This window comes from Streptomyces sp. SDr-06 (genome assembly GCF_003324565.1).
Lineage (GTDB): Bacteria > Actinomycetota > Actinomycetes > Streptomycetales > Streptomycetaceae > Streptomyces.
Genome location: NZ_QOLA01000018.1, coordinates 57,672 through 173,014, shown reverse-complemented (window position 1 = coordinate 173,014; position 115,343 = coordinate 57,672). Strand labels below are relative to the sequence as shown.

The following is a 115,343-nucleotide window of genomic DNA, read 5'->3' as shown; positions in this document are numbered from 1 at the left end:
TGGTCCGCAACTGCGGCAAGTTCACCCTGGCCGACGTGGTCGCGGCCCGCATGAGCGAACGCCCCGTGCGGATCGCGGCGGGAACTTCCTCGGTCACCGTGTCCGTTCTCTATCTGGTGGCGCAGATGGTCGGCGCGGGCAGCCTGGTGGCCCTGCTGCTCGGCGGCACGAGCGACGCCGCGCGGAACTGGACGGTCATCGGGGTCGGCGCCCTGATGGTGGTCTATGTGTCGCTCGGCGGGATGCGGGCCACCACCTGGATCCAGATCGTGAAGGCCGTCCTGCTCATGGCCGGCACGATCACCCTCACCGTGATGGTGCTGCTGCGCTTCCACGGCGACATCAACCTGCTGCTGAACTCGGCGGCCGACCACAGCGGCCACGGAAAGGAGTTCCTCTCACCCGGCCTCAAGTACGGCGGGGACTGGACGGCGCGGTTCGACTTCATCAGCCTGGGCCTCGCCCTGGTCCTCGGCACGGCCGGACTGCCGCACATCCTCTCGCGCTTCTACACCGTGCCCACCGCGCGGGCCGCCCGCCGCTCGGTCGTCTGGTCCATCGGCCTCATCGGCGGCTTCTACCTGATGACCATCGTGCTCGGCTTCGGCGCGGCCGCGCTGGTCGGCTCGGACGCGGTCAAGGCGTCGAACCCCGCGGGCAACACGGCGGTCGCGCTGCTCGCCTACAACCTGGGAGGCGGCGCGGGTTCCACAGGCGGAACGGTTCTCTTCGCCGTGGTCGCCGCCATCGCCTTCGCCACCATCCTGGCGGTCGTCGCGGGCATCACGCTGGCCTCCTCGGCGTCCGTCGCCCACGACCTCTACGCCTCGCTCCGGCGCAGACGCGCCAAGCAGCGCGGCGAGGTCGCGGTCGCCCGGGTGGCCGCGGTGGGGATCGGGGCGGTCGCGATCGCGCTGGGTCTGCTCGCGCGGGACCTGAACGTCGCGTTCCTGGTCGGCCTGGCCTTCGCGGTGGCCGCCTCCGCGAACCTTCCGGTGCTCCTCTACTCGCTGTTCTGGCGGAACTTCACGACGCGCGGGGCCGTGTGGTCGGTGTACGGGGGCCTGGTCCCGGCCCTGGTCCTGGTGCTGATCTCGCCCGTGGTCTCCGGCAGCCCCGAGTCCCTCTTCCCCGGGGTGGACTTCCAGTTCTTCCCGTTGCAGAACCCGGGACTCGTCTCGATTCCGCTGGGGTTCCTCGCGGGATGGCTCGGCACGGTGACCTCGCGCGAGGAGCCGGACGGGGCCAAGCACGCGGAGGCGGAGGTCAGGGCACTGACGGGCGCGGGTGCCGTGTAGGCCCGCGCAGGCATGCCGGAACGGACGGGTGCGGCGGTGCGGGCCCGGCAATTCCCCCCAACCTCCGTGAAAGTCGGCCCTGTTGGGGTCAGACCGCCCACGCATAGCGGTGTTCCGGGCGGCCCGTCTCGCCGTAGCGCAGGGTCAGCCGCAGGCGGCCGGACTGTTCGAGGAGGCGCAGGTAGCGCTGGGCCGTGGAGCGGCTCAGACCCGTGCGATCGGCGACCTCGTGCGCGGAGAGCGGATGGTCCGCGGTGTGCAGGACGTCGCGGATCAGCTCCGCCGTCGGCACGGAGTGGCGGCTGGGCAGCCCGGTGCGCAGGGCCGCGAAGATCCGGTCGACCTGGTCCTGGTCCTGGGCCGCGGGCTCCTGCCCGGCCGCGCCGGCGGCCCGGTCGACGGTGCGCCGCAGCGTCGCGTACGCGTCGAGCTTGGCCCTCAGCCCGGCGAAGGTGAACGGCTTCACCAGGTAGTGCAGCGCGCCGTGGCGCATCGCGGCCTGCACGGTCGCCACGTCGCTCGCCGAGGTCACCATGATCACGTCGGTGTGGTGGCCCTGCTGGCGCATCCGGCGGACCAGGCTCAGCCCCGTCTCGTCGGGCAGGAAGTGGTCGAGCAGGACGAGGTCGATCCGGTGGCGTTCCAGCGTGGCCAGCGCCTGGGCGGCGCTGTGCGCCCGTGCCGCGACCCGGAACCCGGGAACCTTCCCGACATAGGCCGCGTTGATCTCGGCGACACGGAAGTCGTCGTCCACGACCAGGACGTCGATCAAGGCGTTCTCCTCCCGCATGCCGACATGGCGTTTTCCCGCTGTTCGAACCCCGCAGTTGTAGCGCGCGCAAAACGAGCACAACAGGGGTTTGCGCGCAGAAGTGCGTCCAGCGCCCACAAGCCTGACGTCCTGGCCGGAGCCGCGCCTACGGTCCCGCTCCATGAACACAGACACCAGCCCCGCCATCGAGCTGAGGGGCGCCGGCAAGGCGTTCCGTACGCCGTCGGGGACATTGCACACCGCCGTGCGGGAGCTCGATCTGACCGTGCGGCAGGGCGAGTTCGTGGCCGTCGTCGGCCCCACCGGCTGCGGGAAGTCCACCACGCTGACCCTTGTCAGCGGCCTGGAGGAGCCCACCGATGGCGAGGTCCTGGTGGCCGGGAAGCCGGTCGAGGGCATCGGCGATCAGGTCGGCTTCGTCTTCCAGCAGGATGCCGTCTTCCCCTGGCGCACCGTGCTCTCCAATGTCATGGCGGGCCCGCGCTTTCGCGGCGTACCCAAGGCCGAGGCGAAGGAGATGGCCCGCGGCTGGCTGGCGAAGGTGGGCCTCGCGGCGTTCGAGGACCGCTATCCGCACCAGCTCTCGGGCGGGCAGCGCAAGCGCGTCGCCCTCGCCGCGACCTTCGTCAACGACCCCCGGATCCTGCTGATGGACGAGCCGTTCTCGGCCCTCGACGTCCAGACCAGGGCCCTGATGTCGGACGAACTCCTCGATCTGTGGTCCGGCACGGGTGCCTCCGTCGTGTTCGTCACGCACGACCTGGAGGAGTCCATCGCGCTGGCCGACCGGGTCGTCGTGATGACCGCGGGCCCCGCCACCGTGAAGCGGATCTTCGACATCGACCTGCCGCGTCCCCGCAAGGTCGAATCGGTGCGCCTGGAGCCCCGGTTCGTCGAGATCTACCGGGAGATCTGGGAATCGCTGGGGGAAGAGGTCCGCATCACCCGTGAGCGGGGTGCCGCACATGTCGCCTGACACCGTCGCCGCGCTCGGCCTCAAGGCAGGCACGCGCACCAGGGCCCGTGCCCGGGCCGCCCGCAACCGCCGCCTCCTCGTGCTCGGCAGCCGGGTTCTGCTTCTGGCGCTGGTCGTCGCCCTCTGGGAGATCCTGGCCCGTGCCGCGGTCATCGACCCGTTCAACTTCTCGATGCCCTCGGCGATCTGGGACCAGATCCGGGAGTGGGCCGTGCACGGCACCGCTCAGGGACCGCTCTGGGAACAGATCTGGTACACGCTCTACGAGGCGCTGCTCGGCTGGATCCTCGGCGTGACGGGAGGCGTCGTCCTCGGCATCACCCTGGGCCGGATCCGCTTCCTCGCCGATGTCCTCGGCCCGTACATCAAGGTTCTCAACGCCATTCCGCGCATCGTGCTCGCGCCGGTCTTCCTGATCTGGTTCGGTCTAGGCCCCGCGTCGAAGGTCGCCTCCGCCGTCGTGCTCGTCTTCTTCCCGGTCTTCTTCAACGCCTTCCAGGGGGCGCGCGAGGTCGACCGGAACCTGGTCAACAACGCCCGCATCCTGGGCGCGAGCAACCGCCGGGTCACCCTTCAGGTGGTCATTCCGTCCGCCACCTCCTGGATCTTCACCAGCCTCCACGTCAGCTTCGGCTTCGCGCTCATCGGCGCGATCGTCGGCGAGTACATCGGCGCCACCAAGGGCCTGGGCCTGCTGGTGGCCGCCTCGCAGGGGACGTTCAACGCCGCCGGGGTGTACGCGGCGATGGCCATCCTCGCCGTCGTCGCCCTGCTCACTGAGGGACTGCTCACCTTCGCCGAACGGCGGTTGTTCCGCTGGCGCCCGCCCGAGGCCGGCAGCGAGCGCTGAGGGCGCCCCGCGCCCTTCCTTCCCGTACAGCCACCTGATCACAGGGACGTGATGACCATGCCGAGCAACCCCGAAGCCGTACCGGACGACAGCAACTCCCTTATCCAGCAAGCCCGTTACCCTCGCACCACCGCACGACGGCGCCTGCGCGCCGCGCCCTTCCTCGCGGGCGGGCTCTGTGCCGCTCTCGTGATGACGCTCTCCGGATGCGGCGGCGATACGGCTTCGGACGACAAGAGCGCCTCCGGGCAGGCCAAGATCAAGGTCATGGTCGGCGGTCTCGACAAGGTCATCTACCTGCCCGCGATGCTGACCCAGCAGCTCGGGCACTTCAAGGCCGAGGGCCTGAACGTGGAGCTGCTCACCGAGCCCGCCGGAGTGCAGGCCGAGACCGCGCTGATCTCCGGCGACGTACAGGGCGCCGTCGGCTTCTACGACCACACGCTCGATCTCCAGGCCAAGGGCAAGAAGATCGAGTCCGTGGTGCAGTTCTCGCACGCGCCCGGAGAGGTGGAGGTCGTCTCCAACCAGGCGGCGGCGAGCATCGGTTCGCCCAAGGACTTCAAGGGCAAGAAGCTGGGCGTCACCGGTCTTGGCTCGTCGACCGACTTCCTCACCAAGTACCTCGCCGTGCGGGACGGGGTGAAGACGAGCGAGTTCACGCCGGTCGCGGTGGGCGCGGGGCAGACGTTCGTCGCCGCGCTGAAGCAGGGCTCCATCCAGGGCGGCATGACGACCGACCCGACGGTCGCCACCCTCCTCGACCAGAAGCTCGGCAAGGTGCTGGTCGACATGCGTACGCCCGAGGGCTCGCAGCAGGCGCTCGGCGGGCCGTACCCCTCCTCCAGCCTCTACATGAGCACGGAGTGGGTCAACGGCCACCGGCAGACGGTGCAGAAGCTGGTCAACGCCCTGGTGAAGACGTTGCGCTGGATGTCCACGCACAGTGCCGAGGAGATCGCGGCGAAGATGCCCGCGGACTACGCGAAGGGAGGCAAGGACCTGTACGCGCAGTCGATCAAGAGCACGCTGCCGATGTTCACCAAGGACGGCGTCATGCCCAAGGACGGTCCGGAAACGGTCGAGAAGGTGCTCAAGGCCTTCAACCCGAACCTCAAGTCCACCAAGGTCGACCTCTCCCAGACGTACACGACGGAGTTCGTGAAGAAGGCGCCGCAAGGCTGAGGCCGCTGGGTCGACCACCGGACCCCGGGAAGTCGAGGGGTGGCCGCCTCCTACAGCGAGGCGGCCCACTCGTAGCGGTGCTCGGGGCGGCCGGTCTCGCCGTAACGCAGGCCGAGGCGTACCCGGCCCGCCCGCTCCAGGAGTTTCAGATAGCGCTGGGCCGTCTGGCGGCTCACCCCGGCCCGCTCCGCGATGTCCTGCGCCGAGAGCGGGCCCTCGGCCTCCTTGAGGACCCTGCGCAGCAGGTCTGCGGTGGTGGGGGAGTGGCCCTTGGGCAGATCGGGCTCGGCGGGCACCGAGAGCGCGCCGAAGATCTTGTCGACCTCCGCCTGCTCGGCCTCGCCGCCGCCGTCCAGGGTGCGGCGCAGCACGGCATACGCCTCCAGCTTGGTGCGCAGGCCGGCGAAGGTGAACGGCTTGACCAGGTACTGGAGCGCGCCCTGGCGCATCGCGGCCTGCACGGTCGCCACGTCACGGGCGGCCGTCACCATGATCACGTCGGTGTGATGGCCGAGCCCGCGCAACTCCCGTACGAACGCGAGGCCGTTCTCGTCCGGCAGATAGTGGTCGAGCAGCACCAGGTCCACCGGTCGTTCGACGATCCGGGCGAGCGCCTCCGCCGCCGAATGCGCCTGGGCGACCACCCGGAATCCGGGAACCTTTCCGGCGTACGCGGCATTGATGCCGGCGACCCGGGGGTCGTCGTCCACGACCAGTACGTCGATCATCGCGCCTCCTGAGTGGCCCTGTTCCGCCGGCCGTCCCCGGCGGGCCGGTCCAGCGCCTCGCTCAGCGCGTCGGGCAGGACGACGGTGAACTCCGCCCCGCCGCCGGGAGCCGTGCCCACCCGCGCACTGCCGCCCATCCGCTCCGCGAACCGGCCGACCAGCGCGAGCCCGAGCCCCCGCTTGCCGTGCGCGGGCGGCTCCTTGGTGGTCCAGCCCTCGGTGAAGACCAGCGCGCGCTGCTCGGCGGGGATGCCGGGCCCGTTGTCGCGGACCCGCAGCACGACGGTGCGTCCCTCGGCGCGCAGTTCCACCTCGACCTCGGCGCCCGGCGTCCCGGCCGTCGCGTCGAGCGCGTTGTCCAGGAGGTTGCCGGTGACCGTGACCAGGCCGCGCGGGTCGACGAGCCGGTCCGGCAGCGCGGTGGCGGGGGACAGGCTCAGGGCGACCGCGCGCTCGGCGGCGACCGTCGCCTTGCCGACGAGGACGGCGGCGAGCAGCGGGTCCCTCACCTTCTCGGTGACCTGCTCGGCGGTGGCCCGGTGCACCCCGACGACCTCCGTGATGAATTCGAGGGCCTCCTCGTACAGCTCCAGTTCGAGCAGGCCCAGCAGGGTGTGCAGCCGGTTGGCGTGCTCGTGGTCCTGGGCGCGCAGGGCGTCGATGAGGCCGCGCGTCGAGTCCAGCTCGCGGCCGAGCCGCTCCAGCTCGGTGCGGTCGCGGAGCGTGGCGACCGCACCGCCGTCGTCGGTCGGCATCCGGTTGGCGACCAGGACGCGGTGGCCGCGCACGGTCAGCAGGTCCCTGCCCTCGACCCGGCCGGCGAGCACATCGGTCGTACGTCCCGCTCCGAGCACCTCGTCCAGCGCCCGGCCCCCGGCTTCGGGGCCGACGCCCAGGAGGCGCTGCGCCTCGTCGTTGAGCAGTCGGATCCGGCCTTCCCGGTCGAGCGCGACCACGCCTTCGCGGATGGAGTGCAGCATGGCCTCGCGCTCCGCGAGCAGCCCGGAGATGTCGGAGAAGGCCAGGTCACGGGTCTGCTTGTGGATGCGCCGGGCGATCAGGTACGCGGCGAGCGCGCCCACCGCGAGCGCTCCGCCCGCGTAGGCGAGCAGGCCCGGGATCGCGTTCAGGAGCCGGGCCCGCACGCTGTCGTACTCGATGCCCACGGAGACGGCCCCCACGATCCGGCCGCCCGCGTCCCGCAGCGGCACCTTGCCCCGGGCCGAGCGGCCCAGGGTGCCGCTGTCGATCTCCATGACGTCGCGGCCCGCGAGCGCGTCGCTCGGGTCGGTGGAGACCGGCCGGCCGATCTGCGCGGTGTCGGTGTGCGACCAGCGCACCCCCCGGGCGTCCATGACCACCACGTACTCGGCGCCCGTCGCCCGTCTGACCCGCTCCGCCTCGGCCTGTACCGGTCCGTCGGCGGTGGGGCGCGAGGCCAGCAGGTGGTCGGCGACCTGCGGCTGGGCCGCGGTGGCCTCGGCGATGGCGAGCGCGCGCCGCATGGCCTGGTCGTCGAGCTGGGCGCTGAGCGGGGCCAGGAAGAGCCCGGTCGCCAGCACGGCGACTCCGGCGGCGATGGTCAGCTGCATGAGCAGCACCTGGGAGAAGACGCGCCGCGGCCAGCCCAGCCGCCGCCGACGCGGTGCGGTCCTGGTGGGTGGGGCGGTCATGGGTAGGCACGTTAGACGCCCCGGGTCGCTTCCCGAAATCCCCGAGGGATCACCGTGCGATCACCGGGAACGCCGCGGCGAAGGTCTCCGGCAGGTCCCCGGACGGCTCCGCGAGGTTCCTTGCGCGCCACTCGGCGCGCCGAAATTCGCTTGCGCTGTTTGCGGATATCTTGCGGGCCGTTGTCGGGCTGCGGAGAAAGCCGCACTACGCGCCGGTGACGCGGAGGAAAGCGATCGTTCCGGTTCGTCGGACGGCGTGGTACGCCCGGCTTCCCGGCCGGTCGCGGGGATGGACGCATGGACGCATCTCTGCAACTCTCTCACCGCCCAGCGCAAATTATCGGGCGCTTTTCTGCAGAAACTCGGTCGGCAGGAGCCCTGGCCGAGACCTCCCCCTAGTCGCGCAGATCGGGGACACATGAGAACGCACCGTTGGAGATGGCGTACGCGGGTCCGATTGCTCGCCGCGGTCCTCGCCACCAGCCTGTTCATGATCGGTTGGCCCACGCTCTCCGCCTCGGCGGCGGGCGGCCCGGACCTGGCCGCCGGAAAGCCCGCGTCGGCCTCCGGCGCGAACGGGCCCTACGTCGCCAAGAACGTGACCGACGGCGATCAGTCGACGTACTGGGAGAGCGCGGGCAGCGCCTTCCCGCAGTGGATACAGACCGACTTCGGCGCCCCCAGCCGCATCGACGAGGTCGTCCTGAAGCTCCCCGCCTCCTGGGGCGACCGCAAGGAGACCCTGTCCGTGCAGGGCAGCACCGACGGCACCGGATTCACCACTCTGGTGGGCTCGGCGGCGTACGCCTTCACGCAGAGCTCGGGCAATACGGTCAGGATCGGTTTCGCCGCCTCCACGGCCCGGATCGTGCGGATCGCCATCACGGCGAACACCGGCTGGCAGGCGGCCCAGCTCTCCTCCCTCGAAGTGCACGCGGCCAACCAAGGCGACGGCACCAACCTCGCCCTCGGCAGGACCCTCACCGCGAGCAGTTCCACGCAGACCTATGCCGCGGCCAACGCCAACGACGGCAACAAGGCGAGCTACTGGGAGAGCGCCAACAACGCCTTCCCGCAGTGGCTCCAGGCCGACCTGGGTGCCACCGTCCCGGTCGACAAGGTGGTCCTCAAGCTGCCGGACGGCTGGGGAGCCCGCACCCAGACCCTCAAGGTCCAGGGCAGCGCCAACGGCACCGACTTCACCGATCTGACCGCGTCCCAGGGCTACGACTTCACCCCGGCCAACGGGCTCACCGTGCCCGTCGCGTTCGGCCCGGCCACGACCCGCTATCTGCGGGTGCTCGTCTCGGCCAACACGGTCCAGCCCGGCGCGCAACTCTCCGAGCTGGAGATCTACGGCCCGGCGACCGGCGACACGCAGCCGCCGACCGCCCCGAGGAACCTCGCCTACAGCGAGCCGTCGGCCGGTCAGATCCGGCTGACCTGGGACGCGGCCACCGACGACACCGCGGTCACCGGATACGACATCTACGCCAACGGCGAGCTGCGCACCAGCGTGGCCGGGAACGTCACCGCGTACACCGACACCCAGCCGGCGAGCGCCACGGTCACCTATGTCGTCCGGGCCAAGGACGCCGCGGGCAACCAGTCGGGCGACAGCAACAGCGTGACACGCAAGGGGAGTTCGGGCGACACCCAGGCCCCGACCGCGCCCTCGGGACTCGCCTTCACCGAGCCCGCGGCCGGGCAGATCAAGCTCGCCTGGACGGCCTCGAGCGACAACGTGGGTGTCACCGGGTACGACGTCTACGCCAACAACCAGCTGCTCAAGACCGTGGCGGGCGATGTCACCACGTACACCGACAGCGAGCCGGTCACCGTGACCGTCTCGTACTACGTGCGTGCCAGGGACGCGGCGGGCAACCAGTCCGCCGCGAGCAACACCGTGACCCGCAACGGGACGTCGAGCGGGGACGGCTCCAACCTCGCCGTGGGCAAGCCGATCACGGCCTCCTCCGCCGCGTTCGCCTTCGTCGCCGAGAACGCCGACGACAACAACACGGCGACCTACTGGGAGAGCGCCCCGGGCGGCTACCCGAGCACCCTCACCGTCAAGCTCGGCGCCAACGCGGACACCAACACCGTGGTCCTGAAGCTCAATCCGGACAGTGCCTGGGGCAGGCGGACCCAGAACATCGAGGTGCTCGGGCGCGAGCAGAGCGCCTCGTCCTACACCGGCCTCGTGCCGGCCAAGGACTACACCTTCGACCCGGCGAGCGGGAACACGGTGGCCATACCGGTCGCGGCGCGGGTCGCCGACGTCCAGCTCAGGTTCACCTCCAACACCGGGGCAACGGGCGGGCAGATCGCGGAGTTCCAGGTCGTGGGGGTGCCCGCGCCCAACCCGGATCTGGAGGTCACCGCGCTGACGGCCAGCCCGTCCGCACCCGTCGAGTCGGACGCCGTGACGCTGGCGGCGACCGTGCACAACAAGGGGACGAGCGCCTCGCCCGCGACCACCGTCGCCTTCCAGCTCGGCGGCTCCAAGGCGGCCACCGCGACCGTGGGCGCGCTGGCGGCCGGCGCCGCGCAGACGGTGAGCGCCTCCATCGGCACGCACGACGCGGGAACCTATCCGCTGAGCGCGGTCGTTGATCCGGACAACACCGTCATCGAACAGAACGAGACCAACAACAGCTTCACGGGAAGCCCCCTGGTCATCAAGCCGGTCGACTCCTCCGACCTGGTGGCCGCCCAGGTCGCCTGGTCGCCGAGCGCCCCCTCGGCGGGCCAGTCGGTCGCCTTCTCCGTGACGCTGAAGAACCAGGGCACCCTGGCCACGGCGGGCGGCAGCCACCCCCTCACGCTGACCCTGCTCGACGACAAGGGCGCCCCGGTGAAGACGCTCACCGGTGCCTACGACGGCGCGCTCGCACCGGGCACCACGGCGCCGCCGGTCAGCCTCGGCAACTGGACGGCCGTCAACGGCAAGTACACGGCGAAGGTGGTGATCGCGGACGATGCCAACGAACTGCCGGTGAAGCGCGCCAACAACACCAGCTCGCGGGCCTTCTTCGTCGGGCGCGGGGCCAGCATGCCGTACGACACCTATGAGGCGGAGGACGGGGTGACGGGCGGCGGCGCCCAGGTCGTCGGGCCCAACCGGACCATCGGCGACCTCGCGGGCGAAGCCTCCGGCCGCAGAGCCGTCACGCTCAACTCCACCGGGAACTATGTGGAGTTCACCGCCCGCGCCGATGCCAACAGCCTGGTGACGCGCTTCTCCCTGCCGGACGCCCCGGGCGGTGGCGGCATCAACGCGACCCTGGACCTCTATGTCGACGGCACCTTCCGCAAAGCCATTGACCTGACCTCGAAGTACATGTGGCAGTACGGCGCCGAGGCGAGCCCGAGCAACTCGCCGGGCTCCGGAGGCCCGCGCCACATCTACGACGAGGCCAACGTCCTGCTCGGCGACACCGTCAAGGCGGGCAGCACCATCCGGCTCCAGAAGGACGCCGCGAACTCCTCCACGTACGCGATCGACTTCATCGACCTGGAGCAGGTCAGCCAGGTGCCCAACCCGGATCCGGCGGCCTATGCCGTGCCGTCCGGCACCACTCAGCAGGATGTGCAGAACGCCCTGGACGCGGTGCGGATGGACACCACCGGCAGGCTCGTCGGCGTCTATCTGCCGCCGGGCACCTACGCGACCAGCAACAAGTTCCAGGTCTACGGCAAGGCCGTCAAGGTGGTGGGCGCGGGCCCCTGGTTCACCCGGTTCGCCACCCCGGCCGACCAGGAGAACACCGACGCCGGGTTCGACGTCCAGTCCTCCGCCAACGGCTCCTCCTTCACCGGCTTCGGCTTCTTCGGCAACTACACCTCGCGCAACGACGGCCCCGGCAAGGTCTTCAACTGGTCGAACGTCGCGAACATGACCATCGACAACGTGTGGGTCGAGCACATGATGTGCCTGTACTGGGGCACCAACACCGACCACATCACCATCGAGAACTCCCGGGTCCGCGACCTGTACGCGGACGGGATCAACCTCACCAACGGCAGCAGTGACAACACCATCAGCAATGTGGAGGCCCGCTCCACCGGAGACGACAGCTTCGCGCTGTTCCCGGCGACCGACATCAACAACGCGGACGAGACCGGCAACGTCTTCCAGAACCTGAGCGCCCTGCTCACCTGGCGGGCCGCCGGGTTCGCCGTCTACGGAGGCACCGCCAACACCTTCCGGAACCTGTACGCGGCCGACACGCTCACCTATCCCGGACTGACCATCGGCACGCTGAAGTTCGGGTCGATCCCGGCGCTCGGCTTCGGCAGCGACCCGACGAACTTCCAGGGCATCTCGCTGGTGCGCGCCGGCGGGCACTTCTGGGGCGCGCAGGCCTTCGGGGCGCTGTGGATGTACTCCGCCGAGTACGAGTTCCAGGGGATCCGCGTCAGTGATCTGGACATCACCGACCCCACGTACTCCGGGATCATGTTCCAGACGAAGTACAACGGCGGCACACCGCTGTACCCCGTCAAGGACAGCGTGCTCACCCATGTCAGCATCAGCGGCGCGAAGAAGAGCGGCGACGCCTTCGACGCCAAGTCCGGGTTCGGCATCTGGGCCAACGAGCAGCCCGAACCCGGTCAGGGGCCGGCCGTCGGCGAGGTGACGTTCAACGACCTGAAGCTGAGCGGCAACGCGCAGGACATCAGGAACACCACCTCCACCTTCAAGATCAACATCAACCCGTAACGGAGGCCATCGCGGATGCCGCCCCGGTTCGCCGGGGCGGCATCCCGCATGCCCGCCGAACCAGGCCCGGTCGCGTCCGCACCTCGGCTCATCGGAACGCAAACCGCTTGCATGGCTTGCGCTAGTCTTGCGCGCATGACGCGACGACTTGCTCAGGTGGCGAAGAAGGTAGGAGTCAGCGAGGCCACGGTCAGCCGAGTGCTCAACGGCAAACCGGGAGTCTCCGAATCCACCCGGCAGGCCGTGCTCACGGCGCTCGACGTGCTCGGCTACGAGCGCCCGACCCAGCTGCGCGGCGAGCGGGCCCGGCTCGTCGGCCTGGTTCTGCCCGAGCTGCAGAACCCCATCTTCCCGGCGTTCGCCGAGGTCATCGGCGGTGCGCTCGCCCAACAGGGGCTCACCCCGGTCCTGTGCACCCAGACCAAGGGCGGCGTCTCCGAGGCCGACTACGTCGACCTGCTCCTTCAGCAGCAGGTCTCGGGTGTCGTCTTCGCGGGCGGCCTCTTCGCGCAGATGGAGGCCCCGCACGGGCACTACCGGCAGCTCGCCGACCGCAAGGTCCCCGTCGTCCTGATCAACGCGGCCATCGAGCACCTCGACTTCCCCTGTGTCGCCTGCGACGACGCGGTCGCCATGGAACAGGCCTGGCGCCACCTGGTCTCGCTCGGCCACCAGCGCATCGGCCTGGTGCTCGGGCCGCCCGACCACGTCCCCTCGCGGCGCAAGCTGGACGCGGCCCGCGCGCTGCTGGCGGCGGCCGGCGGCGAGCTCGGCGAGGACCGGATCGAGCGCGCCATGTTCTCCCTCGAGGGCGGCCAGGCCGCGGCCTCCCGGCTCCTGGAGCGCGGCGTCACCGGCATCATCTGCGCCAGCGACCCGCTCGCGCTCGGCGCGGTGCGGGCCGCCCGCAGGCGCGGCCTCGACGTGCCCCGCGACGTCTCCGTCGTCGGCTACGACGACTCCGCGTTCATGAACTGCACCGAGCCCCCGCTGACCACGGTCCGCCAGCCCATCGAGGCGATGGGCCGCGCCGCCGTCGAGCTCCTGTCCGCGCAGATCCAGGGCGGCGTGGTGCCCCCCGGCGAGCTGCTCTTCGAGCCCGAGCTGGTGGTGCGCGGCTCGACCGCGCAGGTTCCCCGCTAGCCGTTTCCGTACCGTCCTCCTCCGGCGCGCCGGGCCACTGCCGCCCGGCGCGCCGTTGTGTGCGCCCGCCGCATCCCACGCGTACAACGGACTGTCGAAGTTTTACGAAATTGGCGCGAGATATTGCGCTGATGTGATGCCGGTGGTTGAGTGTGCCGCGCCCCGCTGCCGCCGGCCGGGCCTCGACGCTCCTCCCCGAAGGGGTCCTCCGATGAGACGCACCTCGTTCAGCCCCGCACGACCAGGACGCCGCACCGCCCTCGCACTCGTCAGCGCCGTCGCGCTCACCGCCCTCGCCGCCTGCGGAACCAGCAGCGACACGGGAAGCGGCGGCAACCGGCCCGGCAGCGGGTCGAGCGACCCCGCGGCCCCGCTCGACCCCGGGGCCAAGGTGGACCTCACCATCGACTGCATGCCGCCGGCCGCCAAGGCCGCCGAGCTCAGGGAGTGGAAGCAGGACGTCGCGACGTTCAACAGGACCTACCCGAACGTCCACATCATCGGCAAGTCCACGCCCGGCCAGTGCGAGGAGCCCGCCCGCTTCACCGCCGCCCTCAAGGCGAAGTCCCAACCGGACGTCTTCTACACGTACTTCACCGATCTCCAGCAGGTCCTGGACAACAACGGCGCCGCCGACATCTCGGCCTACGTCACCGCCGCGTCCGTACCGGCCCTGAACAGCATCGACCCGGCCGTGATGGGGGTGTACAAGAAGGACGGCAAGATGTACGGCCTGCCCACCAGCAACTACCAGATGGGCATCATGATCAACCGGAAGCTGTTCCAGCAGGCCGGGCTCGACCCGGACAAGCCTCCGGCCACCTGGGACGAGGTGCGCGCCGACTCCCGGGCCATCGCCAAGCTCGGCAACGGCGTCTACGGCTACGGCGAATACAGCGCGGAGAACACCGGCGGCTGGCACTTCACCGCCGCCCTCTACAGCCTCGGCGGCGACGTGGTGGGCCCCGACGGAAAGGCCGCCTTCGACAACGCCACCGGCAGGCAGGTCCTCCAGCAGCTGCACGACATGCGCTGGAGCGACCAGAGCATGAGCAGGACCCAGCTCCTGAAGTGGGGCGACCTCCAGAAGCAGATCACCGCCGACAAGCTCGGCATGTTCCTCGCCGCACCCGACGACATCGCGTACATGGTCCAGCAACTCGGCGCCAAGTACGAGAACTTCGGCATGGGCCCCATTCCCGCCGGCAGGGCCACGCTCACCGGCGGCAACGGCTACATGATCAAGCAGGGCAGCTCGCCCGACAAGATCAAGGCCGCGATCGCCTGGCTCAACTTCAAGAACCTCAGCCCCGGCAAGGGCCAGTTCGACTGGGCCCGCACCAAGGCCGACCAGCTGCCCGTCGGCGTGCCGCAGCCGAACTTCTTCACCGGCGACGTGAAGGCCGCGGACCTCAAGTCCCGGACCGACAACGCCACCATGCCGGTCGCCAACTTCGCGCCCTACCTCGCCAAGCCGGTCCCCGGAAAAGCGGAGCCGCCCAAGGCGCAGGAGGTCTACAAGGTCCTCGACAACGCGATGTCCGCGGTGCTCACCAACAAGGACGCCGACATCGCGGCGCTGCTCTCGACCGCCCAGAAGCAGGTCGATCAGGTCCTGGCGAACCAGTAGCGCGCACGGCGGCAGGGGCCGGAGTGCCCTCCGGCCCCGCCCGCCCCGGATTCAGGAGTGACGATGTCGGCCTCCACACTGCCCACACGGGAAACGGCCCGCCCGCCCCGGAGCCACCCGCTGCCCAGGCCCCGCGGATTCGCCCGGGCCCTGCGGCGCAACCTCACCGCGCACGGCTTCCTGATCGGCGCCGTGCTCTGCTTCGCCTTCTTCTCCTGGTACCCGATGGTCAGGGAGTTCGTGCTCGCCTTCCAGAAGACGAAGGACGGCCGTACCACCTGGGCGGGCTGGTCCAACCTCCGCTATGTCTTCCACGACCCGGCGTTCTGGCAGGCCTGGCGCAACACCCTGCTGTTCACCGGCCTCGCCCTGGTCCTCGGCTTCGTGCTGCCCTTCCTGGTCGCCGTCCTGCTCAATGAATTCCGGCACGGCCAGGGCTACTTGAGGCTGCTGGTGTACCTGCCGGTGATGCTGCCGCCGGTCGCCTCGGTGCTGCTCTTCAAGTACTTCTACGACCCCGGGTACGGCCTGTTCAACCGCGTCTTCGAGCTGTTCGGCCTGCAGCAGCAGCAGTGGCTCCAGTCCACTCACACCGCCATGCTCTCGGTGGTGATCGCTGCGACCTGGATGAACATGGGCAGCGCCACCCTCGTCTACCTCGCCGCCCTCCAGGGGATTCCCGGCGAGCTGTACGAGGCCGCCGAACTCGACGGCGCCGGGCTGCTGCGCAAGATCTGGCACGTCACCGTCCCGCAGACCCGGCTCGTGCTCTCGCTCATGTTCCTGATGCAGATCATCGCCACGATGCAGGTGTTCACCGAGCCGTTCCTGCTCACCAACGGCGCGGGCCCCGAGGGTTCCACGACGACCGTCGTCTACCTCATCTACCAGTACGCCTTCAACTTCAACAACTACGGCGGCGCCGCGGCACTCGGCCTGTGCCTGCTGGTGCTGCTCGCGGGCTTCTCGGCGGTGTACGTGCGGCTCAGCCGCGACGGTGACCAGTAGGTCCGGAGAGTGGGGGAACCCATGTCGACACGCACGCTCATCTCACCGGCCACCCTCGGCCGCACCCGGGGCAAGATCGTCTACTGGACCGTCTTCGCCGTCGTGATGCTCCTGTTCACGCTCGTCTTCATCGGGCCGCTGTACTGGATGGCCGTCAACGGGCTGAAATCAACAGAGGAGTTCACCAGGATCCCGCCCACCCTGGTCCCGCACGGTGTGCACACCGACAACCTCACCAACGCCTGGCGCGTGATGGACTTCGCCAGGCTCCTGCTCAACACGGTCTGGTACGCCGTCGGCGCGCTCGCCTTCCAGCTCGTCCTCGACGTGGCCGCCGCCTACTCGCTGTCCAAGCTGAGGCCGGTCCTCGGCCGGGCGATCCTCGCGATGATGCTGGCCACCCTCATGATCCCGGCGGCCGTCCTCGTCGTACCCCAGTACCTGACCGTGCTCGACGTGCCGATCTTCCGGCGGAACCTGCTCAACACGCCCTGGGCGATCTGGCTGCCCTCGGTCACCAACGCCTTCAACATCTTCCTGCTCAAGCGGTTCTTCGACTCGATCCCGAGGGAGCTCCTGGACGCCGCGTCCATCGACGGCGCCTCCCCGCTGCGGACGCTGCGCTCGGTGGTGCTGCCCCTGTCCCGGCCGATCCTCGGCGTCGTCTCCATCTTCGCGGTGGTCGGCGTCTGGAAGGACTTCCTCTGGCCGATGCTCACCCTGCCCGACCCCGGCAAGCAGACCCTCAACGTCGGCATCTACTCGCTCGCCCAGGGAGTGCCCGAGAACTGGCTCACGGCCGCGCTCGCCATGGCGTCGGTCCCCACTCTCGTGCTCTTCCTCGTGTTCCAGCGCAACATCATGAGCGGTCTCACCGCGGGCGGCCTCAAGGGCTGACGCCCCCTCCCGCCCTCCCCGCACTCCGCCGCCGGCCCCTCCACCATGCCCCCGCTGAACGACGGGGGGCCGGCGGCGGGATCCCACCTGCCCGAAAGGACCTTCCCGTGGCAGCCCACGAAAGCGACGACTGGTGGCGCTCGGCCGCCGTCTACCAGGTGTACGTACGCAGCTTCGCCGACGGAGACGGCGACGGCACCGGCGATCTCGCGGGCGTCCGGGCCAAGCTGCCCTACCTCGCCGAACTGGGCGTCGATGCCCTGTGGTTCACCCCCTGGTACCTGTCCCCGCTGGCCGACGGCGGTTACGACGTGGCCGACTACCGCGCCATCGACCCGGCGTTCGGCACCCTGGCCGAGGCCGAGAAGCTCATCGCGGAGGCGCGCGGCTTCGGCATCCGCACCATCGTCGACATCGTGCCCAACCACATCTCGGACCAGCACCCCTGGTTCCGGGCCGCACTGGCCGCCGGGCCCGGCAGCCCCGAGCGCGAGCTGTTCCACTTCCGGCCGGGCCGCGGTGAGCACGGCGAACTGCCGCCCAACACCTGGCCGTCGCAGTTCGCGGGGGACACCTGGACCCGGGTCGCGGACGGCGAGTGGTACCTCCATCTATTCACTCCCCAGCAGCCCGACCTCAACTGGGCCCACCCCGCGGTGCGCCAGGAACACGAGGACGTGCTGCGGTTCTGGTTCGAGCGGGGAGTGGCGGGCGTCCGCATCGACTCGGCGGCGCTGCTCGCCAAGGACCCGGCGCTCCCCGACTTCACCGAGGGCGCCGACCGGCACCCCTACATCGACCGCGACGAACTGCACGACATCTACCGCTCCTGGCGGGCGGTGGCCGACGAGTACGGCGCGATCTTCGTCGGGGAGGTCTGGCTGCCCGACAGCGAGCGCTTCGCCCGCTATCTGCGCCCCGACGAACTGCACACCGCCTTCAACTTCATCTTCATGGCCTGCCCCTGGGACGCGGACCTGCTGCGCGCCTCCATCGACGACACCCTCGCCGAACACGCCCCCGTCGGCGCGCCCGCCACCTGGGTGCTGTGCAACCACGACGTGACCCGCACCGTCACCCGCTACGGCCGCGAGGACACCGGGTTCGACTTCGCGACCAAGCGCTTCGGCACCCCCACCGACCTGGCGCTCGGCACCCGTCGGGCCCGCGCCGCCGCCCTGCTCTCCCTCGCCCTGCCCGGCTCGGTCTACCTCTACCAGGGCGAGGAGCTGGGCCTGCCCGAGGCGGACATCCCGCCGGAGCGCATCCAGGACCCGATGCACTTCCGCTCCGGCGGGGTGGACCCGGGACGCGACGGCTGCCGCGTGCCACTGCCCTGGAGCGCCGATCCGTGGGCCACACCCTGGCTGCCCCAGCCCGCCGACTGGGCGCGCTACGCCGCCGACCGCCAGGACCGGGACCCGTCCTCCATGCTCAGCCTCTACCGCCGCGCCCTCGCCGTCCGACAGGTCCAAGCGGGCTTCGGCGACGGCGCGTTGACGTGGCTGGACGCACCCCACGGCGTGCTCTCCTTCGCCCGTGAGGACGGCCTTCGCTGTGTCGTCAACTTCGCCGACGAGCCGGTCCGGCTCCCGGACCATCGCACGCTCCTCCTCGCGAGCGGCCCCCTGACCGGCGGGCTCCTCCCCAAGGACACGGCGGTCTGGCTGCGCGCCTGACCCCGTCCGCGCCATCCCCGCTCCCCCCACCAGGAAGGAACTGTCATGGGCATGATCCGATCCGTGATCGGTGCGCCGTCCCCCGAGCCACCACCCCCACCGGGACGGACCCTCGCCGTGCGCCGTGCCACGGCCGCCGGGCGGGCCGCCGCCGCGGTCGCGGCACTCGCCTGTGTCGTCGCGCTCGGCGCCGTCGGAGCCGCGGGCGGCGCCGCCGCCTCGGCCGCCGGGACCGCCCCGCTGTCCCCTCTGTCCGTGGCGGGCCGCGGCGCCGCCGTGCCGTTCACCGAGATCGAGGCGGAGGCCGCCGCCACCAACGGCACGGTGATCGGCCCCGACCGCACCTACACCTCGCTGCCCTCCGAGGCCTCCGGCCGCAGCGCGGTGCGGCTCGACGCACCCGGCCAGTACGTCGAGTTCACCCTCACCCAGCCGGCCAACGCCGTCGACCTGCGCTACAGCGTCCCCGACAACGCGGCGGGCACCGGCCTCAGCACGCCGATGGAGATCAGCTCCGGCGGAACCAGGCTCAAGGACGTGACCTTCACCTCCAAGTACGGCTGGTTCTACGGCAGTTACCCCTTTCAGAACCAGCCCGGGGACAAGCCGCACCACTTCTACGACGAGACCCGCACGCTCCTCGGCACGACCCTGCCCGCCGGGGCGAAGGTCCGCGTCACCCTGCCCTCGACCACCGCGACGCCGTGGGCCGTCGTCGACCTCGCCGACTTCGAACGCGTGCCGGACCCGGTGGCGCGGCCCGCGGGATCGCTCTCCGTCACGGACTACGGCGCCGACGCGAGCGGGGCGGCCGACTCGACCTCCGCCTTCCAGCAGGCGGTCGACGCGGGCAGGGCCCAGGGCAAGGAGGTCTACATCCCCACGGGCACCTTCAGGCTGACCGACCACGTGGTGGTGGACCAGGTGACGCTGGCCGGGGCGGGCCCCTGGTACTCGGTGCTCACCGGCCGCAGCTCCACCGACCGCACCCGGGCCGCCGGGATCTACGGGAAGTACGTCACCGGCGGCGGCTACAAGGGGCAGATACGCCCCTACGAGTCGGGCGGCCCCAGCCGGAACGTCACCCTGAAGGACTTCGCGCTGATCGGCGAGATCACCGAGCGGGTCGACGAAGATCAGGTCAACGGGATCGGCGGCGCGCTCAGCAACTCCACCGTCGACGACGTGTGGCTCCAGCACACCAAGGTCGGGGCCTGGATGGACGGCCCCATGGATGACTTCCACATCAAGAACAGCCGGATCCTGGACCAGATGGCCGACGGCGTCAACTTCCACTGGGGAGTGACCCATTCGTCGGTCGAGAACACCCTGCTGCGCAACACCGGGGACGACGGACTCGCCATGTGGTCGGACACCGTGACCGACGCCGGCAACACGTTCAGGAACAACACGGTGGTGGCGCCCGTCCTCGCCAACAACATCGCCCTGTACGGAGGCAAGGACAACGCGGTGACCGACAACGTGGTCGCGGACACGGTGACCAACGGGGGCGGACTGCACGTCGGCAACCGGTTCGACGGGGTCAACCCCGGCAGCGGCACGGACGTCCAGGGCACCATCACGCTGGCCCGCAACACCACCATCCGGGCGGGCAACGCCGACCTCGGCTGGCCCTTCCCGATCGGCGCGGTCTGGTTCGACTCCCGCAACAGCACCATGGACAAGGCGACCGTCAACGTCACCGACACCGACATCCTGGACAGCTCCTACGCGGCCATCCACTTCGTGTCCGGCACCACCAAGGGGGTCACCTTCAACAACGTCAACATTGACGGCACCGGCACCTTCGCCCTCCAGTTCAACGATCCGGCGCAGCTCAGCATGGCCGGCGTCACGGCGAAGAACCTCGGGTTCAGCGAGCCGGTCTACAGCTGCCTCGGCGGCAACCTCGCCCTCACCCAGGGCCCGGGCAACTCCGGCTGGAACGGCAAGCTGCCCGCCACCTACTGCGGCGAGTGGCCCAAGCCCAACTACGATCACGGCGGCACCACCCCGCCGCCGAGCAGCCCGCCGCCCACCGGGCCCAGTTCGCCGCCGCCGAGCAGCCCGCCCGCCGACCCGAACCTGGCCAAGGGCCGCCCGGTCACCGAGACCTCGCACACCCAGGTCTACGACGCGGCCAAGGCCGTCGACGGAGATGCCGGGAGCTACTGGGAGAGCGCCAACAACGCGTTCCCGCAGTCGATCACCGTCGACCTGGGGGCCGTGCGAAGTGTCGGCCGCCTCGTCCTGAAGCTGCCTCCCGCCACCGCCTGGGGCGCCCGCACCGAGACGCTCTCCGTGCTCGGCAGCGCCGACAACAGCGGGTACGGGCAGCTCCTGGCGAGCCGGGGCTGCGCCTTCGACCCGGCCAGCGGCAACCAGGTCACGCTCACCCTGCCGGGGAACACCGCCACCCGCTATCTGCGGCTCACGGTGACCGCCAACACCGGATGGCCCGCCGCCCAGATCGGCGAACTGGAGGCGTACGCCCCCTGAGGCAGGGGGAGTTCAGGAGGGCAGGGGGCGCGGCGGGCGGGGGCCGGTGTAGATGCCGCTCGGCCGCATCCGGAGCGGGCGCTGCGCGTACTCCTCCAGCGCGTGGGCGATCCAGCCCGCCGTGCGGGCCACCGCGAACACCGTCTCGCCGGCCTCGGCGGGCATGCCGAACGCCACGCTCATGACGGCGAGCGCCAGGTCGACATTGGCGTGCAGGGCGGTGTGCCGGGCCGTCGTGTCGACCAGGTCGCGCGCCGCCGCGAGCGCGTCGGTGGCCTGCGGGAGGGCCCCGAGAAGGGCGAACAGGGCCTGGGCGCGCGGGTCCTCGCCCGGGTAGAGCCGGTGCCCGAGGCCCGGCAGGCGCCGCCCGGAGCGCAGATGGTCGGCGACGACCGGGGCGGCGCCGCCGCGTTCGAGCACTTCGGTCAGGGTCCGGTGGGCGAGCCCGCTGGCGGCGCCGTGCAGCGGCCCCTCCAGCGCCCCGAGCCCCGCCGAGACCACGGCGTACGGATGGGCGCGGGCCGAGGCGGCGACCCGGGCGGCGAGCGTGGAGGCGGCCAGGTCGTGGTCGATGAGCAGCGCGAGTGCCGTGTCCAGCAAGCGAATGGACGGCTCGTCAGGCGGCCGGGGTGTGAGGCGCTGCCACAGCTGCCAGGCCGTCCGGCCCTCGCCGCGGTGCCGCTTGCCCGCCGTCGGCAGGGCGCCCACCAGGGTGGGGATCAGCATGCGGGCGCAGCCGAGCACGGCGGTGGCGTCGAGGTCGAAGCGCAGCGGGTCGGCCGCCGAGGCCGCGACGGCGGCGACCCGCAGCCGGTCCATCGAGCCGCTGTGCACCGGCAGCGCGTTGACGGCGAGCCGGGCCGCGTCGAGGAACTGCTGGGGCGCGGTGAACCGGGGGCCGTGCGTCAGCTCCCCGGTCCACACCCACTCGGCGACCTCCTCGAAGCCGTACGCCGTGGCCAGCTCCACCGCGTCGACGCCGCGGAAGTAGTAGCGGTCCCGGTCGATCAGGGTGATCGCGGTGCGGAAGCTCAGCTCGCCGTCCTTGCCGGCGCCGCCCTGCTCCCGGCGGCCGGCTCGCCGGGCCAGCGCGTCGACCTCCCGGGCGTCGAAGGTGGAGCCGCGACCGCCGGGGGCGCGTTCACTGCTCAGCTGCCCGCGGCTGACGTACGCGTAGACCGTCTCGGGCTTCACGCCGAGCCGCTCCGCCGCCTCGCGGGTGGTGAGCCGTGCCTGATCCGTCATGGGGCCACCGTATCCATATTGATTCAATCAATGTTGACAGCTGTTGAGTCAATCATAGACAGTCGAGTCAATATGAAGAACTGAAGGAGGCAGCCACATGGCCAGCACCAGCACCGCCCCCGCCGCGGTACCCCGCGGGCTCGCGGGCGTCGTCGTCACGGACACCGAACTCGGCGACGTCCGCGGCCGCGAGGGCTTCTACCACTACCGCCAGTACTCGGCCGTCGAGCTCGCGCAGAGCCGCTCCTTCGAGGACGTCTGGCACCTGATGTTCCACGGCGAGCTGCCCGACACCGAGGCCCGCGCCGCCTTCACCGCCCGCACCGCGGCCCTGCGCCATCTGCCCGCCGGGGTCCGCGAGGCGCTGCCCGGCATCGCCCGCACCGGCGCCCTGGCGGGTCCGCTCGCCGGACTGCGCACCGCGCTCTCGCTCCTCGGCGCCGCCAAGGGCTTCCGGCCGGTGTACGACCTGGACGCCGGCCGGCGCGCCGAGGACGCGCTCGCCGCCTGCGCCGCCGTGCCCACGCTGTTGACCGCCCTGCACCGGCTCGGCCAGGGGCTCGAACCGGTCGAACCCCGCGACGACCTTCCGTACGCCGCCAACTACCTCTACATGCTGACCGGTTCACCGGCGGAGCCCGAACGCGTACGGGCCGTCGAGCAGTACCTCATCTCGACCATCGACCACGGCTTCAACGCCTCCACCTTCACCGCCCGCGTCGTCGCCTCCACCGGGGCGGACGTCGCGGCGAGCCTGGTGGCCGCGATCGGCGCGCTCTCCGGACCCCTGCACGGCGGCGCCCCCAGCCGCGCCCTCGACACCCTCGACGCCATCGGCACCCCCGACCGCATCGACAGCTGGATCCGTGAACGCGTCCTGGCGGGCGACCGGATCATGGGCTTCGGGCACCCCGTCTACCGCACCGAGGACCCCCGCTCGCGCATGCTGCGCAAGATCGCCGAAGGGTTCGGCGGGCCGCTGGTGGAATTCGCCGTCGAGGTGGAGCGCCAGGTCGAGGCGATCCTGGCCGAGCTCAAGCCGGGCCGCGAGCTGCACACCAACGTGGAGTTCTATGCCGGGGTGGTCATGGAGCTGTGCGGGCTGCCCCGCGAGATGTTCACGCCCACCTTCTGCGCCGCCCGCGTGGTCGGCTGGAGCGCCAATATCCTGGAGCAGTCGGCGGACTCGAAGATCATTCGCCCGGCGGCCCGCTACGTGGGCCCGCCCCCGCCGCGGCCCGTACCCGCAGTCTGAGAAAGGCCCCAGGTGAGCAGCCCGAGCAAGCAGATCCCCGTCATCGTCCTCGCGGGCTTCCTCGGCTCGGGCAAGACCACCTTGCTCAACCATCTGCTCAGGGCCTGCCGGGGCACCCGGATCGGGGCCATCGTCAACGACTTCGGCTCCATCGAGATCGACGCCATGACGGTGGCGGGTCAGCTCGGCGACTCCACCGTCTCGCTCGGCAACGGCTGCCTGTGCTGCGCCGTGGACGCCGGCGAGCTCGACCTCTACCTGGACAAGCTGACCCGGCCCGCCGCCCGCCTCGACGTCATCGTCATCGAGGCGAGCGGACTCGCCGAGCCCCAGGAGCTCGTGAAGATGGTGCTGGCCAGCGAGAACCCGCGGATCGTGTACGGAGGCCTGGTCGAGGTCGTGGACGCCGCCGAGTACGACGCCACGCGTGAGCGGCACCCCGAGATCGAACGGCACCTGACCGTCGCGGACCTGGTGGTGCTCAACAAGACGGACCGGGTCGACGAGGCGGACCTCGCCCGGCTGCGCACCGCGCTCGCCGGGACGGCCGCGGTGGTCGAGGCCGCGTACGGCCGGGTCGACCCGGAGCTCTTCTTCGACCGCAGGCCGCTGACGCAGCGGGTGGGACAGCTCGCCTTCGACGACCTGCTCGACGACCTACCCGCGGCGGGCGGCTGCGCCGAGGGCGGCCACGACCACGACGGCTGTGCCGGACCCGCCCATCTGCACACCGGGTACGAATCCCTGGCCTTCACCTCGGACGTGCCCCTGGACCCGCGCCGTCTGATGGCCTTCCTCGACACCCGGCCCGAAGGCCTCTACCGCATCAAGGGATTCATCGACTTCGGCGCCGCCGACCCCCGCAACCGGTGCGCCGTGCACGCCGTCGGCCGCTTCCTGCGCTTCTACCCCGAGCCCTGGACGGGCGGGCAGGAGCGCCGCACCGAACTCGTCCTCATCGGCGCGGGCATCGACGCGCCCGCCCTGGACAAGCAGCTCGCCGGGTGCGTGGCGGACCCGGGCGTCACCCCGCCCGAGCACGCGATGTGGGGTGTCCTGCGTTACGTGCCCGAGCCCGGGCAGGAACCGCACGAGGCCGGGGAGTCCGACGAACTCCCCGGCCCTGTCGACTAGTTGACGTAAGTGACGCGTCTCCCGCTACGAGGCCGGGCCCGCCAGGATCGCCACGGGGGAGGGCAGCGGGGTGCCCGAGCCGTCACGGCGCGGGTCGGGCTCCGGCAGCTGCGCCGGGGCGCCGTTGGCCTGGGCCGCGCGGACCGGGGCCGGGCCCGCCCAGGCCAGCACCAGCTTGTCCTCGCCCTTCAGGAAGCGCTGGCAGCGCACCCCGCCGGTCGCCCGGCCCTTGCGGGGGTACTGGTCGAACGGCGTCAGCTTCGCGGACACCGCCGTGTCGCCGAGCAGCGTGGCCCCCGAGCCCGCCACCGAGAACACCATCGCGTCCCCGGCCGGGTCGACCGCCGTGAACGAGATGACCTTGGCGCCGTCGGCCAGCTTGATGCCGGCCATGCCGCCCGCGGGCCGCCCCTGGGGGCGCACCTGGCTCGCCTGGTAGCGCAGGAGCTGGGCGTCGTCGGTGATGAAGACCAGGTCCTCCTCGCCCGTGCGCAGCTCGGCCGCGCCCACGATCCGGTCACCGTCCTTGAGGGTGATGACCTCCAACTCGTCCTTGTTCGCCGGGTAGTCGGGCACCACGCGCTTGACGACGCCCTGCTCGGTGCCGATCGCGAGGCCCGGCGAGGACTCGTCGAGCGTGGTCAGGCACACCACCGTCTCGTCCGGCTCCAGGGAGGAGAGGAACTCCGAGATCGGCGCGCCGCCCGACAGGTTCGGCGCGGACGCCGTGTCCGGGAGCTGCGGCAGGTCGATCACCGCGAGCCGCAGCAGCCGCCCGGCGGACGTCACCACGCCCACGTCGCCGCGCTGCGTCGCGGGCACCGCCGAGACCACGACATCGTGCTTGACGCGCTTGTCGTCCTCGCCCGCCACGAACTGCTCGCCGGTGGCGGTGCGGGCCAGCAGGCCCGTCGAGGAGAGCAGCACCCGGCACGGGTCGTCGGCGACCTCCAGGGCGACGGCCGCGACCGGGGCGCCCGCCGACTCCAGGAGGACCGTGCGCCGGTCGGTGCTGAACTTCTTGGCGACCGCGGCCAGTTCGGCCGAGACCAGCTTGCGCAGCTCGCCGTCCGACTCCAGGATCCCGGTCAGCTCGTCGATCTCGCCGGTCAGCCGGTCGCGCTCGCTCTCCAGCTCGATCCGGTCGAACTTCGTGAGCCGGCGCAGCGGCGTGTCCAGGATGTACTGCGTCTGGATCTCGCTCAGCGAGAAGCGCTCGATGAGCCGCTCCTTCGCCTGTGCCGAGTTGTCACTCGACCGGATGATCCTGATGACCTCGTCGATGTCGACCAGGGCGACGAGCAGGCCCTCGACCAGGTGCAGCCGGTCCCGGCGCTTGGTGCGGCGGAACTCGCTGCGTCGGCGCACCACGTCGAAGCGGTGGTCGAGATAGACCTCCAGGAGCTCCTTGAGCCCCAGGGTCAGCGGCTGGCCGTCGACCAGGGCGACGTTGTTGATGCCGAAGGACTCCTCCATCGGCGTCAGCTTGTAGAGCTGCTCCAGGACGGCCTCGGGGACGAAGCCGTTCTTGATCTCGATGACAAGGCGCAGCCCGTGCGAACGGTCGGTGAGGTCCTTCACATCGGCGATGCCCTGGAGCTTCTTCGAGCCCACCAGGTCCTTGATCTTGGAGATCACCTTCTCCGGGCCGACCGTGAACGGCAGCTCGGTGACGACCAGGCCCTTGCGGCGGGCCGTCACGTTCTCCACCGAGGCGGTGGCGCGGATCTTGAAGGTGCCGCGGCCCGACTCGTACGCGTCCTTGATGCCGCTCAGGCCCACGATGCGGCCGCCCGTCGGCAGGTCGGGACCCGGCACGAAGCGCATCAGCGCCTCCAGGTCCGCGCCCGGGTGCCGGATCAGATGGCGGGCCGCCGCGATGACCTCGCCCAGGTTGTGCGGCGGCATGTTGGTCGCCATGCCGACCGCGATCCCGGACGAGCCGTTGACCAGCAGGTTCGGATAGGCGGCCGGAAGGGCGACCGGCTCCTGCTCCTGGCCGTCGTAGTTCGACGCGAAGTCGACCGTGTCCTCGTCGATCGACTCGGTCATCAGCGACGTGGCGTCGGCCATCTTGCACTCGGTGTACCGCATGGCGGCCGGCGGGTCGTCGTTGCCGAGCGAGCCGAAGTTGCCGTGGCCGTTCACCAGCGGCAGGCGCATCGAGAACGGCTGCGCCATGCGCACCAGGGCGTCGTAGATCGAGGCGTCGCCGTGCGGGTGCAGCTTGCCCATCACCTCGCCGACGACGCGGGCGCACTTCACATACCCGCGGTCGGGGCGCAGGCCCATCTCGTTCATCTGGTAGACGATGCGGCGCTGGACGGGCTTCATCCCGTCCCGGGCGTCCGGCAGGGCCCGCGAGTAGATCACGGAGTACGCGTACTCGAGGAAGGAGCCCTGCATCTCGTCGACGACGTCGATGTCGAGGATCCGCTCCTCGAAGTCGTCGGGCGGCGGCGGGGTCTTCGTGCTGCGGCGGGCCATCGCGGCTGCTGCTCCTTCACGTACCGGATCGGGTCTGATGCCGACCATTGTGGACCGTCCCACTGACAACGCCGACCGCGACCCGGGAACTTCGCCAGGTGCCCACGCGCTTGCATACAGTGGCAGGACTTCTTCACTCAGGACTTTCTCCCGCCAGTACTTCACACTGCGGTACTGCACATCGCGAACGAAGGGACGTACATGCCCATGGGTCACACGGCCACAGCGCAGGCCGGCTCCGGCGGCCTGACAGCGACTGAGCACCGACTGGCCAACGGCCTGCGCGTGGTGCTCTCCGAGGACCACCTGACCCCGGTCGCCGCGGTGTGCCTCTGGTACGACGTGGGCTCGCGCCACGAGGTCAAGGGCCGCACCGGCCTCGCCCACCTCTTCGAGCACCTCATGTTCCAGGGCTCCCAGCAGGTGCACGGCAACGGCCACTTCGAGCTGGTGCAGGGGGCCGGCGGGTCGCTGAACGGCACCACCAGCTTCGAGCGCACCAACTACTTCGAGACCATGCCCGCCCACCAGGTGGAGCTCGCGCTCTGGCTGGAGGCCGACCGCATGGGCTCGCTCCTGGCCGCGCTGGACGAGGAGTCGATGGAGAACCAGCGCGACGTCGTGAAGAACGAGCGCCGCCAGCGCTACGACAACGTGCCCTACGGCACCGCCTTCGAGAAGCTGACCGCCCTGGCCTACCCCGAGGGCCACCCCTACCACCACACGCCGATCGGCTCGATGGCCGATCTGGACGCGGCCACCCTGGAAGACGCCCGGCACTTCTTCCGTACGTACTACGCGCCCAACAACGCGGTGCTCGCGGTGGTCGGCGACATCGACCCCGAGCAGACGCTGGCCTGGGTGGAGAAGTACTTCGGCTCCATCCCCGGCCACGACGGCAAGCAGCCGCCGCGCGACGGCGCGCTGCCGGGCACCATGGGCGGGCAGCTGCGCGAGGTCGTCGAGGAGGACGTCCCGGCCCGCGCGCTGATGGCCGCCTACCGGCTGCCCCACGACGGCACCCGCGAGGCCGACGCCGCCGACCTGGCGCTCACCGTCCTCGGCGGCGGCGAGTCCTCCCGGCTGCACAACCGCCTGGTCCGCCGCGACCAGAGCGCGGTGGCCGCCGGATTCGGCCTGCTGCGGCTCGCCGGCGCCCCCTCGCTCGGCTGGCTGGACGTCAAGACGTCCGCGGGCGTCGAGGTCCCCGACATCGAGGCGGCGGTCGACGAGGAGCTCGCGCGGTTCGCCGAGGAGGGCCCCACCGACGAGGAGATGGAGCGCGCCCAGGCCCAGTTGGAGCGCGAGTGGCTCGACCGGCTCGGCACGGTCGCCGGCCGCGCCGACGAACTGTGCCGGTACGCCGTGCTGTTCGGCGACCCGCAGCTCGCCCTGACCGCGGTCGACCGGGTCCTGGACATCACCGCCGCCGAGGTCAAGGCGGTCGCCGCGGCGACGCTGCGCCCCGACAACCGGGCGGTGCTGGTGTACGAGCCCATCGCGGCACCCGAGGCAGGCAACGAAGAGGAAGAAGAGGCGGGCCAGTGACGGACGCTGTCGTGACCATGGAGTTCCACCCGCAGCCGGCCGCCGGCACCCCCACCCCGTGGGCCTTCCCGGCCCCCGAGCGCGGCACGCTCGCCAACGGCCTGACCGTGCTGCGCTGCCACCGGCCCGGCCAGCAGGTCGTCGCCGTGGAGATCTTCCTCGCGGCACCGCTGGACGCCGAGCCCGAGGGCCTCGACGGTGTCGCCACGATCATGGCGCGCGCCCTGACCGAGGGCACCGACAAGCACTCGGCCGAGGAGTTCGCCGCCGAGCTGGAGCGGTGCGGCGCCACCATCGACGCGCACGCCGACCATCCCGGCGTGCGGGTCTCCCTCGAAGTGCCGGTCTCGCGGCTGCCCAGGGCGCTCTCGCTGCTCGCCGAGGCGCTGCGCGCCCCTGCGTTCGCCGACTCCGAGATCGAGCGGCTGGTGCGCAACCGGCTCGACGAGATCCCGCACGAGCAGGCCAACCCGGCCCGGCGCGCCGCCAAGCAGCTCTCCAAGGAGCTGTTCCCGGCCTCCGCGCGCATGTCCCGGCCCCGCCAGGGCACCGAGGAGACCGTCGCCCCGATCGACGCGGCCGCGGTGCGCGCCTTCTACGAGGCGTACGTGCGGCCCGCGACGACGGTGGCCGTGGTCGTCGGCGACCTGGCGGGCACCGACCTCGACGCGATCCTCGCGGACACCCTGGGCGACTGGACCGGCGACCGGGCCGAGCCGCGTCCCGTCCCGCCGATCACCGCCGACGACACCGGCCGGGTCGTCATCGTGGACCGCCCCGGCGCGGTCCAGACCCAGCTCCTCATCGGCCGCGTCGGTGCCGACCGGCACGACCGGGTCTGGGCGGCCCAGGTGCTCGGCACGTACTGCCTGGGCGGCACCCTGACCTCCCGCCTCGACCGCGTGCTGCGCGAGGAGAAGGGCTACACCTACGGGGTGCGCGCGTTCGGCCAGGTTCTGCGCTCGGGGCCGGACGGTGGCGCCGCGATGCTCGCCATCAGCGGCTCGGTCGACACCCCGAACACCGGCCCGGCCCTCGACGACCTGTGGAAGGTGCTGCGCACGCTGGCCGCGGAGGGCCTCACCGACGCCGAGCGCGAGACCGCCGTGCAGAACCTGGTCGGCGTCGCGCCGCTCAAGTACGAGACGGCCGCGGCCGTCGCGGCGACGCTGGCCGACCAGGTCGAGCAGTTCCTGCCGGACGACTACCAGGCGCAGCTGTACGCGCAGCTCGCCGAGACCGGCACCGTGGAGGCGACGGCGGCCGTCGTCAACGCCTTCCCGGCCGACCGGCTCGTCACCGTGCTCGTGGGCGACGCCGCGCAGATCGAGGAGCCCGTCAGGGCGCTCGGCATCGGCGAAGTGACCGTCGTCGCGGGCTGATTGAGGCCCGCGCAGGCGGAGACGCGGGGGACCCCGGTGGCGGATGCGCCGCCGGGGTCCCCCCTTATGTCCGGTTTATTGGGGAGGTTGCCTGTCTGTGATGTGGCGTGCGCTACAAAATCCTGTGTGTGTTTGGTGATTGAAAGATCAGCCGTCTAGCGTCGGTCCCGCTGTCCGTCACCACCCGTCGCAGCCGCGGCACCGGACAGAGATCGCCGAGTCCCCGATGGCGCGAGCCAGGGGAGCCGGGGACCCACTCAGTCCCTGGGGTGAATCGGACGCCTCCGCCCGCGGAGGAGCCCGTAGGAGACCTTCCTGCTCCGAACCCGTCAGCTAACCCGGTAGGCGAGATGGAAGGAAAGGACACCGCCACTCCATGGCGTTCACCCGTGCCACCGGGAAGCACCGCGCGCCCAGCCGCATGACGCGCCGCAGCGCGAACATCGCGGGCATCGCCACCCTCGCCACCGCCGGAGTCGTAGGCACCCTCGCCTCCCCGGCCGTGGCCACCCCGAGCACCACCGCCGACACCGGCCTCAGCCAGGCCATCGTCATCGGCGACACCCTCGCCGACCAGCTGGGCGCCCAGGCCGACGCGCAGAAGCAGGCCGCCGTGAAGGCCAGGGCGAAGGCCGAGGCCGAGGCGGCCGCCAAGGCCAAGGCGGAGCAGCGGGCCAAGGAGGACCGCGAGGCCAAGGAGCGGGCCGCGCGCGAGGCCGAGCGCAAGCGCCTCAACACCTTCGTGGCCCCCATATCCGACAGCTATGTGTCCACCGGCTACAAGACCGGCGGCTCGATCTGGTCGTCGGGCAGCCACACCGGCATCGACTTCCACGCGGCGAGCGGCACTTCGGTGCACGCCGTGGGCCTGGGCACCGTCGTCGAGGCGGGCTGGGGCGGCGCGTACGGCAACAACATCGTGATCCGGATGAACGACGGCACGTACACCCAGTACGGCCACCTCTCGGTCATCCAGGTCTCCGTCGGCCAGTCCGTCGAGCCGGGCCAGCAGATCGCGCTGTCGGGCGACACCGGCAACACCACGGGCCCGCACCTCCACTTCGAGGCCCGCACGGGCCCGCAGTACGGCTCGGACATCGACCCCGTCGCCTATCTGCGCTCGCACGGCGTCAACGTCTAGGACGTACGCACGCACACGCGCGCACCGAAGGCCCCCGGCACGCAGCCGGGGGCCTTCGTCGTTGGCCGGAAGAAATGCATCGGTTCCGGCCCGTCACGGGGAATTAACAAGGCCTGCCATAGAGTCGCGGAAAAGACGGCCATCGACCGCGTTTCGCGGGGATCAGGCGGAGGTTCGGCCATGCGCATTCCGGCGCATTCGGTATGCACGGCAATCCGCGACGACATTGTCACGGGAGTCTTCGAGCGGGGCGGCCGGCTCGCCGAGGAGGTCCTCGCGCGCCGGTACGGGGTCTCCCGCGTGCCGGTCCGCGAAGCCCTGCGCACCCTGGAGTCCGAGGGCTTCGTGACCACCCGCAGGCACGCGGGCGCCTGTGTGGCCGAGCCCACCGACCTGGAGGCCACCGACCTCCTCGAACTGCGCGCGGTCCTGGAGCCGTTGGCCGCCGCGCGGGCCGCCGGGCGTCGAGGCGAGGCCCATCTCAAGGTGCTGCGCGGCCTGGTGAGGCTCGGTCAGGACCGGGCGCGGCGCGGCCAGGGCGAGGACCTGCGCTCGCTGGGCGGCTGGTTCCACGAGACGCTGGCCCAGGCGTCCGCGAGCCCCGGGCTCATCGCGCTGCTCACGCAGGTGCGGCACAAGATCGCCTGGATGTACGTGGTCGACGGGACGGTGCGCCCGGTGGAGACCTGGGCCGAACGCGGCGCCATCACCGACGCGGTGGCCCGCGGCGACGCCGAACGCGCCCGCTCGCTCACCGCCCTGCACGCCGAGCGATCCTTTTCCGCCCATCGGCTGCGCGGGGCCGCGGCCGTGAGAACTCCGCAACCTCCCGTAAACACCGCGAGCGCCCGCGCTTAACAAGGGTGCCGTATACAAAGAAGGTGAAAAGCGCGCCGCGTTTCGCTGCCCGGAATTCGGGCCCCGGTCGCCTTTCGCGTAATCCGTCAGGGGCCGCCCCGGTGCGGGAAAACGAAAGGGCCGCCTCTCCCGAACGTGGGAGTGACGGCCCTTCGACGTGACGTCGACCGGATCAGACGGTCTCGGGGAGCTCCTCGAGGCCCTCGGCGACCAGCTTGGCCAGCCGGTCGAGCGCGGCGTCCGCGCCCTCGGCGTCGGAGGCCAGCACGATCTCCTCGCCGCCCTGCGCACCCAGGCCGAGCACCGCGAGCATGGACGCGGCGTTGACCGGGTTGCCGTCGGCCTTGGCGATGGTCATGGGGACTCCGGCGGCCGTGGCGGCACGGACGAAGATGGACGCGGGGCGGGCGTGCAGGCCCTCGGCCCAGCCGACGTTGACGCGGCGCTCAGCCATGGTGTTGCCCTTCGAAATCTCTGACGGTTGTCTAGACCAGTCTCTCATGCGGTGCGCAATGCTCGTACCGACCATAGGCCCCAGTGTCCCGCCGATCGGCCCTCCCCACCTTGCCCCGCCCCGTACGGCCCCGCGACCCGTACGCTTTCGGTATGACGACGGCGTCCGACCCCGCGTACCCCGCTCACTGGGAGGCCGACGTGGTGCTGCGCGACGGCGGCACCGCACGCATCCGGCCCATCACCACCGAGGACGCCGAGCGGCTCGTCTCCTTCTACGAGCTGGTCTCGGACGAGTCGAAGTACTACCGCTTCTTCGCGCCCTACCCCCGGCTCTCCGCGAAGGACGTCCACCGCTTCACCCATCACGACTACGTCGACCGGGTCGGCCTTGCCGCCACGGTCGGGGGCGAGTTCATCGCGACGGTCCGCTACGACCGCATCAACGCCCAGGGCCGCCCCGCGTCCGCCCCCGCCGACGAGGCCGAGGTGGCCTTCCTCGTCCAGGACGCCCACCAGGGCCGGGGCGTCGCCTCCACCCTGCTCGAACACATCGCGGCGGTCGCCCGGGAGCGGGGTATCCGGCGGTTCGCGGCCGAGGTGCTCCCGGCCAACAGCAAGATGATCAAGGTGTTCACGGACGCCGGCTACCAGCAGAAGCGATCCTTCGAGGACGGCTCGGTCCACCTCACCCTCGACCTGGAGCCCACCGCCGAGTCGCTCGCCGTGCAGCGGGCCCGCGAGCACCGCGCCGAGGCGCGCTCCGTGCAGCGCCTGCTGGCCCCCGGCTCGGTCGCGGTCATCGGCGCCGGCCGGGCCCCGGGCGGCGTCGGCCGTGCCGTTCTGCGCAACCTCCTGGACGCCGGGTTCACCGGCCGCGTCCACGCGGTGAACAAGGCGCTCGGCGAGGGGCCCCACGAACTCGACGGCGTCCCCGCCTTCTCCTCCGTCGGCGCGATCGGCGAGCCGGTCGACCTGGCGATCGTCGCGGTGCCCGCCGAGCGGGTGCCCGAGGCCGTCGCCGACTGCGGCGAGCACGGCGTCCAGGGCCTCGTCGTCCTCGCGGCCGACTACGCCGAGAGCGGCCCGCACGGCAGGGAGCGCCAGCGCGCCCTGGTCCGCCAGGCCCGCTCCTACGGCATGCGGCTGATCGGCCCCAACGCCTTCGGGATCATCAACACCGCGGCCGGAGTGCGGCTGAACGCCTCGCTGGCCCCGCAGTCGCCGCCCGCGGGCCGGATCGGCCTGTTCACCCAGTCCGGCGCGATCGGGATAGCGCTCCTGTCGGGCCTCTACCGACGCGGCGCGGGCCTTTCGACGTTCATCTCCTCCGGCAACCGCGCCGACCTCTCCGGCAACGACTTCCTCCAGTACTGGCACGAGGACCCCGAAACGGATGTGGTCCTGCTCTACCTCGAATCCATCGGGAACCCGCGGAAGTTCACCCGCCTGGCCCGCCGCACCGCCGCGGCGAAGCCCGTCGTGGTGGTGAAGGGGGCCCGGCACAGCGGGACGACCCCGCCGGGCCACGCCGTGCCGGTGACCCGGGTGCCGGACGCCACCGTCTCCGCGCTGCTGCGCCAGGCGGGGGTGATCCTGGTCGGCACGGTCACCGAACTCGTCGACGCGGGCCTGCTGCTCGCGGGCCAGCCCCTGCCCGCGGGTCCGCGCGTGGCCATCCTCGGCAACTCCGAATCGCTCGGCCTGCTGACGTACGACGCCTGCCTGACCGAGGGGCTGCGCCCGCTCAAGCCCCTCGATCTGACGACCGGCGCCACCCCGGCCGACTTCCGTGCCGCACTCGCGGCGACCCTCGCGGACGACGCCTGCGACGCGGTGGTGGTGACGGCCATCCCCTGGGTCGGCGAGAACGGGGCCATGGAGTCCGGCGACGGCCAGGTCCTCGCCGACGCCCTGCGCGAGGCCGCGGCCACCGCCCCGGCCAAGCCCGTCGCCGTGGTCCACGTGGAGATCGGCGGCCTGGCCGAGGCACTGTCGGCGGCCGCCCGCACGGTGAACAAGGCGGCGCCCCGGGCACGGCCCGACGCCTCGCGGGCCCCGGCGGACCAGGCCGTGCCCGGCACCGCCCGGACCCCGGTGAATCCGGTGCCGCCCGGCACCGGTCCGGTCCTGGCGAACCCGGTGTCACCCGCGTCCTCGGCGTTCGAGAAGAAGGGGCCGCGGGAAGGTTCCCCCGGCACCTCCACCGGGGGGCAGCCGAACGTCGACCCCTCCGAACCCCGCGAGCCCCGCCGCATCCCCGCCTACCCCGCCGCCGAGCGGGCCGTGCGCGCCCTCGCCGAGGCCGTCCGCTACGCCCGCTGGCGCCGCGAGGCGGCCGACCCCGGCAAGGTGGGGGAGTACGACGACATCGACGAGGCGGGCGCGGCCGCGCTGATCGAGCGCCTCCTCGGGCCCGCGCCCGACCCGCGCGGTGTGACCCTGGCCGCCGAGGACGCCGGGGAACTGCTCGGCCGGTACGGCATCGCGGTGCGCCCCACGCTGCCCGCGCCCGACCCGGCCCGGGCCATCGAGGCCGCCCGCCGCCTCGGTTACCCGGTCGCCCTCAAGACCACCGCCCCGCACCTGCGCCACCGGCCCGACCTCGGCGGCGTGCGCCTGGACCTCGCGGACGAGCACCAACTCGCCCGTGCATATGCCGAATTGACGGCGAGCCTCGGCAAGCCCGAGGAGCTCAAGCCGGTCGTGCAGGCCATGGTGGCGCGCGGCGTCGACACCGTCGTGCGCGCCTCGATCGACTCGGCCGTCGGCGCGGTGCTGTCCTTCGGACTCGCCGGAGCAGCGTCCGAACTGCTCGGCGACACCGCGCACCGACTGATTCCCGCCACCGACCGCGACGCCGCCGAACTCCTGCGTTCCATCAGGACGGCGCCGCTCCTGTTCGGCTGGCGGGGTTCCGCGCCCGTCGACACCGCCGCCCTCGAAGAACTGCTCCTGCGCGTGTCGCGGCTGGTCGACGACCATCCCGAGGTGGTCGCGGTGGGCCTGGAGCCCGTCATCGTCGCCCAGCACGGCCTGTCGGTGCTCGGCGCGAACGTCCGCCTCGCGCCCGCCCCGCCCCGCACCGACCTCGGTCCCAGGCGCCTGCCCAGCTACTGAGGGCCGTCCGCCCCCGGCGGGCGCTTAAGATGGACCCCATGGCGAAGACCGGTACGACGACCCAGGGGCTCCGCGCGGCGATCGAGCGCAGCGGCTACTACCCGGCCCTTGTGGCCGAGGCGGTGGAGGCCGCGGTCGGCGGCGAACCGATCGCGTCGTACCTGGTGCACCAGGAGACCACCTTCGACGCCAACGAGGTGCGCCGCCATGTGACGGTCCTCGTACTCACCGACAACCGCTTCATCGTCAGCCACACCGACGAGCAGAACGCGGACACCAGCTCCCCGACGCCGTACGCGACCACCTCCACGGAATCCGTGAAGCTCGGCCGGATCTCGTCGGTCGTGGTGAGCCGCGTCGTCGCCAACCCGGAGTCCTACACGCCCGGCACCCTGCCCCGCGAGGTCGTCCTGACCATCGGCTGGGGCGCGGTCGCGCGGATCGACCTGGAGCCCGCCGCCTGCGGCGACCCCAACTGCGACGCCGACCACGGCTACACCGGCAACTCCACCGCCGACGACCTGAGCCTGAGGGTCAGCGAGGCCGGTGACGGCCCGGACACCGTCCGCCAGACCCTGGCCTTCGCCCAGGCGCTGTCCGAGGCGACCGCGGCGACCGGCCGCTGATGGCCCAGCCCGCCTGGCAGGATCCCGAACCCCTCGCCCTCGACACCGCACCCGTCCCCGAGTACGGCACCGGCTCGCTCGCCGATCTGCTGCCCACCCTCGTGGCGGGCCAGGGCGTACCCGGGTTCGAGGCGCGCATCGCCGGGCTCACCCCCGCCGACCGCAACTGCGTCTTCCTCATCGACGGCCTCGGCTGGGAGCAGATCAAGGCCCACCCGGACGAGGCCCCGTATCTGCACTCCCTGCTCGGCACCTCGCGCGGCGGCACCGGCCGGCCCATAACCGCCGGGTTCCCCGCCACCACCGCGACGTCGCTGGCCTCGGTCGGCACGGGACTGGCCCCCGGCGAGCACGGCCTGCCCGGCTACACCGCGCGCAACCCCGACAGCGGCGAGCTGATGAACCAGCTCCGCTGGAAGCCCTGGACCGACCCGCACGCCTGGCAGCCGTACCCCACCGTCTTCCAGCTCGCCGACCAGGACGGCGTGCACACCGCGCAGGTGTCCTCGCCGACCTTCGAGCACACCCCCCTCACCAAGGTCGCGCTCAGCGGCGGCACCTTCCGCGGCAGGCTCTCCGGCGAGGAGCGCATGGACCTCGCGGCCGAGCAACTCGCCGCAGGCGACCGCTCGTTGGTCTACACGTACTACTCCGAGGTCGACGGCAAGGGCCACCGCTTCGGCGTGGACTCCGACGCCTGGCGCGGCCAGCTGATGTACGTCGACCGGCTCGCCCAGCGCCTGGCCGAGCAGCTGCCGCCGCGCGCGGCGCTGTACGTCACCGCCGACCACGGCATGATCGACATCCCCTTCGACGAGCAGTCCCGGATCGACTTCGACGAGGACTGGGAGCTGCGCGCCGGGGTGGCCCTGCTCGGCGGCGAGGGCCGGGCGCGCCATGTGTACGCGGTGCCGGGTGCCGCGTCCGACGTGCTGACCTGCTGGCGCGAGGTGCTCGGCGAGCAGTTCTGGGTCGCGAGCCGCGACGAGGCGATCGCGGCGGGCTGGTTCGGCCCGGCCATCGACGAGCGGGTGTACGGGCGGATCGGCGACGTGGTGGCCGCCGCGCACGACGACGTCGTGATCACCGCCTCGCAGCGCGAACCCCACGAGTCCCTGATGGTCGGCAACCACGGCTCGATGACCGCGGTGGAGCAGCTCGTACCGCTCCTCGAAGTACGCTCGTAACCGACCCCTCCCCAGATCTGAAAGGCCGTCACCCTCCCATGCCCGAGCTGGTGTTCTTCTCCGGAACGATGGACTGCGGAAAGAGCACCCTCGCTCTTCAGATCGAGCACAACCGCTCCGCGCGCGGTCTCCAGGGCATGATCTTCACCCGGGACGACCGGGCGGGCGAGGGCAAGCTGTCCTCCCGGCTCGGCCTGGTGACCGACGCGGTCGAGGCCGCCGACGGCTTCGACTTCTACGCCTACCTCGTCGCCCACCTCTCCAAGGGCGGCCGCTGCGACTACGTGATCGCGGACGAGGCCCAGTTCCTCGCGCCCGAACAGATCGACCAGCTCGCCCGGGTCGTCGACGACCTCGACCTCGACGTCTTCGCCTTCGGGATCACCACCGACTTCCGCTCCAAGCTGTTCCCCGGGTCCCAGCGGCTGGTCGAACTCGCCGACCGGGTCGAGGTGCTCCAGGTCGAGGCGCTGTGCTGGTGCGGAGCCCGCGCCACCCACAACGCCCGCACCATAGGCGGCCGGATGGTCGTCGAGGGCGCCCAGGTCGTCGTCGGCGACGTCAACCAGTCGCAGGACGAGATCGGTTACGAGGTGCTGTGCCGACGCCACCACCGCAGGCGGATGACGAGCGCCTCGGCCCGCGCGGCGGCCCTGTCCCCGGACGTGCTGCCCGTGGCGGCTCCCTAGGAGTCGGCGGGGTGCGCCTGCGCGTCCCGGCGCAGGCCACCGCAACTCCCGTACCGACCGAGGAGGTTGGGGTCAGGGGTTCGATCGTACGAGGGTGAAGACCGAGCCCTCCGGGTCGGCGACCGTCGCCACCCGTCCGCTCGCGCCCTCGCGCGGCTGCTGGAGGACGTGCCCGCCGAGGTCGGCCACCCGCACGGCGGCCTCGTCGACATCGACCACCTCGAAGTACGTCATCCAGTGCGCGCCCTTGTCGCGCGGCAGCGCGTTGCCCACGCCGTGCAGGGAGGCGACCGCGCGGCCCGCCAGGTTCAGCGTCACATAGTCGAAGTCGGCCGACACCACGGCCTCCAGGTCGTAGCCGAACACCGCCTGGTAGAACTTGCCGACCGACGAGGTCTCGCGCGTGACCAGCTCGTTCCACACCGGGGTGCCGGGCGCGCCCGCGATGGCGGTCCCGATGTGCGCGCCCGCCTGCCAGATCCCGAACACCGCGCCCGCCGGGTCCGAAGCGATGGCCATCCGGCCCGCGTCGGCGGCGTCGAGCGGGCCGACGCCGACCGTGCCGCCGCAGTGCCGGATCGTCTCGGCCGTCGCGTCCGCGTCGTCGGTGGCCAGATAGGTGGTCCAGGCGATCGGCAGATGCCGGTCGGGCGGCAGCTGCCCGATCCCGGCGACCTCCTTGCCGTCGAGCAGCGCGCGGACGTACGGGCCGAGCTGCTGCGGGCCGGGGCGGAACTCCCAGCCGAACAGTGCTCCGTAGAACTCCTGGGTCGCGGCCAGACCGTGCACCATGAGACTCACCCAGCAGGGCGTGCCAGGTGTGCGCCGGGTCTCCGACTGGGTCATCGTCACTCTCTCCTCGGCCGTAGCCATACTGCTGCTGGAGGTGCGGTACGGGGAACCTGCGCACCCGGGCCGATGCTTCCACCCCCAGCGCCGCAGCGCGCCCCGGCCGCGCCGTTTTTGGCGCGTTCCCGCAGGAGGATGCCCGTTTTGGGGACTCTCATCCTTTTCCTGGGCGTTACGTTCGCGGTGAACTCTGCGCGAGGATGAGCCCATGAATGCCATCATCTCCGCATCCGAACTCGCGGCCGAGGCGGCCGGACCGCGGCCGCCGGTGCTGCTCGACATCCGCTGGCAGCTGAGCACGGCGAAGGCGGCCGGCGCCGCCCCGTTCGACGGACGTGCCGAGTACGCGGCCGGGCACCTGCCCGGCGCGGTCTTCGTCGACCTCGACGCGGAACTGGCCGGACCGCCCGGATCCGGCGGCCGGCACCCGCTGCCGGACGTGGCCGAATTCGGCCGGGTCATGCGCAGGGCGGGCGTGTCGGCCGGCAGGCCGGTCGTCGTCTACGACGGCGGCCAGGGCTGGGCGGCCGCGCGTGCGTGGTGGCTGCTGCGCTGGACGGGCCACCAGGACGTCCGCGTCCTCGACGGCGGGCTGGCCGCGTGGACGGGAGAGCTCTCCACCGAAATCCCCACGCCCGCCGAGGGCGACTTCCGGCCGGAGCCGGGCGCCCTCAAGCTCCTCGATGCGGACGCGGCGGCGGCGCTGGCCCGCTCCGGACTGCTGCTCGACGCCCGCGCGGGGGAGCGGTACCGCGGGGAGGTGGAGCCGATCGACCGGGTGGGCGGACACATCCCGGGCGCCCACTCGGCGCCGACCACGGAGAACGTGGGCCCGGACGGCCGCTTCCTGCCCGCCGACGAACTGGCCGCCCGCTTCAAGGCCCTTGGCGCCTCGGGCACCGAGGTCGGCGTGTACTGCGGCTCGGGGGTCTCGGGCGCACACGAGGTGCTCGCGCTCGCGGTCGCGGGCATTCCGGCGGCGCTGTACGCCGGTTCGTGGTCGGAGTGGTCGGCGGACGAGTCCCGGCCGGTGGCCACGGGACCCGACCCGCAGTAGCAGGGGGGGGCGGCGCCCCGCGCTCTCAGGGGCGCGGGAGGGTCGAGAGCCCGCACGCGTGAGGCGTGCGGGCCCGGACTCCGTACCGCGCCCGCCGGGCGCGCCACGAGGGGCCCGGGCGGGCGCGGCCCCGCGGTCGAACGTTCAGTCCTGCTTCTTCCGCCGCGTACCGAACACGATCTCGTCCCAGCTGGGGACCGCCGCCCTGCGCCCGGGACGGACCCCGTCCGCCTCGGCCTGCCGGTCGGTGGTGCCGGTGAGCCGGTCGCGGTGACCGGCCACCGTGCGCGGCATCAGGACGTCCGCGTACGCGGCACCCGCACCCGCCGAAGCGGCCGGCGCGGGCGGCTCCTCGACCTCCGGCTCGGCGGCCGGTTCGGTCTCGGGGGGCTCGGGCGGAGCCGTCGGACGCTCGGGCACGACCATGTCGCCGCGGAAGCTCGGCACGGCTTCGAGCAGACTGGTCAGCGAGTCGCTCTCGTCCACCACCGGCTCGGGAGGCGCCACCGGGCGCTCCAACTGCCGGTCCAGGGCGCGGTCCAGCGGCCGGTCGCGGGGCAGCCGGGCGATCCGGGGCACGAACGGGAAGCTCGGTTCCGGAACGGTGGTGAGGGTGTCGTCGGACTCGCCGATCAGCGAGCGGGCCTCGTCGTCGACGGCCTGGACGAGCCGGCGCGGCGGGTCGTAGGTCCAGCTCGCGGAGTGCGGCTCGCCCGCGACCAAGTACACGAGCAGGACTTCCCAGGTGCCGTCGTCGCGGCGCCAGGAGTCCCACTGGGCGCTGTCCTTGTCGGCGCCGCGCAGCAACAGCCGCTCCTGGACGGCCTCGCCGAGCTGGGGCCCGGTGTTCTCGCCCGGACGGCGCACGGGAGTCTTCCGCGCCCGCTCCGCCATGAAGGCGCGCTCGGCGAGGACGGGGCCTTCGAAGCGGCGTACGCGGTCGACCGGAATGCCGGCGAGCTGGGCGACCTCCTCGGCGGAGGCACCGGCTCGTATACGCGCCTGGATGTCGCGCGGGCGGAGGTGGCTCTCCACCTCGATCTCGATCTGTCCGAGGCGCGCTCGGTCGTTGCGCACAGCGGCCCGGAGCCGCTCGTCGATCGGAAGCGTGTACTCCGTGCTGTCCGCAGCCTTGAGCACCAGTCGTGTGCCGTCGTTGGAGACGGCCACGACACGCAGTTCGGGCATGGGGACCTCCCGGGTGGTGCCTGCCGACGTCACGTGCGTCGCTGCTTCCGCTAGTCGAGTGTGGCCTGCCCGGGTGCAGCCTGCCACAACATTGCCGAGTTGCCCGGCGTGTCGGGCATGGGCCCTGGAACGCCGTTATGGCACGGTTACCTTTTCGCAACGCAGAGTGACCGGGCTGGTCACTCTGTGCAGCAGGCGCCCGTGCGGTGCCGCGGCGCCGCCGGTTCGAGTGCCGCGTTCGGCCCCCTCCCGTAGTCCCGGATACCCGTGTGGGACCCGGGGCCCAGGGCTCGCCACAGTACTCCATTCGGGCCACGTGGGTGGACCGGCGCGCCGCCGAAGTTCTCGCGGAGTACGGGAGTTGAACCCGCCCTGACGCCTTCGTGTGCGGTCCGTACGTGTCCTGCTTCACACAATCTCCGGATGCGGAACTATTCCTTTCGCTCAAATGTCCTTTCTCAGTGCAAGGCGGACGAGAAGGGCGAACAGAGGCTGGGAATGAGTGACAGGCCGGACACCGGGACGGAAGAGAAGAAGCGCATCGATCTGAGCGTGCCCCAGGTCGCGGGCAGCGCGCTCGCCGCGGTCACCGCGGCGGTGCTCGCCTCGCAACTGGGCGTGTACGGAACGTTCCTCGGGGCCGGTGTCGTGAGCGTGGTCGCCACCTGCGGCGGCACCATCTTCCAGCACTTCTTCAAGCGGACCGGCGAGCAACTGCGCGAGGTCACCGTCCAGGCCAAGATCGGCTCCCGCCAAGTGCCCGTGATCTCCCCGTACAAGGGGAGGGCGGACGAGACCACGGAGCCGCCGGGACCCGACGCGGACCGCACTCAACTGCTCGGCCGCGTCGACCCCGACAGCACGCAGCTGCTCGGCCGGGTCGACCCGGACCGGACACAACTGATCGGGCCGGCCGACGCCGACCGGACCCAACTGCTCAAGTCGGTCGACGGGACCCAGCTGTTGCCGTCCGGCGCGGGCGCCGCCCGGGAGTTCAACGAGGCCACGGTCCACGGCACCCGGCTGCGTGGATGGAAGCGGCCGCTGCTCGCGGCCGCCGTGGTCTTCGGGGTGTCGATGGGCGGCATCACCGCGTACGAACTGATCTCCGGGGGTGAGGTCGGCGGCAACGGCGGCGGCACCACCCTGACCTCCGTGCTCACCGGCGGCTCCGAGCGGAAGGATCCGCCGGCGCCGTCCGACCCGGGCGGGCGCCACACGCCCTCGCCGGGAACCGGCGGCTCGTCGGACCCGGGTACCGGCGAGGGCGGGACGACCGGAGGCCACTCCTCGACGAAGGGGCCCTCGCCGTCGGCCTCGCCCTCCAAATCGGCCGATCCGGGCTCGGATTCCGGATCGGGCTCCGGCTCGGGCGGTACGACGCCGACTCCGACGCCCACCCCGTCCGGCTCGAAGAGCTCCGGTTCCGGCGATGCCGGGAGCGCGGGGAGTTCCGGAAGCGGGTCCGGCGGCCGGAGCACTCCCGACGGCCGGTCCGGGGCGACCCCCGCTCCGTAGGACCGGGATCAGTCGCCGAGGACCCGGCGGAGATAGCCGTTGGCGAACCGGCGCTCCGGGTCGAGCCGGTCGCGCAGGGCGGTGAACTCGGCGAAGCGCGGGTAGACGTCCGCGAAGTAGGCCGCGTCGCGCGTGTGCAGCTTGCCCCAGTGCGGCCGGCCCGCGTGCGCCGTCATGATCCGCTCGACCGCCGTGAAGTACGCCTGGTACGGCGTGCCCTTGTACATGTGCACGGCTATGTAGGCGGTGTCGCGGCCGGAGGCGGTGGAGAGCGCGATGTCGTCGGCGGGCGCGGTGCGGACCTCCACCGGGAAGCTCACGCGCAGCGGCGAGCGGTCCACCAGGGCCTTGACCTCACGCAGCGCGCCCACGACGGCCTCGCGCGGCAGGGCGTACTCCATCTCCACGAAGCGCACCCGGCGCGGACTTGTGAAGACCTTGTACGGAATGTCGGTGTACGTGCGGGCGGAGAGCGCCCGGCTGGAGACCTTCGCGATCGACGGGATGGTGGCGGGCACCGCCCGGCCGAGCGAACACACCACCTGGAAGAGCCCGTTGGACATGAACTCGTCCTCGATCCACCCGCTCAGCCGCCCGGGCGGGGCGGCGGGCCCGGCGCTGCGGTTGTTGCGCTTGGTGTTGCAGTTGCCGGTGTGGGGGAACCAGTAGAACTCGAAGTGCTCGTTCTCCGCGAAGAGGCCGTCGAACTCGGCGGTGACCCTGTCGAAGGCCATCGGCTCCTCGCGGGCCGTGAGCAGGAAGACCGGCTCCACGGCGAAGGTGATCGCGGTGACGACGCCGAGCGCGCCCAGCCCGATCCGGGCCGCCGCGAAGACCTCGGGGTTCTCCTTCTCGGAGCAGGTGAGGATCGAGCCGTCGGCCGTGACCAGCTCAAGTGCCGTGATCTGGGCGGCGATCGAGGCCGAGTCGCGGCCGGTGCCGTGTGTGCCGGTGCTGGTCGCGCCCGCCACGGTCTGCTCCATGATGTCGCCCATGTTCGTGAGCGACAGGCCTTCCCTGGCGAGCACCGTGTTGAGCCGCTTCAGCGGGGTGCCGGCCTCGACGGTGACGGTCATCGCCGCGCGGTCGATCCCGCGGATGCCGGTCAGCAGGTCGGGGCGTATGAGCACGCCGTCGGTCGCGGCGGCCGCGGTGAAGGAGTGGCCGGTGCCGACCGCCTTCACGCTCAGGCCGTCCTCGGCGGCCCGGCGCACGGCGTCGGCGAGCTCGGCCGCGGAGGCCGGGGACACCTCCCTCGCCGGACGCGCCGTCACGTTCCCCGCCCAGTTACGCCAGGTGCTGCTGCCGTTCGCTCCGCCCATGTGCTTCGAGCCCCTCCCGATGCGTCGCCGGCCTGCGAAGCCGGCGGTACCCCAGGAACGCCACCGCGGCCGCCAGCGTTCCCGACACGCCGGACACCAGGTACCCCGCACCGGCGCCCGCCGCGTCCACCACCCAACCCGCGGCGGAGGAGCCGAGCGCCACACCGACCGCCAGCCCGGTACTGGTCCAGGTCATGCCCTCGGTGAGCTTGCTGCGCGGTACGTGCTGTTCGACGAGGGCCATCGTCGTCACCATGGTCGGCGCGATGGACAGGCCCGCGACAAAGAGCGCCACGGCGAGGAACGGCAGGTTCCCGGCCAGTTGGAGCGGGATCATACTCACCGCCATCGCACAGACACCCACCAGCCACCTGGTCGACGCCGCGCCCTTGAGGCGGAGCAGCCCGAACACGGCTCCGGCGAGGCAGGATCCCAGCGCGTACACGGCGAGCACCAGGCTCGCCATCGCCTTGTGGCCGCGCTCGTCGGCGAAGGCGACGGTGACCACGTCGACCGAGCCGAAGATGGCCCCGGTGGCGACGAAGGTGGCGACCAGGACCTGGAGTCCGCGCGAGCTCAGAGCGGAGCGGCCGGTGTGGTGCTCCTGCGGATGCGGTACGGGCTCGGTGCCGCGCTGGGCGGTCAGCCAGAACACCCCGGCGACCAGGAAGCAGGCGGCGAACAGCGGTCCCGCCTCGGCGAACCAGGCGGTGCAGAGCCCGATGGACAGGATCGGCCCCAGGATGAAGCAGAGCTCGTCGACGATCGACTCCCACGAGTACGCCGTGTGCAGGTTCTGGGCGTCGCCGCGGTAGATGTCGGCCCAGCGCGCCCGCACCATCGAGCCGACGCTCGGCACGCAGCCCGCGCCCGCCGCGAACACGAACAGGGTCCAGTCGGGGGCGCCCCGCTGCGCGCAGACCAGGAGTCCGGCGACGGCGGCGACGGCGACCAGGGTGGCCGGGCGCAGCACCCGGCGCTGGCCGTGCCGGTCGACCAGCCGGGATATCTGGGGGCCGACCACGGCGGCGGACATGGCGAGGGTGGCCGACAGCGCCCCGGCGAGCCCGTAGCGGCCGGTCAGCTGGGAGACCATGGTCACCACGCCGATGCCCATCATCGACAGCGGCATCCGGCCGAGCAGGCCGGCGGCGGAGAACCCCTTGGTGCCGGGGGCGGCGAAGATCGCGCGGTAGGGACTGGGCAACGGGGGCTCCGGGATCCGGCGTGACGCGTGTAATTAATTCCTAAAGCTTACGACGCTGAAGTCGACCGGCGCACCGTCTTTTCCCGCGGCGGTCCCCGGGCCCGTCCGGCTCGGTTCTCCGCCTGTCGGAGGCGGATGGCAGGATCGAGTCATGTCCGAACTGCGTGATCCAGCTCCGGGAGCGGCCGCGGCCGCCGACCCGTACGACGCCTTGCTGCTGCTCTCCTTCGGCGGCCCCGAGGGCCCCGACGACGTGGTCCCGTTCCTGGAGAACGTGACGCGCGGCCGCGGCATCCCCAAGGAGCGGCTCAAGGAGGTGGGGCAGCACTACTTCCTGTTCGGCGGGGTGAGCCCCATCAACGAGCAGAACCGCGCGCTGCTCGACGCGCTGCGCAAGGACTTCGCCGCGAACGGCCTGGACCTGCCGGTCTACTGGGGCAACCGGAACTGGGCGCCCTACCTCACCGACACCCTGCGCGAGATGGTCGCCGACGGCCGCCGCCGCATCGCGGTCCTGGCCACCAGCGCGTACGCCTCGTACTCGGGCTGCCGCCAGTACCGCGAGAACCTGGCGGACGCGCTGGCGACGCTGGAGGCCGAGGGGCTCCAGCCGCCGAGGGTCGACAAGCTGCGGCACTACTTCAACCACCCGGGCTTCGTCCGCCCCATGATCGACGGCGTCCTGGCCTCGCTCGCCGAGCTGCCCGAGGACGTCCGCGCGGGCGCCCACCTCGCCTTCACCACGCACTCCATCCCCGAGGCCGCGGCCGACACCTCCGGGCCCGTCGAGGAGCACGGCGAGGGCGGCGCCTATGTGCGCGAGCACCTCGACGTGGCGCGCGTCATCGCCGACGCGGTCCGGGCCGAGACCGGCGTCGAGCGGCCCTGGCGGCTCGTCTACCAGTCCCGCTCCGGCGCCCCGCACATCCCCTGGCTGGAGCCCGACATCTGCGACCACCTGGAGGCGCTGCACGGATCGGGCGCCCCGGCCGTCGTCATGGTGCCCATCGGCTTCGTCTCCGACCACATGGAGGTCCTGTACGACCTCGACACGGAGGCCACCGCCAAGGCCGCCGAGCTCGGCCTGCCCGTGGCCCGCTCCGCGACCGTGGGCGCCGATCCGCGGTTCGCCGCGGCCGTGCGCGAGCTCGTGGTCGAGCGGGCCGCCGCCGAGCGCGGGCTGCCCGTCGAGCGGTGCGCGCTCGGCGCGCTCGGCCCCTCGCACGACCTCTGCGCGGTCGGCTGCTGCCCGGCCGCGCGCGGCGGTGCCAAGCCCGCGGCCGCCGGTGCCGACAGCCCGTACGCGTAAGGGAGCGACCATGACCGACCCTCTGCACCGCGAACTGCTCGGCCTCGCCCTGGAGGCCGCCCGGCGGGCCGGTGCGCTGCTGCGGGACGGCCGCCCGGCCGACCTCGCGGTCGCCGCCACCAAGACCAGCCCCATCGACGTGGTGACCGAGATGGACATCGCCGCCGAGAAGCTGATCACCGGATACCTGTCCGAGCACCGCCCGCACGACGGCTTCCTCGGCGAGGAAGGATCCTCGAGCGAGGGCACCAGCGGCATCCGCTGGGTCATCGACCCGCTGGACGGCACCGTCAACTACCTTTATGGGCTGCCCACTTGGGCCGTCTCCATCGCCGCCGAGCAGGACGGCGAGCGGGTCGCCGGCGTGGTCGCGGCCCCGATGCGCGGCGAGACGTACCACGCGGTCCTGGGCGGCGGCGCCTTCGAGGGCGAGCGCCCGCTGCGCTGCCGCCCGCCGGCCCCGCTCGCCGAGTCCCTGATCTCCACGGGCTTCGCCTACGTCCAGTCCGTACGGGCCCACCAGGCGGACGTGGCCCAGCGGTTGATCCCGCGGTTCCGCGACATCCGCCGCGGCGGCTCGGCGGCGATCGACCTGTGCGACGTGGCGGCCGGCCGGCTCGACGGGTACTACGAGCGCGGCCTGAACCCCTGGGACCTGGCGGCCGGCGACCTGATCGCCCGGGAGGCGGGCGCGCTCACCGGCGGCCGCCCCGGCGCGCCCGCCTCCCGCGAGCTCACCATCGCCGCCTCCCCGGACCTCTTCGGCCCGCTCCAGGCGCTCCTGGAGGAGCACGGGGCCTGGCACGACTGAGCGCCGTGCGGTCCTCTCCGGGCATGAAGAAACCCCGGCGCCGTCCCGTGGCGCCGGGGTTTCCCGGTGGATGGGATCAGAGCGCTACGGCTACCTCGACGCCGTGCTCGGCGGCCAGACGACGGAGGTCGTCAAGCTCGGCCTGCTCGACGTCGGCGAGGAAGTCGTCGCCGGTCTCGCGCGCCCGTGTGAGGTCGGTTTCCGTGGTCCTTATGCGCTGCAGCAGTCCTGCGGTGAAAGCGTCCATGGTGCGCCCCCTCGTCGTGGGTCGGTGGCACGGGGGTGTGCCGACGGTGGGTCGCGAGCACGAAGTGCAGATGTGGCATGCCACATACAGGGCGTGATCGCGGGGTGTGCAGTCGTCCTCCCCAAGCCCACTCTCAAAGAAACCTCAACTGCCGCGCCAATCCTGTCCATTCCCGCGAGCGCCACCTTCCGTGGCCGGAAACCGCAGGTCGGCGGCGGGCCCCGGTCCGGCACCGTCTTACCGCCGGTTTACGGGCGTAAGGGGCAGGATGGAAGCGCACAGTCACTGGTTCAGTGCACAGATATGCCCGCGAACGACGCGGGTCCCTAGGGAAGGAAATGCGCCGTGCGCGTACTCGTCGTCGAGGACGAGCAACTGCTCGCCGATGCGGTGGCCACCGGACTGCGCCGGGAGGCCATGGCCGTCGACGTCGTGTACGACGGCGCCGCGGCCCTCGAGCGGATCGGCGTGAACGACTACGACGTGGTGGTGCTCGACCGGGACCTCCCGCTCGTCCACGGCGACGACGTGTGCCGCAAGATCGTCGAGCTGGGCATGCCCACGCGTGTCCTGATGCTGACGGCGGCCGGCGACGTGAGCGACCGCGTGGAGGGCCTGGAGATCGGCGCGGACGACTACCTGCCCAAGCCCTTCGCCTTCACCGAGCTGACCGCCCGCGTGCGCGCGCTCGGCCGGCGCACCACCGTGCCGCTGCCGCCCATCCTGGAGCGGGCCGGCATCAAGCTGGACCCCAACCGCCGTGAGGTCTTCCGGGAGGGCCGCGAGATCCAGCTGGCGCCCAAGGAGTTCGCGGTCCTTGAGGTGCTCATGCGCAGCGAGGGGGCCGTGGTGTCGGCCGAGCAGCTCCTGGAGAAGGCCTGGGACGAGAACACCGACCCGTTCACCAACGTCGTGCGCGTCACCGTCATGACGCTGCGCCGCAAGCTCGGCGAGCCCCCGGTGATCGTCACCGTGCCGGGCTCGGGTTACCGGATCTGACGGGGATGGCCGCCACGCCCGCGCCGCCGACGGCGCCACCCAAGCCCACCTGGGCCCCGAAGTCCCCCGAGCCCCCCTTCCCGTGGCTCAGGCCCACCATCCGCATACGGCTCACGCTGCTCTACGGCGGCATGTTCATGATCGCGGGGATACTGCTCCTCTCGATCATCTACCTGCTGGCCGCCCAGGCTCTCCACACGGGAAGCACCCCGTTCAAGATCGTGGACGGCCAGAACATCGTGGTCTCCAGCGGCAGCTGCCAGCTCCCCGACCGGGGCACCCCGCAGAACTTCAACGACGCCATCAGCGCCTGCATGGCCCAGCAGCGCCAGCACGCCCTCGACAACCTGCTGAGCCGCTCCCTGCTCGCGCTCGTCGGCCTCAGCGTCATCGCCTTCGCCTTCGGGTACGCGATGGCCGGCCGCGTCCTGTCGCCGCTGGGGCGGATCACCCGGACCGCCCGCAGGGTGGCCGGCACCGACCTGACCCGGCGGATCGAGCTGGACGGCCCCGACGACGAGCTCAAGGAGCTCTCCGACACCTTCGACGAGATGCTGGACCGCCTGGAGCGGGCCTTCACCGCCCAGCAGCGGTTCGTCGCGAACGCCTCGCACGAGCTGCGCACCCCGCTCGCGATCAACCGCACCCTGCTCGAAGTGCACCTGTCCGACCCCGGCGCCCCGGTGGAGCTCCAGCAGCTCGGCAAGACGCTGCTGGCCACGAACGAGCGCAGCGAGCAGCTCGTCGAGGGCCTGCTGCTGCTCGCCCGCAGCGACAACGAGATCATCGACCGCAAGCCGGTCGACCTCGCCGAGGTCGCCTCCCGCGCCATCGACCAGGCCAGGAACGAGGCCGACGCGAAGGGCGTGGAGATCCGCGGCGAGCGGAGCCCGGCGGTCGTGCAGGGCAACGGCGTGCTCCTGGAGCGCATCGCCCTGAACCTGGTGCAGAACGCCGTCCGGTACAACATCCCGGAAGGCGGCTGGGTCGAGGTGGTCACCGAGCTCCGGGACGGCCACGCGACGCTGCTCGTGACCAACACCGGACCGGTGGTCCCGGCGTACGAGATCGACAACATCTTCGAGCCGTTCCGGCGGCTGCGCACCGAGCGCACGGGCAGCGACAAGGGCGTCGGGCTCGGCCTGTCCATCGCCCGGTCGGTCGCGCGGGCCCACGGAGGCCGTATCATCGCGGAGCCCCGCGAAGGCGGCGGCCTCGTGATGCGTGTCACCCTGCCTGTCTGAGACGCTGCTCGAAGCTGTTGTGACGGTTCGCTTTGCGCGGAATTTTCGGGACCTGTTCCGAAGAGTTTCGTGTGTGATCAGTCACAAAGGCAAACAACCGGCCACCTACTCTCCGTGATCGGTGAAATCCCCGTAATCCCGGGAAAAGTCCGGGTTTCCAGGGGGTGAGATCACGGGAAGTACACGAGGTGGCGCTGGTGAAGTGCGACATTAGGACCGTGTACGGTCCCGATCGCCATCCAAGACGATCACTCTTGAGGAGTGCGGTTGGGTGTCGATTGAGTAACAGACCTTGATGTGAGGCAAAATCTCCGCCTCAGGTCGGGCACAAGTCCGGCCTCTCACGCGTTACGTGCGCTGAGACACCGCAACCACCCAGAGGGGGAGAGCGACATGGCAACGGACTACGACACCCCACGCAAGACCGACGACGACGTCGATTCCGACAGCCTTGAAGAGCTGAAGGCCCGGCGCAACGACAAGTCCACCTCGACCGTCGACGTCGACGAGTACGAGGCCGCCGAGGGCATGGAACTGCCCGGCGCGGACCTGTCCAACGAAGAGCTCGCCGTCCGCGTCCTGCCCAAGCAGGCCGACGAGTTCACCTGCATGAGCTGCTTCCTCGTGCACCACCGCAGCCAGCTGGCCCGCGAGAAGAACGGCCAGCCGATCTGCCGCGACTGCGACTGAGCAGGCACGTCGTGGCAGGCGCGAAACCGCCCCGGAAGCGACCGTTCCGGCGACAGGGTGCCCCGGGTTCCACCGAGGCGCCCCAGGGCGGCACAGGCCCGGCAGAAGGCGTGGAAGACCCCGCCCAGCCGGCCCGCCTCCCCGCGGTGAGCGCTGTCGATGGTGCACGTGACGCCGAGCGGGGCCACCAGGCCTCGCTCGAAGCAGCGGGCACGGCACCGGAGACTGAGGAAGAGGCGGGGCCCGCGGCCGGGGCCCGACGCCTGGACGCCCTGCGCAGGGGCGCTCTGGACCGGGGCGTTCCCGCCCTGAAGAAGAGCGTTCCGGTGCTCAAGAAGGGCGTACGCAAGGGCGGCGAGGGCATCAAGGCCTCGCTCGGCCACCTTGCCGATCGCGTTATCGAGATCGCCCCCCGCATTCCCGTGCGGGACCTGGCGACGCTGCGCGCCCACTTCCCCGGCCTCGGTCCGGAGGAGATCGCCGACAAGCTGATCGCGGGCGCCGCCAATGGCACGTCCACGGTCGGCGCGGGAATCGGCGCGGCCGCGATGCTGCCCGTCCCGCCCGCGATGCCCGCCGAGCTGGCCGCGGAGATCACCGGGGTCGCCGCCATCGAGCTGAAGCTCATCGCCGAGCTGCACGAGGTCTACGGAATGCGGCCGCCCGGCACGCTCAAAGAGCGCTCCATGGCCTATCTGACGTCGTGGACCGAGGAGCGGGGAATCGACGTCACCAAGCCGACGACGCTCAATTTCGCGCTCGGCGGCCAGATGAAGCGCGAGCTGCGCCAGCAGATCATGAAGCGCATGGTCCGCAACCTGCCGAACCTGACACCGTTCATGGTCGGCGCGGCCGTCGGCGCCGTGATGAACCGCCGCGACACCAAGAAGGTCGCCGGGCACATCCGGAAGGACCTCCGCGCACGCCAGGTGCCCTGGGACGCGCTGCCCGAGCTGCCGCCCCTGGAGCAGCCCGACGACCCGCTGCCGCCGGGCGCGATGCCCAGGGAGCTCGGCCGCTGAGGAGCCGCCCCCTCAGCCGGCGCGGACGGCGGCCAGCGCCGCCTTCAGCGCCTCGGGATCCCGGGTCGAGAGGTAGACGTACGGAGTCGGGTCGGCCGGGTCCGTGATCTCCACCTTCACCGCCGTCGGGATGTAGGCCCGCAGCAGCATGAACGCGCGCGGATCGGCCTTGTGCAGCCGCCAGGCCCGGGCCTCGTCGGCGTCCAGGACCTCGGCCTCGCCCAGCGCCCGGACCGGAATGCGGGCCTCGCCCGCGACCAGCGTGTCCGGCAGCACCCGGATCCGCACCGAGCCGTACGCGCTCACCACCACCCACGACACCGCCGTGCCGCCCACGAAGCCGGCCAGCATCGGAAGGGTGCCCACCGGCAGCAGCATCAGGGCGCACGCGAAACCGACGAGGACGGAGATGAGCCACCACGACCGGGGCGCGGTGAGGCGTTCTGCGTACTGCGGGGCATTGGGCTGCATGAAAGCTAGCTTGGCACGGCGGGACCTGCGCCTTGACCGCGGGTAAGGTCTGCGGCTGTGACTGCTACATCTGCGTCCCTGACGCCCCCGGCCGACGCCATAGCGCCGGTGCGGCACCCCGAGGCGCCCGCACCCGGCGAACTGCTCGGTGCGCACTACGGGCACTGCTTCGGCTGTGGCGACGGACAGCCCCATGGACTGCACCTGGCCGCGCGGGCGGGCAGCGGCGTGACCGTCACCGCCGAGTTCACCGTGCGCGAGGCCCACCAGGGTGCCCCCGGCCTCGCCCACGGCGGGGTGCTCGCCACCGCCCTCGACGAGACGCTCGGCTCGCTGAACTGGCTGCTGCGGGTGATCGCGGTGACCGGCCGCCTGGAGACGGACTTCGTCCGCCCGGTCCCGGTCGGCACGGTGCTGCACCTGGAGGCCGAGGTCACCGCGGTGGCGGGCCGCAAGATCTACTCCCGGGCCACCGGCCGCATCGGCGGCCCCGAGGGGCCCGTGGCGGTCCGTGCCCAGGCCCTCTTCATCGAGGTGAAGGTGGACCACTTCATCGACAACGGACGCCCGGCCGAGATCCAGGCCGCGATGTCCGACCCCGACCAGGTCAGGCGCGCCCGCGCCTTCGAGGTGAACCCGTGAGCCGTGAACCCGTAGATGTCCTCATCCGCCGTGTGGACCCGGAGGTGCCGATCCCGGCGTACGGGCACCCGGGCGACGCCGGTGCGGACCTGGTGACGACCGAGGCCGCCGAGCTCGCCCCGGGCGAGCGGGCCGTCCTGGCGACCGGCGTCTCCATCGCGCTGCCCGACGGGTACGCGGCGTTCGTGCACCCCCGCTCGGGGCTCGCGGCCCGGTGCGGTGTCGCCCTGGTGAATGCCCCGGGGACGGTGGATGCCGGGTACCGTGGGGAGATCAAGGTGATCGTGGTCAACCTCGACCCTCGCGAGAGCGTTCGGTTCGAGCGTTTCGACCGCATTGCCCAACTGGTCGTCCAGCAGGTCGAGAAGGTGCGCTTCCACGAGGTGGCGGAGCTTCCCGGCTCGGCGCGGGCCGAGGGGGGCTTCGGGTCCACGGGCGGTCATGCGGCCGTGGACGGTTCGGCCGCCGGTGGCGGCACTACGGGTGGGAATCGATACGCTTCGGTCGTATCCGACCGGGAAGGACAGTGACGTGTTCGGACGTCGCAAGAAGAGCGGTACCGCCGAGGACTCGGCGGGCGAGGCCGAGCAGGTTGTCGAGGGCGCCGAGGCCGATGACATCGAGGCCGGCGCGGGTGGCGAGGGCGAGGTGCGCAGGGTGAACCTGCCGCCGGCGCCCCGTCCGGACGGTCCCTGGGACATCTCCGAGGTCTCCGAGCCCGGCGAGGGCCGGGTGGACCTCGGCGGGCTCTTCGTCCCCGGGGTCGAGGGCATGGAGCTGCGGGTCGAGGTCGCGGGCGACGCGATCGTGGCGGCCACGGTCGTGCTGCACGACAGCGCGGTCCAGCTGCAGGCCTTCGCGGCGCCCAAGAAGGAAGGCATCTGGGGCGAGGTCCGCGAGGAGATCGCCTCCGGCATCACCCAGCAGGGCGGCATCATCGACGAGGTCGAGGGCCCGCTCGGCTGGGAGCTGCGCGCGCAGGTCCCCGTGCAGCTGCCCGACGGCACCAACGGCGTCCAGCTGGTCCGCTTCGTGGGCGTGGACGGTCCCCGCTGGTTCCTGCGCGGTGTCATCTCCGGCCAGGGCGCGGTGCAGCCGCAGGCCGCCGGGCTCCTGGAGACGATCTTCCGCGACACCGTCGTGGTGCGCGGCGAGGGCCCGATGGCGCCCCGCGACCCGATCGTCCTGAAGCTGCCCAACGACGCGCAGATGGTGCCCGAGGGCGTCCAGCAGGAGGACCAGGAGGGCTCGCGCTTCTCCGGCGGCATGGGCCAGCTCCAGCGCGGCCCCGAGATCACCGAGGTCCGCTGACCGCACCCTCTCCATCGACGGGCCGCACTCCTTCTTGGGGCGCGGCCCATCGGCGTCGTACGGGCACGCCCCCGGAGACGCGTTGCTTCGGCGCCCCCGGAAACCCCCGCCCAGGCGGGCAATCCGGGCCGAAACCCGGGCATCCATTGCCCGGCCGGGTGTAACCTGCACATACTGGCGCCCGGCCGCGCACACAGACGTACGGGGGAATCGGGCGATGACGCAGAGCACCAGCGGGCAGGGCGGCGCGACGGCGGTCGCGGGGGACCGGCCGACCGGGGCCATGGTCCGGGTCGACAACCTGCACCGCTCGTACGGAAGCGGCGCCGCCGCCGTGCACGCGCTGCGCGGCGTGTCCTTCGAGGTGCCGCGCGGCGAACTCGTCGCCCTCAAGGGACGTTCCGGCTCCGGCAAGACCACCCTGCTCAACCTGCTCGGCGGGCTCGACCAGCCCGACGAGGGCACCATCACCGTCGACGGCACCGACATCGTCGGCCTGGCGGAGGAGGGCCTCCTGGAGCTGCGCCGCGACCGGATCGGCTTCATCTTCCAGTCCTTCGGCCTCATCCCGATCCTCAGCGCCGCCGAGAACGTGGGCGTCCCGATGCGCCTCAAGAAGACCGACCCGCGCGAGCGCGAGGACCGCGTCGCGCTGCTGCTCTCCCTCGTGGGCCTCGGCGGCCACGCCCAGCAGCGCCCCGGCGAGCTCTCCGGCGGCCAGCAGCAGCGCGTCGCCATCGCCCGCGCGCTCGCCAACCGGCCCGCGCTGCTCATCGCGGACGAGCCCACCGGCCAGCTCGACGCCGACACCGGCCTCGCCGTGATGGAGCTGCTGCGCGCCGTCGTCCGCAGCGAGGGCGTCACCGCCCTGGTCGCCACCCACGACAGCCAGCTCCTCGGCCTCGCCGACCGGGTCCTGGAGCTGAACGACGGGCAGCTCGTCGACCACGGCCGCCGGCCGAGCCGCCCGTGACCCCAGGGGCGGGGCATCAGAATCGCGTCAATACGTGACTCCCGCCCCGCCCTCACCCCCTTTGTTGGAATTGTTGGCCGTAAGGTCGACGCAGCGTACGCAGCTGAATTCTGAAAGACAATGGGGCCATGGCACGCGGCAAGCTTCGGATCTACCTCGGCGCGGCACCTGGCGTCGGCAAGACCTACGCCATGCTGTCCGAGGCACACCGCCGGGTGGAGCGGGGCACGGACTGCGTCGTCGCCTTCGTCGAGCACCACGGCAGACCGCGCACCGAGGTCATGCTGCACGGCCTGGAGCAGATCCAGCGCCGTGAGATCGAGTACCGCGGAAGCCTCTTCACCGAGATGGACGTCGACGCCGTCCTGGAACGCGCGCCCGACGTCGCCCTGGTGGACGAACTCGCGCACACCAATGTTCCCGGCGCCCGCAACACCAAGCGCTGGCAGGACGTCGAGCAGCTGCTCGCGGCCGGGATCGACGTCGTGTCCACCGTCAACATCCAGCACCTGGAGTCGCTCGGCGACGTCGTCGAGTCCATAACCGGCGTACGCCAGCGCGAGACGGTCCCCGACGAGGTGGTGCGCCGGGCCGACCAGATCGAGCTCGTCGACATGTCGCCCCAGGCGCTGCGCCGCCGCATGGCGCACGGCAACATCTACCAGCCGGACAAGGTCGACGCGGCCCTGTCCAACTACTTCCGGCCCGGCAACCTCACCGCGCTGCGCGAACTCGCGCTGCTGTGGGTCGCCGACCGGGTCGACGAATACCTCCAGCAGTACCGCGGTGAGCACGACATCAAGTCCACCTGGCAGGCCCGCGAGCGCATCGTCGTCGGCCTCACCGGCGGACCCGAGGGCCGCACCCTCATCCGCCGCGCCGCCCGCATGGCCGCCAAGGGCTCCGGCAGCGAGATCCTCGCGGTGTACGTGGCCAGGAGCGACGGCCTCACCTCCGCCTCGCCCAAGGAACTCACCGTCCAGCGCACCCTCGTCGAGGACCTCGGCGGCAGCTTCCACCACGTCATAGGCGACGACATCCCGGCCTCGCTGCTCGCCTTCGCGCGCGGCGTCAACGCCACCCAGATCGTCCTCGGCTCCAGCCGCCGCAAGGCCTGGCAGTACATCCTCGGCCCCGGCGTAGGACAGACCGTGGCCCGCGACTCCGGGCCCGACCTCGACGTCCACATCGTCACCCACGAAGAGGTCGCCAAGGGCCGCGGCCTTCCCGTGGCGCGCGGCGCCCGGCTCGGGCGGGCCCGCCTGGTGTGGGGCTGGGCGGCCGGCGTGATCGGCCCCGCCCTGCTGACCGTGCTCCTCACCAACGTCGACGCGGACCTCGGGCTCGCCAACGACATGCTGCTGTTCCTGACGCTGACGGTGGCCGCGGCCCTGCTCGGCGGCCTGGCCCCGGCGCTCGCCTCGGCCGCGTTCGGCTCGTTCCTCCTGAACTACTACTTCACCCCGCCCGTCCACAAGATCACGATCGCCGATCCGAAGAACATCGTCGCCATCGTCATCTTCGTCCTGGTGGCCGTCTCGGTGGCCTCCGTCGTGGACGTGGCCGCCCGCCGCACCCACCAGGCCGCCCGGCTGCGCGCCGAATCCGAGATCCTCTCCTTCCTGGCGGGCAGCGTCCTGCGCGGCGAGACCAGCCTGGACGCCCTCCTGGAGCGGGTCCGCGAGACCTTCGCCATGGAGTCGGTCGCCCTCCTGGAGCGCGCCGGCGACGTGGAGCCCTGGACCCGCGCGGGCAGCGTCGGACCCCACCCGGTCCGGCGCCCGGAGGACGCGGACGTCGACATGCCGGTCGGCGACCACATGGCGCTCGCCCTGTCCGGGCGGGTGCTGCCCGCCGAGGACCGCCGGGTGCTCGGCGCCTTCGCCGCCCAGGCCGCCGTGGTCCTGGACCGCCAGCGCCTGGTGGGGGAGGCCGAGGAGGCCCGCAAGCTCGCCGAGGGCAACCGCATCCGCACCGCGCTGCTCGCCGCCGTCAGCCACGACCTGCGCACCCCGCTCGCCTCCATCAAGGCCGCGGTGACCTCGCTGCGCTCCGACGACGTCGAATGGTCCGACGAGGACCGCGCCGAGCTCCTCGAAGGCATCGAGGGCGGCGCCGACCGGCTCGACCACCTCGTCGGCAACCTCCTGGACATGTCGCGCCTCCAGACCGGCACCGTGACCCCGCTCATCCGCGAGATCGACCTCGACGAGGTCGTGCCCATGGCGCTCGGCGGCGTCCCCGAGGACAGCGTGGTCCTCGACATCCCCGAGACACTGCCCATGGTCGAGGTCGACCCGGGCCTGCTGGAGCGGGCCGTCGCGAACATCGTCGAGAACGCCGTCAAGTACAGCCCGCTCGACAGCCCCGTCACCGTCGCCGCCAGCGGCCTGGCCGAACGCGTCGAGATAAGGGTCACCGACCGCGGCCCCGGCGTCCCCGACACCGCCAAGGACCGCATCTTCGCGCCCTTCCAGCGCTACGGCGACGCCCCCCGCGGGGCCGGAGTCGGCCTCGGACTCGCCGTCGCCCGGGGCTTCGCCGAGGCCATGGGCGGCACCCTGGCCGCCGAGGACACCCCCGGCGGCGGCCTCACCATGGTCCTCACCGTGCGCGCCGCCCCCGGCCCGGGCCGCACCCCCGCCGACCTCTCCGCCCAGGTCGGCTCATGAACCGAACCGCATCGTCAGTCCCCGCAGAAGGCAGGTGTCCCAGATGACCCGGGTGCTCGTGGTCGAGGACGAGCCGCAGATCGTGCGCGCGCTCGTGATCAACCTCAAGGCACGGAAGTACGAGGTGGACGCGGCCCCCGACGGCGCGACCGCCCTCCAGCTCGCCGCCGCCCGCCACCCCGACGTGGTCGTGCTCGACCTCGGCCTGCCCGACATGGACGGCGTCGAGGTCATCCGGGGGCTGCGCGGCTGGACCCGGGTCCCGATCCTGGTGCTCTCCGCCCGGCACACCTCCGACGAGAAGGTCGAGGCGCTCGACGCCGGGGCCGACGACTACGTCACCAAGCCGTTCGGCATGGACGAGCTGCTCGCCCGGCTGCGCGCCGCCGTGCGCCGGGCCGAACCGGTCGGCGGCGCGGACGGCGCCGACGACGTGGTGATGGTGGAGACCGACGACTTCACCGTCGACCTGGCCGCCAAGAAGGTCAACCGGGACGGCCGCGACGTACGCCTGACCCCGACCGAGTGGCACCTGCTCGAAGTCCTGGTGCGCAACACGGGCCGCCTGGTCAGCCAGAAGCAGCTGCTCCAGGAGGTCTGGGGGCCCTCCTACGGCACCGAGACCAACTACCTGCGGGTCTACATGGCCCAGCTGCGCCGCAAACTGGAGCTCGACCCCTCGCACCCGCGCCACTTCATCACCGAGCCGGGCATGGGCTACCGCTTCGAACGCTGACCGCGTGCGCCCCCTCCGGTACCGATGCCGTAGCGCGACCAGGCCCGTGCTGACCACACGCTTTGATTCCGCAGCGGTCTTGCCGGTTACGCTTTCTGTATGAGTGCTGACCTTCGTACCGAGAAGCCCGCGGGGCGCTTCCGCCGGATGCTCGACCGGCTGTCCACCTCGCAGGAGGACCTGCACTCCGCGGAACTGCAGGAGGACACGCAGGCCACGGGGTGCACCCGCATCTCCGAGTGCAGTGACCGCCAGATAGTCAAAGTGACTGGTACCTTGCGGACCGTCACCCTGCGACCGCGGGCGGGTGTGCCGGCGCTCGAGGCCGAGCTCTTCGACGGCACCGCCCCGCTGGACGTGGTGTGGCTGGGACGGCGCTCGATCGTGGGCATCGAGCCGGGCCGCAAGCTCATCGCTTCGGGCCGGATCTCCATGAGCCACGGCCGGCGGGTGCTGTTCAACCCCAAATACGAACTCCGACCGCTCGGACAGGAGTAGCCGGTGACGTCAGTCGACAAGCCGACCACCACCCCCACCTCCACCCCGCCCGCCGACGCGAAGGCGGTGACCGAGGCCGCGCTCTTCGAGGCGTTCGGCGGGGTGCGCGGCATGGTGGAGACGGTCCTTCCGGGACTGCTCTTCGTCACGATCTTCACGGTGAACAAGGACCTGCACACCTCGGCGATCGCCGCCCTCGCGGTGTCGCTGCTGCTCGTCGTGGTCCGCCTGGTCCGCAAGGACACCATGAAGCACGCCTTCAGCGGCGTCTTCGGTGTGGCCTTCGGCGTGGTCTTCGCGATGATGACGGGCAACGCCAAGGACTTCTACCTGCCGGGCATGCTCTACACCCTCGGCCTGGCGCTCGCGTACATCGTCACCACCCTCTGCGGGGTACCGCTGATCGGGCTGATCCTCGGACCGGTCTTCAAGGAGAACCTGTCCTGGCGCACCCGCAACCCGGGCCGCAAGGCCGCGTACGCGAAGGCCAGTTGGGCCTGGGGGCTCATCCTGCTCGCCAAGTGCGCGATCCTCTTCCCGCTGTACTGGTGGGCCAACACCTCGCAGCTCGGCTGGGTCCTGATCGCCCTGAAGATCCCGCCGTTCCTCCTCGCGGTCTGGCTCACCTGGGTCTTCCTCGCGAAGGCCCCGGCACCCATCGACGTCTTCGCCGAGATGGAGGCCGAGGAGGCCGCCGAGAAGGCCCGCAAGGCCGCCGCGGCCGGCGAGGCGTAGCCCGCGCCGCACACGACGAAGGGCCCGGAACCGCCACGGTTCCGGGCCCTTTCGCGCGGGATCAGTCCTCGCGGCGGACCGAGAGGAGGTCCTCCAGCTGCTCCTCGCGGGCCTGCGCGGCCACGAACAGCAGCTCGTCGCCCGCCTCCAGGGTCTCCTCCTGGCTCGGCGTCAGGACCCGCGTGCCACGGATGATCGTGACCAGCGAGGTGTCCTCCGGCCAGGCCACGTCGCCGACCTGCGTGCCGGCCAGCGCCGACTCCGGCGGCAGCGTCAGCTCGACCAGGTTGGCGTCGCCGTGGCTGAAGCGCAGCAGCCGAACGAGATCGCCGACGCTCACCGCCTCCTCGACCAGCGCCGACATCAGGCGCGGCGTCGAGACGGCGACGTCCACGCCCCACGACTCGTTGAACAGCCACTCGTTCTTCGGGTTGTTGACCCGGGCCACCACCCGCGGCACCCCGTACTCGGTCTTCGCGAGCAGCGAGACGACCAGGTTCACCTTGTCGTCGCCGGTGGCCGCGATGACCACGTTGCACCGCTGGAGCGCCGCCTCGTCGAGCGAGGTGATCTCGCAGGCGTCCGCGAGCAGCCACTCGGCCAGCGGCACCCGCTCCACCGAGATGGCGGTGGGCGCCTTGTCGACGAGGAGCACCTCGTGCCCGTTCTCCAAGAGCTCGCCCGCGATGGAACGGCCCACCGCGCCGGCCCCGGCAATCGCCACGCGCATCAGTGACCGCCCTCCTCGGGACCCTGGGCGAACGCCGCCTCGACCTTCTCGACCTCGTCGGTACGCATCATGACGTGCACCAGGTCGCCCTCCTGCAGGACCGTCTGGGACGTCGGAAGGACCGCTTCCCCCAGCCGGGTGAGGAACGCGACGCGTACGCCGGTCTCCTCCTGCAGCTTGCTGATCTTGTGGCCGATCCAGGCCGCCGAGGTGTGCACCTCGGCCAGCTGCACGCCACCGCTCGGGTCGCGCCACAGCGGCTCCGCGCCGGACGGCAGCAGCCGCCGCAGCATCTGGTCGGCGGTCCAGCTGACCGTGGCGACCGTCGGGATGCCGAGCCGCTGGTAGACCTCGGCACGGCGCGGGTCGTAGATCCGGGCCGCCACGTTCTCGATGCCGAACATCTCGCGCGCCACCCGGGCCGCGATGATGTTGGAGTTGTCGCCACTGGAGACCGCCGCGAACGCGCCGGCCTCCTCGATCCCCGCCTCGCGCAGGGTGTCCTGGTCGAAGCCGACGCCCGTGACCCGGCGCCCGCCGAAGCCCGCACCCAGCCGACGGAAGGCCGTGGGGTCCTGGTCGATCACCGCGACCGTATGGCCCTGCTGTTCCAGGGTCTGCGCGAGAGCGGCTCCCACTCGCCCGCAGCCCATGATGACGATGTGCACGTCCCCTTACCCCGCACTCCTGGTCGCCCCGATGACCTGCGCAAACACCCTGCTCACTACTTCCTTCTCGGCTAGCCGGGCAACAGCGTGGCAACAGAAATCCACGTTGCCGCCTGATGAGCTTATGCGGACCGCCCCGCGATGCACTCACTCAGTGCCTCCAGCACGTACCGCCGTCGACGGGAGCCGGGTGGGCCTCAGCGAGACAGAGCGCTTACGATCCTCTGCGTGTCCAAACTGACCGACGTGCCCAAACGGATCCTGATCGGCCGGGCGCTGCGCAGCGACAAGCTGGGAGAAACGCTCCTCCCCAAGCGCATCGCACTTCCCGTCTTTGCCTCCGACCCGCTCTCGTCCGTTGCGTACGCGCCCGGAGAAGTCCTCCTGGTGCTCTCCGTGGCGGGTGTGTCGGCGTACCACTTCAGTCCCTGGATCGCGGTCGCGGTCGTGGTGCTGATGTTCACCGTGGTCGCCTCCTACCGGCAGAACGTGCACGCCTACCCGAGCGGCGGCGGCGACTACGAGGTCGCCACCACCAACCTCGGACCCAAGGCCGGACTCACCGTCGCCTCCGCCCTGCTCGTCGACTACGTCCTGACCGTGGCCGTCTCGATCGCCTCCGGCATCGAGAACCTCGGCTCCGCGATCCCCTTCGTCGTCCAGCACAAGGTGCTGTGCGCCGTCGCCGTGATCGTGCTCCTCACCCTGATGAACCTGCGCGGGGTCAAGGAGTCGGGCAAGCTCTTCGCGATCCCGACGTACGTCTTCGTCGCCGGCGTCTTCATCATGATCGCCTGGGGCGCCTACCGGGGCCTCGTCATGGGCGACACCATGAAGGCGCCCACCGCCGACTACACGATCCGGGCCGAGCACCAGGGCCTGGCCGGCTTCGCCCTCGTCTTCCTGCTGCTGCGCGCCTTCTCCTCCGGCTGCGCGGCGCTCACCGGCGTCGAGGCGATCAGCAACGGCGTCCCCGCCTTCCGCAAGCCCAAGTCGAAGAACGCCGCCAGCACCCTGGCCCTGATGGGCGCCCTGGCCGTCACCATGTTCTGCGGCATCATCGCGCTGGCCATGACCACCCATGTGCGGATGGCCGAGAAGCCGGGCGAGGACCTGCTGCACAACGGCGCCCCGGTCGGCTCCGGATACGTCCAGAACCCGGTGATCTCCCAGGTCGCCGAGGCCGTCTTCGGCAACGGCAGCTTCCTGTTCATCGTGCTCGCCGCGGCCACCGCGCTGGTCCTGTTCCTCGCCGCGAACACCGCGTACAACGGCTTCCCGCTGCTCGGCTCGATCCTCGCCCAGGACCGCTACCTGCCCCGCCAGCTGCACACCCGCGGCGACCGGCTCGCGTTCTCCAACGGCATCGTGCTGCTGGCCGGCGCCGCCGTGCTGCTCGTCGTGATCTACGGCGCGGACTCGACCCGGCTGATCCAGCTGTACATCGTCGGCGTCTTCGTGTCGTTCACGCTCAGCCAGACCGGCATGGTCCGCCACTGGAACCGCCACCTGGCCACCGAGACCGACCCGGCCAAGCGCCGCCGCATGATCCGCTCCCGCGCGATCAACGCGTTCGGCGCCTTCTTCACCGGCCTGGTGCTCGTGGTGGTCCTGGCCACGAAGTTCACCCACGGCGCCTGGGTCGCGCTGCTCGGCATGGTCATCTTCTACGGAACGATGACCGCGATCCGCAAGCACTACGACCGGGTCTCCGAGGAGATCGCGGCCCCCGACGAGCCCTCCGACGACAGCCTGCGGCCCTCCCGCGTGCACTCGATCGTGCTGGTCTCCAAGGTGCACCGCCCCACCCTGCGCGCCCTGGCCTACGCCAAGCTCATGCGCTCCGACCAGCTCGAAGCCCTGTCGATCTCGGTCGACCCGGCCGAGACCAAGGCGCTCAAGGAGGAGTGGGAGCGGCGCGGCATCAACGTACCGCTCAAGATCCTCGACTCGCCCTACCGCGAGATCACCCGCCCGATCATCGAGTACGTGCGGGGCCTGCGCCGCGAGAGCCCGCGCGACGCGATCAGCGTGTTCATCCCCGAGTACGTGGTCGGCCACTGGTACGAGCACCTGCTGCACAACCAGAGCGCCCTGCGCCTCAAGGGCCGCCTCCTGTTCACCCCCGGCGTCATGGTGACCTCCGTCCCCTACCAGCTGGAGTCCTCCGAGGCCGCCAAGAAGCGGGCCCGCAAGCGCGCCGACTGGAACGCGCCCGGTTCGGTGCGACGGGGCCCGGTGCCCCGGCCCAAGGAGCCGAGCAACAAGAGCTGAGCCGTGCCTGTGGCGGGCGGCCGGGCGACACCCACGTAGACTGGTGGGCTGACCGCCCGGCCGCCCGCCGTTTTCCCCTCTTCCCCCTGGAGTCACCCACCCATGCAGCAGAACGCACCCGAGCCGTCGCTGTCGTCGCTGGTCGGGGAGGAGTACGAGGTCGAGGTCGGCCCCGTCGCACACGGCGGCCACTGCATCGCCCGCACCGCCGAGGGCCGCGTCCTGTTCGTACGCCACGCCCTGCCCGGCGAGAAGATCGTCGCCCGCGTCACCGAGGGCGAGAGCGACTCCCGCTTCCTGCGCGCGGACGCGGTGCGGATCCTGGAGCCGTCGAAGGACCGGGTCGAGGCGCCCTGCCCGTTCGCCGGTCCCGGCAAGTGCGGCGGCTGCGACTGGCAGCACGCCAAGCCCGGCGCCCAGCGCCGCCTCAAGGGCGACGTCATCACCGAGCAGCTCCAGCGCCTCGCGGGCCTCACGCCCGAGGAGGCCGGCTGGGACGGCACGGTCATGCCCGCCGAGGGCGACAAGCTCCCCGCGGGCCAGGTCCCGGCGTGGCGCACCCGCGTCCAGTACGCGATCGACGACGAGGGCCGCGCGGGCCTGCGCAAGCACCGCTCGCACGACGTCGAGCCGGTCGACCACTGCATGATCGCCTCGCCGGGCGTGACGGAGCTGGGCATCGAGAAGCGGGAGTGGCCGCAGCTGGCGTCGGTCGAGGCGATCGCGGCCTCGGGCTCGCACGACCGCCAGGTCGTCCTCACCCCTCGGCCGGGCGGCCGCCTGCCCCTGGTGGAGCTCGACAAGCCCGTATCAGTGCTCCGGGTCGAGGAGAAGGACGGCGGAATCCACCGGGTCCACGGCCGCGGCTTCGTCCGCGAGCGCGCCGACGGCCGCACCTACCGCGTCGGCATGGGCGGCTTCTGGCAGGTCCACCCGCAGGCCCCGGACACCCTGGTCAAGGCCGTGATGCAGGGCCTGATGCCGCGCAAGGGTGAGATGGCGCTCGACCTGTACTGCGGCGTCGGCCTGTTCGCGGGCGCGATCGCCGAGCGCGTCGGCGAGACCGGCGCGGTGCTCGGCATCGAGTCCTCCAAGCGCGCCGTCGAGGACGCCCGCCACAACCTGGCCGACCTGCCCCGGGTCCGCGTGGAACACGGCAAGGTCGAGCAGGTGCTGCCCCGCACCAAGATCACCGAAGCGGACCTGATCGTCCTGGACCCGCCCCGCGCGGGCGCCGGCAAGCAGACGGTCAAACACCTGGCGGCCCTGGGCGCCCGCCGCATCGCCTACGTGGCCTGCGACCCGGCCGCCCTGGCCCGCGACCTGGCGTACTTCGCAGAGGCGGGCTACAAGCCGCGCACGCTGCGGGCGTTCGATCTGTTTCCGATGACGCATCACGTGGAGTGCGTGGCGATCCTGGAGCCGGTGCGCGAGGACGCGTGACCTCTGACCTGCGGATTCGCTGAGCGTGCGCTATGTGTGCTGTGGGCGTTACGGGCGGTATCTTGACGCATGTCCGACGCACGCGAGGCCCTTTTGGCGCGCGCTCTGATGATGTGCCAGGCGCTCGTTCTTGCAGGTGACGGTGCGTCGGGTGGGGCCTGTCGGCTTCCGTCTTTGCGGTACCGCTGTGACGTATTCGGTCAGGCGCTTGGTCTGGTGCCAGGCGTCCGGTTGTCCTTCGAGGCGTTTGACGCGATGGGCGTGAGCGTGCGCGGTGCGGGCTTCCTGCATGGGGGCTCCCCAGCTCCGTTGATTCGCCTCATGGGCTAGCTGATCCGCGCGGCGTTTGCGTTCAGCGACTTCGCCACGGAGGCCGCCTTCTTGCGCCCTGGGTGGTTCTGAGTGTTTGCCTTGTGGCCATGGTTCTCGGTGGTGGTGATGAGGGCTTGGATGATGCGAAGGGCTCGGCCTTGGATTGATTGAGTCAATCCCATGGGCTCGGCTGCCTTTATACCGAGGTCACGACAGGGTGGGGTTTGACGAGTCTGGCCGGCACGGGATCGGGGCGAGTTCGGCGAGGCGCCATGCGGGGATGTCGACCACATTGAGTTCGTAGCCGCAGTGCGTGCGGTATCCGTAGTGCTCCTGTGCTGCTGCCCCGGCGACGATGTTCGACGTTTCCGCGGGGATTCGTGCACCATCAATTAGTCCGGGCCGCGACGCCGTCGGGCGCGTGGGGCGGGGTGTGCTGGTGAGTGCGACTTGGGCGGCGTGGCATCCGCGGGGTCATTCGGGAGAGACAGCGGTTTGACGGGGCCTGACGGTTGGCCATCGACTGTGTCCATGCCGGGCAGGAATACATGGATCGGACCGGTGTGAGCGAGCTGGGCGCGGTCAGGCACCGGGAGTACATGGCGGCGGGTGAGTTCAGCGACGTCGATTATGGGGGCGGCGGCCACGCGGTCGAGAAGCTCTGCCTGCTGAGGTTCCAAGGCTGTGAGATGCCTGAGTACAGCAAGAACTTCGACGAGTTCCCGGCTCCATTCCGGTTCCCACTGATCAGGGCGCTCACGGTCGAGTTCGCTGGTTATCTTGCCGGTGGCGCGGTCGCTCCGGTAAGCGAGCCAGCTGTCGAGCACGTTGCGTCCACCTGTGGCGTAGTTGCGCATGCGGGGAGTTACGCCGGTGAAGATGCCGCCCTCGATAACAAGGTGGTGGTGTTCGACGTCGTAGTTGACGGCCGATGGGAGCGAGTCGGATGCGATCTCCCGGGCGTATGTGATCTCGGGGTGTAGGCGCCGCCACCAATTCCATGTGCCTGCTGGGCGGCCGTCGTCCGGGTCGATACAGCGTGTGCCGAACGTTGAGGACCACAAGACGTGGCGCCCAAGGCTGATGGCCTCATGCCAGAGGTCACGATCGGAGGTCAGGGGGATACGTATGCCGGGGGAGTTGAGGTCATCCGCATACCGCTCCGTGAAGGCGGGATGGGCAGTGACAGCGGCGACATAGGCGAGTAACTCCTCGGGAAGGATTTGCTGGAGACCGTAGGAGTTGGCGAGGTGAGGCAAGAGCCCTGGGGTGATATTGGGGGTTCGGTCGGCGTGCAAGAGCGGTAGGACGCGGCCCCCGTTTCCGTTGAAGTAGTGCATGTCTGGGACTAGGGCCGTGAATAGCAGTCCTGGCCCTGTCTGCAGGCGTTGGGTGTGCTGTTCGACTACGAAGATTTGACCGTCGATATCGGCTTGCCACAACTCGGGGCGGGAGTAGTCGATGACTCGACCGTCGGGTATGAGCCATTGGCGATCGAGGGCCCTATGGGCAATTCGTATCGGAGTGAGACAAGGGCCCCGCTCGATGTGTAGGCGGATTGGCGGGTGGGGATGGCCCGGGATCTGGCGGGCTTCCTTTTCCAGGGTGCGGTCACGGGTCGCTTTGAACAGTTCCTGTTTCGTTGCGGGGTCACGCTCTTGTACGAGGCGGTTCCAACGTCGGTGCAAAATGGTTTTGGATGGACTGATGACCCAGTTTCGGTTGGTCTTGATGCCAGGCTTGCACCAGGGAATTAGCTCGGTGAGGGCAGGGAAAGTGTCCCAGCCGCTTTGAGGGGCAGGCGTGAAAGGGGCAGGCTCGACAGACCGGGAAGTGCGCCAGCCGGGGCCGCTGATATGCAGGTGATGCAGCTGCTCCTCTTTGTTTGGGCGGGTTCCATGAACAGCCGCGTAGTGGACGGGTGCCAAGTTCTCCTGTAGCTCGCCTTGCCGGCGGACAAAGATGGCGATGGCCAACTCCTGCTGAACTCCAGGGAAGAAGCGGCTGTTGAGCGGGGGCCTCTTCGTCTCGGGTGTGAGGTCGATGACCCAACCCTCTGTGCAGGTGCGTCGCAGGTAGGAACGCATGCCCTGGAAGGCTGCGCTGCGGATGAAGCCGCCGGTGCTGACAAAGCAGACGACGCCGTGATCGCCATGCTGGTCGAAGACTTTGTGGGTGGCCCAGCGCCAGAAGTAGGTGCAGAGGCTCTTCAGTTTGTTCTCGTACACGCCTGCTGCACCCCGCAGCCGGAAGTCGTCCAGGGGCGGGGCACCGCGGCCCGGTGAGCCCTTCTCGATCCATCCGCCCTGACCCTCTGCCTGTTCTCGGTGGGGAGGGTTGCCGATGACGACGGTGATTCGTTCGTTGCGCTGGATCTTGCTGGCTGCCTCGGCATCCTCGCGTAAAGGCCCCCACAAGGCGCCGTAGCGATCGAAGAGTTCACTGGGTCGCCACGGGTCAGCGAGAGTGTCGGCCAGGTGCAGGCGCATGTCGCCCAGTCGAACCCGGGCATTGAGGTGTCGGAGCATCTGTCCCACGCGCATCTGAGCGACAGCGAAGGCTCCCATCTGCTTTTCGAACCCGATCAGTCGGCTGGCGAGCTCTTGCACGGATTCGGCGCGGAAGCCTTCGTTGCCACCTTCGGACTGTTTGCGGGCGACGAGGTCGATGATGCCGGTGAGGAAGGTGCCGGTTCCCATCGACGGGTCGATTATGGACACGCCGGGGTCAGCGAAGCCATCCGGGCAGTCCAGAGTGGTCGCCAGCACCTCATCAACCAGGCGGATCATCTCTGCCACCAGCGGGGCTGGCGTGTAATAGGTGCCCGAATCCTTCCGTAGGTCGGCGTCGTACTCCTGCAAGAAGTGCTCGTAGAGATGGATGTGGAAGCTGGGTTCGCTGGCGAGGGCACTCTCCCAGTCAATGGCGTCGATGACGCGGACGAGCATGTCCAGGCTGTCGCGGAATTCCCCCTCGACCTGGTCGGTGAGGATCTGCAAGGCGCGGCCCATCACGGAGTGCTCAGTCCCGAGGCGTCGGCCCACGTCGTGCAGGCTCGTGCCGATCAATGTCTTGTCTTTGTCACCAGCGGCATCTGAACTGGCGAGCAGGAGCGCAAAGGTGACGGACTGGGCGTACCGATCAGCGAAGGTGGCACGCTTGTCCCGGTCATCCGTGGTTGGGAAGAGGTCAACCTCAAGTGTGGAAGCCAGGTCGGTGAACGGGCGTTGATGGCGCGGAAGGACCCCTTCGGCGTCGAGGCGGTCGTGAACGGCATCACGCAGAAGAGTGCACAGCGGGGCGACCTGGGCGACCACTTCCCGCATTGACGTCAGTGGCTGGGGTTGCCAGCTGAAGAACGCGACAAGCATGGCCTCGAAAGCGGCCTCGCTGGCGACCGGCAGTCGTAGGCGGGAGCCGGCGCTGCGCAGATCACCCTCGAAGTGGATGGTGTCGCCGTACTGCCGACCTGAACGGTACATGATCCAGGTCTGACCGTTCGTGTAGATCAGGTTGGGCAGTTTCGCCATGCCTTCCCATTGACGGCGGTCGCGCTGATTCAGGCCGCCAGGATGGATAGTGCTCTTGTCGGGGCTCTTGAGCTCGACGTAGCCGACGATGTTGCGCGGCAATTTTCCGACCCGTATTGCCAGGTCAGGGCGTATGCGGTGTGCAGCGATGGCGACTTCGGCATGTAGGACCGCCTGCAACCCCAACACCCCCGCCGCTTCGACGAGAAGGGTCTCTACCGCTCGGCGGATCGCGGCTTCCTTCTGCCCGTGCAGCAATGCCTGCTTACAGGTTGCACCGAAATCGCTGACGATGCTCCGAAACCGCTCCTTGCGCTGCATCCCGCCCCCCGAGGCCAGCACACGCCTGCATGTTCCTCAACTTACGGTAAACGCAACATCACTCCCCGTCGAGGGTGCCGCCTCGCCGATACTGTGCTGGTGCTGGTGCTGGTGCTGGTGCTGGTGCTGGTGCTGGTGCTGGTGCTGGTGCTGGTGCGGGCAGGGACTGGTTGCCGGCTCTGACCGCGTCAGACCTTCTCGGCCAAGACGCGGGTGTGGTCCGCGGTGAGCGTGGAGATGTCTTCGACATCGGACGTCAGGATCGTGACGCGGCCGGGCTGAACGAGCGCGGTGGCGCAGAGCATGGCGTCGATGGCGTACTTGTGGCCGTGCAGCCCGGCCGTACGCAGCAGCGTGGCGGCGGACTGGGCGATGGCCCGAGTGACCGGCTCTACGCGCAGTCGGGACAGCGTCCAACTCAGCGCCGCGTCATTGATCCTGGGGTGGATCACCTCCACCAGCACCGCAGCCGAGGTGATGATGGGCCAGTCGGCATCGCGGGCGGCGGCAAGCCACTCCTGGATTTCGCGGTCGCGCTGGACGGCCTTGGCCAGGCCCTCACTGTCCAGGATCAGAGCGCCGCTCACGCGGCCGCACCGGCCCCGGAGTCCGGGGTGCCGGTGAGCTTGGTCCGCTTGGCGGCCACGGCCTCCGGATCGGCGGGGCCGTTGACGCGCTCGAAGTCGGCGATCAGCTCGTCCAGGCTGTCGCGCTCGATCTGCCGCTGTGCAGCCTTCTCCAGGTAGGCGGACACGCCCCGCTTGCCGACCCGTTCCCGGATCGCCTGCAGGGTGCCGGCGGCGAGGGAGACGGAAATGCCGCTGGTGGGCCCATCGCCGGGGAGGAAGTCAGTGTCGTCGCCAGCCATAACGGGAGTATGGCATTTTAAATGCCATAAAGCGATGCCCCGGCTGATTCTCTGCTCGCGCCCTGGCCTCCGCAATCACGAGCTCGCGCCAGGGGGGTCATGCGACAAGAGATCGCATGTGGCGCCGTAACGCACACCGAACCTGGCCCGAACTGCCCTCGGTACGGCGCTGACCTGCGGATTTCTTTCATGTGATTGATTCACCGTTTCGACGACCCATCATGTGGAGTGTGTCGCGATTCTGGAGCCGGTGCGCGAGGACGCGTGACGTCTCTGGCTTGCGCGTTCACGCGTGCGCGGCGCGAGACCGCCCGCACAAACCCGTGACCCACCCCTACACCTCCGCCGAAGCCGTCCGCTGCCCCTCCGTCCGGGGGGTGGAGCGCTCGGGCTGGTCCTGGCGGAGGGCTTGGCCGAAGGTGGCCGCGTAGGGGTGGGGGTTGGTGCGGGGGTAGGCGTAGGTCAGGATCGCGGGTGGGGCGCCTGTCAGGGGGAGGTACAGGATGTCGGGGTCCGGGTGCTGCGCGGCCACCGAGACCGGGAGCACGCCGACCCCGCGGCGGCCCGCCACGGCGTGCAGGTACTCCTCGATGTTGGAGGTCTCCGCGCCGATCTCGGGGGTCGCGTCGGCCGGCCAGTCCTGGGCGCTGAGCGTGCCGCTGACGGTGTTGACGATGAGGCAGCGGCGGCCGAGGTCGCGCCACGTGACCCGGTCGCGCACCGCCAGGGTGGAGGTGCGGGCGACCGCCGCGATGTGCGGCTCGCGCAGGATCTCGGTGGTGACCAGGCGCGGATCGCGGACGGTCCCCCAGAGCAGGGCCGCGTCGACCGCGCCCTCGCGCAGGCCGGCGGTGCGGTCGTCCCGGCGTACGGTCTGCACGAGGACGAGGTGCCGCTCCTCCAGCGTGGCCTGCGCCTGGCGGCCACGCTGGAGGGGGTAGCCCCACGCATAGCCGAGCCGCAGCGAGGGCTGCGGCTCGGGAGGCTGGAGCGCGGACTCCAGCTGCGGCAGCAGGACTTGGAGATCGGCGCGCAGCCGGTGCCCCTCCGCGGTGAGGCGGGGGTGGCGGGTGCTGCGGTCCACCAGATCGCGGCCCAGCACCCCCTCCAGGCGCTGGATGTGCCGGCTGAGCGTGGGCTGGGACATACCGAGGCGGTCGGCGGCCCAGGTGAAGTGCTGCTCCTCGGCCAGGGTGAGGAAGCATTGCAGATGACGCAGCCCGATATCCATGCGGGCAATGCTAGCCAACCCTGGTCATTTGCCCAGGTCAGGGGGTTGTGGCCGCGCTCTCGGCCCGCCGGACGGCACCCCGTACGACGGTCAGGTGCAGCACGAGGGCGACCACGGTGAGCGCGCCCGTGTAGTACGGCAGCGCGCCCGGGGCCGCGCCGAGGCCCAGCACCAGGCCGCCGAGCGCGGACCCGATGCCGCTGCCGAGGTAGACCGCGGAGCTGTTCAGCGAGACGGCGACGGTGGCCTGTTCGGGCTGGGCCGCGATCAGCTGATGCTGCTGCGGCACCTGCACCGCCCAGCCGGCCGCACCCCAGATCACGAGCGGCACGACCGCCAGGACCGCGGCCGTGTGCGCGGCGGTCGGCAGCACGAACTGGCTGGCCACGATGAGCACCAGGATCCAGGTGACCGCGGCGAACGGGCGACGGGTGCGGTCCACGACACGGCCGATCAGGAGGCTGCCGATGATGCCGCCCGCGCCCCAGGCCCACATCGCCCAGACCGTCTGGTGGGTGTGGGCGGCGTCGAGGAGGAACTCGGCGAGGTAGGTGTACAGGCCGAGGCTCGCGATGCCGCCGAGCAGCGAGACGGAGACGATGCCCGCGACCCGGCCGCTGGCCAGGGCCCGCACCCGGCGGCCCAGCGGCGGCGGAGGGCTCACCTCGATCTTCGGCAGCCGCACGATGCCGATCAGCGCGACCACGCCCAGCGCCGTGATCAGCCACAGCGTGCCGCGCCACCCGATGTGCGAGGCGAGGAGCATGCCGACGGGGACACCGATGACGGTGCCGATGCTCAGCCCGCCCATGACGGTGGCCAGCGCACGGCCACGCCGTTCCGGAGTGGTGAGCCCGGCCGCCGTGGCCGCGGCTATGGGCGAGTACACGCCCGCGCCGACGCCCGCCACCGCACGCGCCACCAGGAGGACCGGCAGCGTCGGGGCGAGTGCGGTCAGCGCGTTGCCGAGGGTGAAGACCACCAGCGCCACGCCGAGCACCACCTTCGCCGACCGCTTGGCCAGCAGGGTGGCGAACACCGGCCCGCCCAGCGCGTAGCAGAGCGTGAAGACGGTGACCATCTGCCCGGCCGACGACGTCGAGATGCTCAGGTCCTCCGACACGTGCGGCAGGAGCCCGGCCATCACGTAGGCGTCCACGCCCAGCGCGAACGTGCCCAGCGCGAGCAGCGGGATGAACCTGCCGCGTCCGTCCTGTGCCCGGGGAGGTGCTGCTGTCTGTGTGGCGCTCATCCGAGGCGCTCCAAGTCCGTTTCGGTGCTGACCTGCCGGCCGTCGGGGAAGTAGCCGACCGGCCCGGTCAACTGGGCGGTCTGTTCTATCTCGTTGAGCAGGAGCTGCAGCCGTACCGACTCCTCGATCCCGGCGAACGGCACCACGGGACGCTGCCGGTCGTGGGCGAACCGCACGGCGTCCGCGACGACACGGCGCAGCCCGACGATGGTGTCGAATCCCTCGGGAACCGGATCGTCGCGGGTGTCCACCGCGCAGAGCGTCTCCTCGCGGCCGTCGATGACCCGCCAGATCCGCAACTGGTCGGCGTCCCACGTGGGGTTGGAGTACTCCGCGGCGGCGTACACCAGGCCGCCGTCGGCGGCGCGGAAGGTGCAGTCGATCGTGCGCTGCCGGGTGACGTTGACGAAGCTGCTGTAGCAGCTCACCACCGCGTCGCCGAGCTGGGCGGTGAGGGCCACGCTGTCCAGGACGTCGGGTCCCGAGATCGAGTAGTCGGAGCAGACGCCGACGGCGTTGCGCAGCCGCAGCCGCTCGCCGTCCAGGGCGAGTCGCTGCACCAGGTCCAGGGAGTGGATGACCTCGCTCGTGACCCCGACCGTGGGCCGGTGGTCGTTGATGCGGTTCTTGCCCCACGTGGCGTGCGCCCGCACCAGGTTGAGCCGGTGGTGGTGCACGTACGCGTGGAGGGCCATGCTCGCCTCCGAGTACCGCCCCACCAGGTCCACGGCGAATCCGGAGACCTCGCTCATGGCCGAGGCCACCGACTCCAGGTCGTCATGGACGGAGGCGAGGGGCTTCTCGGCCAGCACGAAGCCCCGGTAGCCCGCCATGCGCGTCAGGATCTCGGCGTGCGCCGAGTCCGTCACCGCGACGATGACGAGATCGGGCGAGAAGGCCTCCAGAGCCTCCTCGACGGTGGCGAAGTACGGGACGTCCTCGACCGTGCGGTGGCGTGCGTGATAGGCGACCTCGATGTCGAGACCGAGTTCGCCCGGGCCCGAGAGGCTGCGCAGCGCGGTCAGGAACCGCGTGCCGGCGTAGCCCATGCCCGCGATCAGTACCTTGACGGTGTCCATGGGGGTCAGCCCTTCCGACTCGTGGTGACCGGCTGGTGGTAGAGGCCCTCGCCGGTGGGGAGCCAGCCCGCGCGGCGGTGGAAGTCCACGGCGCCGCTCGCGCTCTGCATCACGGCGACGTCCGCGCCGCGGGTGAGCGCCCAGTCGAAGAGGTGGTCGATCACCGTGGTGGCGAGGCCCTGGCCCCGGTCGCGCGGATCGGTGACGAGGGACTGCATCCACGCCACCCGGCCGCTGGGGTACGCGGGCGAGGGCGGACGCTGGTCGATGACGGCGATCGCGCAGGCCCGCAGGCGGCCCGGGCCGGGGGCGACCGCCACGCACACGTCGGCGTCGTGGGGCAGCGCCTTGGCCAGCCAGGCCCGGTAGCCGGTCCGCCAGGCCTCGCGTGCCTGCGGGGTCGCCGCGGTGTAGGGGAGCGCCGCGGAATCGGTGTCGTCCCCGCCGTCCAGCAAGTAGGCGCGCAGGCGGACGAGTTCGTCGATGTCCGCCGGTTCGGCCTGGCGGACGACGGGGGTGGCCGCTGTCGTCACGCGGTCCTCCCGTGCAGGCCGAAGTGGGTGAAGACCTCGTCCAGGGCGGAGACCAGGTGGGCGATGTCCTCGTCGGAGTGGTTCGGCGTGACGTTGACGCGGAACCGCTCGGTCCCGGCCGGAACGGTCGGCGAGTTGATCGGCTGAAGGTAGACGCCGTGCACCTCCAGCAGCCGGGCGGCCGACCGCTTGCACAGCTCGGAGTTCCCGATCAGGACCGGCAGGACGTGCGTGGTGCTCTGCGGCATCACCTGGATCCCGGCCGCCTCCAGGGCCGTGCGCAGCTGGGCGGTCTTGCGCTGGAGCGCGTCCCGCTCGGCGGTGGAGGTCTTCAGGTGCTCCACGCTCGCGTGGCAGGCCGCCACGACGGCGGGCGGCAGGGAGGTGGTGAAGATGAAGCCCGAGGCGAAGCTGCGGACCGTGTCGACCAGGGTGGTCGAACCGGCGATGTACCCGCCGATGACACCGATGCCCTTGGCCATCGTGCCCTGGATGATGTCGACGAAATGATCGACGTTCAGGTCCGCCGCGATGCCCGCGCCCCGCGGGCCGTACATTCCGATCGCGTGCACTTCGTCGAGATAGGTGAGCGCGTTGTACTCGTGCGCGACCTTGACGATCCGCTCGATGGGGGCGACGTCGCCGTCCATCGAGTACACGGACTCGAACACGACGATCTTCGGGCGATCCAGCGGCTGCGCGGCGAGGATCTCTTCCAGGTGGTCCACGTCGTTGTGACGGAATACCCGGCGCTCGGCCTTGGTGCTGCAGATTCCGTTGATGATCGAGGCGTGGTTCAGCTCGTCCGAGAGAATGATGGGATCGGGCAGCAGGCGCAGAAGGCACTGCAGCGTCGCATCGTTCGAGCTGTACCCCGTGGGAAAGACCAGAGCGGCCTCTTTCCCGTGCCATTCGGCGAGCGAGGCCTCAAGTGCGGCGTAGTGGCTGTGCGTTCCGCCGATGTTCCGCGAACCACCGGACCCGGCGCCGTACGCGTCGATGGCCCGGTGCATGGCCTCCACGACCTTGGGGTGCTGCGACATCCCCAGGTAGTCGTTGCTGCACCAGACGGTCACCTGCTGGTCGCGGCCGTCGGTGGTGCGGTGCATCGCCTTCGGGTACGCGTTCGCCTGACGATTGATTTCGACGAACGATCTGTACTGGCCGTCACGTCTCAACTTGTCGAGTTTTTCCGACAGGAATTGCTCGTACATTCCATCCCCCTGTAAGCAGCATGCGCCGTTGGTCGCACGCAATCTGTAAACGAGGGAATTACATACAGCGGGCACCCTCCCCGCAAACCGCCCTCCCGCATCTCTGATGCATCCCCTGCATGCCCGCAGGTCACCACGGTCAACGGCCGGGCTTGAGATGCCAGTCACACCGCGGGAGGTGAATTTCTTGTTACGGCTCGGCCGTGGTGGGGGAGTGCGGTATTGAGGGAGGAAAGCCCGGCAACTCGGGTTTCACTCACGGGAGTTCAGGGCGAGCCGCCGCAATTACGCAGGCTTGCTGCGGATGTCCGAGGCCGGAATGGAGGTCGCGCCCGGTCCCGTGGCCTGAGCCGGATTCAGTCGCGCCGCGCGGCCCACACCGAACGCTGCGTGCGGACGGCCAAGTCCTCGCGGCGCAGAATGCTGTGGGGACCTTCGGCGTCGAGGAGTTGGTCCAGGGCGGTGATGTCCTCGGGCGGCAGGGTCCCGGCGACGGTGCCGCGCAGGCGCCGGAGGCTGTGGAGGGCGTACCGGCCGATCGCCTCGCTGTGTGAGCCGGGCAGATCCACCTCGACCGTGCGTTCCTCCTCGACGGTGAACCCGGCCGTGCGCAGTCGCGGGCCCCAGTCCGCGCCGCGGTGCGGCACGTGTTCGGCATGGTGGCGGGCGCTCGCGGCGTGGCAGCGCTCCTCAAGGCCGGGTCGCTCCTGGGGAGCGTCGGCGGGCAGGAAACGGGGGAAGCCTGCCAGCTCCACGACGGCGAACAGCCCTCCCGGTACGAGGAGATCGCGCACCAGGCGCAGGGTGCGCCCGGGGTCGGCCATGTGGTGCAGCGAGGCCGACGCCCACACGAGGTCGGGCGCGCCCAGTTCGGGCCACTCTCCGTCGAGGTCGGCGTGGACCGTACGCACCCGGTCGGCCACGCCCGCCGCCCCGGCCTTCTCGCGCAGCCGCCGCAGATGGGCGGCCGAGGAGTCGACGGCGATCACCTCGGCCTCGGGGAAGCGCGCCAGCAGCGCGAAGGTGCCGGTCCCGGTGCCGCACCCCAGGTCCACGATGTGGCGCGGGGCGGCTTTGAGGGGCAGCGACGCGATGATGGCGGCGGTGTGCTCGGCCAGCACTTCCGCGTCCAGGTCGAGGATCTCCGCCTGGCTGTGGGCGTCGGTCTCGTTGCCAGGTACATCACCGTGGTGGTGCCCGTCGGTCGCCGCCTCCTGCCCGGGGCTGCGGCGCTGGTCGGCCTCCTGCTCGGGGGCGTGGGTGCGGGGATGTCCTCCGGTGCCCGGTCCGTGGCCGTGGTCCTGCGCTGCCTGCGTGAATGCGTTGGTCATGACGCCCAAGCTAGGCGCGCCTTGCGCGCTCGGCATCACCCTTTGCGGAATGCGCAAGGCGATGGCGGCCCGAGCTGCCGAACGCGCAAGTCAGGACCTCCAGAGGCGCCGTCGTCCCCAGTGCTCGTCCCCGGGTGCACGACACGAAGCGGCCTCTCAGGAGCGGCGCTGCTCGCCGCCGTCGTCCGGGCGCTGGTGGCCGCGGCGGGCATCGCGGTCGAAGATGCCGAGAACCTCGCACGGCCCGCCCTCCGCGCCGATGGCGTGCGGCAGCATCGTCGGGAACTCCGCGGCCTGGTTGGTCTCGACACGGAAGCGGCGGTTGCCGAGCAGCAGCACCGCGGTGCCGGAGAGGACGACCAGCCATTCGCGGCCCGGGTGCGCGCGCAGGCGGGAGGGGCTGTCGGGCGGCGGCTCGGTCATGCGCTGGCGGATGACCGTCATGCCGGGGTCCGCCTTGATGGGCCAGCGCAGCTGCCCCCGGGAGGCGTCGATGATCGGGCTGGAGACGACATCGTCCTCGGCGGTCTCCACCAGCTGGTCGAGCGTCGTGTCCAGGGCGCGCGCGAGCGTGACGAGGCTGTCCAGGGCGAGGCGCCGCTGCCCGTTCTCGATGCGGCTGAGCGTGGACTGACTGAGCTTGGCCCGCCCGGCCAGCTCATCGAGCGACCAGCCCTGCGCCAGGCGCAGCGCACGGATCCGTCCGCGTACGAGACTGTCGAGGTCGCGGTCGTTTTGCGTCATGGGCAACACCGTATGCCGCGGCCGCAAGGGGAGCATGTGGGCTCTTGGGTGCTGCTCCGCGTGCGCCCAGCACCAGGGACTTCCAGTGGCGATGGTCGACAGGGGAGCGGGGGCCGCCAAGCCCTGGCTGCCATGGCGGCGCATCGGGCCGCGCGGGGCCCACGGGCGCGCCGTGCCCCTCCGGCGGGCGCCTGATCGGGACGCTCAACACGCCCGACCTGGCGAGAAGTTGAGGGCGCGGCCGTCGCCTTCCCCGTCCCATTACGCCGCTGAACGGCACCCCCATCGGCCCGCAACCCCCTCGCCCCCGTCCCCGTACCAGAGCAACCACCCACGCATCGACCGGAATTCGCCCCGTGCCGTGACCCCACGCCTCCCTCCTGACCTGCGTCGTTCCTCCGGGAGGAGGGCGCCTGGGTGACGCACCCCCTCTTCCCGTCAATGGCGTGTGCATGCCACCATGCGATCCGACCCGTCTGTCCGCATCGGCTGAGTCCCCCAGTACGACCCCCGCACCCCGGAGAAGCCTCCGCCGCTGCCCAGGCGCGAGCCACCGTCGCGAGCCGCACGGCCTCCCTGCACAAGGACCGCCCCACTCCGCACGAACGAGGCCACGGAGCACGGCGTCGGCTCGCGGCGTGTGCGCGAGGTCCGCCGGGTCGGCTCATCGGCCCCGCGCGCCCGCCCCCCACGGAAGGCCCGCTCATGTCCCGCAGACGTCTCGCGCTCGTGGCCGCCGGAGCTCTCGTCCTGGCCGCCGCCGCTCTTCCCCCGTCCCCCGTCGCCACGGCCGACACCCCCGGCCCGCGTGCCACCGCCCCCGGCCCGCTCGTCACCTACCGGGTGCCGATCCGGCACGCCGCGGACGCGCAGACCCTCGTCTCCGCCGGGTACGACCTGCTGGAGCGACGACAGGGCAACGACCTGTTCGTGCTGGGTGATGCGGCGACCGCCGCGTCGCTGCGGAGCCTCGGGTTCAGCCCGGTGGCCGTGGGGGCCCAGCCCCGCCCGGTGCCCGACGCCGTAAGCCCCTCCGCCGGCGCCACCTACTACGGGGGCTACCACACGGTCGACGGGCACTACGCCCACCTCACCCAAGTCGCCGCCCAGCACCCCGACTTGGCCACCGTCATGACGTACGGGCAGTCCTGGCGGAAGAAGAACGGAGCGAGCGGGCGGGACCTCAAGGCCATCTGCGTCACCAAGCTGCGGCAGGGCGACTGCGCCCTGAATCCGAACTCCACCAAGCCCCGCTTCTTCCTGATGAGCCAGATCCACGCCCGCGAGATCACCACCGGCGAGGTCACCTGGCGGTGGATCGACGAGCTGACCTCGCAGTACGGCAAGGACCCCGACATCACCCGGCTCATGGACACGACGGAGATGTGGGTCGTGCCGATCGCCAACCCCGACGGCGTCGACATCGTGGCCTCGGGCGGCGACAACCCCGTCCTCCAGCGCAAGAACGCCGACAACTCCCACGGCGCCTCCTGCGGCTGGAGCGGCCGCATCGGCGTCGACCTCAACCGCAACGCCGGTACGCACTGGGGCGGCCTCGGCACCTCGCGGCAGCCGTGCGCCGAGCAGTACCTCGGCCCTTCCGCCGACTCCGAGCCGGAGAACTCCGCCCTGGAAGGCCTCTTCCGGCAGCTGTACCCGGCGGTACGCACCGGCACCGGGAACGGCGACCCCGCGCCCGCCGACGCCCGGGGCATGATGATCAGCCTCCACAGCGACGCGAGCATGGTGCTGCTGCCCTGGGAGTTCGACCACACCGTGCACACCGGGAACGACGCCGCGCTGCGCGCCCTGGCGGACCGGATGGGTGCGATGACCGGCTATCAGTCGGGGCAGGCCGGAGAGATCCTGTACGACGCGTCCGGCGGCACCGACGACTGGACCTTCGACAAGCTGGGCCTGGCCAGCTTCACCATCGAGGTCGGCGACAGCGACGGCCGGGGCTGCGACGGGTTCACCCCGCCGTACTCCTGTCAGGACGGCTACTTCTGGCCCAAGCTGAAGCCCGCCCTCCTGTACGCCGCCCAGCATGCCGCGGCGCCCTACCGGACCGCCCCGGCCGCCGAGCGCTGAGAGCCTCGCCCCACGCGAAGGGGGCAACTCCCTTGAGCTGCCCCCTGGTTGGGACGAGCGCCGCGTCGGCGCTCCCCGCGCGGTGGCCCGGGCCGGCCTGGAGCGGCCGGCCCGGGGCGACGGTCAGACGAGGTCGAACCGGTCCAGGTTCATGACCTTGTCCCACGCCGCGACGAAGTCGCGCACGAACTTCTCCTTCGCGTCGTCGCTCGCGTACACCTCGGAGACCGCGCGCAGCTCCGAGTTGGACCCGAAGACCAGGTCGGCGCGGGTGCCGGTCCAGCGGACCGCGCCCGAGGCGCTGTCGCGGCCCTCGAAGGTGCTCTCGTCCGCCGACGTCGCCTTCCACGTCGTGCCCATGTCGAGCAGGTTGACGAAGAAGTCGTTGGTCAGCGTGCCCGGGCGGTCGGTGAGGACGCCGAACGAGGACTGCTGGTAGTTCGCGCCCAGCACGCGCAGACCGCCGACGAGGACCGTCATCTCGGGGGCGCTCAGCGTCAGCAGGTTCGCCTTGTCGAGCAGCAGGTACTCGGCCGGGAGCCGGTTGCCCTTGCCCAGGTAGTTGCGGAAGCCGTCGGCCGTCGGCTCGAGCGCGGCGAACGACTCCACGTCCGTCTGCTCCTGCGAGGCGTCCATCCGGCCCGGCGTGAACGGGACCTCGACGGGGGTGCCGGCGTCCTGGGCGGCCTTCTCGACGGCCGCGGCGCCGGCCAGCACGATCAGGTCGGCCAGCGAGATCTGCTTGCCGCCGGTCTGCGCCGAGTTGAAGGACGTACGGACGCCTTCGAGGGTGCGCAGGACCGTCGCCAGCTCGTCGGGCTCGTTGACCTCCCAGCCGATCTGGGGCTGGAGCCGGATGCGCGCGCCGTTGGCGCCGCCGCGCTTGTCACTGCCGCGGAACGACGAGGCGGACGCCCACGCTGTCGACACGAGCTGCGACACCGTGAGGCCCGACGCGAGGACCTGCTCCTTGAGGGACGCGATGTCCTGCGCGTCGACGAGCTCGTAGGTGCGGGTGGGCAGCGGGTCCTGCCACAGCAGCTCCTCGGAGGGCACCTCCGGGCCGAGGTAGCGCACGACCGGGCCCATGTCGCGGTGGGTCAGCTTGAACCAGGCGCGGGCGAAGGCGTCCGCGAACGCCTCCGGGTTCTCCAGGAAGCGGCGCGAGATCTGCTCGTAGGCCGGGTCGAAGCGGAGCGAGAGGTCGGTCGTCAGCATCGTCGGCGCGTGCGACTTCGACGCGTCGAACGCGTCCGGCACGGTGCCCGCGCCCGCGCCGCCCTTCGGCCGCCACTGGTGGGCGCCCGCGGGGCTCTTGAACAGCTCCCACTCGTAGCCGAAGAGGATCTCGAAGAAGCTGTTGTCCCAGGCGGTCGGCGTGTTCGTCCAGATGCCCTCCAGACCGCTGGTGATCGCGTCGGGGCCCACACCGGTGCCGTGGCTGTTCTTCCAGCCGAGGCCCTGCTGCTCCAGCGACGCGGCCTCGGGGTCGTTGCCGACCGCCTCCGAGGGGCCCGCGCCGTGCGTCTTGCCGAAGGTGTGGCCGCCCGCGATCAGTGCGACGGTCTCCTCGTCGTTCATCGCCATCCGGCGGAACGTCTCGCGGATGTCCCGCGCGGCCGCGATCGGGTCCGGGTTGCCGTTGGGGCCCTCCGGGTTGACGTAGATGAGACCCATCTGGACCGCGCCGAGCGGGTTCTCCAGCTCGCGGTCGCCGGTGTAGCGCTCGTCGTCGAGCCAGTTGGTCTCGGGGCCCCAGTACACGTCCTCGTCGGGCTCCCACACATCGGCGCGGCCGCCGCCGAAGCCGAACGTCTTGAAGCCCATCGTCTCCAGGGCGACGTTGCCGGTGAGCACCATGAGGTCGGCCCACGAGATGCTCTTGCCGTACTTCTTCTTCACCGGCCACAGCAGACGGCGGGCCTTGTCGAGGCTCACGTTGTCCGGCCAGCTGTTGAGGGGCGCGAAGCGCTGCTGACCGGCGCCGGCGCCGCCGCGCCCGTCGCTGATGCGGTACGTGCCCGCGCTGTGCCACGCCATCCGGATCATCAGCGGGCCGTAGTTGCCGAAGTCGGCCGGCCACCAGTCCTGCGAGGTCGTGAGCACCTCCGCGATGTCCCGCTTCACGGCCGGCAGGTCGAGGGCCTTGAACGCCTCGGCGTAGTCGAACTCCTCACCGAGCGGGTTGGCCACGGCCGGGTTCTTGGCGAGGATCTTCAGATTGAGCCGCTCCGGCCACCACTGGCGGTTTCCGCCGCCCTGCGTCGGGTGCGGGGCGCGCTCGTGCGCGACCGGGCAGCCGCCACCTGTGCCCTCCGTCTTGGGGTCGGTGACGATTGCATCGGGGTTCTCGGACATGGCAATCCTTCTCGGCTCGGTGGATCACAGTGCTCAGGAACTGCGGGCGGTGGAACGGCCGGGGCGCGGGCTCCGGCGGACGGCCTCGACCTCGTTACGATCGCGAAGCCGGGACCGGGGGCGGCGGGGCCGGGTCGGGGCCCCCGCCGCGAGGGCCGGTCGCGACGCGCCACGCCACACCACGGGCCGCACGGGACGGGGTGGACAAGTAGCGGGCCGCGTACACGACTTGGCAGGACGATACGGCCCACACGCTCACGCACCCCGGAAGGCGCAGCGGTGATGGCGGGGCGGTCGCCCGCCCGGGCGGTCTCCACCACTGCGACGCGGGCGACGGCACGCACCCGCGGGCCGGCACCCCGCGTCTTCGCGGCGGCGATCCCCCATGACGTCTCTGTCTCCCGGATGGGTCGGAGTCTTGTTGCGGGTGGGTTCGGAGTTCTTCCTGTCCCTAGGCTAACGCCGATATCGATCCTACGATGGACCAAATCCAAGTCAAGAAGTACACCAAATCCATATCCCCTCGGATCGCGCGCCGGCCCCTGGCGGACCCGCCGCGCGACCCGTCGAACCCGAAGCGTGGACAGGTGAACCGGTATGAGTGACCTGCTCGAACGGCTGCGAGGGCGTGGCTGGCGGATGACGTCCCAGCGGCGCGTCGTGGCGGAGGTCCTGGACGGCGGCGACCACGTCCACCTGACCGCCGACGAGGTCCACGTCCGCGCCGCCAGACTGCTGCCCGAGATCTCCCGGGCGACCGTCTACAACACGCTCGGCGAGCTGGTCTCGCTCGGCGAGGTCATGGAGGTCTCCACCGACGGCCGCGCCAAGCGCTACGACCCCCACGCGCACCGGCCGCACCAGCACCTCGTCTGCTCCCGCTGCGGCACCATCCGCGACGTCCACCCCACCGGCGACCCGCTCGCCGACCTGCCGGCGGAAGAACGGTTCGGCTTCACCCTGTCCCGCGCCGAGATCACCTACCGCGGACTCTGCCCCTCCTGCGCCTGAACACGCCCCGGCCCGCCCGCCCGACGCCCGGCGCCGCGAAGGAAATGAGTCATAGCCGACACCCCCGCGGCCGTGTCGAAGTTGGGCTGAACGGGTGAGCGGCGTCATCATGGCCGGATGCAGATACAGCACGTGGGCGAGGTGGTCCGGTGAGCAGGTACGACGTCACCGACGAACAGTGGGAGGGGCTCGCCCAGGTCGTTCCGCTGCGCGGTCGCAACGAATGGCCGTCCAGAGTCGACCACCAGACCATTCCCGGCGACTACGCGACCGTCGAACAGCGGCGCTTCGTCGTCCTGAGGGTGCAGATCTTCGCGGACGCCCGCGAGGTCGCCGAATACCTCATCGCCCAGATCCCGGTCCTCCTCGACCTGACCGGCGCCAACCCCGAAGTGGCCAAGCGGATCCTCGACTTCAGCACCGGCGTCGTCTTCGGCCTCGGCAGCGGCATGCACCGCGTCGACCGCAACGTCTTCCTGCTCGCCCCGGCCGGCACCGAAGTGGAAGGCATCGCCGCGGCGGCCGTCCCGCACCCCTGACCCCAGCCCCTCGCACCACCCGCCCCGCCCAGGACCGTCCCGCAGCGCTGAGCCGTCCCTCATTAGTAGGAAGGTCAACGCGGCGGAACGGTTCGTCAGTTTGCGGCTGCGTACGGTCCCAGCCATGACCACCGCGACCACCACCAGCGACCGAACCGACCACCCCGATCGCCCCACCGTCACCGAACTGCGGCTCTCCGCCTTCCGCACCCACCGCGGCGCGGCCATCCCGCTCGGCCCGCTCACCCTGATCACCGGGCCGAGCGGCAGCGGCAAGACGAGCGTCCTCGAAGCATTCGAAGCCCTCGCCAGACTCGGCTCGGGCGCGCCCCTGGCCAGCGTGTTCCCCGACCCCGCGAGCTGCGTGCCCGAACGCGCCGGCGCCGACGCCCAGGGCCGCCGCGGCTTCCGCATCGGCTGCACCGTCGACGGGCCCGCCGGCCCCGTCCGCCTCGATCTAGCCGTCCAGGCCGAACCGGAACTCCGCGTCGTCGGCGAGCGTCTGACCAGCGAAGGCCAGACCCTCCTCAGCACCGCCCTGCGTGACCCGAGCCGCTCCACCGTCCAGGCGGCCTGGCACACCGCCGGCGCGGTCCCCGTCACGCGCGCCCCACTCCCCGACGACCGCCTCGGCACCGCGCTGCTGCCCCTGCGCGTCGCGGGCAAGACACCGGGGCAAGTGCGCGTCCTGGCCGCCGCCGAACAAGTCGTCGTCGCCCTGCGCTCGGTGTTCCCCTGCGACCCCCAGCCCCAGCGCATGCGCGAACCCGTCACCCCCACCCGGGCGAGCGGCGGCGGCCGGCTGCGGCGCGACTGCGACAACCTCGCCGAAGTCCTCCGCCGCACCCGCACCGAATGCGGCATCCGCCACGGCCGCCTCGTCGCCGCCGCCCGCGCCGGCTGCACGGGCCCCGTCACCGGCCTCACCACCGAAGAACTCGCCGACGGCACCTTACGAGCCGTCCTCGCCCGCGGCGGCACCCGCGGCGGCACCCCCGTCGGCCGCCTCGGCGAAGGCGAACTGCGCTACCTCGCCCTCGCCCTCGTGCTCCTCACCGGACCCGGCGTCCTCGCCGTCGACACCGTCGCCGAGGTGCCCCCGGCCATGCAGACCCTCACCGTCCTCGCCGACGGACTCGACCGCGCCCTCGACCCCCGCCAGAGCCGCGAACTCATCGCCCTGGCCGCCGAGATGTGCGCCCGCGGCCACATCAGGCTGCTCGCCGCCGTCGGCGACGGCGCGGGCGCCCGCCAAGACCACGGAGCGACGGTGGTAGACCTGGGCGCGTGAACCGACTCGACGTACCGGCCCTGCAGCGCAGGCTCGCCGACTTCGCCGCCGCCCGCGACTGGCAGCCCTTCCACACGCCGAAGAACCTCGCCGCCGCCCTCAGCGTCGAAGCCTCCGAACTCCTCGAAATCTTCCAGTGGCTGACCCCCGAGCAGTCGGCCCGCGTCATGAGCGACCCCGACCAGGCCCACCGCGTCACCGACGAGGTCGCCGACGTCCTCGCCTATCTGCTCCAGCTCTGCGACGTCCTCGGCATCGACGCCCTCGCGGCCCTCGCCGCCAAGATCGACCGCAACGAACTCCGCTTTCCCGCCCCGAAGCCGCCCAAGCACTCGCACAACTCGCCGACGGACACGGAGAGTCACTCATCCGAGTGACCGAGATACTCACAATCGACTTGCTGTGCACAGATTTCCGATTTCCTCTGGCTTTCCGAGCCCCGCACGCTCACGCTAGGTAGTGGAAGCGAAGCACGGGTCCGTCGCACGAACGGGGATATCGGATGGATGCGGTACGGCTCCTCAAAGTCAGCCAACACGCCCTGGCCCAAGCCCGGGCCGTGCTCGACATCGTCGCCGAGGCCTGGCAGGCACAAGCCCTCGCCCAGGCCATCGGCGGCCACCTCGCGGCCACCGGCCCGCCGGAACTGCGGAGCGAGGCACGCGGCCTCAGTGAAGCAGGAGGCCGGGGCTGCGCCGTCCTCGACCACTCCGGAATGCGGCGCGACGGCATCCGGGCCGCCCAGCTGTCCGAAGTCACCGACCCCGCAAGCGCGTTGACGGCCCTCGGCGCCCTGCTCGGCGACGTCTCCATGGCCCTTGTCTCCGTCGCCTGCGCCACCGACGAGGAGGGCCTGTACTGGCAGTGCATCGAGGCCATCGACGCCGCCGACGAATCGGGCGACCGAGTCCGCGGAATACTGCGCCGGCTCGCCTTACGGGACCGGGAGAGATCGGCCGCGGAGCTCCGCGACTCGACGACGGGCCCGCCATGACACGGGCGGCCGGAGCAGCCGCGGCCGCCGACGCCCCCACGCGTCAAAGGACCTCGGTGAACGGAGGAAGCAAGGGGCGTACGAACCGCCCGGCCACGGTGGAGACGGAGCCCCGGACCGGCGGCCCACCCCCGGGCCCCCCGCCACCACCGTCACCCCTCCCGCTAGCGCCTCTCGCGCTGCTCGCGCTCCTCATGGCCGGACGTCTGCCGCGCCTCGCCCGGGGACGGCGCGCGGTCGGCGGTGGACTGCAGATCCGCGTCGAGCTGCGTCAGATCGGCACTCAGCGCCGCCATCAGCTCCTCCATCTGCTGCAACAGCCCCTTCGGCGCACCCTCCCGCTGGGCGGCGGACTGCGGCGCCGACTGCTGCGGCACGCTCTGTTCGGGCACGGCTTCCTGGGACATGGCGGCCTCCTCGGCCCAAGCCCTCCCGCGCGGCGGACAGGGCGGAGAATCGGTCGACGCACCGGACAGGGCCGCCGACTCGCGGGCCGGGCGGTCCGGCTCCGCCCGAGCCAACGAACGTTCGACGCCAACGTCACTGGTCAGAGGGGGCGCGACCCGCGAGATCGGCGAATATTCACCCGACCGGGCTGTGGTGCGGCGCGTGGTGGAGGCGGGGTTGACGGCGGTCCAACGGTGCAGGATGGAGGCATGGATCTTCGCATCTTCACCGAGCCCCAGCAGGGCGCGGGCTACGACACCCTCCTGACCGTCGCCAAGGCCACCGAAGACCTCGGCTTCGACGCCTTCTTCCGCTCCGACCACTATCTCCGGATGGGATCCGCCGACGGGCTCCCGGGGCCGACCGACGCCTGGATCACCCTGGCCGGGCTCGCCCGCGAGACCCGGCGCATCCGGCTCGGCACGCTGATGACGGCCGGCACCTTCCGGCTGCCGGGCGTCCTCGCCATCCAGGTCGCCCAGGTCGACCAGATGTCGGGAGGCCGGGTCGAACTCGGCCTGGGAGCAGGGTGGTTCGAGGACGAGCACAAGGCGTACGGCATCCCCTTCCCCAAGGAGAAATTCGCCAGGCTGGAGGAGCAGCTGGCCATCGTCACCGGACTCTGGGCCACCGAAGTGGGCCAGACCTTCGACTACCACGGCACCTACTACCAGCTCAGCGACTCACCCGCGCTGCCCAAGCCCGCGCAGGCCAAGGTGCCCGTCCTGATCGGCGGCCACGGGGCGACCCGCACGCCACGGCTCGCCGCGCAGTACGCCGACGAGTTCAACATCCCGTTCGCCTCCATCGAGGACAGCGAGCGGCAGTTCACCAGGGTGAAGGCGGCCGCGGAGGCCGCCGGACGCAGGGCGGACGACCTCGTGTACTCCAACGCGCTGGTGGTCTGCGTGGGCAAGGACGACGCACAGGTGGCCCGCCGGGCCGCCGCCATCGGACGGGAGGTGGAGGAACTCAAGGCCAACGGACTCGCGGGCTCGCCCGCCGAAGTCGTCGAGAAGATCGGCAAGTACGAGGCGACCGGCTCGTCCCGCATCTACCTCCAGCTGCTCGACCTCGACGACCTCGACCACCTCGAACTGATCTCCTCGCAGGTGCTGCCGCAGCTGAACGGAGCCTGACCGTGCGGCCCGCCCGGACACTCGCAGCGGCCCTCGCGCAGGGTCCCGTCGTCCTCGACGGTGGCCTGTCCAACCAACTGGAGGCACAGGGCTTCGACTTGAGCGACGCGCTGTGGTCGGCCCGGCTGCTCGCCGATGCCCCGCGGCAGATCCAGGCCGCACACGCGGCCTATGTACGGGCGGGCGCCCAGGTCCTGACCACGGCCAGCTACCAGGCCACCTTCGAGGGCTTCGCCCGCCGCGGCCTGAGCCACGACGAGGCCGCGCGCCTGCTGGCCGACAGCATTCAACTCGCGCGAGCGGCAGGCGAGTTGGCGCAGGGCGACGTGGACTCGGCTGACGCTGGGGTGGTGGGGGAACCGGGCGGGGGCTCGGGGGGAGGGGTGGGGCGGGGGAGGGGGGAGGGGGGAGCCCCCCGGCCCCCCGCCCAGCCCCCCGACCTGTGGGTGGCCGCCTCCATCGGCCCCTACGGTGCCTTCCTCGCCGACGGCAGTGAGTACCGGGGGCGTTATGGGCTGAGCGTGCGGGAGTTGGAGCGGTTCCACCGGCCGCGGATCGAGGCGCTGGTGGCAGCCGGGCCCGATGTGCTGGCTCTGGAGACCGTGCCGGACGCCGACGAGGCGGAGGCGCTGCTGCGGGCCGTCGAGGGGTGCGGGGTGCCGGTGTGGCTGTCGTACAGCGTGGAGGGCGGGCGCACGCGGGCCGGTCAGGATCTGGGCGCGGCGTTCGGTCTGGTGGCGGGGCACGAGCAGGTGATCGCGGTCGGGGTGAACTGCTGCACGCCGGGCGATGCCGACCGGGCTGTGCCGCTGGCGGCCTCGGTCACGGGCAAGCCGGTGGTGGTCTACCCGAACAGCGGCGAGCGGTGGGATGCCAAGCGGCGCGGCTGGACGGGCGGCTCGACGTTCGACGCGGCGCGGGTGGGGGACTGGGTGGCGGCCGGGGCGCGGCTCGTCGGCGGGTGCTGCCGGGTCGGGCCGTCGGGGATCGCCGAGTTGGCGACGGCGGTGCGGGGGCGGTCGGCGTAGCGAAAACCGCTGGTGGGAGGGGAGAGGGCGCGGCGATACTCGGGGTGTGTTCCTGACAGTCACCACCACCGGCACCCTGGAAAGCCCCGCGACCGACCTCGGATTCCTGCTGCACAAGCATCCCGACAAGGCGCAGCGCTTCTCCGCCTCCCACGGCACGGCGCACGTCTTCTACCCGGAGGCGACCGCCGAGCGCTGCACGGCCGCGCTGCTCCTGGAGGTGGATCCGATCGCGCTGGTCCGGCGCGGCCAGGGCAAGGGCCGGGGCGGTGCTCCCGACGCGGCGCTCGCGCAGTACGTCAACGACCGCCCGTACGCGGCCTCTTCGCTGATGTCCGTCGCGCTGTCCGCCGTCTTCAAGAGCGCGCTGCGCGGGGTGTGCGCCGTGCTGCCGGAGCGGGCGGCGGCGCCGCTGCCGTTGCGTATCGAGGTGCCCGCGCTGCCCGCCCGTGGCGGGGTGGAGCTCGTGCACCGGCTGTTCGGGCCGCTGGGCTGGGACACGGTGGCCGCCGAGCCGGTCGTGCTGGACGAGCGGTTCCCCGAGTGGGGCGACTCGCGCTATGTGCGGCTCGTCCTCGAAGGGGAGCTGCGGCTGGCCGACGCGCTGCGGCAGCTGTATGTGCTGCTGCCCGTGCTCGACGACGCCAAGCACTACTGGGTGGCCCCGGACGAGGTGGACAAGCTGCTGCGGGCCGGGGACGGCTGGCTGGCCGACCATCCCGAGCAGCAGCTGATCACCAGCCGGTATCTGTCGCGGCGCCGGGGTCTGGCCCGCCAGGCGATGGAGCGGCTCGAACTGGTCCGTCTCGCCGAGACGGAGGGGCTCGACGTCGAGGAGGTCGACAACGCCGTCGACGAGACCAGCGACACCTCCGACCGGCCGGTGCCGCTCGCCGAGCAGCGGCGGCTCGCGATCCTCGCGGAGCTGGTGGCGGCCGGGGCCCAGCGTGTGCTCGACCTCGGCTGTGGCCAGGGGCAGTTGGTGCAGGCGCTCCTCAAGGACGTGCGGTTCACCGAGATCGTGGGGGTGGACGTCTCGATGCGCGCGCTGACGGTCGCGTCCCGGCGGCTGCGCCTGGAGCGCATGACGGAGCGTCAGGCGGCGCGTGTGACGCTGCTCCAGGGTTCTCTCGCGTACACGGACAAGAGGCTCAAGGGGTACGACGCGGCGGTGCTCAGTGAGGTGATCGAGCACCTGGACCTGCCCAGGCTGCCGGCGCTGGAGTACGCCGTGTTCGGGTCGGCGCGGCCCGGCACGGTGATCGTGACGACGCCGAATGTGGAGTACAACGTCCGCTGGGAGTCGCTTCCGGCCGGGCACGTGCGCCACGGGGACCACCGGTTCGAATGGAGCCGGGCGGAGTTCCGGGCGTGGGCGGCTTCGGTCGCCGAACGCCACGGCTACGGCGTGCGGTTCGCCCCGGTCGGCCCGGACGACCCGGAGGTGGGCCCGCCCACCCAGCTGGCGGTGTTCACGCTGCAGGGCGCCGACAGGCAGGCGCGGCCGTCCGGCACGACCGCACGGCCCGACACGCAGGACGCATCCCCGACGACGCCGAAGGAGGCGACGGCAGCATGAGCACCGAGACCAGCACGCACGCCCCGGACGGCGGGCGGACGCTCGCCGTCACCGACCTGTCCCTCGTGGTCCTCGTCGGCGCGACCGGATCGGGCAAGTCCACGTTCGCCCGCCGCCACTTCAGGCCGACCGAGGTGATCTCCTCGGACTTCTGCCGGGGCCTGGTGGCCGACGACGAGAACGACCAGAGCGCCAGCGGCGACGCGTTCGACGTGCTCCACTACATCACCGGCAAGCGGCTGGCGGCGGGGCGGCGGACCGTGATCGACGCCACGAACGTGCAGCCGGAGAGCCGCAAGCAGCTCGTCCGCATCGCTCGGGAGCACGACGTGCTGCCGATCGCGATCGTGCTCGACCTGCCGGAGGACGTCTGTGCCGAGCGGAACGCGCGCCGCCCGGACCGGGCCGGGATGCCCCGCCATGTGATCGGCCGACACCGTCGCGAACTGCGGCGCTCGCTGCGCGGGTTGGAGCGCGAGGGGTTCCGCAAGGTGCACGTGCTGCGCAGCGTGGCCGAGGTGGAGAGCGTGGAGATCGTCACCGAGCGGCGCTACAACGACCTCACCCACCTCACCGGGCCCTTCGACATCATCGGCGACGTCCACGGCTGCCGCTCCGAGCTGGAGACCCTGCTGCGCAAGCTCGGCTACGTCGACGGCGTCCACCCGGGGGGCCGTACCGCGGTCTTCGTCGGTGACCTGGTGGACCGGGGGCCCGACAGCCCCGGTGTGCTGCGCCGGGTGATGAGCATGGTCGCCGGAGGCAACGCGCTGTGCGTGCCCGGGAACCACGAGAACAAGCTCGGCCGTTACCTGAAGGGACGCAACGTCCAGCACACGCACGGACTGGCCGAGACCATCAGCCAGTTGGAGAAGGAGGACGACAGCTTCAGGGAGCAGGTGCGGGAGTTCATCGACGGGCTCGTCAGCCACTACGTGCTCGACGGCGGCAACCTGGTCGTCTGCCACGCGGGCCTGCCCGAGAAGTACCACGGGCGCACCTCGGGCCGGGTCCGCTCGCACGCGCTGTACGGGGACACGACGGGGGAGACCGACGAGTTCGGGCTGCCGGTGCGCTACCCGTGGGCGGAGGACTACCGCGGCCGTGCGGCGGTGGTGTACGGCCACACCCCCGTGCCGAACACCTCGTGGGTCAACAACACCATCTGCCTGGACACCGGCGCGGTGTTCGGCGGCCGGATGACCGCGCTGCGCTGGCCGGAGCGTGAGCTGGTCGACGTGCCCGCGGAGCGGGTCTGGTACGAGCCGGCCAAGCCGCTGGTGACCGAGGTGCCGGGCGGCCAGGAAGGGCGTCCGCTCGACCTCGCCGATGTGCACGGACGCAGGATTGTCGAGACCCGGCTGATGGGCCGGGTCGCGGTCCGCGAGGAGAACGCGGCGGCCGCGCTCGAGGTGATGAGCCGGTTCGCCGTCGACCCGCGGCTGCTCGCCTATCTGCCGCCGACCATGGCGCCGACCGCGACGTCCGCGGCGGAGGGTTACCTGGAGCACCCGGCACAGGCGTTCGCGCAGTACCGCGAGGACGGGGTCGCGCGGGTCGTGTGCGAGGAGAAGCACATGGGCTCGCGGGCGGTGGCGCTGGTCTGCCGTGACGCGGAGGCGGCGCGCGAGCGGTTCGGGGTCCGGGGGCCGACGGGGGTGCTGCACACCCGTACCGGGCGGCCGTTCTTCGATGACGCGGCCGTCACCGAGGAGGTGCTCGAGCGGTTGCGGTCGGCGGTGACGGCGGCCGGGCTGTGGGAGGAACTCGCCACCGACTGGCTCCTGTTGGACGCCGAGCTGATGCCGTGGTCGCTGAAGGCGTCCGGGCTGCTGCGTTCGCAGTACGCCGCGGTGGGCGCCGCGTCCGGGTCCGCTCTGCCGGCCGCCGTCGGGGCGCTGGAGGCGGCTTCGGGCCGGGGCGTCGAGGTGGCGGGGCTGCTGGAGCGGCAGCGGGAGCGGGCCACCGACGCGGCCGCGTTCACCGAGGCCTACCGGCGCTACTGCTGGTCGACGGACGGGCTCGCCGGAGTGCGGATCGCGCCGTTCCAGATCCTGGCTGCGCGAGGGCGCAGTCTGGCCGGGGTGCCGCACGACGAGCAGTTGGCCTGGCTCGACCGGCTGGTCGAGCACGACCCGACGGGGCTGCTCCAGGTGACGCGGCGTCTGGTGGTCGACACGGGTGACGAGGCGTCGGTGCGGGTCGGTGTCGACTGGTGGCTGGAGCTGACCGCCGCGGGCGGCGAGGGCATGGTCGTCAAGCCGCTCCAGGCGCTGGCCCGGGACGGCAGGGGGCGCCTGGTGCAGCCCGGCATCAAGGTGCGGGGGCGCGAGTACCTGCGGATCATCTACGGTCCCGAGTACACGCGCCCGGACCACCTGGAGCGGCTGCGCGGGCGGTTCCTGGGGCACAAGCGGTCGCTCGCGCTGCGGGAGTACGCGCTCGGCCTGGAGGCGTTGGAGCGGCTCGCGGCCGGTGAGCCGCTGTGGCGGGTCCACGAGGCGGTCTTCGCCGTCCTGGCGCTCGAATCGGAGCCGGTGGACCCGAGGCTGTGAGTCCCGGTGGGCCGCAGCGGCGGCCCACCGGCCCACGCGGCGGCTGTGTTCTCCGGGTGAGCGGGGCTGTCGGGGGACAGGATGGGGGCATGGGATTCCATGTCGATTCCGAGACCGGGCGGCTGCGCCGCGTCATACTCCACCGGCCAGATCTGGAGCTGAAGCGGCTCACGCCCAGCAACAAGGACGCGTTGCTCTTCGACGACGTGCTGTGGGTGCGGCGGGCCAGACAGGAGCACGACGGTTTCGCGGACGTGCTCCGCGACCGCGGGGTCCAGGTCCATCTCTTCGGTGATCTGCTGCGCGAGTCGCTGGAGATCCGCGAGGCCCGGGCGCTCGTGCTTGACCGGGTCTTCGACGAGAAGGAGTACGGGCCGCTCGCGACGGGGCACCTGCGGGCGGCCTTCGAGGACCTGCCCGCCGCCGAGCTGGCGGAGGCGCTGGTCGGCGGGATGACCAAGCGGGAGTTCCTGGAGGGGCATCCGGAGCCGACGTCGGTGCGCTTCCACGCGATGGATCTGGACGACTTCCTGCTGGGTCCGCTGCCGAACCACCTCTTCACCCGGGACACCTCGGCCTGGATCTACGACGGGGTCTCGATCAACGCGATGCGCTGGCCGGCCCGGCAGCGCGAGACCGTCCACTTCGAGGCGATCTACCGCCACCATCCGCTGTTCACGGGGCCGCAGACAGGCCCGTTCAACCTCTGGTCGCGGGGTCAGAGCGACTATCCCTCCACCATCGAGGGCGGTGACGTCCTGGTGATCGGGAACGGCGCCGTGCTGATCGGGATGAGTGAGCGGACCACTCCGCAGGCCGTGGAGATGCTGGCCCGGGGCCTGTTCGCGGCGGGTTCGGCGCGGAGCATCGTGGCGCTCGACATGCCGAAGCGGCGGGCGTTCATGCATCTCGACACGGTGATGACGATGGTCGACGGGGAGACCTTCACCCAGTACGCGGGCCTGGGCATGCTCCGCTCGTACACGATCGAGCCGGGTGCGGGCGAGCAGGAGCTCAAGGTCACCGACCATCCGCCGGAGCACATGCACCGCGCGATCGCCGCGGCGCTCGGCCTGGACCGGATCCGGGTGCTCACCGCCACCCAGGACGTGCACTCCGCCGAGCGAGAGCAGTGGGACGACGGCTGCAATGTGCTCGCGGTCGAGCCGGGGGTGGTCGTCGCGTACGAGCGCAACGTCACGACCAACACGCATCTGCGCAAGGAGGGCATCGAGGTGATCGAGATCCGGGGCAGTGAGCTGGGGCGGGGGAGGGGAGGCCCGCGCTGCATGAGCTGTCCGGTGGAACGCGACTCCGTATAGTGATGCGTTCTATCGTATAGACTTCCAGCGTTGTTCGTTCGTCGTCCCCTATCCGTGCTCAGGAGCAGCCCCATGGCGACAGATCTCGCAGGCCGCCACTTCCTCAAGGAGCTGGACTTCACGGCCGAGGAGTTCCTCGGGCTGGTCACGCTCGCCGCCGACCTCAAGGCTGCCAAGAAGGCCGGTGAGGAGGTGCGGCGGCTGCGCGGCCGCAACATCGCGCTGATCTTCGAGAAGCCCTCGACCCGCACCCGCTGCTCCTTCGAGGTGGCCGCCGCCGACCAGGGGGCCTCGACGACGTACATCGATCCCGTCGGCTCGCACATCGGCAAGAAGGAGTCCGCGCGCGACACCGCACGCGTGCTGGGCCGGATGTTCGACGCGATCGAGTTCCGGGGGGACGCCCAGGAGACGGTCGAGACGCTGGCCGCGCACGCGGGTGTGCCGGTCTACAACGGCCTCACCGACGACTGGCACCCGACGCAGATGCTCGCCGACGTCCTCACCGTCACCGAGCACACCGACAAGCCGCTGGGCGAGGTCGCCTTCGCCTATCTGGGCGACGCCCGCTTCAACATGGGCAACTCCTACCTCGTCACCGGAGCCCTGCTCGGCATGGACGTCCGCATCGTGGCGCCCCGGGCGTACTGGCCGGCCGAGGAGGTCGTCGCCCAGGCCCGCGAGGCGGCCGCGGCCAGCGGGGCGCGCGTCACGCTCACCGAGTCCGTCGAGGAAGGCGTCGCCGGAGCGGACTTCGTCGCCACCGACGTGTGGGTGTCGATGGGTGAGCCCCAGGAGGTCTGGGCGGAGCGGATCAAGGCCCTGGCGCCGTACTCGGTGACCATGGACGTGCTGCGCGCCACCGGCAACCCGCAGGTGAAATTCCTGCACTGCCTGCCCGCCTTCCACGACCTCGCGACCCAGGTCGGCCGCGACGTCCACGAGCGGTTCGGCCTGACCGAGCTCGAAGTGACCGACGAGGTCTTCGAGTCGCCGTACTCGGTCGTCTTCGACGAGGCCGAGAACCGGATGCACACCATCAAGGCGATCATGGTCGCCACGCTGGGAGAGCGGCCGGGGGGCGGGCAGGCCGAATAGGAATGCGCTCGATTGGGTGAACATGCGGCGAGGTGGCTACTATGTCGCCTCTTGGTGGGGTCCGAGTGCGCTCGGACCCCGCTTTCTTTTGCGTATGGCCCTGCCCGGCCGGCGTGTGCGACCAGGAATGAGAACCACCCCATGCGGCGCCCCCACCCCGCCCCCCGCCCTCCCGCAGCGCTGCGGATCAAACCGCCGCGGCAGCTGATCGCCGAATCCGGCGCGGACCTCGAAGGCCACGGTCTGCGCCGCACCATGGGGCTCTTCCAGCTCGTGTGCTTCGGCGTCGGCGCGATCGTGGGCACCGGGATCTTCGTCGGGCTCTCCGACAGCGTCGCCAAGGCCGGTCCCGCCGTGGTCCTCTCCTTCGTGCTCGCGGCCGTCACCTGTGTGTTCACCGCGTTCTCCTTCGCCGAGCTCGGCGGCGCGATCCCGGTCTCCGGCTCCTCGTACTCCTTCGCCTACGCCACGCTCGGCGAGCGCGTCGCGTTCCTGACGGGCTGGTGCCTGCTCCTGGAGTACGGCGTCTCGGTGTCCGCGGTCGCGGTCGGCTGGAGCCAGTACCTGAACGAACTCCTCAACAGCCTCGTCGGGTGGCAGCTGCCGGCCGCGCTCTCCGCGGGCCCGGGCGACGGCGGGGTGATCAACCTTCCGGCCGTCGTCGTCATCCTGCTCGCCGCGACGCTCCTGGTGCGAGGCGTGCGGGAGAGCGCGCGGGCCACCGCCGCGATGGCCGTGCTCAAGATCGGGATCCTGCTGCTGTTCCTGGCCGTCGCGTTCACGGCGTTCGAGGCGGGCCACCTCTCGCCGTTCGCCACGCACGGCGCGGGCGGGGTCACCGCGGGCGCCTCGCTGGCCTTCTTCTCCTACATCGGCTTCGACGCGATCACCACGGCGGGCGAGGAAGTGAAGAATCCGCGCAAGAACGTGCCGATAGCGATCATGATCTGTATCGGCCTGGTCACCCTGCTCTACTGCGCGGTCGCCGTGGCCGCGATCGGCGGGCTCGGCGCGGACGCCGTCGGCGACAAGCCCGCCGCGCTCTCCCTGATCGTCGACCACGTCACCGACTCGACGTTCGGCGGCGGTGTCATCGCGTTCGGCGCGGTCGTCGCGATCGCGTCCGTGGTGCTCGCCGTGATGTACGGCCAGACCCGCATCCTGCTGTCGATGTCCCGCGACGGGCTCGTGCCGCGGGTCTTCGAACGGGTCTCGCCGAGGACCGCGACCCCGGTCGCCAACACCTGGATCGTGGCGCTGGTCTTCGCGGTCCCGGCCGCGTTCGCCTCCCTGGACGCGGTGGTCAACCTGACGACGATCGGCACGCTGGCCGTCATGGCCGTCGTGAACCTGGCCGTCGTCGCGCTGCGCCGCGCCGAGCCGGACCTCAAGCGCTCGTTCCGGGTGCCGTTCTACCCCGTCAGCCCGGTCCTGGGCGTCGGCTTCTGCCTCTATCTGATGTACGGGACCGGCTGGGCGACCTGGCTCCAGTTCGCCGTGTTCCTGCTGGCCGGACTGGCGGTGTACGCCTGCTACGGGCGCGGCCGCTCGCGGCTCGTCAGCCCGGACGGCCCCGCAGCGTGAACCAGACCGCCTTGCCGTGCGCGGTGGGGCGGTGGCCGCAGGCCGAACTCAGGGTGCGGATGAGGAGCAGGCCGCGGCCGTGCTCCTGCCAGGGGTCCGGCACGGCGGCCGCCTGCGGGGACGAGAGATCGCCCGGCGGCAGGGGCGAGCCGTCGTGCACCTCGACCTGGCAGCCGGTCGCGAGGAGTTCCACCACCAGCTCGATCGGCGCCTCGCCCGCGGTGTGCTCGACGGCGTTGGCGACGAGCTCCGCGGTGAGCAGCTCGGCGGTGTCGCTGTCGGCGGGCGCGTCGATGTCCGCGAGCGCGGTGCGCACCAGGGCGCGGGCGATGGGCACCGCGGCCGTCGTGTGGGGCAGCGCGATGCGCCAGGCGGTCGGCGTGGCGTCGGGGGCGGGACCGCTGGGGTCGGGCACGGCGGGAGTTCCGTTCGGGTCGCGTGAGGCGCCTCGGTCGTGTGAGGTCGTCCTGCTTTCAACCTTACGAACCGGGGACCGCGACCCGGTAGAGGACCCCGTCGGGGGCGGCCGGGCCCTGGGGCATCGGCATCCGGGACCTTGGCCTCTGGCCCGCCCGGCGGGCGTATCGCGTACTCGTGACGACAGTCACGTAAGGGTGATACCTTCGACGGGCAGGCAGCAGAAGCAGCGGCGGCACCGGCCGTCCCGCCGAAGGAGGCCGCACCGAGATGAGCCCCTTTCCCAGCTCCGCGTCGCCCACCGAACACTGGCGCCATCTGCGGCTCTCGGTGGACGACGGCGTCGCGACCGTCACCCTCGCCCGGCCGGAGAAGCTCAACGCGCTGACCTTCGGTGCCTACGCCGACCTGCGCGACCTGCTCGCCGAGCTGTCGCGGGAGCGCTCCGTGCGCGCCCTGGTCCTGGCCGGTGCGGGGCGCGGGTTCTGCTCGGGCGGCGACGTCGACGACATCATCGGCGCCACCCTGTCGATGAACACCGCCGAGCTCCTGGACTTCAACCGCATGACCGGCCAGGTCGTCCGCGCCATCCGGGAGTGCCCCTTCCCGGTGATCGCCGCGCTGCACGGCGTCGCGGCCGGCGCGGGCGCGGTGCTCGCCCTCGCCGCCGACTTCCGCATCGCCGACCCCTCCGCGCGGTTCGCCTTCCTGTTCACGAAGGTGGGTCTGTCGGGCGGCGACATGGGCGCGGCCTATCTGCTGCCCCGCGTCGTCGGCCTCGGCCACGCCACCCGGCTGCTCATGCTCGGCGAGCCCGTCCGCGCCCCCGAGGCCGAACGGATCGGCCTGCTCAGCGAGTTGACGGACGAGGGCCGCGCGGACGAACGCGCCGCCGAACTCGCCCGCCGCCTCGCCGACGGCCCCGCCCTCGCCCACGCCCAGACCAAGGCGCTGCTCACCGCGGAGCTCGACATGCCGCTCGCGGCCTCCGTCGAACTGGACGCGGCCACCCAGGCGCTGCTGATGAACGGCGAGGACTACGCCGAGTTCCACGCGGCCTTCACCGAGAAGCGGCCCCCGAAATGGCAGGGACGCTAGCGATGCCGCGCCCGGAAGCGGCGCGCGCCCCACTGCGGATCGCGGTCATCGGCGGCGGCCCCGGCGGGCTCTACGCCGCCGCCCTGCTCAAGCGGCTCGACCCCGCACGCGCCATCACGCTGTGGGAGCGCAACGCCCCCGACGACACCTTCGGCTTCGGAGTGGTGCTCTCCGACGAGACCCTCGGCGGCATCGAACACGCCGACCCGGCCGTCTACCAGGCGCTGCGCGCGGAGTTCGTCCGCTGGGACGACATCGACATCGTGCACCGCGGGCGCACGCTCACCTCCGGCGGGCACGGCTTCGCGGCGCTCGGACGGCGCAGGCTCCTGGAGATCCTGCACGAGCGCTGCCACTCCCTCGGCGTCGACCTGCGCCTGCGAGCCGGGGCGCCACCCGCCGCGGAACTCGCCTCCGCGTACGACCTGGTGGTCGCGGCCGACGGGGTGCACAGCCCGACCCGGGAGGCGCACGCGGCCCACTTCGCGCCCCGGATCACCCGGCACCGCTGCCGCTACATCTGGCTCGCCGCCGACTTCGCCTTCGACGCCTTCCGCTTCGAGATCGCCGAGACCGAACACGGCGTGATGCAACTGCACGGATACCCCTACTGCGCCGACTCCTCCACCGTCATCGTGGAAATGCGCGAAGAGGTGTGGGCGGCTGCCGGATTCGACGCGCTCGACGAGGGCGCCTCCGCCGACTACTGCGCCAAGATCTTCACCGACGCCCTCGGCGGACGGCCCCTGCGCGGCAACAAGTCCGCATGGACCGCCTTCCGCACCGTCGTCAACGACCGCTGGTCGTACGGGAACACGGTGCTGCTCGGCGACGCGGCCCACACCGCCCACTTCTCCATCGGCTCCGGCACCAAGCTGGCCGTCGAGGACGCCCTGGCGCTGGCCGCCTGCGTCGAGGAGCAGCCCGACCTGCCCGCGGCCCTCGCCGCGTACGAGAGCGAGCGCCGGCCCGTCGTCGAGTCGACGCAGCGGGCGGCCGCCGCCAGCCTGCGCTGGTTCGAGGAGCTGGGGCACTATCTCGACCAGCCGCCGCGGCAGTTCGCCTTCAACCTCCTCACCCGCAGCCGCCGGGTCACCCACGACAACCTGCGGCTGCGCGATCCCGCCTTCACCGACACCGTCGAGCGGGAATTCGGCTGCCCGCCGGGCACCCCGCCCATGTTCACCCCCTTCCGGCTGCGCGGTCTCGAACTGAGGAACCGCGTGGTCGTCTCGCCCATGGACATGTACTCCGCCGTGGACGGCGTCCCGGGCGACTTCCACCTCGTGCATCTGGGCGCGCGGGCGCTGGGCGGGGCGGGCCTGGTCATGACCGAGATGGTGTGCGTGAGCCCCGAGGGCCGCATCACGCCCGGCTGCGCCGGCCTCTACACCGCCGAACAGGCCGGGGCCTGGCGGCGGATCGCCGACTTCGTCCACCACCAGGCCCCCGGCACCGCCTTCGGCATCCAGCTCGGCCACTCCGGACGCAAGGGTTCCACCCGGCTCATGTGGGACGGCATCGACCAGCCGCTGGACACCGGCAACTGGCCCCTGGCCGCCGCTTCCCCGCTCCCGTACCGCCCGGGCGTCAACCAGGTCCCGCACGCGCTGGACCGCGCGGGACTCACCGCTGTGCGCGAGCAGTTCACGGCCGCCGCCCGGCGGGCCGCCGACTGCGGCTTCGACCTCCTCGAACTGCACTGCGCCCACGGCTACCTGCTCTCCGGATTCCTCTCCCCGCTCACCAACCAGCGGACCGACGCCTACGGCGGTTCCCTCGCCAACCGGCTGCGCTTCCCCCTCGAAGTCTTCGACGCGGTGCGCGCGTGCTGGCCCGGGGACCGGCCCATGACGGTCCGCGTCTCCGCGACCGACTGGGCCAAGGGCGGCACGAGCGCCGAGGACGCCGTCGAGATCGCGCGGGCCTTCGCCGTGCACGGCGCCGACGCCATCGACGTCTCCACCGGCCAGGTCGTCCCCGACGAGCGCCCCGAGTACGGCCGCTCGTACCAGACCCCCTTCGCCGACCGGATCCGCAACACGCTCGGCATCCCGGTCGTCGCGGTCGGCGCCATCTCTTCCTGGGACGACGTCAACTCCCTGCTCCTGGCCGGTCGCACGGACCTGTGCGCGCTCGCCCGCCCGCACCTGTACGACCCGCACTGGACCCTGCACGCCGCGGCCGAGCAGGACTACGCGGGCCCCGGCGCGCCCTGGCCGCTGCCCTACCGGGCGGGCAGCCGCAAACCGCCGACCGGCCGCACGGACGCGCCGAGGCCGCGCCTCACCCTCGACTGACACCCCGACAGCGCTCCGCCGCCACCGGCCCCGACAGGTCCCGGAAATCTCCGGCGTCCCCCGGGAACCATTCGCACCGGCCGTCAGTTTCTACAGTGCTGTAGAAGTTTGACGACATGCATGGAGAAGCACCATGGCCCTCTGGGACCGCCTCAAGGAATCCGCCACGACGATGCAGACGCAGCTCGTGGCCAAGAAGAACGACCTGAAGAGCGGCGCCTTCCGCGACGCCAGCATGGCGATGTGTGCCCTGGTCGCCGCCGCGGACGGCACCATCGACGCGACCGAGCGGCGCCGGGTGGCCCAGCTCATCGCCTCCAACGAGGTGCTGCAGAACTTCCCGGCCGCCGACCTGCAGCGCCGCTTCGACGAGGGACTCGACAAGCTGGCCGCCGACTTCGACTTCGGCAAGGTGGGCCTGCTCCAGGAGGTCGCCAAGGCGAAGAAGAAGCCCGCCGAGGCGCGTGCCGTCATCCAGATAGGCATCGTCATCGGCGGCGCGGACGGCGACTTCGACAAGACCGAGCAGGCCGTCGTCCGCGAGGCCTGCTACGCCCTCGGTCTGTCGCCGGTGGAGTTCGACCTGTAGGCGCCGCGCCCCGCGCCGGGGCCGGCCCCCGGGTCACAGGGCCTCGGTCGCGCCTCTCAGCACCGTGACCAGGACCAGCGTCGCGTTCGCGGACGACAGGGCGGAGGCGGCCGCGCCCGCCGTGGCGGTCCACAGGGCGAGTCCCGCGGCCGTCCCCGCGGGCGGCCAGGCACGGCCGGGCGGCACCGGGCGCAGCAGCGCCGCCACCCTGCGCGGCACCGGTCCGGGCGCCGGGCCCGCCGCCGCGAAGGCGGGCAGCGGCAGCCGCCGGTCCGGGGTCGATGCCAGCGCCGCCTTGCCGATCGCCCGCGCCACCACCCTGCGGTCGCCCACGGCGCGGGCCGCGTCCTCGTCCGCCCAGCGCTCCGCCGTGAACGCCACGGCGAAGCGCAGCGGGCGCAGGAACGGGTTGGCGCGCGCGGCCAGCCCGGCCACCAGCAGATAGCGATGGTGACGCCCGGTCAGGTGTGCTTCCTCGTGGGCGATCAGGGCCTTGCGTTCGCGGGCGTCCAGGAGCTCCAGCATCGCGCTGGACACCACGACGCGCCCGCGCGGGCCGCCGGGCAGGGCGTAGGCGTAAGGGCGCTCGTCCGGCACCACGGCCCGGCGGTCCCGGGTGAGCCCGTTCAGCGCGCGGGTGGCCCCGGCTCTCACCCGCCAGTGGCGCCACAGGAGTTGACCGCAGGAGGCGACGACGGCGGCCAGCACGACCAGGGCCGCCTGGCCGACCGCCTCGTCGTAGGGCACCACCGCCCGGACCTCCGGATCGGCCCAGGCGTCCGGCAGCGGATTGCCGGGCAGCTGCGCCGTCCCGGCCACCATGAGGAGGAGCAGACACAGCGTGCTGCACACCGCGAGCACCCCGCCGACCAGCGCCAGGACGCGCGTCGCCGTGCGCGGATGCAGCCTCGGGCCGGCCAGGCGGGCGATCGGCCAGGCGGTCAGCGGCAGCACGAGCGGCAGGACGACGAACACACCCACCGGATCAGTCCCCGGCCCCGCCGAGCAGGACGCGCAGCAGTCGCTCGTCGTCCGGCGAGAGGTCGGTGACGAAGCTGGCGAGCACCGCGCCCCGGTCCCGCTCGGCGTCGAGGACCTTGCGCATCCTGCGGGCCGCGAGCCCCGCCTCGTCGGCCGGAGTCCACACGAACGAGCGGCCCGCGCGCTCGCGGGCGACGGCCTGCTTGGTGTGCAGCCGGGTCAGGATCGTCACCACGGTCGTATAGGCGAGCGGCTCGCCGAGCCACTCCTGCACCCACCCCGCGGTCACCGGACCCGGCGCCTCCCGCAGCGCCGCGAGCACCCGCGCCTCCAGCTCGCCCTGCCCCCGGCGGGGGCGCCTCGTCTGCGTCACGTCGTCATCGTACGAGGCGGCCGCGGCCCGCGTCCGGGCAGCGCGTCGCGCACGAACGCGGCGCCCGCCTCGCGCAGCAGCCCGTGCAGGTGGCCGAAGACCTCGGCGGAGCGCGCTCCCGGCCAGTCGCGGGGCAGGAGTTCGGCGGGCAGTCCCGGGTCGGCGTACGGCAGCCGCCGCCAGGAGTCGAGGGCGAGGAGGTAGTCGCGGTAGGCGGCCTCGGCGTCGGTGTCCGGGGCGGGCGGGGAGCCTGCCGCGGCCTTTGCCCGCGACTGCCAGGTGCGCAGCACCGGTTCGTGCCGGTCGAGGAAGTCCTCGTGCTGCTTGGCGATGGCGGGCAGGTCCCACCAGCGGGCCACGGCCTCCGCGGTGGGCGCGAAGCCGAGGTGCTCGCCCCTGAACAGTTCGACGTACGGGGCGAGTTGGAGCCGCTCCAGAGTGTGCCGGGTCTCGTCGTGGAGCCGGGCGGGCGCGAGCCACACCCCGGGGGCGGCCGTGCCGAAGCCGAGCCCGGCAAGGCGTGAGCGCAGCACGTGCCGTTTGCTGCGTTCGGACTCGGGGACGGAGAACACCGCGAGCACCCAGCCCTCGGAGACCTCCGGCGAGGGGTGGGCGTAGATGCGCCGGTCGCCGTCGTCCAGGAGCTGGCGCGCGTCGGCGGACAGCGCGTATCCGGCCGCGCCCGCGGCGGTGGGCTGCGCCACGAGCAGCCCGCGCCGTTTGAGCCGGGACACCGACGAGCGCACGGAGGGCGCGTCGACGCCGACCGCCGCGAGAAGCCGGATCAGTTCGGCCACCGCGAGGGAGCCGGAGGTCTCGCGCCCGTAGGCGCCGTACAGAGTCACGATCAGGGATCGGGGGGTGTGCTGCTCGGCCACGTGATCACTCTAGTTCCCGCAGCCGGAAGCGCTGGAGCTTGCCGGTGGGGGTGCGCGGGAGCGCGTCCAGGAACACGATCTCGCGCGGGCACTTGTAGGGGACGAGTTCGGACTTCACGAAGTCGCGCAGGAGCGCCACCGCGTCCGGCCCGCGCGCGGCCCCCGGCCGCAACACGCAGTAGGCGACGACGACATGCCCGCGGTGTTCGTCGGGGCGCCCCACCACGGCGGCCTCGGTCACGTCGGGGTGGCGCAGCAGGGCGTCCTCGACCTCGGGGCCCGCGATGTTGAACCCGGCCGAAATGATCATGTCGTCGGCGCGGGCCACGTACCGGAACCGGCCGTCGTCGTCGCGCACATAGGTGTCGCCCGTGACGTTCCAGCCGTCGCGGACGTACTGGCGCTGGCGCTCGTCGGCGAGGTAGCGGCAGCCGACCGGGCCGCGCACGGCGAGCAGCCCGGGCTCGCCGTCCGGCACGGGGCGGCCCCGGCCGTCGACGACCCGCGCCTGCCAGCCGGGGACCGGCCTGCCGGTGGTGCCGGGCCGGATGTCCTCGTCCGCCGCCGAGATGAAGATGTGCAGCAGCTCGGTGGCGCCGATGCCGTTGATGATGCGCAGCCCGGTGCGCTCGTGCCAGGCCCGCCAGGTCGCCGCGGGAAGGTTCTCACCGGCCGACACACAGCGCCGCAGCGCGCCCAGGTCGTACGCGCCGACCTCGTCCAGCATCGTCCGGTACGCGGTCGGCGCGGTGAACAGGACCGACACGCGGTGCTCGGCCAGGGCGGGCAACAGCTGCCGGGGCCCGGCCTGTTCGAGCAGCAGCGCCGAGGCGCCGGCCCGCAGCGGGAAGACGACGAGACCGCCGAGCCCGAAGGTGAACCCGAGCGGAGGGCTGCCCGCGAAGACGTCGTCGGGCACCGGCTTGAGCACGTGCCGGGCGAAGGTGTCGGCGATGGCGAGCACATCGCGATGGAAGTGCATGCAGCCCTTGGGGCGGCCCGTCGTCCCCGAGGTGAAGGCGATCAGGGCGACGTCGTCCGCCGAGGTGTCCACGGCCGCGAACCGCCCGGCGGGCGCCCGCTTGACCAGGTTGAGGAGATCTCCCGGCCCGTCGCCTCCGTACGCCGTGATGCGCAGGCCGGGTGCCTCGGCCCGCTCCAGGTCGTCCAGGACGCGGGCGTCGCACAGCGCGTGGCTGATCCGCGCGAGGGAGCACATGACCCCCAGTTCATGGGCGCGCTGCTGGGCCAGCACGGTGACGGCGACCGCGCCCGCCTTCATCACCGCCAGCCAGCAGGCGGCCAGCCACGGCGTGGTCGGTCCGCGAAGGAGCACCCGGTTGCCCGGCACCACCCCGAGCTCGCCGGTCAGGACGTGGGCGATCCGGTCCACCCGGTCGCGCAGTTCGCGGTACGTCCAGACCTCGCCCTCGCCGGTGCGGAAGACCGGGCGGTCCGGGCCGAAGCGCTCGATGGTGGCGTCGAGGAGTTCGGCGCCGCAGTTGAGCCGGTCGGGGTAGTGCGGCCCCGGCGGGCCGAGCACCAGGTCCGGCCACTGGTCGGTGGGCGGCAGGTGGTCGCGGGGAAAGGTGTCGGCGTGCGCTGAGGTCTTCAGCTCCATACGGGATCGCCCCCTTGTCGCCTCTGGAGCGTATCGTTTGGATGACGACAGTCAACAGTTCGCGATAGAGCGGTCCCTGTGGTTGTCGCGGCCCGAGTGGGACAGTCGGAACCCGAGTGGGAAAGGGGTGGCCATGCCCGGATTCGCGCTGGAGCCGGACCAGCTGGAATGGTGCGGGGAACTGCGGGTGCTCGCCGGGGCGCGGCTGCGCCCCCTCGCGGACAAGGGTGAGCCAGGGCGGGTCAACCGGCCACTCGTGGAGGCGCTCGGCGAGCACGGACTGCTCGCCCGGCTCCTCGGGTCCGGCGCCCTCGACCTCTGCCTGATGCGCGAGTCGCTGGCGTACGCGTGCACCGAGGCGGAGACCGCGCTCGCCCTCCAGGGCCTGGGCGCGCACCCGGTCGCCGCGTACGGGACGGCCGCGCAGCGCGAGCGCTGGCTGCCCGGAGTGACGGCGGGCCGCACCGTGGCCGCCTTCGCGCTGAGCGAGCCCGACGCGGGTTCGGACGCGGCCGCCCTGAGCCTCAACGCCGTTCAGGATCAGGGGGGTTGGCGTTTGACGGGCCGGAAGTGCTGGATCTCCAACGCCCCCGAGGCCGACTTCTACACCGTCTTCGCCCGCACGACCCCGGACGCGGGAGCGCGCGGGGTGACGGCCTTCCTGGTCCCCGCCGACCGGCCGGGCCTGGGCGGCGCCGCGCTCGACATGCTCTCCCCGCACGCCATCGGCAGCCTCGACTTCGACGGTGTGCCGGTCGGCGCCGACGACGTGCTGGGCGAGCCGGACCGGGGCTTCCGGGTGGCGATGAACACCCTCAACCTGTTCCGGCCGAGCGTCGGGGCGTTCGCCGTCGGCATGGCGCAGGCGGCCCTCGACGCGACCCTCGCGCACACCGCCCGGCGCACCGCGTTCGGCGGCCCGCTCAAGGACCTCCAGGCGGTCGCCCACCGGGTCGCCGACATGGCGACCCGCACCGAGGCAGCCCGCCTGCTGGTGTACGCGGCGGCCGCCGCCTACGACCGGGGCGAGGCGGACGTCGCCCGCGGCTCCGCCATGGCCAAGCTGTTCGCCACCGAGACCGCCCAGTACGTCGTCGACGCGGCCGTGCAACTCCACGGCGCCCGCGCGCTCCAGCGCGGGCACCTGCTCGAACACCTCTACCGTGAGGTCCGCGCGCCCCGCATCTACGAGGGCGCGAGCGAAGTGCAGCGCACGATCATCGCGAAGGAGCTGTTCCGGTGAGCCTTGAGCGAGTGAACCCGGCCGGGCTCTCCCCGGCCACCGGCTTCAGCCACGCCGTCGTCGCCACCGGCTCCCGCGTCGTCTTCCTCGCCGGGCAGACCGCGCTCGATACGGACGGCAAGGTGGTGGGCGCCACCCTGCCCGAACAGTTCCGCACCGCCCTGGCCAACCTCCTCGCCGCGCTGGCCGCGGCGGGAGGCGGCCCCGGCGACCTCGCGCGGGTCACCGTGTACGCGACGGACGTCGCCGACTACCGGGAGAAGGCACGTGAACTGGGCGCCATCTGGCGGGAGTTGGCCGGGCGGGACTATCCGGCGATGGCGGTGATCGGGGCGGTCCGGCTGTGGGACGCCGAGGCCCTGGTCGAACTGGACGGGTTCGCGGTCCTGGACTGAGGGCTTTGGCCGGCTCACCCTTCGAGCAGCGCCCCCATCCACTCCTCGACGTCCGCCACCGACCTGGGCAGCGCCCCGGACAGCAGGCGGGCGCCGTCCTCGGTGATCACCAGGTCGTCCTCGATGCGGACGCCGATGCCGCGCAGTTCGGGCGGCAGGGTCTCGTCGTCCGGCTGGAGGTAGAGACCCGGCTCCACGGTGAGGACCTGGCCCGCCTCCAGGACGCCGTCCAGATAGGTCTCGGCGCGCGCCTTCGCGCAGTCGTGCACGTCCAGGCCGAGCATGTGCCCGCTGCCGCACAGCGTGTAGCGGCGGTGCAGCTCGCCCGACGCGCTCTTCAGGACGCCCCACTCGGCGAGGCCCTCCGCGATGACCCCCATCGCGGCCCGGTGGAAGTCGCGGAAGGCCGCGCCCGGCCGCAGGGCCGCGATGCCCGCGTCCTGCGCGGCCAGGACGAGTTCGTACACCTGGCGCTGGACGGGGGAGAAGCGGCCGGAGAGCGGGAGCGTGCGGGTGATGTCGGCCGTGTACAGGGTGTCGGTCTCCACGCCCGCGTCGAGCAGCAGCAGATCCTGGGGATCGAGCCGCCCGTCGTTGCGGATCCAGTGCAGGACGCAGGCGTGCGCCCCGGACGCGGCGATCGTCTCGTACCCCGTGCCGTTGCCCTCCGCGCGGGCACGCGCCGCGAAGGCCCCTTCGAGCAGCCGCTCGCCGCGCGGGTGGGCCAGGGCGCGCGGCAGGGCGCGGACGGCGTCCTCGAATCCGGCGGTGGTGTGATCGACGGCCAGCTGGAGCTGCGCCAGCTCCCAGGCGTCCTTCACCAGCCTCAACTCCGATAGCGAGGTGGCCAGTTCTGGATCGGTGGCGGCGTTGCGGCCGGGCGCCGCCGCGTCCAGGTCGGCCACGTGCGCGCAGCGCAGGCCGGTCAGGCGCTCGGTCTCGGCGAGGTCGGGACGGCGGCCCACCCAGAACTCGCCGTATCTGCGGTCGCGGTAGAACTCCTCGTCGCCCTCGGTGCGCGGCGAGCGGGGCCGCAGATACAGCACCGCCTCGTGGCCGGAGGCGGACGGCTCCAGGACCAGCACGTGGCCCACCTGGTCCTCGCCGGTGAGGCCGGTCAGCCAGGCGTACGCGCTGTGCGGGCGGAAGCGGTGGTCGCAGTCGTTGGTGCGGACCCTCAACTCCCCGGCGGGCACGAGGAGCCGCTCGCCGGGGAAGCGGGCGGACAGCCGCGCCCGGCGGCCCGGCATGACGTCGAAGCCCGGCACCCGGGCGTCCGCGGGCAGCGGGGTCGGTGCCCAGCCGGTGCTCATGAACGCGGCGAGTTCGGGGCTCACGGGAAGGTCGTGGCTGCCGGTGTTGAGGCGTGCGGGGCACTCGGCCATCGAGGTCTCCCAAGGGTGGGGACGGGCAGGGGAAGGGGCGCTGGTGCGGGGGTGCACCTGGGATTGCTCAGTGCAATTTCACATTACTATGTCACAGCTCACAAGGGGTCGGCCGTTTCCCAAGTACCCCTCGGCGTGCAGGGATTGGGGCCGGGGCCCTTGTGGGCACCTGCCCTCCGTCAGTAAAATGTCACACACCACACTAGGGAGTTCGACATGACCTCTGCGGCACCCCAGCGCATCCGGCCCTGGCACGGAATCCTCGTCGCGACCGCGCTTCCCCTGCGCCCCGACCTTTCCGTCGACTTCACCTCCTATGCCCGGCACGTGCGGTGGCTGATCGACAACGGCTGCGACGGCGTCGTGCCCAACGGCTCGCTCGGCGAATACCAGACCCTCTCCGACGAGGAGCGGGCCCGTGTGGTGCACACCGCGGTCGAGGCCGCGGGCGACGGCGACCGCGTCATGGCGGGCGTCGCCGCCTACGGCAGCACCGAGTCCCGCCGCTGGGCCGAGCAGGCCGCCGACGCGGGCGCGGGCTCCGTCCTGCTGCTCCCGCCCAACGCCTACCGCGCCGACGAACGCTCGGTGCGGGCCCACTACGCCGAGGTCGCCAAGGCCGGCCTGCCCGTCGTCGCCTACAACAACCCGTACGACACCAAGGTCGACCTCACGCCCGCCCTGCTCGCCCAGCTGTACGCCGACGGCAGCATCGTCGCCGTCAAGGAGTTCAGCGGCGATGTCCGCAGGGCCTACGAGATCGCCGAACTCGCCCCGGAACTAGACCTGTTGGCGGGCGCCGACGACGTGCTGCTCGAACTGGCCCTGGCCGGCGCCGTCGGCTGGATCGCCGGATACCCCAACGCGCTGCCCGCCTCCTGCGCCCAGCTCTACCACGCCGCCGTCGCGGGCGACCTCGCCACCGCCCGCCCCCTCTACCGGGCGCTGCACCCCCTGCTGCGCTGGGACTCCAAGACCGAGTTCGTCCAGGCCATCAAGGTCTCCATGGACCTGGCGGGCCGCCCCGGCGGACCCGTCCGGCCGCCCCGGCAGCCGCTCACCGCCGAACAGGACGCCGTGGTGCGCGCCGCCACCGAGAAGGCGCTCGCCGAAGGCCACAAGTAGCCCGCCAGAAAGGCGAACCCATGCGGACCCGACACGTCTACCACGCGGTCGACTCGCACACCGAAGGCATGCCCACCCGCGTCATCACCGGGGGCCTCGGCGTCGTGCCCGGCGCCACCATGGCCGAGCGGCGGCTGTACTTCATGGAGCACCTCGACCACATCCGTACGCTGCTCATGTACGAGCCGCGCGGACACGCCGCGATGAGCGGGGCGATCCTCCAGCCGCCGACCCGGCCCGACGCGGACTACGGCGTCCTCTACATCGAGGTCTCCGGCCTCCTGCCGATGTGCGGGCACGGCACCATCGGCGTGGCCACCGTGCTGGTGGAGACCGGGATGGTCCCGGTCACCGAGCCCGTCACCACGGTGCGGCTGGACACCCCGGCCGGTCTGGTCAGTGTGGACGTGCGGGTCGAGGACGGCGAGGCGCGCTCCGTCACGCTGACCAACGTCCCCGCGTTCTGCCTGGCACTCGACCGCAAGGTGCAGGTCCCGGGCCTCGGCACCGTCACCTACGACCTCGCGTACGGCGGCAACTTCTACGCCTTCGTCGAGCTCGAAGCGCTCGGCCTGCCCTTCGGGCGGGCCCACAAGGACGAACTGCTCGCCGCCGGGCTCGACATCATGGCCGCGATCAACGCGGGCGAGCCGCCCGTGCATCCGGAGAACCCGGGGATCGCCGGGGTGAAGCACGTCTACCTCGCCGCCCCGGGCTCGGACGCGACGCGCTCGCGCCACGCCATGGCGATCCACCCGGGCTGGTTCGACCGCTCGCCGTGCGGCACCGGCACCTCCGCGCGGATGGCCCAGCTGCACGCCCGCGGCGAACTCCCGCTGCACCGCGACTTCACCAACGAGTCGTTCATCGGCACGGAGTTCACCGGGCGGCTCGTCGGGGAGACCGCCGTCGGCCCGCTCCCCGCGGTCGTGCCGACGGTCACCGGGCGGGCCTGGATCACCGGGACCGCGCAGTACTTCCTCGACCCGTCCGACCCGTTCCCGGAAGGCTTCCTGCTGTGATCCACCTCGGCGCGGACGACCTCGCGGCGCTGCTGACGCCGACAGCGGCGGCCGAGGCGCTGGCCGCGGTCCTGCGCGCGGGACTCGATCCGGAGCAGGGCCCGGACCGCTCCAGCGTCGCCGTTCCGGCGGGCGAGTTGCTCATCATGCCGGCCGCTTCGACGGCGTACGCGGGCGTGAAGATCGCGGGGGTCGCGCCCGCCAACCCGGCGCGCGGGCTGCCCCGCATCACCGGCGGCTTCCTCCTCCTCGACGGTCCGACGCTGCTGCCCCTCGCCGTCCTGGACGCGGCCGCGCTGACCACGGTGCGCACCGCGGCCGTGTCGGCCCTCGCCATCGACGCCCTCGCCGAACCGGACGCGACCCGCCTGGTCCTGTTCGGCGCGGGCCCCCAGGCGTACGCCCATCTCGAATCCGCCCTGAACACAAGGGATTTGACCCAGGTCACGGTGGTGTCGCGGACAGCGGCATCGGCCGAACGGCTGGTGACCCACGCCCGCGGGCTCGGTCTGGAGGCGCGATCCGGCGGCGCCTCGGACGTCGCGGTCGCCGATCTCGTCATCTGCTGCACCACCGCGCGCGAGCCGCTCTTCGACGGGCGGCGGCTGCCCGCGCACGCCGCCGTCGTCGCGGTCGGCTCGCACCGGCCGGACGTGCGCGAGACCGACTCGGAGCTGGTGCGGCGGTCCTCGGTCTGGGTGGAGGCCCGGTCGGCCGCCCTGCGCGAGGCGGGCGACCTGCTGATCCCGCTGGCCGAGGGCGTGATCGGCCAGGACCACCTCGCGGGCACCCTGGCCGCCCTGGTGCGCGGCGAGGCGGCACCCCCTGGCGACCGCCCCCGGTTCTTCAAGAGCGTGGGCATGGCCTGGGAGGATCTCGCGGTGGCCGCGGCGGTGTTCCGGGCGTCGGGCACCCTGCGGGCCCTGCCGGTCGGTGCGGACCTCCGGGGACCGGCCCACCCGTCGGCGGACACCGGGAGGGCGGGCTGAACCTCGGCGGATTCACCCGATCGGCCGCATCTCCCGCGTCGCGGTCGGGCGGAGGGGCGCGGACGGCCGAACGCCGCGCACCCCTCGCCCCTGGAACGCCCTAGATGTCCCGGAAGATCTCGATCTGCGCACCGATCGAGTTGAGCCGCTCGGCCAGGTCCTCGTAGCCGCGGTTGATGACGTACACGTTGCGCAGCACGGAGGTGCCCTCGGCGGCCATCATCGCGAGCAGGACCACCACCGCAGGACGGAGCGCCGGGGGGCACATCATCTCGGCGGCGCGCCAGCGGGTGGGGCCCTCCACCAGGACCCGGTGCGGGTCGAGGAGCTGGAGGCGGCCGCCCAGGCGGTTGAGGTCCGTGAGGTAGATCGCGCGGTTGTCGTACACCCAGTCGTGGATGAGCGTCTTGCCCTGGGCCACCGCCGCGATCGCCGCGAAGAACGGCACGTTGTCGATGTTGAGGCCGGGGAACGGCATCGGGTGGATCTTGTCGATGGGCGCCTCCAGCTTGGAGGGGCGCACGGTGAGGTCGATCAGCCGCGTGCGCCCGTTGTCGGCGGCGTACTCGGCGGTGCGGTCGTGGTCCAGGCCCATCTCCTCGAGGACCGCGAGCTCGATCTCCAGGAACTCCACCGGGACCCGGCGGATCGTCAGCTCCGACTCGGTGACGACGGCGGCGGCCAGCAGGCTCATCGCCTCGACCGGGTCCTCGGAGGGCGAGTAGTCCACGTCGACGTCGATGTCGGCCATGCCGTGCACGGTCAGCGTGGTGGTGCCGATGCCCTCGACCCGTACGCCCAGCGCCTCCAGGAAGAAGCACAGGTCCTGGACCATGTAGTTGGAGGAGGCGTTGCGGATGACGGTGACGCCGTCGTTGCGGGCGGCCGCGAGCAGCGCGTTCTCGGTCACGGTGTCGCCGCGCTCGGTCAGCACGATCGGCCGGTCGGGCGCGGTGCGCTCCACCTCGGCGTGGTAGATCCCCTCGGTGGCCGTGATGTCCAGGCCGAACCGGCGCAGGGCGATCATGTGCGGCTCGATGGTGCGGGTGCCGAGGTCGCAGCCGCCGGCGTACGGGAGGCGGAAGCGGTCCATGCGGTGCAGCAGCGGGCCGAGGAACATGATGATGGAGCGGGTCCTGCGGGCGGCTTCCGCGTCCATCGCGTCGAGGTCGAGGCGGGCCGGCGGGACGATCTCCAGGTCGGTGCCCTCGTTGATCCAACGGGTGCGCACGCCAATGGAGTTGAGGACTTCGAGGAGCCGGTAGACCTCTTCGATGCGGGCCACGCGGCGCAGCACGGTGCGGCCCTTGTTGAGCAGCGAGCCGCAAAGGAGCGCGACACAGGCGTTCTTGCTCGTCTTGACGTCGATGGAGCCCGAGAGGCGGCGGCCGCCGACCACGCGCAGGTGCATGGGACCCGCGTACCCGAGCGAGACGATTTCACTGTCGAGCGCCTCACCGATGCGCGCGATCATCTCAAGGCTGATGTTCTGGTTCCCGCGCTCGATGCGGTTCACGGCGCTCTGGCTGGTGCCCAGAGCCTCGGCCAACTGCGTCTGCGTCCAGCCCCGGTGCTGCCGGGCGTCACGGATGAGCTTGCCGATGCGTACGAGGTAGTCGTCTGCCATGGGGGCAGGTTATCTCAGATATGAGATGCCGCTCGCGCTGGGAGGGTCCATCAGGGTGAGGAACCGTCAATTCCGATCCTGCTGTTCCCGCGCGGGAGGGGCAACCGGGCGTGGTCCGTCCGGGGACGTTCCCCCGCGCGGCTGCCGGGCGTGTCGGATCCCGCGGCCGTGGAACCCGTCTCCCGTGACCGTGGAACCCGAGGCCGCGGGTGCCGCGCGGTCCGGGGCCGGTGCCCGTGCCCTGAATGGCGTCGCCCGCGCATGACCTACCGGCGGCCATGTACTAGAGTTATCTCGACATCGAGATATCTACCGAGGCGCACCGCAGCCAACGCTCGGTAAGGGTTACCTAACTTAGCCTTACCTTAGCGGATAGACCACGGATCGTGGCGGCAGGATTGTGGTGGAACGCGCACATATATGAAGGAGACTGTCGTGTCGGCGAACAGCTTCGACGCCCGCAGCACGCTGCGCGTGGGCGACGAGTCGTACGAGATCTTCAAGCTGGACAAGGTCGAGGGCTCCGCGCGCCTCCCTTACAGCCTGAAGGTTCTCCTGGAGAACCTGCTCCGCACCGAGGACGGCGCGAACATCACCGCCGACCACATCCGCGCGCTCGGCGGCTGGGACTCGCAGGCTCAGCCGAGCCAGGAGATCCAGTTCACGCCGGCCCGCGTGATCATGCAGGACTTCACCGGCGTGCCCTGTGTCGTGGACCTCGCCACCATGCGTGAGGCCGTCAAGGAGCTCGGCGGCGACCCGGCCAAGGTCAACCCGCTCTCCCCGGCCGAGCTGGTCATCGACCACTCCGTCATCGCCGACAAGTTCGGCACCAAGGACGCGTTCGCGCAGAACGTGGAGCTGGAGTACGGCCGCAACAAGGAGCGCTACCAGTTCCTGCGCTGGGGCCAGACCGCCTTCGACGACTTCAAGGTCGTCCCGCCGGGCACCGGCATCGTCCACCAGGTCAACATCGAGCACCTCGCCCGTACGGTCATGGTCCGGGGCGGTCAGGCCTACCCGGACACCCTGGTCGGCACCGACTCGCACACCACGATGGTCAACGGCCTCGGCGTGCTCGGCTGGGGCGTCGGCGGCATCGAGGCCGAGGCCGCGATGCTGGGCCAGCCGGTCTCGATGCTCATCCCGCGCGTCGTCGGCTTCAAGCTGACCGGCGAGCTGAACCCGGGCACCACCGCCACCGACCTCGTCCTCACGATCACCGAGATGCTGCGCCAGCACGGCGTCGTCGGCAAGTTCGTCGAGTTCTACGGCGAGGGCGTGGCCGCCACGTCGCTGGCCAACCGCGCCACCATCGGCAACATGTCGCCGGAGTTCGGCTCCACCGCCGCGATCTTCCCGATCGACGACGAGACCCTGAAGTACCTGCGCCTGACCGGCCGCGACGCCCAGCAGGTCGCGCTCGTCGAGGCGTACGCCAAGGAGCAGGGCCTGTGGCTCGACCCGGCCGCCGAGCCGGACTTCTCCGAGAAGCTGGAGCTCGACCTCTCCACGGTCGTCCCCTCCATCGCCGGCCCGAAGCGTCCGCAGGACCGCATCGTCCTCGCCAACGCCGCCCAGCAGTTCGCGCAGGACGTGCGCAACTACGTCGAGGACGACGACGAGGCGGGCAAGGAGTCCTTCCCGGCCTCCGACGCCCCGGCCGCCACCAACGGCGTGCCGAGCCGCCCGACCCCGGTCACCCTCGCCGACGGCACCACCTTCGAGATCGACCACGGCGCCGTCACCGTCGCCGCGATCACCTCGTGCACCAACACCTCGAACCCGTACGTCATGGTCGCCGCGGCCCTCGTCGCGAAGAAGGCCGTCGACAAGGGCCTGACCCGCAAGCCGTGGGTCAAGACCACCCTGGCCCCGGGCTCGAAGGTCGTCACCGACTACTTCGACAAGGCCGGTCTCACCCCGTACCTCGACAAGATGGGCTTCAACCTCGTCGGGTACGGCTGCACCACCTGCATCGGCAACTCCGGTCCGCTGGACGAGGAGATCTCGAAGGCGATCAACGAGCACGACCTCGCGGTCACCTCGGTGCTCTCCGGCAACCGCAACTTCGAGGGCCGGATCAACCCCGACGTCAAGATGAACTACCTGGCGTCGCCGCCGCTGGTCGTCGCGTACGCCATCGCCGGTTCGATGAAGGTCGACATCACGACCGAGGCGATCGGCTCGGACACCGAGGGCAACCCGGTCTTCCTCAAGGACATCTGGCCCACCGAGGCCGAGGTCAACGACGTCGTGGCGAACGCCATCGGCGAGGACATGTTCAACAAGTCCTACCAGGACGTCTTCGCGGGTGACGCGCAGTGGCAGTCGCTGCCGATCCCGACCGGCAACACCTTCGAGTGGGACGCCGAGTCCACCTACGTGCGCAAGCCCCCTTACTTCGAGGGCATGACGATGGAGACCACCCCGGTCTCCGACATCGCCGGCGCCCGGGTGCTCGCGAAGCTGGGCGACTCGGTCACCACCGACCACATCTCCCCGGCCGGTGCGATCAAGGCCGACACCCCGGCGGGCAAGTACCTCACGGAGCACGGCGTCGAGCGCCGCGACTTCAACTCCTACGGCTCGCGCCGTGGCAACCACGAGGTCATGATTCGCGGCACCTTCGCGAACATCCGCCTGCGCAACCAGATCGCGCCGGGCACCGAGGGCGGCTTCACCCGCGACTTCACCGTCGAGGGCGGCCCGGTCTCCTTCATCTACGACGCCTCCCAGAACTACCAGGCCGCCGGCATCCCGCTGGTCATCCTGGCGGGCAAGGAGTACGGCTCGGGCTCGTCCCGCGACTGGGCCGCCAAGGGCACCGCGCTGCTCGGCGTCAAGGCCGTCATCGCCGAGTCGTACGAGCGCATCCACCGCTCGAACCTCATCGGCATGGGCGTCCTGCCGCTCCAGTTCCCGGAGGGCGCCACGGCGGCCACCCTCGGCCTGACCGGCGAGGAGACCTTCTCCTTCACCGGCGTCGAGGAGCTGAACAACGGCACCACGCCGCGCACCGTGAAGGTCACCACCGACACGGG

General features: G+C 71.5%; 94 protein-coding genes and 1 riboswitch (2 of these 95 cut by a window edge). Of the genes, 61 read left to right on the top strand and 33 right to left on the bottom strand.

What is annotated here, in order from left to right; translation table 11 throughout:
- A protein-coding gene (locus DT019_RS29345) for a cation acetate symporter (protein WP_114039982.1) crosses the window boundary here: on the top strand, positions 1 to 1,298 show its 3' portion. Its footprint begins 298 nt before the window's first position; only the last 1,298 of its 1,596 coding nucleotides appear in the window; its start codon lies beyond the left edge, outside the window; its stop codon occupies positions 1,296 to 1,298.
- Between the two features lie 88 nt (positions 1,299 to 1,386).
- Here the strand turns inward: DT019_RS29345 and DT019_RS29340 are convergent, their stop codons facing one another.
- Positions 1,387 to 2,070 carry a response regulator gene (locus tag DT019_RS29340; RefSeq protein ID WP_114039981.1) on the bottom strand — a complete coding sequence of 228 codons (684 nt, stop codon included), beginning with the start codon at positions 2,068 to 2,070 and terminating at the stop codon, positions 1,387 to 1,389.
- 160 nt (positions 2,071 to 2,230) lie between these two features.
- Between DT019_RS29340 and DT019_RS29335 the strand changes: the two genes are divergently transcribed.
- The 3 genes from DT019_RS29335 to DT019_RS29325 all read left to right on the top strand — a co-directional run bounded on the left by DT019_RS29335 (position 2,231) and on the right by DT019_RS29325 (position 5,081).
- On the top strand, positions 2,231 to 3,046 hold the full coding sequence (locus DT019_RS29335) for an ABC transporter ATP-binding protein (protein WP_114039963.1): 816 nt from the start codon (positions 2,231 to 2,233) through the stop codon (positions 3,044 to 3,046).
- A complete protein-coding gene (locus tag DT019_RS29330; RefSeq protein ID WP_114039962.1) occupies positions 3,036 to 3,896 on the top strand; it encodes an ABC transporter permease in 861 nt (286 codons plus the stop codon). The genes DT019_RS29335 and DT019_RS29330 overlap by 11 nt, the downstream gene beginning before the upstream one ends.
- Before the next feature lie 192 nt (positions 3,897 to 4,088).
- The gene (locus DT019_RS29325) at positions 4,089 to 5,081 is read left to right on the top strand and encodes an ABC transporter substrate-binding protein (RefSeq protein ID WP_189390034.1); all 993 of its coding nucleotides are present in this window, start codon (positions 4,089 to 4,091) and stop codon (positions 5,079 to 5,081) included.
- Positions 5,082 to 5,131: 50 nt separating this feature from the next.
- Here DT019_RS29325 and DT019_RS29320 read toward each other — a convergent pair whose 3' ends face one another.
- Together DT019_RS29320 and DT019_RS29315 are read right to left on the bottom strand one after the other, a co-directional pair.
- Complete coding sequence (locus DT019_RS29320) at positions 5,132 to 5,809, bottom strand: response regulator (protein WP_114039961.1); 678 nt, start codon at positions 5,807 to 5,809, stop codon at positions 5,132 to 5,134.
- Positions 5,806 to 7,482 carry a sensor histidine kinase gene (locus DT019_RS29315; protein ID WP_114039960.1) on the bottom strand — a complete coding sequence of 559 codons (1,677 nt, stop codon included), beginning with the start codon at positions 7,480 to 7,482 and terminating at the stop codon, positions 5,806 to 5,808. The genes DT019_RS29320 and DT019_RS29315 overlap by 4 nt, the downstream gene beginning before the upstream one ends.
- A gap of 418 nt (positions 7,483 to 7,900) precedes the next feature.
- Here DT019_RS29315 and DT019_RS29310 point away from each other — a divergent pair, with 418 nt between their 5' ends.
- From DT019_RS29310 to DT019_RS29280, 7 genes are all read left to right on the top strand, one after another.
- Complete coding sequence (locus tag DT019_RS29310; protein ID WP_114039959.1) at positions 7,901 to 12,208, top strand: discoidin domain-containing protein; 4,308 nt, start codon at positions 7,901 to 7,903, stop codon at positions 12,206 to 12,208.
- Positions 12,209 to 12,343: 135 nt separating this feature from the next.
- Positions 12,344 to 13,351 carry a LacI family DNA-binding transcriptional regulator gene (locus tag DT019_RS29305; protein ID WP_114039958.1) on the top strand — a complete coding sequence of 336 codons (1,008 nt, stop codon included), beginning with the start codon at positions 12,344 to 12,346 and terminating at the stop codon, positions 13,349 to 13,351.
- A 211-nt stretch (positions 13,352 to 13,562) separates the two neighbouring features.
- On the top strand, positions 13,563 to 14,981 hold the full coding sequence (locus tag DT019_RS29300; protein ID WP_114039957.1) for an ABC transporter substrate-binding protein: 1,419 nt from the start codon (positions 13,563 to 13,565) through the stop codon (positions 14,979 to 14,981).
- Positions 14,982 to 15,044: 63 nt separating this feature from the next.
- Positions 15,045 to 15,989 carry a carbohydrate ABC transporter permease gene (locus DT019_RS29295; RefSeq protein ID WP_114039956.1) on the top strand — a complete coding sequence of 315 codons (945 nt, stop codon included), beginning with the start codon at positions 15,045 to 15,047 and terminating at the stop codon, positions 15,987 to 15,989.
- A 21-nt stretch (positions 15,990 to 16,010) separates the two neighbouring features.
- A complete protein-coding gene (locus DT019_RS29290; protein WP_114039955.1) occupies positions 16,011 to 16,886 on the top strand; it encodes a carbohydrate ABC transporter permease in 876 nt (291 codons plus the stop codon).
- A 107-nt stretch (positions 16,887 to 16,993) separates the two neighbouring features.
- Complete coding sequence (locus DT019_RS29285) at positions 16,994 to 18,565, top strand: glycoside hydrolase family 13 protein (protein ID WP_114039954.1); 1,572 nt, start codon at positions 16,994 to 16,996, stop codon at positions 18,563 to 18,565.
- A gap of 45 nt (positions 18,566 to 18,610) precedes the next feature.
- Positions 18,611 to 21,064, top strand: a complete 2,454-nt coding sequence (locus DT019_RS29280; RefSeq protein ID WP_223279823.1) for a discoidin domain-containing protein — start codon at positions 18,611 to 18,613, stop codon at positions 21,062 to 21,064.
- A 12-nt stretch (positions 21,065 to 21,076) separates the two neighbouring features.
- Here the strand turns inward: DT019_RS29280 and DT019_RS29275 are convergent, their stop codons facing one another.
- Positions 21,077 to 22,309, bottom strand: coding sequence for a citrate synthase (locus DT019_RS29275; protein ID WP_114039953.1), 1,233 nt, complete (start codon positions 22,307 to 22,309; stop codon positions 21,077 to 21,079).
- A 97-nt stretch (positions 22,310 to 22,406) separates the two neighbouring features.
- Here DT019_RS29275 and DT019_RS29270 point away from each other — a divergent pair, with 97 nt between their 5' ends.
- Both DT019_RS29270 and DT019_RS29265 read left to right on the top strand, forming a co-directional pair.
- Positions 22,407 to 23,564, top strand: coding sequence for a citrate synthase/methylcitrate synthase (locus tag DT019_RS29270; protein WP_114039952.1), 1,158 nt, complete (start codon positions 22,407 to 22,409; stop codon positions 23,562 to 23,564).
- A gap of 12 nt (positions 23,565 to 23,576) precedes the next feature.
- Positions 23,577 to 24,698 (top strand): CobW family GTP-binding protein, encoded by a 1,122-nt coding sequence (locus tag DT019_RS29265; protein WP_114039951.1) that lies wholly within the window; start codon positions 23,577 to 23,579, stop codon positions 24,696 to 24,698.
- A 24-nt stretch (positions 24,699 to 24,722) separates the two neighbouring features.
- Here DT019_RS29265 and DT019_RS29260 read toward each other — a convergent pair whose 3' ends face one another.
- Positions 24,723 to 27,185, bottom strand: coding sequence for a DNA topoisomerase (ATP-hydrolyzing) subunit A (locus DT019_RS29260; protein ID WP_114039950.1), 2,463 nt, complete (start codon positions 27,183 to 27,185; stop codon positions 24,723 to 24,725).
- A 207-nt stretch (positions 27,186 to 27,392) separates the two neighbouring features.
- Here DT019_RS29260 and DT019_RS29255 point away from each other — a divergent pair, with 207 nt between their 5' ends.
- The 4 genes from DT019_RS29255 to DT019_RS29240 all read left to right on the top strand — a co-directional run bounded on the left by DT019_RS29255 (position 27,393) and on the right by DT019_RS29240 (position 32,114).
- Complete coding sequence (locus tag DT019_RS29255) at positions 27,393 to 28,733, top strand: M16 family metallopeptidase (protein ID WP_114039978.1); 1,341 nt, start codon at positions 27,393 to 27,395, stop codon at positions 28,731 to 28,733.
- Positions 28,734 to 28,750: 17 nt separating this feature from the next.
- Entirely contained in the window at positions 28,751 to 30,115 is a 1,365-nt protein-coding gene (locus tag DT019_RS29250; protein ID WP_114039977.1) for a M16 family metallopeptidase, read from the top strand.
- A 203-nt stretch (positions 30,116 to 30,318) separates the two neighbouring features.
- A riboswitch (cyclic di-AMP (ydaO/yuaA leader) is annotated at positions 30,319 to 30,478 on the top strand.
- Between the two features lie 13 nt (positions 30,479 to 30,491).
- Positions 30,492 to 31,256, top strand: coding sequence for a M23 family metallopeptidase (locus DT019_RS29245; RefSeq protein WP_114039949.1), 765 nt, complete (start codon positions 30,492 to 30,494; stop codon positions 31,254 to 31,256).
- A 180-nt stretch (positions 31,257 to 31,436) separates the two neighbouring features.
- A complete protein-coding gene (locus DT019_RS29240) occupies positions 31,437 to 32,114 on the top strand; it encodes a GntR family transcriptional regulator (protein WP_114039948.1) in 678 nt (225 codons plus the stop codon).
- Between the two features lie 172 nt (positions 32,115 to 32,286).
- Here the strand turns inward: DT019_RS29240 and DT019_RS29235 are convergent, their stop codons facing one another.
- Positions 32,287 to 32,568 carry an HPr family phosphocarrier protein gene (locus DT019_RS29235; protein ID WP_100575907.1) on the bottom strand — a complete coding sequence of 94 codons (282 nt, stop codon included), beginning with the start codon at positions 32,566 to 32,568 and terminating at the stop codon, positions 32,287 to 32,289.
- 152 nt (positions 32,569 to 32,720) lie between these two features.
- On the opposite strand from DT019_RS29235, the gene DT019_RS29230 reads away from it, so the two are divergent.
- The 4 genes from DT019_RS29230 to DT019_RS29215 are packed head-to-tail and all read left to right on the top strand — an operon-like array spanning position 32,721 to position 38,189.
- Entirely contained in the window at positions 32,721 to 35,687 is a 2,967-nt protein-coding gene (locus DT019_RS29230; RefSeq protein WP_114039947.1) for a bifunctional GNAT family N-acetyltransferase/acetate--CoA ligase family protein, read from the top strand.
- A 38-nt stretch (positions 35,688 to 35,725) separates the two neighbouring features.
- Positions 35,726 to 36,313 (top strand): DUF5998 family protein, encoded by a 588-nt coding sequence (locus tag DT019_RS29225; protein WP_053725537.1) that lies wholly within the window; start codon positions 35,726 to 35,728, stop codon positions 36,311 to 36,313.
- Positions 36,313 to 37,500, top strand: a complete 1,188-nt coding sequence (locus DT019_RS29220) for an alkaline phosphatase family protein (RefSeq protein WP_114039946.1) — start codon at positions 36,313 to 36,315, stop codon at positions 37,498 to 37,500. Before DT019_RS29225 ends, DT019_RS29220 begins: the two co-directional genes overlap by 1 nt.
- A 38-nt stretch (positions 37,501 to 37,538) precedes the next feature.
- On the top strand, positions 37,539 to 38,189 hold the full coding sequence (locus DT019_RS29215) for a thymidine kinase (protein ID WP_114039945.1): 651 nt from the start codon (positions 37,539 to 37,541) through the stop codon (positions 38,187 to 38,189).
- A 72-nt stretch (positions 38,190 to 38,261) separates the two neighbouring features.
- Here the strand turns inward: DT019_RS29215 and DT019_RS29210 are convergent, their stop codons facing one another.
- A complete protein-coding gene (locus DT019_RS29210; protein WP_114039944.1) occupies positions 38,262 to 39,035 on the bottom strand; it encodes a VOC family protein in 774 nt (257 codons plus the stop codon).
- Positions 39,036 to 39,246: 211 nt separating this feature from the next.
- Here DT019_RS29210 and DT019_RS29205 point away from each other — a divergent pair, with 211 nt between their 5' ends.
- Positions 39,247 to 40,095, top strand: coding sequence for a sulfurtransferase (locus tag DT019_RS29205; RefSeq protein WP_114039943.1), 849 nt, complete (start codon positions 39,247 to 39,249; stop codon positions 40,093 to 40,095).
- A gap of 144 nt (positions 40,096 to 40,239) precedes the next feature.
- On the opposite strand, the gene sepH is transcribed toward DT019_RS29205, so the two are convergent.
- The gene (gene sepH, locus DT019_RS29200; protein ID WP_114039942.1) at positions 40,240 to 41,283 is read right to left on the bottom strand and encodes a septation protein SepH; all 1,044 of its coding nucleotides are present in this window, start codon (positions 41,281 to 41,283) and stop codon (positions 40,240 to 40,242) included.
- Between the two features lie 498 nt (positions 41,284 to 41,781).
- Here sepH and DT019_RS29195 point away from each other — a divergent pair, with 498 nt between their 5' ends.
- Positions 41,782 to 42,801, top strand: a complete 1,020-nt coding sequence (locus DT019_RS29195) for a hypothetical protein (protein ID WP_114039941.1) — start codon at positions 41,782 to 41,784, stop codon at positions 42,799 to 42,801.
- A gap of 8 nt (positions 42,802 to 42,809) precedes the next feature.
- Here the strand turns inward: DT019_RS29195 and DT019_RS29190 are convergent, their stop codons facing one another.
- Positions 42,810 to 44,123 (bottom strand): D-arabinono-1,4-lactone oxidase, encoded by a 1,314-nt coding sequence (locus DT019_RS29190; RefSeq protein ID WP_114039940.1) that lies wholly within the window; start codon positions 44,121 to 44,123, stop codon positions 42,810 to 42,812.
- On the bottom strand, positions 44,089 to 45,330 hold the full coding sequence (locus tag DT019_RS29185) for an MFS transporter (RefSeq protein ID WP_114039939.1): 1,242 nt from the start codon (positions 45,328 to 45,330) through the stop codon (positions 44,089 to 44,091). Before DT019_RS29185 ends, DT019_RS29190 begins: the two co-directional genes overlap by 35 nt.
- A 151-nt stretch (positions 45,331 to 45,481) precedes the next feature.
- On the opposite strand from DT019_RS29185, the gene DT019_RS29180 reads away from it, so the two are divergent.
- Together DT019_RS29180 and DT019_RS29175 are read left to right on the top strand one after the other, a co-directional pair.
- Positions 45,482 to 46,639, top strand: a complete 1,158-nt coding sequence (locus DT019_RS29180) for a ferrochelatase (protein WP_114039938.1) — start codon at positions 45,482 to 45,484, stop codon at positions 46,637 to 46,639.
- A 10-nt stretch (positions 46,640 to 46,649) separates the two neighbouring features.
- On the top strand, positions 46,650 to 47,450 hold the full coding sequence (locus DT019_RS29175) for an inositol monophosphatase family protein (protein WP_114039937.1): 801 nt from the start codon (positions 46,650 to 46,652) through the stop codon (positions 47,448 to 47,450).
- Between the two features lie 76 nt (positions 47,451 to 47,526).
- On the opposite strand, the gene DT019_RS39835 is transcribed toward DT019_RS29175, so the two are convergent.
- On the bottom strand, positions 47,527 to 47,697 hold the full coding sequence (locus DT019_RS39835) for a hypothetical protein (RefSeq protein ID WP_189390026.1): 171 nt from the start codon (positions 47,695 to 47,697) through the stop codon (positions 47,527 to 47,529).
- A 345-nt stretch (positions 47,698 to 48,042) separates the two neighbouring features.
- On the opposite strand from DT019_RS39835, the gene DT019_RS29170 reads away from it, so the two are divergent.
- From DT019_RS29170 to DT019_RS29155, 4 genes are all read left to right on the top strand, one after another.
- Complete coding sequence (locus DT019_RS29170; protein ID WP_053725484.1) at positions 48,043 to 48,696, top strand: response regulator transcription factor; 654 nt, start codon at positions 48,043 to 48,045, stop codon at positions 48,694 to 48,696.
- A gap of 5 nt (positions 48,697 to 48,701) precedes the next feature.
- Entirely contained in the window at positions 48,702 to 49,940 is a 1,239-nt protein-coding gene (locus DT019_RS29165; protein WP_114039936.1) for a sensor histidine kinase, read from the top strand.
- Between the two features lie 393 nt (positions 49,941 to 50,333).
- Positions 50,334 to 50,630: a DUF4193 domain-containing protein gene (locus DT019_RS29160; RefSeq protein ID WP_053725482.1), complete on the top strand. Its 297-nt coding sequence runs from the start codon at positions 50,334 to 50,336 to the stop codon at positions 50,628 to 50,630.
- A gap of 11 nt (positions 50,631 to 50,641) precedes the next feature.
- On the top strand, positions 50,642 to 51,652 hold the full coding sequence (locus DT019_RS29155) for a hypothetical protein (protein WP_114039935.1): 1,011 nt from the start codon (positions 50,642 to 50,644) through the stop codon (positions 51,650 to 51,652).
- Positions 51,653 to 51,664: 12 nt separating this feature from the next.
- Here DT019_RS29155 and DT019_RS29150 read toward each other — a convergent pair whose 3' ends face one another.
- A complete protein-coding gene (locus tag DT019_RS29150; protein ID WP_114039934.1) occupies positions 51,665 to 52,123 on the bottom strand; it encodes a DUF3093 domain-containing protein in 459 nt (152 codons plus the stop codon).
- Positions 52,124 to 52,180: 57 nt separating this feature from the next.
- Between DT019_RS29150 and DT019_RS29145 the strand changes: the two genes are divergently transcribed.
- The 8 genes from DT019_RS29145 (at position 52,181) to DT019_RS29110 (ending at position 59,690) form a co-directional block, all read left to right on the top strand.
- Positions 52,181 to 52,765, top strand: a complete 585-nt coding sequence (locus DT019_RS29145; protein ID WP_114039933.1) for a PaaI family thioesterase — start codon at positions 52,181 to 52,183, stop codon at positions 52,763 to 52,765.
- Entirely contained in the window at positions 52,762 to 53,295 is a 534-nt protein-coding gene (gene dut, locus DT019_RS29140) for a dUTP diphosphatase (RefSeq protein ID WP_114039932.1), read from the top strand. The genes DT019_RS29145 and dut overlap by 4 nt, the downstream gene beginning before the upstream one ends.
- Before the next feature lies 1 nt (position 53,296).
- Positions 53,297 to 54,076 (top strand): DUF3710 domain-containing protein, encoded by a 780-nt coding sequence (locus DT019_RS29135; RefSeq protein WP_114039931.1) that lies wholly within the window; start codon positions 53,297 to 53,299, stop codon positions 54,074 to 54,076.
- Between the two features lie 217 nt (positions 54,077 to 54,293).
- Positions 54,294 to 55,049 (top strand): ABC transporter ATP-binding protein, encoded by a 756-nt coding sequence (locus tag DT019_RS29130; RefSeq protein ID WP_114039930.1) that lies wholly within the window; start codon positions 54,294 to 54,296, stop codon positions 55,047 to 55,049.
- 128 nt (positions 55,050 to 55,177) lie between these two features.
- Entirely contained in the window at positions 55,178 to 57,721 is a 2,544-nt protein-coding gene (locus tag DT019_RS29125) for a sensor histidine kinase (protein WP_114039929.1), read from the top strand.
- 43 nt (positions 57,722 to 57,764) lie between these two features.
- Positions 57,765 to 58,457: a response regulator gene (locus DT019_RS29120; RefSeq protein WP_114039976.1), complete on the top strand. Its 693-nt coding sequence runs from the start codon at positions 57,765 to 57,767 to the stop codon at positions 58,455 to 58,457.
- A gap of 99 nt (positions 58,458 to 58,556) precedes the next feature.
- The gene (locus DT019_RS29115; protein WP_078966308.1) at positions 58,557 to 58,955 is read left to right on the top strand and encodes an OB-fold nucleic acid binding domain-containing protein; all 399 of its coding nucleotides are present in this window, start codon (positions 58,557 to 58,559) and stop codon (positions 58,953 to 58,955) included.
- A 3-nt stretch (positions 58,956 to 58,958) separates the two neighbouring features.
- A complete protein-coding gene (locus DT019_RS29110) occupies positions 58,959 to 59,690 on the top strand; it encodes a DUF3159 domain-containing protein (RefSeq protein ID WP_114039928.1) in 732 nt (243 codons plus the stop codon).
- Between the two features lie 61 nt (positions 59,691 to 59,751).
- On the opposite strand, the gene DT019_RS29105 is transcribed toward DT019_RS29110, so the two are convergent.
- Together DT019_RS29105 and DT019_RS29100 are read right to left on the bottom strand one after the other, a co-directional pair.
- Positions 59,752 to 60,420 (bottom strand): potassium channel family protein, encoded by a 669-nt coding sequence (locus DT019_RS29105; protein WP_114039927.1) that lies wholly within the window; start codon positions 60,418 to 60,420, stop codon positions 59,752 to 59,754.
- Positions 60,420 to 61,088, bottom strand: coding sequence for a potassium channel family protein (locus tag DT019_RS29100; protein WP_114039926.1), 669 nt, complete (start codon positions 61,086 to 61,088; stop codon positions 60,420 to 60,422). The genes DT019_RS29105 and DT019_RS29100 overlap by 1 nt, the downstream gene beginning before the upstream one ends.
- A 228-nt stretch (positions 61,089 to 61,316) precedes the next feature.
- Between DT019_RS29100 and DT019_RS29095 the strand changes: the two genes are divergently transcribed.
- Both DT019_RS29095 and DT019_RS29090 read left to right on the top strand, forming a co-directional pair.
- Positions 61,317 to 63,362, top strand: coding sequence for an APC family permease (locus tag DT019_RS29095; protein ID WP_114039925.1), 2,046 nt, complete (start codon positions 61,317 to 61,319; stop codon positions 63,360 to 63,362).
- Positions 63,363 to 63,464: 102 nt separating this feature from the next.
- Complete coding sequence (locus tag DT019_RS29090; protein ID WP_114039924.1) at positions 63,465 to 64,805, top strand: class I SAM-dependent RNA methyltransferase; 1,341 nt, start codon at positions 63,465 to 63,467, stop codon at positions 64,803 to 64,805.
- A gap of 704 nt (positions 64,806 to 65,509) precedes the next feature.
- Here the strand turns inward: DT019_RS29090 and DT019_RS29080 are convergent.
- From DT019_RS29080 to DT019_RS29030, 10 genes are all read right to left on the bottom strand, one after another.
- Complete coding sequence (locus DT019_RS29080; protein WP_147267361.1) at positions 65,510 to 68,968, bottom strand: type ISP restriction/modification enzyme; 3,459 nt, start codon at positions 68,966 to 68,968, stop codon at positions 65,510 to 65,512.
- 188 nt (positions 68,969 to 69,156) lie between these two features.
- Positions 69,157 to 69,555 (bottom strand): PIN domain-containing protein, encoded by a 399-nt coding sequence (locus DT019_RS29070; RefSeq protein WP_114039920.1) that lies wholly within the window; start codon positions 69,553 to 69,555, stop codon positions 69,157 to 69,159.
- Complete coding sequence (locus DT019_RS29065; protein ID WP_114039919.1) at positions 69,552 to 69,836, bottom strand: hypothetical protein; 285 nt, start codon at positions 69,834 to 69,836, stop codon at positions 69,552 to 69,554. The genes DT019_RS29070 and DT019_RS29065 overlap by 4 nt, the downstream gene beginning before the upstream one ends.
- 334 nt (positions 69,837 to 70,170) lie before the next feature.
- Positions 70,171 to 71,067: a LysR family transcriptional regulator gene (locus tag DT019_RS29060; RefSeq protein WP_114039918.1), complete on the bottom strand. Its 897-nt coding sequence runs from the start codon at positions 71,065 to 71,067 to the stop codon at positions 70,171 to 70,173.
- Positions 71,068 to 71,104: 37 nt separating this feature from the next.
- Positions 71,105 to 72,319, bottom strand: coding sequence for an MFS transporter (locus DT019_RS29055; protein ID WP_114039917.1), 1,215 nt, complete (start codon positions 72,317 to 72,319; stop codon positions 71,105 to 71,107).
- Entirely contained in the window at positions 72,316 to 73,398 is a 1,083-nt protein-coding gene (locus DT019_RS29050) for a Gfo/Idh/MocA family oxidoreductase (RefSeq protein WP_114039916.1), read from the bottom strand. Before DT019_RS29050 ends, DT019_RS29055 begins: the two co-directional genes overlap by 4 nt.
- Before the next feature lie 5 nt (positions 73,399 to 73,403).
- Positions 73,404 to 73,931, bottom strand: coding sequence for a GNAT family N-acetyltransferase (locus tag DT019_RS29045; protein WP_114039915.1), 528 nt, complete (start codon positions 73,929 to 73,931; stop codon positions 73,404 to 73,406).
- A complete protein-coding gene (gene hemA / locus DT019_RS29040; protein ID WP_114039914.1) occupies positions 73,928 to 75,145 on the bottom strand; it encodes a 5-aminolevulinate synthase in 1,218 nt (405 codons plus the stop codon). The genes DT019_RS29045 and hemA overlap by 4 nt, the downstream gene beginning before the upstream one ends.
- 356 nt (positions 75,146 to 75,501) lie before the next feature.
- Positions 75,502 to 76,476 carry a class I SAM-dependent methyltransferase gene (locus DT019_RS29035; RefSeq protein WP_114039913.1) on the bottom strand — a complete coding sequence of 325 codons (975 nt, stop codon included), beginning with the start codon at positions 76,474 to 76,476 and terminating at the stop codon, positions 75,502 to 75,504.
- 156 nt (positions 76,477 to 76,632) lie between these two features.
- Positions 76,633 to 77,220 (bottom strand): helix-turn-helix domain-containing protein, encoded by a 588-nt coding sequence (locus DT019_RS29030; protein ID WP_114039912.1) that lies wholly within the window; start codon positions 77,218 to 77,220, stop codon positions 76,633 to 76,635.
- A 705-nt stretch (positions 77,221 to 77,925) separates the two neighbouring features.
- On the opposite strand from DT019_RS29030, the gene DT019_RS29025 reads away from it, so the two are divergent.
- A complete protein-coding gene (locus tag DT019_RS29025; RefSeq protein WP_114039911.1) occupies positions 77,926 to 79,311 on the top strand; it encodes a M14 family zinc carboxypeptidase in 1,386 nt (461 codons plus the stop codon).
- A 123-nt stretch (positions 79,312 to 79,434) separates the two neighbouring features.
- On the opposite strand, the gene katG is transcribed toward DT019_RS29025, so the two are convergent.
- Positions 79,435 to 81,669 (bottom strand): catalase/peroxidase HPI, encoded by a 2,235-nt coding sequence (gene katG / locus DT019_RS29020; protein ID WP_114039910.1) that lies wholly within the window; start codon positions 81,667 to 81,669, stop codon positions 79,435 to 79,437.
- Between the two features lie 597 nt (positions 81,670 to 82,266).
- Between katG and DT019_RS29015 the strand changes: the two genes are divergently transcribed.
- The 5 genes from DT019_RS29015 to DT019_RS28995 all read left to right on the top strand — a co-directional run bounded on the left by DT019_RS29015 (position 82,267) and on the right by DT019_RS28995 (position 85,504).
- Positions 82,267 to 82,680, top strand: coding sequence for a Fur family transcriptional regulator (locus tag DT019_RS29015; protein ID WP_114039909.1), 414 nt, complete (start codon positions 82,267 to 82,269; stop codon positions 82,678 to 82,680).
- A gap of 149 nt (positions 82,681 to 82,829) precedes the next feature.
- Complete coding sequence (locus DT019_RS29010; RefSeq protein ID WP_114039908.1) at positions 82,830 to 83,219, top strand: cell division protein SepF; 390 nt, start codon at positions 82,830 to 82,832, stop codon at positions 83,217 to 83,219.
- A 124-nt stretch (positions 83,220 to 83,343) separates the two neighbouring features.
- The gene (locus DT019_RS29005; protein WP_114039907.1) at positions 83,344 to 84,510 is read left to right on the top strand and encodes an AAA family ATPase; all 1,167 of its coding nucleotides are present in this window, start codon (positions 83,344 to 83,346) and stop codon (positions 84,508 to 84,510) included.
- Positions 84,507 to 84,887, top strand: coding sequence for a nucleotide pyrophosphohydrolase (locus DT019_RS29000; protein WP_114039906.1), 381 nt, complete (start codon positions 84,507 to 84,509; stop codon positions 84,885 to 84,887). The genes DT019_RS29005 and DT019_RS29000 overlap by 4 nt, the downstream gene beginning before the upstream one ends.
- 125 nt (positions 84,888 to 85,012) lie before the next feature.
- Positions 85,013 to 85,504: a DUF6099 family protein gene (locus tag DT019_RS28995; protein WP_114039905.1), complete on the top strand. Its 492-nt coding sequence runs from the start codon at positions 85,013 to 85,015 to the stop codon at positions 85,502 to 85,504.
- Positions 85,505 to 85,668: 164 nt separating this feature from the next.
- Here the strand turns inward: DT019_RS28995 and DT019_RS28990 are convergent, their stop codons facing one another.
- On the bottom strand, positions 85,669 to 85,911 hold the full coding sequence (locus tag DT019_RS28990; protein WP_114039904.1) for a hypothetical protein: 243 nt from the start codon (positions 85,909 to 85,911) through the stop codon (positions 85,669 to 85,671).
- Positions 85,912 to 86,160: 249 nt separating this feature from the next.
- Here DT019_RS28990 and DT019_RS28985 point away from each other — a divergent pair, with 249 nt between their 5' ends.
- From DT019_RS28985 to DT019_RS28955, 7 genes are all read left to right on the top strand, one after another.
- Positions 86,161 to 87,090: an LLM class F420-dependent oxidoreductase gene (locus DT019_RS28985; RefSeq protein WP_114039903.1), complete on the top strand. Its 930-nt coding sequence runs from the start codon at positions 86,161 to 86,163 to the stop codon at positions 87,088 to 87,090.
- A 2-nt stretch (positions 87,091 to 87,092) separates the two neighbouring features.
- Entirely contained in the window at positions 87,093 to 88,118 is a 1,026-nt protein-coding gene (gene mmuM / locus DT019_RS28980) for a homocysteine S-methyltransferase (RefSeq protein ID WP_114039902.1), read from the top strand.
- 46 nt (positions 88,119 to 88,164) lie between these two features.
- A complete protein-coding gene (locus DT019_RS28975) occupies positions 88,165 to 89,697 on the top strand; it encodes a 3' terminal RNA ribose 2'-O-methyltransferase Hen1 (RefSeq protein WP_114039901.1) in 1,533 nt (510 codons plus the stop codon).
- Positions 89,694 to 92,252 (top strand): polynucleotide kinase-phosphatase, encoded by a 2,559-nt coding sequence (locus DT019_RS28970; protein ID WP_114039900.1) that lies wholly within the window; start codon positions 89,694 to 89,696, stop codon positions 92,250 to 92,252. The genes DT019_RS28975 and DT019_RS28970 overlap by 4 nt, the downstream gene beginning before the upstream one ends.
- Positions 92,253 to 92,341: 89 nt before the next feature.
- On the top strand, positions 92,342 to 93,574 hold the full coding sequence (locus DT019_RS28965) for an arginine deiminase (protein WP_114039899.1): 1,233 nt from the start codon (positions 92,342 to 92,344) through the stop codon (positions 93,572 to 93,574).
- A gap of 72 nt (positions 93,575 to 93,646) precedes the next feature.
- A complete protein-coding gene (argF, locus tag DT019_RS28960) occupies positions 93,647 to 94,672 on the top strand; it encodes an ornithine carbamoyltransferase (RefSeq protein ID WP_114039898.1) in 1,026 nt (341 codons plus the stop codon).
- Between the two features lie 141 nt (positions 94,673 to 94,813).
- On the top strand, positions 94,814 to 96,256 hold the full coding sequence (locus DT019_RS28955; protein WP_114039897.1) for an amino acid permease: 1,443 nt from the start codon (positions 94,814 to 94,816) through the stop codon (positions 96,254 to 96,256).
- On the opposite strand, the gene DT019_RS28950 is transcribed toward DT019_RS28955, so the two are convergent.
- Positions 96,231 to 96,671 carry an ATP-binding protein gene (locus DT019_RS28950; protein WP_114039896.1) on the bottom strand — a complete coding sequence of 147 codons (441 nt, stop codon included), beginning with the start codon at positions 96,669 to 96,671 and terminating at the stop codon, positions 96,231 to 96,233. The genes DT019_RS28955 and DT019_RS28950 overlap by 26 nt on opposite strands.
- A 272-nt stretch (positions 96,672 to 96,943) precedes the next feature.
- Between DT019_RS28950 and DT019_RS28945 the strand changes: the two genes are divergently transcribed.
- The 3 genes from DT019_RS28945 (at position 96,944) to DT019_RS28935 (ending at position 100,660) form a co-directional block, all read left to right on the top strand.
- Positions 96,944 to 97,771 carry an enoyl-CoA hydratase family protein gene (locus DT019_RS28945; RefSeq protein WP_114039895.1) on the top strand — a complete coding sequence of 276 codons (828 nt, stop codon included), beginning with the start codon at positions 96,944 to 96,946 and terminating at the stop codon, positions 97,769 to 97,771.
- Positions 97,772 to 97,773: 2 nt separating this feature from the next.
- On the top strand, positions 97,774 to 100,071 hold the full coding sequence (locus DT019_RS28940; protein ID WP_223279822.1) for a bifunctional salicylyl-CoA 5-hydroxylase/oxidoreductase: 2,298 nt from the start codon (positions 97,774 to 97,776) through the stop codon (positions 100,069 to 100,071).
- A gap of 133 nt (positions 100,072 to 100,204) precedes the next feature.
- Positions 100,205 to 100,660, top strand: a complete 456-nt coding sequence (locus DT019_RS28935) for a tellurite resistance TerB family protein (protein WP_114039893.1) — start codon at positions 100,205 to 100,207, stop codon at positions 100,658 to 100,660.
- Positions 100,661 to 100,693: 33 nt separating this feature from the next.
- Here DT019_RS28935 and DT019_RS28930 read toward each other — a convergent pair whose 3' ends face one another.
- The 4 genes from DT019_RS28930 to DT019_RS28915 are packed head-to-tail and all read right to left on the bottom strand — an operon-like array spanning position 100,694 to position 104,513.
- Positions 100,694 to 101,641 carry a M56 family metallopeptidase gene (locus DT019_RS28930; RefSeq protein ID WP_114039892.1) on the bottom strand — a complete coding sequence of 316 codons (948 nt, stop codon included), beginning with the start codon at positions 101,639 to 101,641 and terminating at the stop codon, positions 100,694 to 100,696.
- Between the two features lie 4 nt (positions 101,642 to 101,645).
- On the bottom strand, positions 101,646 to 102,014 hold the full coding sequence (locus DT019_RS28925) for a BlaI/MecI/CopY family transcriptional regulator (protein WP_114039891.1): 369 nt from the start codon (positions 102,012 to 102,014) through the stop codon (positions 101,646 to 101,648).
- Entirely contained in the window at positions 102,011 to 102,892 is an 882-nt protein-coding gene (locus DT019_RS28920) for a PaaX family transcriptional regulator C-terminal domain-containing protein (protein WP_114039890.1), read from the bottom strand. Before DT019_RS28920 ends, DT019_RS28925 begins: the two co-directional genes overlap by 4 nt.
- A 4-nt stretch (positions 102,893 to 102,896) precedes the next feature.
- Positions 102,897 to 104,513, bottom strand: a complete 1,617-nt coding sequence (locus DT019_RS28915; protein WP_114039889.1) for an AMP-binding protein — start codon at positions 104,511 to 104,513, stop codon at positions 102,897 to 102,899.
- Positions 104,514 to 104,646: 133 nt separating this feature from the next.
- Between DT019_RS28915 and DT019_RS28910 the strand changes: the two genes are divergently transcribed.
- Positions 104,647 to 105,756 carry an acyl-CoA dehydrogenase family protein gene (locus DT019_RS28910; RefSeq protein ID WP_114039888.1) on the top strand — a complete coding sequence of 370 codons (1,110 nt, stop codon included), beginning with the start codon at positions 104,647 to 104,649 and terminating at the stop codon, positions 105,754 to 105,756.
- Positions 105,753 to 106,151: a RidA family protein gene (locus tag DT019_RS28905; protein ID WP_114039887.1), complete on the top strand. Its 399-nt coding sequence runs from the start codon at positions 105,753 to 105,755 to the stop codon at positions 106,149 to 106,151. The genes DT019_RS28910 and DT019_RS28905 overlap by 4 nt, the downstream gene beginning before the upstream one ends.
- Positions 106,152 to 106,165: 14 nt before the next feature.
- Here DT019_RS28905 and DT019_RS28900 read toward each other — a convergent pair whose 3' ends face one another.
- Positions 106,166 to 107,536 carry an aminopeptidase P family protein gene (locus DT019_RS28900; RefSeq protein ID WP_114039886.1) on the bottom strand — a complete coding sequence of 457 codons (1,371 nt, stop codon included), beginning with the start codon at positions 107,534 to 107,536 and terminating at the stop codon, positions 106,166 to 106,168.
- 216 nt (positions 107,537 to 107,752) lie between these two features.
- Here DT019_RS28900 and DT019_RS28895 point away from each other — a divergent pair, with 216 nt between their 5' ends.
- From DT019_RS28895 to DT019_RS28885, 3 genes are read left to right on the top strand one after another with little or no spacing between them, the layout of a single operon-like run.
- Positions 107,753 to 108,661 carry a dihydrodipicolinate synthase family protein gene (locus DT019_RS28895; RefSeq protein WP_114039885.1) on the top strand — a complete coding sequence of 303 codons (909 nt, stop codon included), beginning with the start codon at positions 107,753 to 107,755 and terminating at the stop codon, positions 108,659 to 108,661.
- A gap of 20 nt (positions 108,662 to 108,681) precedes the next feature.
- Positions 108,682 to 109,683 carry a proline racemase family protein gene (locus DT019_RS28890; RefSeq protein WP_114039884.1) on the top strand — a complete coding sequence of 334 codons (1,002 nt, stop codon included), beginning with the start codon at positions 108,682 to 108,684 and terminating at the stop codon, positions 109,681 to 109,683.
- Complete coding sequence (locus tag DT019_RS28885; RefSeq protein WP_189390024.1) at positions 109,680 to 110,672, top strand: ornithine cyclodeaminase family protein; 993 nt, start codon at positions 109,680 to 109,682, stop codon at positions 110,670 to 110,672. Before DT019_RS28890 ends, DT019_RS28885 begins: the two co-directional genes overlap by 4 nt.
- A gap of 100 nt (positions 110,673 to 110,772) precedes the next feature.
- Here DT019_RS28885 and DT019_RS28880 read toward each other — a convergent pair whose 3' ends face one another.
- Complete coding sequence (locus tag DT019_RS28880) at positions 110,773 to 112,299, bottom strand: helix-turn-helix domain-containing protein (RefSeq protein WP_114039883.1); 1,527 nt, start codon at positions 112,297 to 112,299, stop codon at positions 110,773 to 110,775.
- Positions 112,300 to 112,719: 420 nt separating this feature from the next.
- Here DT019_RS28880 and acnA point away from each other — a divergent pair, with 420 nt between their 5' ends.
- Positions 112,720 to 115,343: the 5' portion of an aconitate hydratase AcnA gene (gene acnA / locus DT019_RS28875; RefSeq protein WP_114039882.1), read on the top strand. 106 nt of this gene lie beyond the right edge of the window; the window shows 2,624 of its 2,730 coding nt (coding positions 1–2,624); it begins with the start codon at positions 112,720 to 112,722; its stop codon lies beyond the right edge, outside the window.

Bases quoted from the DNA above. Each gene is read 5' to 3' on its own strand.
- DT019_RS29190 (WP_114039940.1), bottom strand. From the start codon at position 44,123: ATGGGCGGAGCGAACGGCAGCAGCACCTGGCGTAACTGGGCGGGGAAC.
- DT019_RS28945 (WP_114039895.1), top strand. From the start codon at position 96,944: ATGAGCCCCTTTCCCAGCTCCGCGTCGCCCACCGAACACTGGCGCCAT.
- DT019_RS28910 (WP_114039888.1), top strand. From the start codon at position 104,647: ATGCCCGGATTCGCGCTGGAGCCGGACCAGCTGGAATGGTGCGGGGAA.
- DT019_RS29030 (WP_114039912.1), bottom strand. From the start codon at position 77,220: ATGACGCAAAACGACCGCGACCTCGACAGTCTCGTACGCGGACGGATC.
- DT019_RS29215 (WP_114039945.1), top strand. From the start codon at position 37,539: ATGCCCGAGCTGGTGTTCTTCTCCGGAACGATGGACTGCGGAAAGAGC.
- DT019_RS29305 (WP_114039958.1), top strand. From the start codon at position 12,344: ATGACGCGACGACTTGCTCAGGTGGCGAAGAAGGTAGGAGTCAGCGAG.
- DT019_RS29055 (WP_114039917.1), bottom strand. From the start codon at position 72,319: ATGAGCGCCACACAGACAGCAGCACCTCCCCGGGCACAGGACGGACGC.
- DT019_RS29130 (WP_114039930.1), top strand. From the start codon at position 54,294: ATGACGCAGAGCACCAGCGGGCAGGGCGGCGCGACGGCGGTCGCGGGG.
- DT019_RS29165 (WP_114039936.1), top strand. From the start codon at position 48,702: ATGGCCGCCACGCCCGCGCCGCCGACGGCGCCACCCAAGCCCACCTGG.
- DT019_RS29300 (WP_114039957.1), top strand. From the start codon at position 13,563: ATGAGACGCACCTCGTTCAGCCCCGCACGACCAGGACGCCGCACCGCC.
- DT019_RS29195 (WP_114039941.1), top strand. From the start codon at position 41,782: ATGAGTGACAGGCCGGACACCGGGACGGAAGAGAAGAAGCGCATCGAT.
- DT019_RS28965 (WP_114039899.1), top strand. From the start codon at position 92,342: ATGGGATTCCATGTCGATTCCGAGACCGGGCGGCTGCGCCGCGTCATA.
- DT019_RS29210 (WP_114039944.1), bottom strand. From the start codon at position 39,035: ATGACCCAGTCGGAGACCCGGCGCACACCTGGCACGCCCTGCTGGGTG.
- DT019_RS29180 (WP_114039938.1), top strand. From the start codon at position 45,482: ATGTCCGAACTGCGTGATCCAGCTCCGGGAGCGGCCGCGGCCGCCGAC.
- DT019_RS29250 (WP_114039977.1), top strand. From the start codon at position 28,751: ATGGAGTTCCACCCGCAGCCGGCCGCCGGCACCCCCACCCCGTGGGCC.
- DT019_RS29310 (WP_114039959.1), top strand. From the start codon at position 7,901: ATGAGAACGCACCGTTGGAGATGGCGTACGCGGGTCCGATTGCTCGCC.
- katG (WP_114039910.1), bottom strand. From the start codon at position 81,669: ATGTCCGAGAACCCCGATGCAATCGTCACCGACCCCAAGACGGAGGGC.
- DT019_RS29065 (WP_114039919.1), bottom strand. From the start codon at position 69,836: ATGGCTGGCGACGACACTGACTTCCTCCCCGGCGATGGGCCCACCAGC.
- DT019_RS29175 (WP_114039937.1), top strand. From the start codon at position 46,650: ATGACCGACCCTCTGCACCGCGAACTGCTCGGCCTCGCCCTGGAGGCC.
- DT019_RS29050 (WP_114039916.1), bottom strand. From the start codon at position 73,398: ATGGACACCGTCAAGGTACTGATCGCGGGCATGGGCTACGCCGGCACG.
- DT019_RS29105 (WP_114039927.1), bottom strand. From the start codon at position 60,420: ATGCGCGTGGCGATTGCCGGGGCCGGCGCGGTGGGCCGTTCCATCGCG.
- DT019_RS28985 (WP_114039903.1), top strand. From the start codon at position 86,161: ATGGATCTTCGCATCTTCACCGAGCCCCAGCAGGGCGCGGGCTACGAC.
- DT019_RS28880 (WP_114039883.1), bottom strand. From the start codon at position 112,299: ATGGCAGACGACTACCTCGTACGCATCGGCAAGCTCATCCGTGACGCC.
- DT019_RS29330 (WP_114039962.1), top strand. From the start codon at position 3,036: ATGTCGCCTGACACCGTCGCCGCGCTCGGCCTCAAGGCAGGCACGCGC.
- sepH (WP_114039942.1), bottom strand. From the start codon at position 41,283: ATGCCCGAACTGCGTGTCGTGGCCGTCTCCAACGACGGCACACGACTG.
- DT019_RS28940 (WP_223279822.1), top strand. From the start codon at position 97,774: ATGCCGCGCCCGGAAGCGGCGCGCGCCCCACTGCGGATCGCGGTCATC.
- DT019_RS29090 (WP_114039924.1), top strand. From the start codon at position 63,465: ATGCAGCAGAACGCACCCGAGCCGTCGCTGTCGTCGCTGGTCGGGGAG.
- DT019_RS29225 (WP_053725537.1), top strand. From the start codon at position 35,726: ATGGCGAAGACCGGTACGACGACCCAGGGGCTCCGCGCGGCGATCGAG.
- hemA (WP_114039914.1), bottom strand. From the start codon at position 75,145: ATGTACGAGCAATTCCTGTCGGAAAAACTCGACAAGTTGAGACGTGAC.
- DT019_RS28895 (WP_114039885.1), top strand. From the start codon at position 107,753: ATGACCTCTGCGGCACCCCAGCGCATCCGGCCCTGGCACGGAATCCTC.
- DT019_RS29270 (WP_114039952.1), top strand. From the start codon at position 22,407: ATGGCCAGCACCAGCACCGCCCCCGCCGCGGTACCCCGCGGGCTCGCG.
- DT019_RS29025 (WP_114039911.1), top strand. From the start codon at position 77,926: ATGTCCCGCAGACGTCTCGCGCTCGTGGCCGCCGGAGCTCTCGTCCTG.
- DT019_RS29325 (WP_189390034.1), top strand. From the start codon at position 4,089: ATGACGCTCTCCGGATGCGGCGGCGATACGGCTTCGGACGACAAGAGC.
- argF (WP_114039898.1), top strand. From the start codon at position 93,647: ATGGCGACAGATCTCGCAGGCCGCCACTTCCTCAAGGAGCTGGACTTC.
- DT019_RS29295 (WP_114039956.1), top strand. From the start codon at position 15,045: ATGTCGGCCTCCACACTGCCCACACGGGAAACGGCCCGCCCGCCCCGG.
- DT019_RS28890 (WP_114039884.1), top strand. From the start codon at position 108,682: ATGCGGACCCGACACGTCTACCACGCGGTCGACTCGCACACCGAAGGC.
- DT019_RS28995 (WP_114039905.1), top strand. From the start codon at position 85,013: ATGGATGCGGTACGGCTCCTCAAAGTCAGCCAACACGCCCTGGCCCAA.
- DT019_RS29315 (WP_114039960.1), bottom strand. From the start codon at position 7,482: ATGACCGCCCCACCCACCAGGACCGCACCGCGTCGGCGGCGGCTGGGC.
- DT019_RS29125 (WP_114039929.1), top strand. From the start codon at position 55,178: ATGGCACGCGGCAAGCTTCGGATCTACCTCGGCGCGGCACCTGGCGTC.
- DT019_RS29035 (WP_114039913.1), bottom strand. From the start codon at position 76,476: ATGACCAACGCATTCACGCAGGCAGCGCAGGACCACGGCCACGGACCG.
- DT019_RS29080 (WP_147267361.1), bottom strand. From the start codon at position 68,968: ATGCAGCGCAAGGAGCGGTTTCGGAGCATCGTCAGCGATTTCGGTGCA.
- DT019_RS29160 (WP_053725482.1), top strand. From the start codon at position 50,334: ATGGCAACGGACTACGACACCCCACGCAAGACCGACGACGACGTCGAT.
- DT019_RS39835 (WP_189390026.1), bottom strand. From the start codon at position 47,697: ATGGACGCTTTCACCGCAGGACTGCTGCAGCGCATAAGGACCACGGAA.
- DT019_RS28935 (WP_114039893.1), top strand. From the start codon at position 100,205: ATGGCCCTCTGGGACCGCCTCAAGGAATCCGCCACGACGATGCAGACG.
- DT019_RS29245 (WP_114039949.1), top strand. From the start codon at position 30,492: ATGGCGTTCACCCGTGCCACCGGGAAGCACCGCGCGCCCAGCCGCATG.
- DT019_RS29120 (WP_114039976.1), top strand. From the start codon at position 57,765: ATGACCCGGGTGCTCGTGGTCGAGGACGAGCCGCAGATCGTGCGCGCG.
- DT019_RS29205 (WP_114039943.1), top strand. From the start codon at position 39,247: ATGAATGCCATCATCTCCGCATCCGAACTCGCGGCCGAGGCGGCCGGA.
- DT019_RS29005 (WP_114039907.1), top strand. From the start codon at position 83,344: ATGACCACCGCGACCACCACCAGCGACCGAACCGACCACCCCGATCGC.
- DT019_RS29275 (WP_114039953.1), bottom strand. From the start codon at position 22,309: ATGACGGATCAGGCACGGCTCACCACCCGCGAGGCGGCGGAGCGGCTC.
- DT019_RS29015 (WP_114039909.1), top strand. From the start codon at position 82,267: ATGAGTGACCTGCTCGAACGGCTGCGAGGGCGTGGCTGGCGGATGACG.
- DT019_RS29260 (WP_114039950.1), bottom strand. From the start codon at position 27,185: ATGGCCCGCCGCAGCACGAAGACCCCGCCGCCGCCCGACGACTTCGAG.
- DT019_RS28915 (WP_114039889.1), bottom strand. From the start codon at position 104,513: ATGGAGCTGAAGACCTCAGCGCACGCCGACACCTTTCCCCGCGACCAC.
- DT019_RS29235 (WP_100575907.1), bottom strand. From the start codon at position 32,568: ATGGCTGAGCGCCGCGTCAACGTCGGCTGGGCCGAGGGCCTGCACGCC.
- DT019_RS29230 (WP_114039947.1), top strand. From the start codon at position 32,721: ATGACGACGGCGTCCGACCCCGCGTACCCCGCTCACTGGGAGGCCGAC.
- DT019_RS29220 (WP_114039946.1), top strand. From the start codon at position 36,313: ATGGCCCAGCCCGCCTGGCAGGATCCCGAACCCCTCGCCCTCGACACC.
- DT019_RS29320 (WP_114039961.1), bottom strand. From the start codon at position 5,809: ATGATCGACGTACTGGTCGTGGACGACGACCCCCGGGTCGCCGGCATC.
- DT019_RS29060 (WP_114039918.1), bottom strand. From the start codon at position 71,067: ATGGATATCGGGCTGCGTCATCTGCAATGCTTCCTCACCCTGGCCGAG.
- DT019_RS28900 (WP_114039886.1), bottom strand. From the start codon at position 107,536: ATGGCCGAGTGCCCCGCACGCCTCAACACCGGCAGCCACGACCTTCCC.
- DT019_RS29240 (WP_114039948.1), top strand. From the start codon at position 31,437: ATGCGCATTCCGGCGCATTCGGTATGCACGGCAATCCGCGACGACATT.
- DT019_RS29335 (WP_114039963.1), top strand. From the start codon at position 2,231: ATGAACACAGACACCAGCCCCGCCATCGAGCTGAGGGGCGCCGGCAAG.
- DT019_RS29150 (WP_114039934.1), bottom strand. From the start codon at position 52,123: ATGCAGCCCAATGCCCCGCAGTACGCAGAACGCCTCACCGCGCCCCGG.
- DT019_RS29255 (WP_114039978.1), top strand. From the start codon at position 27,393: ATGGGTCACACGGCCACAGCGCAGGCCGGCTCCGGCGGCCTGACAGCG.
- DT019_RS29115 (WP_078966308.1), top strand. From the start codon at position 58,557: ATGAGTGCTGACCTTCGTACCGAGAAGCCCGCGGGGCGCTTCCGCCGG.
- DT019_RS29280 (WP_223279823.1), top strand. From the start codon at position 18,611: ATGGGCATGATCCGATCCGTGATCGGTGCGCCGTCCCCCGAGCCACCA.
- DT019_RS29290 (WP_114039955.1), top strand. From the start codon at position 16,011: ATGTCGACACGCACGCTCATCTCACCGGCCACCCTCGGCCGCACCCGG.
- DT019_RS28955 (WP_114039897.1), top strand. From the start codon at position 94,814: ATGCGGCGCCCCCACCCCGCCCCCCGCCCTCCCGCAGCGCTGCGGATC.
- DT019_RS28970 (WP_114039900.1), top strand. From the start codon at position 89,694: ATGAGCACCGAGACCAGCACGCACGCCCCGGACGGCGGGCGGACGCTC.
- DT019_RS28990 (WP_114039904.1), bottom strand. From the start codon at position 85,911: ATGTCCCAGGAAGCCGTGCCCGAACAGAGCGTGCCGCAGCAGTCGGCG.